We start from the raw sequence: 115,343 nt of genomic DNA, 5'->3' as shown, positions 1-115,343 counted from the left end.
GTAGGATCGCCGCCTTTGGCGAAATTGATGTAATTCAGGTTAATGCCGTCAGTCAGGAAAGCGACTTCCAGCTGATGCGCGCCGGATGACAGGTTCGCATTGAAGCTGATGTCCGCCCAGTTCTGCCAACCGCCCGTGTTGGGTACCGCCAGCGCGCCGCTGACGTCTGCGCCGTCAAGCTTCACTACCACCTGTTTACCGGCGTAAATGGAAGCGACTCGTAAACTGACTTTATACTCGCCGGATTCGGCGGCGTTCAGGTTATAGCGCAGGTATTCGCCAGGGGCCGTCCAGCCGACATTGAAGCCCCCGTCCTGATCCGCCGTCGCTTCGATATCCACGTCATCCTGACGATAACCGCCACCGGTATTTCCCGGCGTGGTGTCGGAGAACGCACTGTAATCTTCAGCTTCAATCTTGCCGGGAATGGACGCGCCAGGAGGCGTGGGACCGCCGTCCGTCATCAGATAGAAACGCTGATGGTCGCCGCTGTTCCAGTCCCATTGTTGCAGCCTGACGCCCGGCTCGACGCTGGCTTCCTCGATATCCAGGGATTTGCCGCTGCCGCTATTGATGATGCGGAACTCATTATTGCCGAGATCTTCAAATTTGAAGCGCTGCGCCCCGGAACCGTTATCCGGCCACTGCTGCAGCCCGGCGCCGTTGGCGGTGGAAGCGGACTCCACATCCATCGCCAGTCCGCTGTGCATAGCCAGCAAGCGATAGGCGCCGCCGCCTGCTGGCGTAATTTTCCAGCGCTGATTATTGCCGTCATGACACTGCCATTGAACGATGCGCGCGGCCTGCTGCGTGGAACCGCTCCACACGTCCAGACATAAGCCGCTTTTTTTGGATTTAATCTGATAGACCCCTTCCGGAATCTCCGCATTGGCGGCGAAACTGCCGCAACCCGCGACGACGATAGACGCCGCCATTAGCGCGGAAGCCGGCCAGTGTTTCTTGTTCATCGAGTTCTCCTTATTTATTGGTTTTTTGAATGGAGAAACCAGAGCACTTTTTCGGATAGACACTTCAGCTGTTCAAAAAGGAAAAATGCGCTGACTTACCACTCTTCTGCATGAAAGCGTTTTCATTTTTCACTCGTTGGACAAAGGCAGTCAATGCCGGTTTAGTGTTTATCCGAAAAAATGTTGATTACCGCACGCGATCTCATCGCTGTCCTTTGGAAACCGGATGGGGGCTTAGCCCATCCGGTTTAGCGTTACGGCTACTACTTGATCTAAGTCAGTGATGATTTAGCGACAACCTTCTCTGCTTGTTATAACCATCTCTGGTTAAAACCGTCGTCTGTCAAAGCCGTCATAGTCAAAACCGTAATAGCCAAAAAAAGGGGGTAGTGCCGATTCTACCCCCAACAAGGGCTACTTTTGCGGATGCCCCAAGCCTTCATGAACAGCGTTGAGGATATTTCCGTTATCCGCATCAACTTCCCAGGTGAATACGCCCGCGAGACCTTTGTCACGCGCATATTCGCCTTTGGCTTTGGCCGAACGGGCGTTATCGAAAGTGATCAACGAGCCGTTGGAGAAGTTCCACAAGAATGGCGCTTCCGCCTTTTCATCGTAGAAATACTTGTAGCCATCGATGCCCTGGCCGTTGGCGCCGCCCAGGAACTTCTGCTCGATAGCGCGGTAATCCAGCACGCCGTCCTCCCAGGTGCCTGCATGCTTACCGCCGCCGGTTCCTGCGAATGGATCAGTCTCTGTACCGCCAGTCACGCCTTTCCAGCCGCGTCCGTACATGGCCGCGCCCAGCACCAGTTTGTTGGCGGGCACGCCTGCGCTCATCAGGTTATTGATGGTGGCGTCGGAGCTGAAGCCCTCATGGATCTCATGATCGCCTGCGTACAGGCCGGTCTGATGACCTAATTGATTGTTCCAGCCGCCGTAATAGTCGTACGTCATAGCGAAGACGTAGTCCATGTACTGCACGGCAGTGGAGTAGTTCACAGCGTCAATCTTGCTTGGCGCGGAGCCTACCGCCGAAGTTAACTGGTAGTCTCTGCCGGTCTCCGCTTCCAGCGTATCCAGCGCTGCGCGCAGATCATGCATCAACTCAGCGTAGCCATCGCGATCCTGAGGCGAGCCCAGTCCTGTGTTGGCTCCGCCGCCGCCAGGGTATTCCCAGTCAATATCGACGCCGTCGAAGAACTTATAAGTCTTCAGGAAGTCGACCACGGAATTGACGAACACCGCACGCTTCTGCGCGTCGTTGGCGAAGTAGAAGAACGGATCAGACAGCGTCCAGCCGCCAATGGAAGGCAGGATCTTGATGTCGGGATTGGTTTTCTTCAGACGCCTCAACTGACCGAAGTTCCCGCGCATGGGATCATCCCACTTGTCGCCAGGGTAGCTCTTCTCAAGCGCGGCGAAGCGGTCATGAATGGTGACAGTGTAATCAGGCTGATCGCTACACTCATTCATCAACACAGAGTGGCCTTGCGGGTTCGCCTCACGTAATGATTCATTAGGTCCGCACACGGCGATGAAGGCATACAACAGGTGAGTCAGGTTTTGCGCCGGTATTTTCTCTACCGGGAAGTTGCGGCCGTAGACGCCCCACTCAACGAAGTAAGTGCCGACAACACTGTTTGTAGTGTTCTGATAGGGCTTGTTGTTCTCCATCAACGGCTTCGGCCAGCCAGTAGTGTCGATCGGATCATCGGAGCCATTATCGCCGCCGTCTCCGTTATCTCCACCGTCGCCATTGTCACCGCCGTCGTCGCCTCCGTTATCCCCGCCATCGCCAGGACAACCGGACGCGTCCACCAATTCCCATGGGCCCCATTCACTGGCGCCGGGCTCATCACCTTGCGTCCACCATTTGGCCTTGTAAACAGCGCCTTTGTGCAAGACCTCCTTACCCTGGGTATAAACAGTAGAGGAACTCCAGGCTGGCGCGCTGGCGTCGCAATCATCGCCGCCGTTATTGTTGCCGCCGGTATCGCCTCCAGTGTCTCCACCGTTGTCACCGCCGGTATCGCCGCCGTTATCTCCTCCAGTGTCGCCACCGTTGTCGCCGCCCGTATCTCCTCCATTGTCACCACCGGTGTCGCCGCCGTTATCTCCACCAGTGTCGCCACCGCCAACACAATGATCCGGCTCTTCATAACGCCACAACGAACCGACCGCCGGCGTCCAGCCAGCGCCCAGGTGAGCGGTGTGATTGACTAAAGCGGAGTAAATACCGGAATTAAAAGTGACGTATTGACCGGCGGTGTAATTCCCGCCGTCTTGCCAGGCGCCGGACACCTGGCTGCATTCAACGCCCCAGGAAGCCTGGGATGCGGCGATGAGACCCGCACAGAGCGCGGTCTTCATAAAGCCGGATTTGCTGTGTTTTTTGTCCATATACATAGGATCGTCCTAAGGTTATCGATTCGTTATTAGAAGTAGGAAAAGTCCGTTCGCCATCTTAACGATCACAATCGGCGCAACTCCGGCGCAGACTTCATCTATGAAGCCTCATCAACCAGAGCTTTTCTCCCGTTCGCCCATCAGCCGACGCTACACAACCCATCACTGAACGAAAGCGCTTTCATAACACAATCCAACCTGGACTTCACAGTCGCCCCTTTTTCGGAACCTCTTTTAAATTTTCCTTTTTCTCTCCGAAAATCAGGTCGCATTGCCCTATGTATTCCTCACAATATCCGTAAGCGGCAAATCACAAAAAAGCGCAAGGAAATGCTTTCATATACCAGATAATACCTATTTGAGACTTTCAGTCAATTTAAAAATACCATTTAGATACCACAAAAGTGATAACCAGTTCCTATATTCCAATATGGTAGTTTTTTGGTATTTAATTTGCTTAACTGACGTCTTCTGTTTTTTCTAACAGGTATGCATGCGACGTACCAAGGCGCATACCAGTGTAGGGATTCCCCCTGCCAAGACAATCCGCCCAAGAGCCTAGTCAATTTGTGTGAACAATTGCACATCGTGACAAACCCTTATATTTCAATCGTTCGGCGTTAGTGTCCATATCACGCCGAAAGTTGCAGGCGGAGGACCACCACGTTTATCTGGAAGAAAAAGTGGTCTTATTGGTCAACAAAAATGGTATTGAAAGGGTACGACCAACCCTGAATTGGACTTATAGTCGAGGTGAGGCGGGAGAAGTAAAGAGAAGGATAATAAGCGCAGGCGGACAGCCCCTATATAAAAGAAAAGCCTCCGACCTTACGGCGGGAGGCTCTTGCACACGAGAGTTCGCTGCGGCTAATTAGAATAGCGCAACCAAGTTCACGCCAACGTGGTTGCCGCTGAACTTCTTGTCGGAATCAACAGGGAACTTATAACCTTCGATGCTAGCAGATTCAGCTTCGTATTTTTCGCTGACTCCACGAACGTTCACCCAAAGGTTATTAGTAACTCGATAACCAGCTTCTACAACCAAACCAACAGTAGACTTATATTCTACGTTTCCATCCACCCCATCAATTTCCACATCTAACTCAGGGTTGGCGACATAGCGTACCCCTGCACCGAACCGCCAGTCTTGAACGCCCGTATAGAAAACTACTGCCTCAAGGGGAACACGACCAAACGTAGCGTCGCCATTTTTAGCACTGGTATGGTCAAACTGGTAGTTCAAGGTAACCTGAGCAGCGATTGGCTGCTCCTTAGACTGCCACAATGCACCCAAACCTAAATTAACCAAACCGCCAGCTTCAACCTCTTCAGTGTCTCCATTAGTGTATTCAAACTTTGCTATATCATCGCCACCGAAGGTAAAACCTCCAGTCAAAGCAAAGTAAAGGCTACGGGAATCTTGAATTTCTTCCGCTTGGACGGACATACAAGAAACGGACAGGGCTGCAACTGCCAGCGCATTAACAACAAAAGACTTCATGAAACTACCTTGATGGGAACTTCCCAAAACTACAAAGGAACCTCCTCGAAAATGAGGAGAACAACAAAAGGGACGCGCATTATAGTCACCCCCAAAAAAAAGTGAACACTCGTTAACAATTTTCCCACAATACAAGTTTATCTGCACAAACTACGCTATACTTTCACTTTTTACGTAAAAATACCTAATTTTCGCCGCAAAATTAGTGGACATAAATTTCCAGCCAATTAGACTCCCTATGCCGCCATGTCGCGCTGTACCCCTTGTGCGACAGGACCCTCTATTTATCCGAATGCCCTCACGAGGGGCCGAACCGGACTCATCAACATACAAGGAAGTGGAATGTTTATTAAAACCTGCCGAACGACGGCGACGAATAACAAGGAGCAACCGTGAAGAAATTGACCTTGAAAGATGTGGCGTCGGAGCTGGGTGTATCAACCGCGACCATATCCAACGCTTATAACCGGCCGGATCAACTATCGGCCAAGTTGAGGAGCCACATCCTCAAAGAATGTTTGCGACTGGGCTACAACGGCCCTAACGCCACAGCCGCCAGCCTGCGTCGCGGCACCAGCGGCATTATTGGCGTCATGGTGGCGGACCGATTGCATTTTAACTTTACCGATCCTGTCGCCAGCCAGTTCCTGCAAGGCGTCGCCGAGGTATTCGACAGTAATGGCGTCAACATGTTCCTGCTGCCTACCCGCGCGGATTATTACAAGCACCGCTCCATTGAGTCCGTCCCCGACGCCTTTATCATGTACGGCCGCCCCAATGACGAAAGCATCGTAGAGCGCATTCTCCAGCAACAGAAAACGCTGATCACCGTCGACTTCGATCTCGGCGAAAGCCATGCCTCCATCAATGTGGATAATTTCAGCGGCGCTCGCGAAAGCGCGGAACACGCCTTTAAGCGCTCAGACGGCGAGGCGGCTATTATCGGCCTGCGCCTGCTCAACATAAATGAAGTGCAGCGCATTAAAGACGCCGAGATGTTTGGGGATGAGATATCGATTTCAAGACGCCGCCTCAACGGCTATCTTGCCGCCGCAGAAGCCATGGACCGACACATCCGTCCGGATATGATCTGGCACACCCCTGACAGCAACTTCCAGAACGGTTATCAGGCTGCTCGCGAAGCCTTATCCGCCAGTCCGCGTCCGCGCATTCTACTGTGCATGAGCGACCGTCTCGCTTTGGCCGCGATCCAGGCCAGCCTGGACCTGGGCTTCAAAGTTCCCGACGACGTTAAAGTCGTTGGATTCGACGATATTCCCGACGCCGCGCACTGGCGTCCCAGCCTGACGACAGTCCATCAGCCCAGCGTCGCCAAAGGGCGTCTGGCCGCACAGGCGGTTCTGAAAGGAGACACCAGCAATAATCGTTTGCTGACAGCGCAGCTGGTAGTGCGGGAATCCTGTTAACCCACCTCCACTCTGCACGCTTCTTCTCCAGAAAAGCAGAGTGCAAGAGCATTAAAAAAGCCGCCGCGGATTGCTCCGGGGCGGCTTTTTTGCAAATCTGTGACGACTAGACGTTCAACACTTCAACCAGAACGGTTTTGATCACAAAGCCCAGGACACCCAGTCCCAAAGCAGTGAACAGGATAAAAGTACCGAACTTGCCTGCTTTGGAACGCTTCGCCAAATCGTAAATGATGAAGGCCATGAAACCGACCAACACCGAAATTAAAACCACCAGGCTCAGGTTTTCAAACTGCTCAACGGACATAAATTTCTCCTCCCAAATTCGGGGCCCATTATACGCAGCAAGGTTAATAAGTAAACAGACAAAGAACCGGCCCGCCTAAAGCTCAATGTTATTAACATGGCAATGATATTGGCATGTTAATCACCAGGCGCATGGACGCGCCTGCGCGGCGACAAGCCGCGGGAGACAGGGCCTGACCTGTGCAGGCCCTGTCGTTGCAGACAAATAGAAGGAAGCTATTTGTCTCCCGGATTAATATATAGCCCATCACCTTGTTGGTTATTGCAACCGCCCCTGCAGGCTCTTCCAGAGTATGTCCGCAACCACTTTATGGCCGGCGGGGGTAAAGTGCCCTTCATTTGGATGATACCAATCCCCCTCGCCCTGTTGCGCCTGCGCGCTCAGTTCCTCCGCCACGTCCAGAACCGGTATGCCCATCGCTTCAAACTGTCGCCTCAGAGCGCCGCGGACAAATTCCTGATAATAGGCTGGCAAAGAGCGGGTTTGAGCAATATAAGAGCGTCCCGGCAGCAACGCGACCATGAATGCGTTATCCCCTTCGCCGACGGTTTCCGCCTCTTTGCGCATCGCGCTCACCAGAGCCTGCATCAGTTGCAGGTCTGGTTCGAATTTCTCGGCAAAGTGTGGACGATATTGCTCAGGATCATCCATCAAAGCCAACAGCCGCTGTCCGATATGCAAAGAACGCAGACTGCTTTTCCAGGCGGCCTCCGGCAGCCCTCGGGTCATTTCACTGGAGAATGTATAAGGATACCCAGCCGGCTTCGGCGCTTGCGGCACAGGCGAATTACGCAGCTCCAGCTCACCGCTGTTCAATGCAAAGAAGGGCTTGCCGTATATCGCCTGCAAGGGGTACGCAAGACGATTATCCAGTAGATCATTGCCCAGATAGACCACCAACAGCGTCTTGGTTGGCTTGAATTTGCTCACCAAATCCCGGTACAGCAGTAACTCCTGGTCGGTGCTATAGCCCGGCGTTCCAAAATTGGCGAAACGCCACTCCGGGCTGCGCTCGTTCAACAGATCCGTAAAGGTCTCGCCATCATTAACGCCCAGACCAAATACGAAGCTATCGCCTACCACCGCCACTTTTTTATCCGCCGACAAAGTGGAAACCGGCGTGCGCAACCCCAATGGATTGGTCTGATAATGCACCTTGAAGTCCTGGTGCTCGTGGGTCCCGCTCCAGCTTCGCCCCAGTCGCCACCCCAACTGGGCGTCGTATTGCAGAAGTCCCGGGTCCATTTTTTCACTGGCGGCGGCCTGTTTCGACAGATAGCCCAGCGCGAACTCAACGCCTGCCAGCCCCACCGCAACAGCGATCATAACGGAGATCAGGGTAAACAGAATTTCTCGTTTAGGTTTGGTGGTCTTTTCACTCACGTGGATCAGCTCATGTCATTAAGATTCGTTGTTTCCCTGGCGACGCCCCGAACGCTTCGCTCAGTGATCCCGGGTAAACGCCCATTGCGCGCCGTCGGACAGCGCAGGATTGTAGCGATAGCCGTCCGTATCAAAGCCTTTGATATCTTCAGGTCGCTGCAAACGATTTTCCAATATGTAGCGGGTCATCATGCCCCGCGCCTTTTTCGCCCAGAAGCTGACAACCTTATATTTGCCGCCTTTCATGTCCAGGAACACGGGCGTAATCACCGGTACGGCAAGCTTCTTCTCATTCACCGCCTTGTAGTATTCATTGGAGGCGAGATTGATCAACACATCCGCCCCTGTCTCCCTCGCTTCTTCGTTGAGCGACTGGGTCAATGTATCGCCCCAGAAACGATACAGATTCGCGCCTTGGGGATTTTGCAGACGCGTCCCCATCTCCAGACGATAAGGCTGCATCAGGTCCAACGGACGTAAAACCCCATACAGACCCGACAGAATGCGTAACTGACGCTGCGCATTGCTTATGGCGTCCTGGCTCAAGCTATAGGCGTCGAGGCCGGTGTAAACGTCACCCTTAAAGGCGAATAGCGCTTGTCTGGCGTTGTTGCTGTCGAACGGCAACGACCAGGAGTGATAACGGTTGGCGTTCAGTGTCGCCAATTCATCGCTGATGCTCATCAATTCACTCAAGCGCCAGGGCTCCTGCTGCTTGAGGATATCCACCAGCTCAGCGCTCTGGGAAAGAAATCGTGGTTGTGTATTCTCAGTGGTGGGTACGGGGGTTTCGTAATCCAGCGTTTTGGCTGGAGATACAACAATCAGCATCTTTACCTCAGGTTCTGATTCAGGAAATTCACAAACGCCTGATGATCGAAGGGCCAGGCCAGTTCCGCCTGTGTCTCCGCGCAGGCGAGCACCGGAATACGCTCGGCGTACGTCGTCATCAAATTATCACTGTCGCTGATATCGACCTTCGTGAGGGTGATAAAGTTCAATGCGTCAGGATTGGCTTCCAGCACATCGTTGATCACCTCTTCCGCCACATCGCATAAATGGCAGCCAAGGGTTCCGTACAACTTAAAAGTGCGCATAAGCGGTTGTTCCAGTGGAAAGCTCGATAAAAACAGGCGGCTATTCTAGCCCGGATTATCCGGCGGGAACAAAAAAAGCCCCTCGCGCCTGACGGCGGAGGGGCTTCGTTGTCATTTCAAAAGCCTGGATCAGGCTCTGACGCGATTACTGATCAGATCATCCACGACGGAGGGGTCCGCCAAGGTAGAGGTATCGCCCAGGGAGTCCGTCTCGTCCGCAGCAATCTTTCGCAAAATGCGGCGCATAATTTTGCCGGAACGGGTCTTCGGCAGGCCCGGGGAGAACTGAATCACATCCGGCGTCGCAATGGGGCCGATTTCCTTGCGCACCATCTGCTTCAACTCATTCAGCAATGCGTCGGAAGGCTCGAAGCCCACGCCCAGAGTGACATAGGCGTAGATGCCCTGCCCTTTGACGTCGTGAGGGAAGCCCACCACAGCTGCTTCCGCCACCGCGTCGTGCTCCACCAGCGCGCTTTCCACTTCCGCAGTGCCCAGACGGTGACCGGAGACGTTCAACACGTCGTCCACGCGGCCGGTGATCCAGTAGTAACCGTCTTCGTCGCGACGGGCGCCGTCGCCAGTGAAATACATACCGGGATAGCTGGAGAAATAGGTCTGCACAAAACGCTGATGATCGCCGTAAACCGTGCGCATCTGCCCCGGCCAGCTGTCAAGCAGCACCAGGTTGCCTGATACAGCCCCATCCAGCAACGCGCCTTCGTTGTCCACCAACGCCGGTTTAACGCCGAAGAACGGCAGCGTGGCGGAGCCCGGTTTCAGTGCTGTGGCGCCGGGCAACGGCGTGATCAGAATGCCGCCGGTTTCGGTCTGCCACCAGGTATCGACAATGGGGCAACGTTTTTCGCCAACCACATCGTAATACCAGTCCCAGGCTTCCGGGTTGATCGGCTCGCCGACCGTACCGAGCAGTTTCAGTGTTTTGCGGGAGCTCTTCACTACGGGATCGTCGCCCAGACGCATCAGCGCGCGGATCGCAGTAGGCGCGGTATAGAAAATATTGACGTTGTGTTTGTCCACCACTTGCCAGCAGCGGGAGGCGTCAGGATAGTTGGGAACGCCTTCAAACATCAGCGTGACGGCGCCGTTCGCCAGCGGTCCGTATACGATGTAGCTATGGCCGGTGATCCAGCCCACATCCGCCGTACACCAGTAGATATCGCCGTCTTTGTAGTCAAAGACGTACTGGTGCGTCATAGAGGCGTACACCATGTAGCCGCCAGTGGTGTGCAATACGCCCTTGGGCTTGCCGGTGGAGCCGGAGGTGTAAAGGATGAAGAGTGGATCTTCCGCCGACATTTCTTCCGGCGGGCAGTCCGTTGACGCATTGGCGACGGCGTCGTGATACCAGAGGTCGCGACCTTCGCTCCAGTTCACCGCATTGCCGGTGCGTTTGACCACCAGCACTTTATCTACTTCCGCGCCTTTGCCGGCGGTAATCTCCGCAGCGGCGTCGACGTTCTTTTTCAGAGGCACGATGCGTCCTCCGCGTACGCCTTCATCCGCCGTGATGACGAAGCGGGACTTACAATCCTCAATACGTCCAGCCAACGCTTCAGGAGAGAAGCCGCCGAACACCACTGAGTGCGGCGCGCCAATTCGGGCGCATGCCAGCATCGCCATAGCGGCCTCAGGAATCATCGGCATGTAGATGGTCACTACGTCGCCTTTTTTGACCCCCATGTCCTTGAGTGCATTGGACAGTTTGCAAACCTTGTCATAGAGCTCTTGATAGGTGATTTTGGCGTCATCGGCGGGGTCATCGCCTTCCCAGATGATGGCGGTCTGCTGCGCGCGCTGCGGCAGGTGGCGATCGAGGCAGTTATAACAGGCGTTCAGCGTACCGTCGTGGAACCAGCGGATGTGCAGGTTCTGCTGTGAGTAGTCGACGTCTTTAACTTGGCTGTAAGGCTTGATCCAGTCGATTCGCGTTCCATGCTGCCTCCAGAAACCTTCCGGGTCCTCGATGGACTCCTGATACATGCGCAAGTAGGTCTCTTTGTCGGCCCATGCGTTTTTTGCAATGTCGGCCGGCGCAGGATGGGTTTCGTGTGTACTCATAAACTCCCTCTATCTTGGTTTGCGATCTTTGTTATTTAATTGTGTGATCCTGGTTAACAGTTATTTTTTTCGGCATTTTTTATTCAAGTCGTATCATAGATAAAACTACGTACGACCATTGTATAAGCAAAGTTCGCCCTTGAACGGGCAATCATACTAAGGGAGGAGTCGGCGGATTGGTACTGAAATAAGCTTTAGCCTCCTCCACGAACAGTCTCACCCGCGCGGACAGATGTCTGCGATGGGGATAAACCGCATAAACAGCGGACGCCTCCGGCCAGTATTCCTGCAACACCGGGCGTAATTTCCCGGACGCCAGCTCATCGCCGATAACGAAGGCCGGCAGACGCGCCAGCCCCATACCGGCGAGCGCCAGTTCTTTCGCCGCTCGCGCGCTGTTGACGCTGACGCGCTTATGTAAAGGCAACCGCGCAACGCCGCCTTCCTGCGCCACGGGCCAGTAGTCGCCTCCGCTGTAATTGCTGTCGAAGACCACTCTGTGCCGCATCAGATCCTCAGGAATCTGCGGCGTTCCCTGACGCTCCAGATAGGTTGCGCTGGCGCACCAGACAATAGGAATATCCGCGAGTTTTTGCGCCACCAGACTGCTGTCCTGCAGGTGGCCAATGCGCACAGCCAGATCCACCTGCTCCTCTAGCAAATCCACATAACGATCCGCCAAGCGTATATCAAGCGTCAGCCCCGGGTGCTTATCCAGCATGACAGCGACAAGCGGCATCAAGTGAATTTCCGCGAACGAGGTAGGCGCCGCGACGCGCAGCAGGCCTTCCGGCTCGCCGTGTTCATCCCGCACTCGCGCTTCGATGTCATCCAGTTCATGCAACAAGGGCGTGACGCGCAAATAATACGCCTCGCCGGTCGGCGTCAACCTGACCTTCCTGGTGGTGCGATGAAACAGTCGGGCTCCTAGTCGGTCCTCTAATTGCCCAACGTATTTGCTCACCAGCACTTTGGATAAATTCAGTTTCCTGCCGGCGGCGGAAAATCCACCCTCCTGCACCACCGCGCAAAACGCCTTCATTGAAGTCACAGTATCCATAACAGGAACAACGCCATTGTTAATGTATCGTTAACAGTGTTGTCACAATACGATCAATTGTTAGCCATTAAAAGAGAAATCATACTGTTCACAACTTAACCCAATAAACATTTTCGGAGTAACAGTCATGATTAATACCTCTACCGCCCCCTACGCTGCTTTACTGTTGCGCCTGTCTCTGGGTGTAATGTTTCTCGCTCACGGTTTGTTGAAACTGCTGGTGTTCACTCCCGCCGGGACCGCCGGATTTTTCGGGTCACTGGGCCTTCCCGGCTGGTTCGCCTACCTCGCCATCATGGCCGAGCTGGGCGGCGGCGCTTTGCTGATTATCGGCTATCGCACACAGTGGGTGGCTCTGGCGTTGACGCCAATTCTGCTGGGCGCCATCGTTTTTGTGCACGGCGCCAATGGGTGGGCGTTCAGCGCTGAGGGCGGCGGTTGGGAGTATCCTGCATTTTTGTTAGCCGCATCGCTGGTGCAGGCCCTGTTGGGTGACGGCGCTTTCTCCTTGCGCGACCTTGTCAGCGGGAAGTCCGCTCATCGCGCCGCATTACACCAGTCTTGATCCTGAGCTTGATAAGCGCCGAGCTGTTGATAAACAGACGCCTGAATGCGCTGAGCCTGTGGTTTGCGGACAAATAGAAGAACGTTATTTGTCCGCCGTATTAATCGCGTACTGTTAGATATGAGGAGATCGCCATGAAAGCGCCATCCTGGTTTATTTCTCACGGATCGCCGGACTTGATCGTTCATGCCGAAGCGCCCGCCCACCGCTTCTTGCGCGGGTTGAATGCGCGCCTGACGGATTTACAAGGCGTCGTGGCGATTTCACCCCATTGGCGCACAGAGGCTCTGACAGTGAACGTCACCGCGCCAGCGCATATCCAGTATGACTTCTACGGTTTTCCAGAGGCGCTGTACAGGTATCGCTGGTCGCCCGTCAGCAGCGACAAACTGAATGATCAGGTCCTGGCGACGCTGGCGCCGCTATCGCCGCAGATCGCCACATCACAAGCATTGGACCATGGGGTCTGGGCTCCGCTCAGCCTGATGGACCCGGAAGGCGGCGTCCCTGTGGTCGCGATCAGTCTGCCGCGCCGATTCTCGCCGCGGCAGTTATTTGAACTCGGCGCAACGCTGGCGCCCTTGCGCGAACAGGGAGTCGCCATTATGGGGTCCGGCTCAGTGACCCATAATCTGCGGGAAATTGGCCCCAATGAAGCGGCGCCGCCGAGGTGGGCGCAGGAGTTCGTCGCCTGGCTGGAGGAAAAGCTGGCGCAGAATGACTGGGAAGCGTTATTCGAATATCGCCGCTCCGCTCCCAACGCGGTGCAGGCGCACCCCACCGACGAGCATCTGACGCCGCTGTTTATCGCCGCCGGGGCCAGTCACGGACAATATGCGCAAAGACTGCACGCGTCCTACACATATCAGTCTCTGTACATGGGAAGCTACGAATTCGTTTAGTGCGATAGATGGGTAAAGTCGAGGCGCAGCTCAGCTACGCCTTGTTTTTACAGAACGCCGTTATAGACAGCGATGTAGTGACAGGTGCTGCCGCCCAGCACGAATAGATGCCAGATCGAATGGGCATAGGGAAAGCGGTCCCAAACGTAGAAGAATACGCCAATGGTGTAAGCCAGCCCGCCAGCGATGATCATGGCGAATGCGTTACTGGACAAACTCTCCATCAACTCTGGCGCCGCCACAATACCGACCCAGCCCATGACCAGATAGTTAAACAGGTGGATGGTTTTGAATCGTCCGTGGAAGCAAAGCTTGCAGACAATGCCCACCAGAGCCAGCCCCCACACCACGCCGAACATGCTCCACCCCAAAACGCCGCGCAGATTCACCAGCAAAAACGGCGTATAAGTGCCCGCGATGAGCAGATAGATAGCACAGTGATCAAACAGATTTAAAAAGAATTTCGCCCGCGGGTGCTGTACGCCGTGGTACAGGGTGGACGCCAACAGCAACAAAATCAGCGCGCCGCCATATATGGACACGCCCACGATCTTCCATGGATCCTCCTGCAGACTGGCGAAGACGATCAACAACGTGACTGCTGAAACGCTCACCACAGCTCCAATGCCATGAGTCAAAGCGTTTACGATCTCTTCACCCAGGGTTTGCTGCCGCCTATTTTTCGTTGACATGTTCGTCTCCCCTAGTTGACGTCTCATATTGGCACGGACCGGCGGGGAATAAAACTTAACTTTCGGATGACCGGCTTCACGCGCGAGCTTATACCTATCGACGTTTCCTATTGTGGCGCCAGCCTGCCATAACCAGATGAACAGCGTTTGATATTTTTATGACCGTTTACCGACCATCCGCATTTACGCCTCCTTCAGGCGACATGCTTATAAAATTCACAGCACTCTTTCACATAGCTCGCAGAGGATTGACTCATATCGATGAAGTGCACGCCGTAACGATAACGTCCCTGGCTTTCCGTTTTTCTCCAAACCACTTTGGCGTTGACCGCCACCGGTTGCTGTTGATCGTAACGGTTCTGATCCCGGCTCGGCAGACGAATCGACAACACCAGCCGATCTCCCACGTCATAGTATTCTTTCACCACCAGATTCATGCCCGTCTCGCTGACGTCCTGACTCAATCCTTCACTGCCGCCGCCGTCCGACTCAATACGCACCAGCAGCGTCCCTTCCACCCTTGGCGCCGCCCTTCTTTCCGAGTCCTTGGTTTTGACCTCAGCCGCTTTCTGTCGCCGGAAATCCAACCCGGATAATTCGTGATCAAGTCGTTGCGTCAAACCGAACAGCGAGTCGCTGATGTTGGCGGTATTGCCGATCTTGGCGCTGTTTTCCCGCAAGGTTTCAAACAGACAGGACAAGGTCGTCTCCAGGGCGGAGAACTGATTCAGCTGGGTCTCCACATTGCTGAATATTTCTTCCGAGCTGCCGACAAAGCCTTTCACATGCACTTCCAGATCGCTGATGATGCCCCGGGTGCGCTCCGCCTTGCCACGATTGGACTGCACTTCATCCACCAGTCGCGACATAGTATTACAGCTGGTGGTTACGTTCTGATCAAGATCGTTAATAATGCGTGAGACCTCTTCCGCTGACTCGGCGGTTCGGTGGGATAACGCTCTCACTTCATCCGCCACCACCGCAAAGCCGCGCCCCTGCTCTCCCGCCCGCGCCGCCTCAATGGCCGCATTGAGAGCCAGTAAGTTGGTCTGATCGGCGATCTCCAGAATATCTTTCAAGGCGGTTACGATGGTGCCCACCGAGGACTGCAGACTGGACACCTGACTGGCGGCGCTGCGAATCTCTTCCGCCAAGCGCACCAGCAGGTCGAGCACTTCCTGAACCAGGGCGATGCCTTCCGTGCTGCTTTGCTCGGACTTGATCGCCTCATCCCGATTGGTCTGGGCGATTTCCATCACCTTCTCGGATATCCGATGCAGACTTTCCGTGGCGTCATTCACCTCTTCTGAACGGGTCGCTTCCGCCTGACTGATGCGTTCAATCTCCCGGGCGACGGCGGCGATCTGATACGCGGACTGCCCCATATGTACGGAGCAGTCATTCACGCTGGCGATCACCCGGTTCAAGGTCGCCAGCATCTGATTGCACTGACGGCCCAACTGTCCGATTTCGTCTTCGCTGGTGATTTCCACTTCGATAGTGAAGTCGCCTTTTTCCACAGACTTCAGCGACTTGGTCAACGCCAGAATCGGGCGCACAAAATAGTTGCCCAGGACAAAAATGACGGCGAACTGAACCAGAAACTGCAGGCTGGACTCCCAAATCGCATTGAACATGAATGAGCGATATTCTTCTTGCATGGCGGCGATGGTCGTCGCCGCCACCTGACGGCTTTCCGCCAGATCAATGAGCGCCTGTAACTCCACCGCCGCGAGAGTGCGGTTGTAAATAATAGTCACCACCGCCACGGCAAAGAATGCGATTTGAATTTTCCAGCGAATACTCAGGTTTGACACAGTAGTCACCCATTTCCGTCTTCAATGAAGCATTAGTACTATACAAGTGAAGTCGAAAAACGCCCGCTGGGCAAAAAAACATGGCGGATAAACAGTATCCGCGCCCGCTTATTTTCGGGCTTGCTCGGCGGGAGCGATGACGGAAAAGCCGTAATGTTCGGAGTCTTCCACCTTAGCGGGTGTGAGTCTCACTGAGTTATCAATGGCGAAATTCCACTCAAACCGTTGCATGTCAGCGCAGCGACGCAACGGCACAATAGTTCCTTGAGGAAATACGATTCCTTCCTCACTGACCAAGTCCGCCTCCAACCGGTAAGGAGACGCCTCCATTGGACACAGCAGGTCTGTCAAGTTGTATCGGACGCCTACTACAACTCCACCCAGGAATACTCCAGCCACCGCTACAAATATTGCCAGGCGCCGTACGACCTTCTTAGCCATTACCTTCTATCCATCTCCACTAACATCGTTTGAAAAACAACCAACGCTGATCTATATCTTCTAATAAACCGTATCCAGCCTATGGGCCATATGAAAGCAATCAGCATCATCGCCTTATTTCTCCTGCTGGCCGGGTATACGAGGGCTGACGCACAAAGCATAGTCCTGCTTATGGATGAGTCGTATCCGCCATACAGCTATGTCGAAAACAATGAAGCCAAAGGCATCTATGTCGACTTCATCAAAGAGGCGATGCAAGCCATTCCTGACTATAAGGTCAAGTTTAAGCCGCTTCCCTGGAAAAGAGCGCTCAACCTGGTTGAAACCGGGCGCGCCTTCGCCGTTTTCCCTCCCTACTATCGCCCAGTCAGTCGCAGTTGGATGGATTATTCGGTTCCTCTTTTTAAAGAGACGGTCGTGCTATTTACGCCCCCGGAGTTGCTGGAGCGTCTCAAGCCCACTCGCTGGCCGGAGGATTATAAAGGCCTGCGTATCGGCCTGCAGCTGGGGTTCGCCACCCTGTCACCGCAACAAAAGGAGCTGTTCGTCATTTCTGAGTCGCCTAATATTCTGACCAATCTGAAACAAATCGCGCTGAACCGCATCGATGGTCACCCCAATGATTATCTGTCAGTAGTGTGGACGCTGGAGCACAACCGCCAGGACCCGGCTTTGGCCGCTCTGGAAATCACTCCCGCAGCGATTATTAACGAGGAGGTCGCCTACCTCGCCTTTTCCAACATCCAGCCCGAACAATGGCCGTATCGGGCGGATTTCATCGCCAAAATGAATCAGTCCCTGGCGCGTATGAGGGATAAGAACCGGTTGCAGCAGATCGTCAACAAATGGACCCGAGACGTAAATGCCCCCGCCGCCGGCCATTGATGTGTCCACATGCTCGCTTTTTTACTCATGACAACCACTGAAGAGGAGTCCGTATGAAAAGAATAATTCTATTCGCCGCCCTGATGTTGGGATTCGTGGGGTTCGCCGCCGCGCAGTCCGTCACCCTGTTGATGGATGAAGCCTATCCTCCTTATAGCTATGCGGAAAACGGCAAACCCAAGGGAATATATGTGGACATCATCATGGAGGCGGCCAAGCTGGCGCCGGATTACACGATCACGCTAAAGCCGCTGCCCTGGAAGCGCGCGTTGGCGCAAATGGAGAGCGGCGAAGAGTTTGCGCTGTTTCCGCCTTATTACCGCCCTGAAGACCGCCCCTGGATGGATTACTCCATTCCCTTGCTGACAGAGACAGTGGCGATGTTCGTCACGCAGGACATGGCCAGTAAAAAGTCATTGAGCAAGTGGCCGGATGACTTCAAAGGCATGCGCATTGGATTGCAAAGCGGTTACGCCACTTTGTCTGACGAAGAGAAAGCCATGTTCACCATGAGTCAGGCCTCCGACATCGTCGCCAACCTGAAAAAAATGGCGGCGGGACGCATAGACGGTCATCCCAACGACAAGCTATCCGTCATGTGGACGCTGGAAAACAACCGATCCGACCCGACTCTGAAAGACCTGAAGATCGAACCGGCGGCGGTCATCAGTGAAGAGGTCGCTTACCTGGCGTTTTCAAATACCAAGAACCAGAGCTTTCCCTATCGCGAAGACTTCATCTCGAAGATGAAAGCGGCGGTAGAGCAATTGAAGCAAAGCGGCAAACTGCAGGAAATTATCGACAGTTGGACCAAGTAGCGCCTTAGTCCGCCGCGCTCCGCTTTATGCGTCCGAGGACAGCTGCGCCAACGCCAGACGACGCTTTTTCGGCAATCCCGCGGCGGCTTTGTCGTAGGACCAGTCGACCAGCTCACGCAGATAGTCTTCGTTAAACGCGGCGGCGTCCACGATAGACACCCAGTGAAACCGGTGCATGTAGCGCGCCGGTTTCACCCCTTCCTGATCCGTCAATTCCAGAAAGCGCTCGGGGGTGGTTCTCACACTGAAACGCCAGCGTTCCGGCGCGCTGGTTTTAAAATAGGCGAACTTCCGTCCCAGCACGTAAAACACCAGTATATTGGAAGGCTCGCCATACTCAATCCGCTCCACACCGGGAAGTGAAAGACAGTAGTGTTTGATTTCATCGATATTCATGAGACATGACTCAGACGTTGCATGGAGCGCATTAAACGACTCACTGTTATATCCGGCTGCAAACGGGATATCCATTGAAAACTATTAATGGGTGACGCGGGATATAAATACAAGCCGCGCAACCACCCTGCGTCACCATCCATACCGGGCTTCCTAACGCCCTGACTATAAAAGACTTTTAAATCACGCCGCCAAAATATAACAAATGGACTATAGCAAGCACGGCGCAAACCGCCCATAAATCAACGCCATGTTAATACGCAGGCGCAGGGATGCGCCTGCGCGGCGTCAAGCCGCGGGAGACAGGGCCTGACCTGTGCAGGCCCTGTCGTTGCAGACAAATAGAAGGACGCTATTTATCTGCCTGGTCAATAGTTCAAGGGTTTTAGAATGCACTCAGGAAACACCGGATACAAAGTCTTAACAACATTGGCCAAAGCGATGCTGCTTTCCGGGTTATTACTGTCCAGCGCCCAGGCGGAAGACCTTAACGGCCCGCTGGCGCAGACCAAATCAGGTCTGATCAGAGGCGTAAACGAACTTGGCGTACACGCTTTCAAAGGCATTCCCTACGCCGCGCCGCCGATCAAAGAAAACCGCTGGCGGCGGCCGCAGCCGGTTCAGCCCTGGAGCGGCGTACGCGTTACGTCTCAGTTTGGCCCGGCGTGCGCCCAATCCGCGCAAGAAGACCCCAATACCAGACTGCCAGCGCCCTCAGTCAGTGAAGACTGTCTGACGCTCAATGTCTGGACGCCCTCCTCGCCAATAGGCGCGCCCGATGCGCCTAAGCCAGTCATGGTCTGGCTGCATGGCGGAGACTTCCGCAGCGGCGTCGTCAGCTATCCGCTGAGTAACGGCGCACAGCTGGCGAACCAAGGGGTTGTAGTCGTCACGATCAACTATCGACTGGGATATTTTGGCTTCTTTGATCACCCCGCCCTGGTTCGCGAGGACGTCACCACGCCAGCAAACTTCGGGCTGCTGGACCAGATCGAAGCCTTAAAATGGGTGCAGGAAAACATCAGCGCCTTTGGCGGCGATCCCGGCAACGTCACCCTGGCGGGAGACGACGCTGGCGCGGTCAGCGCTTACTACCTCATGGCCTCCCCAAAAGCGCTGGGATTGTTCCATAAAGTCATCGCTCAAAGCGGCGATCCCTGGCTCAAACTGGAAGACCGCAATCAGGCGAAAAAATCTGGCATGAAAGCCGCGACGCAAGCCGGCGTCGCCGCTGATGCGGACGCCGCCCAGCTACGCGCCATTCCCGCCGGAACTTTGATCAAGCTGAATAGCGAGCTGCCGCCAGATGCGGCGTTCGGCCCGATCATCGGCGACGAGGCGGCGCCTTACACCTTATTGGATGCCGTAGATCGCAAGCTGATCGCGCCGGTTCCCCTGCTGACTGGCGTCAACAGCTATGAAGTCAGCATCGCGCCGCAACTGGGCCTGACCCAGGAAACTATTCTGGCGCCGCTGGGCGATCAAAAGGACGCCGCCCGCGCTCTGTATCCGGAGGACTGGAGCGATACGCAGTTCGCAGAGAAAGTATTTTCCGACATGCGTTACAACGCCCCCAACCGGTGGCTGGCGCTGGAGCAATCCAATCGCTCCAGCGCCTGGTTCTACTACTTCAACTACGCGCCACAATATCTGCGCGAGCAGTTCTCCGGAACGCCTCACGGCTGGCACCTGCCTTTCACTTTTGGAACCTATAGTCTGATTCCTGAGATGTACGCCAATTTCCGGCCTCAGGACATCACCATGGCGCAGCGCTTTCAACGCTATCTGGTTAATTTCATGCGCAGCGCCTCCCCCAGTGATCCTACGCTGCCGAACTGGCCAGCCTACAACGCTCAGAATCAGATCATGATGGTATTGGGCGACGCCGCCGAGCCCATGGCGGGATTGTTTCGCCAGCGGATTGAGTTTTTCACGACGCTCTACCGCAACAGCAATAAAAAATATTGATACCCGATCAGGGCTGGCGCCAATGCGCGCCTTAGCCCTGCCATCGTCCGCGCGTGACGGGAATTACGAAACCTCAACTAGCCAAATTCCTCCTGGTCCACCATAATTCCCGGCCCGATTTCCTTCTTCACTAAGAAAATAGAGACCTATGCTTTTCAAAAACGCACTGATTTATCGTTTCACAAAACCCGTGCCCTGGCCTTTGGAAGACCTGGAAACCGGTTTGAGCGAACATGCTTTCACCCCGTGCCAGGCCAACGACACCTATCGTCTGGGCTGGGTTCCCGCAGCGCCTTTGGTCAGCGACGCGCTGGTCTATCAACAAGGCCGCTATCTGTTGCTGACTCTGAAACGGGAAGAGAAAATTCTGCCCGCCAGCGTCATTAAGGAAGAAGTGGAAGAACGCGCTCAGGAAATCGAAGAGCGCGAGCAGCGCAAATTGCGCAAGAAGGAAAAGAACGAACTAAAGGAGCAGGTCATCACGGTTCTGCTGCCTCAGGCGTTTAAGCGCTCGCGCCTTATGTCCGCTTACATTGACCTGGACAAGGGTCTGCTGGTGGTGGATACCTCTTCCGGAACCCGTGCGGACGAGTTCACCTCTTTCCTGCGTCAATCCATGGGCACGCTGCCAATTCGCTTCGTGGCGCTGAATGAGGCTCCTGCGGTGCATTTCTCAGACTGGGTGCAGAAAGACAACACGCCGACGCCTTTCGTTTCGGGCGACAACTGTGAGCTGCGTTCCGGCGATGGCTCCGACACTGTCATTCGCTGCAAAGGCACCGAGTCTTTGACGGACGCTATCTCCACGCATATTGAAAACGGCATGCAGGTGACGCAGTTGTCCCTGGAGTGGGACGAGAAGCTGAGCTTCGCAGTAGGCGATGACCTGAAGATCAAACGCATCAAGTTTATGGACACCCTGCAGGAGCAGTTGAAGGATGGCGATACTGGCGAAGCCGCTGAGCGTTTCGCCGCCGACTTCAGCCTGATGACCCTTGAGTTTTCCCGCATGACGGACGACCTGATCAAGGTCCTGGGCGGAGAAGACATGTCTGCGGTGATTCAGGAATAGATCTGCATTCTACGCGGGTCGAATCCAGACGATAACGGATCGACCCGCGCTGTTTGTCCTTCCCTTTTCTATTTGTTCTTACCCATTTGCCCTTATATGCGTATTGCGCTTATTTGTACTTCAAGCGCTCCGCCTGCCACTCATCCGGCGCGTTTAACGGTAAACGCAGGGCCATCACTCCTTCTTCATCATCGTAACGAATACTGAATCCCAGCTTTTCCGCCAGACACAGCATGGGTTTATTGTCCGGCAACACTGAGCCCACCATTTCCACCGTGCCTTTTTCACGGCAGTACTCAATGATCTTGCGCATCAGCACCCACCCCAGGTTTTCGCCACGCAGATCATCCCGCACGATGATGGCGAACTCACACTGCAGATTGTCCGCGTCCGTCCAGGCGCGCACCGTTCCCAGAGTATCCTCGCCATAACCGCTTTCCTTAGGAGACATGGCGATAAAGGCCATTTCCCGGTCATAGTCGATTTGCAGCATCTGCACCATTTCATCGTGAGTAAAGGACTTCCGATAGTGAAAAAAGCGGTAGCGAATCGATTCCGGCGACAGGCCGGAATAGAACTCGATGTGACTCGGCTCATCCTCTCCCCGCACCGGGCGAATTTCCGCCTTGCGCTTCGACTTGGGCAGCATGATCCATTCCCGCAGTTCCTGCGGATAAGGCTGAATCGCCAACTTCGCCGGCTTGTCGAGATCAATCATGGCGTTGACCGCCACCGCCCCGTGCTTGTCAAAATACAGCGGCATGACCTCAAGGCCTTTAATTTCAGGAATGTCGATAATGATCTGCGACAGAATCACCAGGGTTTCGCAAATTTTGGCGATGTCCTGCTCGGGGTTATAGCTATAGTCTTTCAGCAGGCGAAACATATGCGTCTGTTGCAACAAGTCCCGGGCCAGCACCATGTTCAATGGCGGCAGAGCGAGCTTGCGATCCGCCGACACATTCACCGCCGCGCCGCTGGCGCCGCACACCATTAAAGGCCCAAACACGGGGTCGCGGGTGACTCCCAAACTGAACCCCACCCCGCCCACCGTCTGAAAACTCGGCTGCACCGCAAACCCGAGAAAGCCGCTGTCGGGATAGTGCTCTCTATAATGCGTCAATAGATAGCGACAGGAATCGCGAATGGATGCTTCCTCCACCAGCCCCTTCACCCGGCCCTTATAGCGGCCGCGACCGGTCTTCTCGTCTTTAAAAGGGACACAGCTATGCTCGTGCAAAATGCGGATGTCAACTGGCGAGCCGAATTCACGCGCGACTTCCACTACCTGCTCTTCCGTTTCACAGTAGCGGGTATCCTGCATGTTGATGCCGTAGTCGGTGAGAATCTGCCGCGACTCCGCATTAGTCAGCACTCTCCGTCCTGAGGCGTATATCTTCTGAATGGTCTTACGCGCACGGGAGCGGTCCACCACTGGGTCGGTATAGGATTCAGGCGTCTCCCGCAGCACCCGCTGACTGCGCTGGTGATTAACCATGTGCATGAAGGCTTTCACCGCCTTGTCCGGCGTGGAGAATGTGGGCACGCCGCTATGGAAAAACGCTTCCCTGGCGTCATACACCGTACTGTGCCCTAACCAGCAGGTGAAAATATTCAAATGAGAACGCTTGCCCGCCTCAATCACCGCATCCGCCACCTGCAGACTGTCCTCGGTCAGGGACGGGGCGTACAACACCAATACATTGGACACATGCGGATCGCGTCCGAGTATCTCCAGAGTACGGCGATACAGCTCCGGGTTGGCGTCGTAGTTGAGATCGATGGGGTTGCGGCGCGTCCAATAAGGCGGCAGATGCTTGCCCAGTTCACTCACCGTTTCCGGCGACAGCGAACCCAGCTCGCCATTCAAAGACGCCAACCGATCCACCGCCAGCACTCCAGGGCCCAGACCGTTGCTGATTATGTGCAAAGGCTCGCCGCGCACCGGTTTCATCCGGGTTAAAGTCTCCAACGCATCGAACATCTCATCGGCGCCGTTAACCCGCAGAACCCCGGCGCGCCGGAATACCGCATCGAAAATCTTGTCGCCGTCCACAACCCCCAAAGGCAACTCTGCGGGGCGCCATTGCGATGCCGGAGTGCGACCGCTTTTCACTGCGATCACCAGCTTCCCCCGTGACACGGCCCGCACAGCGGAAATAAAACGTCGGGGCGAATGAATATTCTCCATATGCAGCAATATCGCTTTAGTGCTGCGATCCTGGGCCAGGTAATCAATCAGGTCATCGAGCCCGACGTCGATGCCGTCTCCCAATGTGGTGAGATGAGAAAAGCCGATTCCCCGCGTAAACGCCCAGTCGATGACCGCACTGGCGAGAGAGCCGGACTGGCCGATATAGGCGATCTTGCCCGGCAGCACGCCCATATGCATGTAGGTCGCATTCAGATTGCTGGCCGGGGACAGCATGCCAATGGTTTCCGGCCCCAGAATACGAATACCGTACTCAGACGCAATTTCCTGTACGGAATACATCAGCGGCCTGCCACTGCGGCTATGAGTGCGCGACAGGCCGCCAGTTAAGATCATCGCAGTCTTAACCTTGACGTTTCCCAGCACCCGGACAATACGCGGCACACTCTCCGGCGGCGTACAGATAATGGCCAGATCCGGCCGAAACGGCATTTGCTGGGGCCGTTTCACACAGGGGACGCCATGCACATCGTGATAGCCCTTGTCATTCACCACCACCAGACGGCCTGAATAGTCCGTGGACATCAGATTACGCAACACCATGCCGCCCAGATTATTGGAGCGTTCGGACGCGCCAATCACCGCGATGGACTTAGGGTTGAACAACGCTTCTAAATGTCGGGTTCCCAATCTGTTTTCTCCATTTGCGTTGACAGGCTCCGGACCCGGCGGCTGCGGAAACGCCGCCGATATCTAAGATACATAGACCAATACCGGCCACTTTGACAGATATCAAGATCCCCCGCTTTGACTGACTTGGCGTAATTCGATGCGCCCACCTCAATCGCGGGCGCGGACTATAACATTCGCCCCATCTCCGGTTTCAAGCCGTTATCGCTTTGCAGTAGACTAAAAGCCTCTAAAAGGAAAACAAAGATGAAAACCGCCCTTTTCTATCATAAAGACTGTACATTGCACGACATGGGCGAGGGGCATCCCGAAAGCCCCATGCGATTGCAGGCGATTATGGACCGGCTTGAGCACGCCGGCATACTGCAGGAAGTGGATCTGGTCGAGCCGCAGGAAACTGACCGCGATAAAATCATCCGGGTGCATCCCTCCCGCTACGTTGAACAACTGGAAAACCTGAATCCGGACAAAGGCCGCATCATGGTCGATCCGGACACCGCCCTGATGCGTCACAGCATGCGCGCCGCCTATCTGGCTGCGGGTTCAGCGGTGGAAGCGGCGGACATGGTGCTCAGCGGCCAGGCGAACACTGCGTTTTGCGCCGTGCGTCCGCCTGGTCATCATGCGGAGCGTAGCAAGTCCATGGGCTTCTGCTTCTTCAACAATATCGCCATCGCCGCCCGCCACGCCATGGATTTTCATGGCCTGGAGCGCATCGCCATCGTGGATTTCGACGTGCATCAGGGCAACGGCACGGTAGACATCTTTCAGGATGATCCACGGGTCCTGTTCTGCTCAAGCTTTGAGTATCCGCTGTATCCGTTCAGTCACCATGCGGTGGATCGCCCTAATATCATCAACACGCCGCTGGACGCCCACACGCGCGGCCTGCAATTCCGGCGCAGCGTTGAGCGGGACTGGCTCGCCCGCCTGCAGGATCACCGCCCGCAACTGATACTTATCTCAGCGGGATTCGACGCCCATAAACATGATCCCCTGGCGCATCTGGAGTTGGAAGAAAGGGACTACCGCTGGATCACGCGTTTATTGATGGATGTGGCGCGGGTCTACAGCAGTGGGCGCATCGTTTCTATTCTGGAAGGCGGTTATAACCTGAACGCCCTGTCCGCCAGTGTGGAAGCGCACATGGAAGGTTTGATGGGGAATTGAAGCGTCGAACGTAGTATGAGAGAACGGCTTAACCTTGCTTAGAAACTCCATCCGCCAACAGCGGAAGGAGTTTCCATAAGGTTGCGAGAAAGCGGCCTGTTCAGGCCAGGTTAGACGAGACCTTTTTCCAACGCTTCCTGACGAATGCCGTCCCAGCCGTTTTTGACTTGCTTCAACAAGCCCGCCACTTCATCCAGGATAGTCGCATCATTTTGCAGGTTGGCTTCAAATAAACGGCGCTCCATATATTCGTACAATGCATCCAGACGCTCTGCGATATCGCCGCCTTTTTCTTTGTCCAGAAACTCACGCAAACCGCCGACGATTTCAACCGCCTTGCCGATAAGCCGGTTTTTGCCTTCAAAGTTATTGGCCAGAATCTGCCCCTTCGCCATGGTAATGCGCTCCAGCGCTCCATCGAACAACAGCTGGATCAACTTATGTCCATCCGCATCGACGATGCTGGTCTGACGATTCACGCTCTGATACTGATGTAACGCGTTCATTGTAATAGCAACCTCATAATTACTCGTCTGTGATCTTAAGCGCCTGGATCAGGCCCGTCGCTTAACCCTTGCTTCCAGTAGTGCTGGCCACCAGCGCTTCCAACTGCGTGGACAAAAAGTTTTCCGTGTTCTTGAGCTGGGAGATAATCAAATCCGCGGCGGTGAACTGACGCGCCAGCCTGTCTGTCAGGGCGGTAATTCGGTCGTTCAACTCCGTGCGATCTTCGGAGATTTTTTCCAGCTGAGAGTTAAAGCCATTGATGGCGACCGTAATCAGACCTTCGGCGGACAGATAATTGTTCACCAGGTCGACCATCTGGTCACCCACCCCTTCAATATAAGTCGCCGTGCCGCGCGCGCCAGTGGCGCCGCCGGTAATTTGCAGCTTGAGTCCTTTCGAGTCTCCGTCCGCAGAGGTCAGATACTGCCCCTTTCCGGTAGCGGCTTTCCCGTTGATCGTGCCAGCGACATCCAAACCATCTACGCCTGTGGCGACAGTCAATCCCAGCTGCGCCGCAGTATTAGTGTCGATAGCGGTAATCTCGACCTTGGAGGTAATGCCATATTCTCCAGAGGTGAACACCAGCTGGTTACTACCGTCCAACGAAACAGTCACACCAGAGCCTGCGATATTGGTGTCCGCATCCAACTGAGTCTGAATTTCCGCAAGCAACTCGCTGTCAGTATAAGTCCCGGCAGTCAGAGTAATAGTGTTGGACTCAACCCCGTTGACTTTGATCTTGAAGGTATCGTTGTCCGCATCAATGACCGTAGAGCCGCCCAGCGCCACATTGCCGGTGAAAGCGCCCTGCGTCGCCACCTGGGTGATATCGATGGCGTAAGAGCCAATCTTGGTGTTTATCCCGGCGCTGACGTATTTGACCTGTGCATCCGTCGTACGCCCCTGGTCGGCGAACAAAGCCGCGACGTCATTCGGATAGCTTTGCAGCTTGCTTTGGAACGTCAGGCTGTTGAACTCCAGTTGTCCCGATTCTGAGTTGGTCGTAATTCCCAATTCAGACAAGCTGCGCACGTTAGCGCTTTCCAGCCCGGGAACAATTGAACTCAGCGTGGAACGCAACTGAGTGGAGATAGTGCGCACTGTGGAGCTGCCCAACAACGTGCCCTTTTCTCCAGTATCACTGTCAAAGGCAGTGACTTCGCTAATGATTTCCTGCAAAGCATTATATTTATCCACTAAATCCTGGACCCTTTCGGTCACAGCATTCAGATCTTTGCTAACGGTAACGTTGACTGCGCTTGCGGTTTCAGCATTTAAAGTCAGAGTCAGGCCGTCCACGACGTCGTCCACGGTGTTCAATGAGCGGGTGATGGATACGCCATTCAATGTGAAGGCGGCGTCTTCCGCTGCAACGTCCTGAGTTAGATTCTGGTTGGTGGCGTTGTAAATAAACTGGGAAATCCCGGAGCCGTCCGTACTGTTGCCGTCGTTATCCGTCGCCGAAATGGAAATGGCGTTCGCCACACCGGTTTTTGAAGCGGATAAGACAAGCTGGTAGGAGGAACCGTTGTAGATAACGGAGGAGTTAACATCCAGTCCCATATCATTAATAGCGTCGGACAACCCCTGCAACGTGTTGTTGCTGCTATCAACGGTCAGGTTCTTGGTGACGCCGCCGACAGTGAAAGACAGCGTGCCTGTTCCTACAGTCGTGGTGTCTTTATCAGCAAATGTGCCGGAACTCAATGACTGCGCAACGGCCAGATTGCTGACGGTGAGCGCATAGGAGCCGGTTTTCGCAGAGGTGTTGGCGGTGACGCCAATCGCAGAGCCGCTGGATGTCGCGGTATTGCTGGACATCGACTCTGGCGTACTCAATGTCCTGGCGGACAAGCGCAGGTCGGTGATTGCGCTTTTCAGACGACTTAAATCGCTGAGTTTGGCCGTTACTTCATCTTCTTTGAGATTCAGCCTTTTTTCCGTCGGCTCACGCTCAGCACTGGCCAGCTGCTCGATCAAGTCGCTGGTCAATACTCCCGAGCCGATGCCTATTGAAGAAACGCTTGCCATGTGACGCCAACCTCGCGGATTGTGTGTACGATCATATCTCTATTTATCGGCAAAAAGGGGCAAAACTTTGCCCCTTTTTTTGTTACGGATCGTAAATTCCTTCCGAACCCTATCTGATCCCGCCAAGCCTCACGCCTTGGCGGAAAACAGATTAACTGGTTCATCCTGTTGCAAGTTGCGCGCCAGCTTAAGGGCCAAGTCATCAGGAATCTGTCTCACTACTTCTTTTGTGGTTCTGTCCAAAACAGTAATGACCGTTCTTCCCGAGTCCTCATCCAGTTCGAACTGCAGGTCACGCTGCACAGATTGAACGTATTCATTCAACTTGGTCACCGCTTCCCTCAGCTCCTGGCTTTGCTCCCTCTCCAACTGCTGCTGTTGCTTGTTGGCAATGTCGTTGGTGGGCTGGGCTGCAGAGCTCTGCTTCGCAGCCTGCGTATCAGGCGTAGACGTTGCTACCCCGGACTTAACCTTAGGTTCAATCGGAGGTGACGACGTCGCGGACTGAGCAGACGGCAGGCTCACGGGTTTAGTGACTGCCGCCACACTCAGTTCAGTGGTCTTAACGTCATTCATATCTCACCTCTTAGCATGTCTTAACGCATAAACCGGCCGGAAGAGAACATCCGGCCGGTATTTCACGTTAGTTCACTCCGTTACTGCAGGAGCGACAAGACTTGCTGGGGTCTTGCATTAGCCTGCGCCAATATCGAGATACCGGCCTGTTGCAGTACCTGCGCCCTTGACAACGCTGCGGTCTCGGATGCGAAGTCTGCGTCCCTGATCCGGCTGTTGGCGGAGTTCAGGTTCTCATTGTTCACTTCCAAGTTCGCAATCGTGTTCTGGAAGCGGTTCTGGATCGCGCCCAGTTCCGCCTGTTTGGACGTTACAGTCTGCAATGCGTTATCCACCGCCTTCAGAGCCGCTTCAGCGCCAGCTACAGTTGAGATATCCACATCCTGCAGCAGGGAGCCGCTTTCAGCGCCGCCGAATGTACCGATTCTCAGACCCGCTTTCGCCAGGCCGGCGGAGTTGGTATTGGATTCAACGTCTATCTGACCGCCAGACAATAGCGTCACAGAGCTGACAAAGGTCGTAGTGGTGATGCTCGCCATCGCTGTGGCGCCGCTGATGTCGATGTTACGACCGTCCGCTGCCACCAGAGTGAAGGAGTCAGAATCCAGTACTTCCGCAGTCACCCCTGTCTGACCGGATTTCTGGTTGATCGCATCGATGATCGCAGCCTGCTTCACAGCAACGTCGTCAGTAGTGCTGAAGCTCGCTGTAATAGACACGCCGTTGAGTGTGATCGTAGCGGAGGCTGTCGTGGTAGTCAGGTTACCTGAGTTAACACGGTTTTCGTTAGCCAGTGCTGTAACGCCCGTCTGATCAGACGCACGGTTGATCGCAGCCGCTTTCGCGACGGCGCTACCATCCGCATTCGCAGTGGAAGCCGTGTCGTCAGTGCTCAAGCTGGGTCCGATAGCCACGTTGTTGATAACGATGTCGCCAGTCACCAGCGCGGTGGTGGAGCCGTTATCGCTCACAATACCTGCGTTGTTTCCGCTGAATGATCCCACTTCAAAACCGGCGTTATCGATGTTGCCTGTAGTCGTGGTCAGTGCAATGTCGCTGCCGTCGTCGCTTGAAAGCGAGTAGGTGCCGACATAAGCGTTACCCAGGGAGCTAGCCGCAGCCAGACCAAAGGTGGCCAAGGTGTTGCTCGTAGTTTCGGTCAATACAATGTTACGACCGTCGTCAGCCACCAGGGAGATACCCTTGGCGGTGTCGCCGTCGAAGACCGCGCGCACGCCAGTGGCGCCGGATTTTTCGTTAATGGCGTCCGCTGTCGCTTGCAGGTTCTGCTCGACAGTCAAGGTGGTGCCTTTACTCAGACTGATGCTGACGCCGTTCAAGTTCAAGGACACGTTCGCCGCAGTCGCATCAGCGGTCGTGGTGCCGGCGACATAGTTCGCATCGACAGTAGCGGTGACGCCTGTCTGATCGGATACATCATTAATCGCCGCCGCCTTGGCAATGGCGCTTGAGGCCGCATGGCTGGTGGAAGCCGTATCGTCGGTGCCCACAGATGCGCCCACGGAGATGCCGTTGATAACGATGTCCCCTGCAACCATTTCATTGCCGGTGCTGCCTACAACCAGAGCAGTCGTAGTCGTTCTGCTGGAAATACCGCTGGTGTCCGCTGTTCCCAAAGTGCTGGTGTCCAGCTTGGAGATGGACACGCTAATGGTGTTCCCCAGGTTAGCGCCAGTTTGGAAAACGGAGTTCTGGAAAGAACCGTCCAGCAGTTTTTTACCGTTGAAGTTGGTCGTTGCAGCGATGTTTTCAATCTCGCTGATCAGCTGGCCAACCTCTTCTTGCAAGGCTTCGCGGTCGATAGTGGAGTTAGTGTCGTTCGCAGATTGCAGCGACAGTTCACGAATACGCTGTAAGCTGTCTTTCATTGAGCTCAAGGCGCCTTCAGCGGTCTGCGCCAATGAGATCGCGTCTCCCGCGTTACGAACCGCGACGTTGGTGCCGCGAATCTGAGCGTCGAAACGTGTTGAAATCGCCAGACCTGCCGCGTCATCTTTTGCGCTGTTGATGCGGAGACCCGAGGAAAGCCGCTGCAGCGCCGTATCCCCTGACCGCTGTGAAGCGTTCAGGTTACGCTGCGCATTCAACGACGCAATGTTGGTATTAATTATTTGAGGCATGTTTGCTTCTCCTGTAACCCTTCTCACTCGGTTAAGAGGTTCTCGCTTCTACACAGCAGGGCCGGTCGAACTGCGCTAACCCGTTGTCCTTAGTAACGGCTTCAGGAGAAGATTCTTTAGTTAATTTTTGCCTGCTCTTTGTAATGAAATGTAAGCCTTAACCCCATGAATTTACGCTCACGCAAAGTCATCGGGATCATTGATTGAACGACGCACCCAGGGGTCCGTCGCAAGGTCGAATTTTTTGTACATAACCTGAAGAAAATGTTTATGTACATCAAGGAGAAAGCGCAGCATAGTTTGTCTCCACTCCTCCATGAAGGTCAGCCTCTCCGCATCATTCTGAATGGCCAGCGCATGCGCGAAACCGATATAAAGAAAATGTCTGATAGAGCCCCGCAACAGAAAATAAAATTCTTTAGCTTTGGTTTGCACCTGATCTTCCATGTAGGTGTTGATGCGATTACAGACTCTATTCATGTCATCCTTGCTGGAAATGGGCGCCTGCAGAAATGTGGAAACATCGTCACTGAATTGCCCGAATAGGACGTTCAAGCGGTCGCGCTTCTTCTCCAGCACGTCTACCGGTATTTTTTCGTGCTGCGACGCATAGAGGTAGTCCACCACCTTCTGTTTCTTGTCGCTGCTTGCGCTGAGCGCCGTCAGGGCAATCGGCAAGGGCCCTGGCGCCACCCAGTCAGCGCCTTCAATCTTGGCTCCATGAGAAAAATTGTAGACTTTGCCGCGCTCCGGAAAGTCACGCAGACTGTTTTCCGCTTTGCGTTTGGCGGCGAAATATTGCGGTGACGTCAAAACGGAGCCGCCGTCAACACCCTCCACCTTAAACACATGCTGGCCGTCGTAATCCACACTGCGCTTGAACGCTTCGTGGGCGTCGTCGTCGTAATAGATCGAGCTTTGCGCATGGTGGTGGCGTCTGTCCGTGAACCCAAAATCCATCCCAAACAACAGGATATTCTTGAATCCGTAGTGCAGCGCCCAAGCCAACCCAAGGTTGGTGCAAGTAGGAGTTCCCCCACGGATAATCTGTCCATGTTCGGAGAACATGGTCGCCAGCCCACACTCTTCTTTGATATAGGCGCGCCGCTCCCCAAATAACTGGTATACGACCGGACTAATGTGGATAGGAGCAATAACTTTTATCGAATTCAAATAATCAGGATCTTTAAGCCGCTCCAGCTGTCCGACCACATATTGATAATCAGATTCCAATTCAACATGAATATCCGGTTTGATTCCCATCGGATGCAACGCAGTGATGGAGGAGCCGCATGAAATGATCAACGCGCCGCGCTGCTGCATTTCCCGCAACTGATCAATGCGCAAGTCCAGGGAGGGACCCGCCCCGACAATGCACACCGGCACGTCGGTGATGTCGTTAACCGGCGGCGGCAATAATTCAACGCCGCTATATATATTGTGCGCCGCCTGGTTGAGCTGGTTGACCTCATCGTCGTAATTGCCCCAGGAAACCAGGAACACATACAGGTCATCGCACACCTTCTCAGATAAATTATCGTGGGACTTCAAGCCGCGATGGTTATAAAACAGCGTCGCAAGAGGGAAAGCCGGCGGCGTCGTAACCAGATTGTTCCAAAGCAGCGCCCATTGTGAGTATTCGTCTTCCTGTCCGCCCAGCAGAAAGTGGATAGTGCGCCCTTCCGCGCCGTCATACTTGCGGCAAATCTCCGCCCAATCGACGGCGTACAGACTCGCGGCGAAATGGTCCAGATTAGGCTCAAAAATCACAGCATAGTTGACTCTGTGCTGCTCCAGAAAGGCTTCAATGTGATACCCCACGCCGCACCCGAGGAAGACAATACAGGGATAGGAATCGCCCAGCCAAAAATGATTGAAGTTCGACTTATTAATAGGAGATTTCCGAATAATGGCGTCAGCGGTTTTGAAGAAGAACCTTGGGAAGCAGTAATCGCCGGGAAACGGCGGATCAATGGAAACCACCTTGCCGCCTTCACTGTAGACCTTGGTGAATTCCTTGATTTCGTTCAGCGCATAAGCCTTGGCTTTACCGCCATATACGGAGCGGCCTTCATCGTGAATGTCCACTTCGCCAGCATCAGGGATGATATTCAGCTTGGCTTTTTTCATCTGATAATTCAGGAAGTGCTTATAAATACCGGGAAAGTGGTCTTTGAAGTAGGCTAAATTCTTTTCCCTGCGCTCAATAAAAGGCTTAAGTATTTCCGCTTGATCGGTCATTGCTTCTATCTCTTTTTTAGTTTTTTCCGAACGAGAAAATTGGGGCGGCAATTTTCAGTCACTCGCAAAATTTTTAGTGAACAGACACAGTTAGCGTAGCAGTGATCTGGCCATTGCTCCTGTTTTCGCCACGCTTAACTCCTTTATCCTTCAGGATCGGCAATTATCATGCCGCCATATGCGCAGCCGCTTCAAAAAGGAAAGCGTAAGGTCAGGCGCCTTGCTTTGTAAGGCCAGGCTATCTATATGAAGCAGCGGACAATCGTAATCTCCAATTTCCCCTTGGCGGCAAGCGGCAACTTTTTGACCGCCCCTTGGCAAACTCCTGCCAAAATCCAAGATCCTCTCTTTCCTGCAAACCTATCTGCGTTTTTTTGCGGTTAAAAATCAAACACATAAAATTTAGCAACAGTTCTGGCAATGCTTTTGCATAGGCAGTGGAAACGCTCTTTTCTGCGCAATTTTTATTCGCAAAGAGGGGCAGGCAAAGTCAGGTAGCCGGTTGCTACGCATCCGAGCGGCTCTTACGAAGGAAACGGCCCGGCTGGTATAGACGCAATAGGGGGAAGTTATGCCTCAGATAATTAATACCAACATCGCCTCGATCAACGCGCAGCGAAATCTCAATAATTCGCAGTCAGCCAACCAGACAGCTCTGGCGCGCCTGTCATCGGGTCTTCGTATCAACAGCGCGCGGGACGACGCCGCCGGCTTGGCGATATCCACCCGTTTTACCTCCCAGGTACGAGGATTAAGCGTCGCTATTCGCAACGCCGGCGACGCCGTGTCGCTGTCGCAAACAGCGGAAGGCGCGCTTGGCGCAATGAGTGAAAACCTCCTGCGTATTCGCGACCTGGCGCTGCAATCCGCCAACGCCACCAACAGCGGGCTGGATCGCAAGGCGCTTAACGAAGAGGTCAACCAGCTGCTTCAAGAGATCAAGCGGGTATCGGAGCAAACCAACTTTAACGGCACCAAGTTGCTGGACGGCACCTTCACAGACGTGACCTTCCAGATCGGAGCCAACGAAGGCGAATCGGTCACCTTCGGTATAGAAGGCGCTACGGTGGATAAACTGGGGGCTGCGGAAACCGACGGCATATCCTCGGAGCCGGAATCTGCGGCTCTCGCTGCTGGCGACCTGGTGATCAACGGCATCGCCATCGGCGCATCCACTGGCGTTGACGATGCGTTCTCCAGCGCCAACCAGGACCAGAGCGCCATCGCCAAAGTAGCGGCGATCAACAAACTGACGGAGTCCACCGGCGTAGAAGCCGTGATTAACGGCACATACGTCAGCGGCTCCACCACGTTTATCGCCACCACCCAGTCAGCGTCCGTGACGATAAACGGCGTGGCGATCGCAGTGACCATCTCCTCGAACCTGTCATCGCAGGTCAACCTTGAGAACGTCGCAGCGGCGATCAATGAAAAATCCGGACAAACCGGCGTCACCGCCTCGTTTGACGGCAACCCGACAGTCGGCATCAGGCTGACGGCGGAGGATGGCCGCAACATAGTCATCCAAAGCACCGCGCTCAATTCCACTGCTTTCGGTTTGCCGCCGTCCGACACGGCCGCCTCCGCCGCAATCACTTATACGGGCACCTTTACGCTCATATCCCGCGACGGCAGCGCCATTGGACTCGACACTACAACCGGCAACATTGGCAACGCGGGCCTATCGGTAGGCACCTTCAGCGGTAATAACAGCGGCGCCATCAGTGACCAGGTGGACGCCAACCCATTCGCTGCAGGCGACCTGGTTATCAACGGCGTCCCTATCGGCCCGACGCAGACCAATTTTGACACTTCCTCCAGCACGCAAACGGACTCCAGCGCCATCGCCAAAGCTGTGGCGATCAACAAGGTCAGTGACCAGACCGGCGTCGTAGCGGAAGTAAACGATACAATCCAAAACGCCACTGCGTTAGTGACTGGCAGCGCGCAAAACTTCAACTTCCAGATCAATGGCGTGCAGATCAACATCTCCTACGGCTCCAACGACACCGTCGCGGATGTGCAAAGAACGGTTATCACTGCGATCAACAACAAGTCCGGACAAACCGGGGTGCAAGCGGAAGCCTTCGGCAGCAGTTACAGAATGATCGCCGACGACGGCAGGAACATTCAGATATCCAACGCCTCTACAACCACGTCTTTAATTGGACTGGGCACTGTGGACACCGTCACCGCCAGCACCATCACCCTGCTCTCGGCCGGCGCCATCGAGTTGGATACGCTGACCGGTCAGATAGAAAAGAGCGGGTTCGAAGTCGGCACTTACGGCTCCAACTCCACAGGGCAATTGGTGCAAAACATAGACATATCCACAGTGGACGGCGCCATCCTGGCTCTCAGTGCGGTGGACAACGCGTTGAACACCATCAACTTCCAGCGTGCGAATCTCGGCGCGATCCAGAATCGCTTCGAGTCGACCATATCCAACCAGGCGATTGCGTCAGAAAACCTGACCGCCGCCAACTCGCGAATCCGCGATGCGGACTTCGCGTCGGAGACCGCCGAGCTGTCCCGAACCCAGGTATTGCAGTCAGCCGGATTGTCGATTCTGGCACAGGCTAATGCGCAGCCGCAGCAGGTGCTGCAGCTGCTGCAAGGCTAAACAGAGATTGAATTGAGCTAGCAGAGGTAAGCACCATGCAGGCAACAGCGCAAGCAAACGAAAAACTTCAATCCACCCGTGTTGAAGCCGCCCGTCTACTGATAGAGGCGAACGAAATCTATCGCGCCTCCAACCGTCCAGGGGCGTCACATCAACAACGCAGTGAGGACAGAGGCGCAGCCAAAGCGCTGATAGAGCAAGCGCTGGCGCTGGAGCCAGCGCAAGCCTCGGCGCTGGGCCTGCTGGGTCGAATAGAGCTGGATGAAGGACGGCTGAATGAAGCGCGCCGGTTCTTTAATCAAGCGCTGGCCCAAGACCGCAACGCCCCGCAGCTGATCGCCAACCTTGGCTATCTGAACCTGATGGAAAACCAGCCCGCCCAGGCGGAGCAATATTTCCAACAAGCGCTGCATCAGGATAAAAGTTACGCCGCGGCCTTCCTGGGAATCGCACACTGCCAGGCGGCGATGGGCAATTACGATATTGCTTATATGCACTATCGGCGCTTACTGGAATACGGTCTGGAGTGGCCCACTCTGTACGCCGGCATGATCAAGTGCTGCGCTCACCTGCAGGTTGAACGACGCTCCGAAACTATAGAGCGCGATCTGATCGATTTACTGCGGCAGGAAGATCTGCCTCACCAGAATCTGGCTCGCATTACCGCACAAACATTGGCGTTGAAATACGACCTGCGTAATCCTGACGTGTGCATCGATATCAACGACGCAGCGCAGGACCCGCTACTGCTGTTGGCGCTAACCAGGACCGTCATGCCGAATGCAGATGTGGAGCAGTTCGTCACGTTGATACGCAAAGCTATCCTTGACGAGACGATGGCCTCCGGCGAACTACGCGAAGGGCTGCAGGAACTGGCTATCGCCATTGGCGTCTACAATGTCGCTACCGGCGGAGCCCTCTACGCCGCCGAAGACGAAACCGCTCAAATCAGCGCCCTGAACAGAAAGATTCTGCTTTCCTGCACAACGGAAAACAGCGTGACGGATATCGCAGGCGCTCTTATCCTCGCCGCCATGTATGTCACTCTCTTCCCTCAGGCTTACTCGCGCTACCTGTCGGCCTTCTCCCTGGACGACTGGCCGCAGTCCATGCAACTTTTGATGGAAGCCAGCTTCTACTTACCCATGGAGGATGAAAGCTACAAGCAAGGCTTTCAGGAAAAACAGCTTGAGTTACTGGAAGACGCAGCGGAAGTCGCCATGGCCTGTCCGGTGTGGCGCAACATAGAGTTCTTCAGCGAGCAATCGCTGCGCAAGCAATTGGAAAGCGTTCTGGGCGCGCGTGCGCAGCAATTGCCCGAACGCTTATGCGCGATGATTCTCGGCGCCGAGTCGTCACAAAGAGCGGTAGAATTCGCCCGCTACTTTGATGACGTGGATGTTATCGCTGTCGATGAAAATCTGGCGAACCTCGCTTTTGGCGCTCGCAAAGCGGAACAATATGATCTGGAAAATATCGTATTCTGGCCCTACTCCATCGCCCAGCGTTTTATCCAGGACGGCGCAACGATCCACTTCCTGAAGATTGAGAAATTTCCTTCTCTCAGCGAGGCGGAGTTTAACTTGATCGAAAGCATCAAGAGCATGGTGTGCAAAGGCGGCGTCGTACAGGTTTCAACCGGCGACAGCGAACTGACTCAGGTGACGGATAAAGCTCAGACAATCATTGAGCACTACCGACTGACGCGTCGCTCCAATGATATCCGCTTATTGCGCCGGGCCATTATCGAAAATGCAGACGACCCCGCCTGGGCGCCATTGCTCAGCCATCCGCACTTTTACAACCTGACAGGATGTCGCAGCACCTGGTTCGCTGGCGAAGACCGTGCGCAAATTCAATCGGTGCTGACGCACCTCAGCAATGAGGTGGACTGGAAGCTGGCGCAGGTCAAAGATCGGGACGACAAGGTGCAACCCTCAGGTGCAATATTGAAACAACTGCAGACCGAAGTCTTCGGGGCCGATATCGGCAAAGTAATCGGCCACGATCTCAAGCTGTATTTTGTGAAAAGGTAAAAGCCACTATCGGCGGGCTGCAAGGCCCGCCGTTTTTTTCTATCCCTTTTTCTATCCCTGCGCCATCCCTCTCAAGCCGCCAACTGCTCACTCCGTTCTCAGCCAAACTTGACCCGTCGATTATCCAGTTTATTGGGCGATATCCGGCAGTCAGGAAATTTTCCCACGACCAGACTGTCATCCGGCGTATCGATACCTTGCACGAACGCATCCGCGGCAAAAGTGACGTTAGTTCCGACGCGACAGTTACCAATCAGCTTGGCGCCGGAGCAAAACACCGCGCCCTCGCCAATCGTTGGGTAGTCGCCGCGATAGGTGGAGCCAATGGTCACGCCCTGGTACACCGTCAAATAGTCGCTGTAAGAGGCTGAACCCAGCACCGTTCCAAGCGGGTGCACCAACAGGAAGATACGCGGCAGCTCCACGCCATAGAAGGCGTCGACACCGTGCAAGGCTTTATTAAGAAGAAACGCCTTTTCCGCCAGCGTCACCTGACTGTCACGGTAGGCCTGATTAGCAAGAAAATACAAAAAGGTAGCGTAATGATCGCCATGAAGATGGTTAAACACGGCCTCGTCGTTTTCGACATAGTATTTCAGGCGAATATGGGAGAAGCAGAACTCCAGTCGCTTTAGCGCTTCAGGCAGAGACTGAGACAACGCCGTCTCTACGCTGCGGCCGTCCGGAAAAAAATGATCGAGCTGCTTACTGACATAATGAGCCAAATGCTCAGGGGCTAAAGATAGCTGCATGGTTATTTGATGAGTTTCATGGGGACGCCAGCGTTCAATAAATGTGATCTGGCGCGAATAGGATTGTTGTCGCCAAAGTGGAAAATACTCGCGCACACCACCGCATCCGCGTTCGCTTCCTGAAAGGCCGCCGCAAGGTGCGCGAATGTGCCGGCGCCGCCGGCGGCAAGTACGGGCCGATCAGTAACCGCCTTGGCGCACTTGATCATATCCAGGTCATATCCCTGCATCATGCCGTCGCGGTCGATAGCGTTGACGATAAACTCGCCAGCGCCGCGCTGGGTCATGTCGCGAATAAACTCTTCCAGTTCCCGCTCTGTTTTATGACGACCACAATGAGAGTACAAGCGGCATGCGCCATCTTCCCGTTTCACATCCAGGCCGACGACAATGCATTGGCGGCCAAAGATAGCCGAAGCGTCGTTAATCAACCCCGGATTTTCTAATGCGGCGGTAGTGATAACGACTTTATCGGCGCCGGACTGCACCAGGCGACGTACTTGCTCCACTGAGTTCACTCCGCCGCCGACGCTCAGCGGCATAAAACATTCGGAAGACACCTTATCAATGAGACTCAACAATTGTTCAAAGTCGCTTCCCTGGCGGTTGGCGTCCACATCCAGAAACACTAGCTCATCCGCAAACTGAGCGTTGTATATGCGAGCGGCGGAAACCGGATCGCCGGTGTCCCGAAAAGCGGAAAACTGTTTCCCCTTCACCATGCGCCCCTGGCTCAGCAGCAGCATGGGAATAATGCGCTTTTTCAGCATCGCCCGTCCCACTCACAAAAGTTTTCTAGAATTTTTAAACCATTATCCTGACTCTTTTCAGGATGAAACTGCACGCCGACGATATTGTCCCGGCCTACCACGACGGGGAATGCCACGCCATATTCAGTTTCCGCGACCACATGGCTGCGGTCTTGCGCAGCAAAGTAGTAGGAATGCACGAAGTAGAAATCCACATGCTTTTTCACCCCTTGAAAAATGGGGTGTTCCTGATGATGAATTAACGCATTCCATCCAACATGCGGAACCGGAGCATCAACCTCCAAATGGCGCACCACGCCAGGTATCAGATTAAGGCCGGCGTTCAACCCACCCTCCTCACCCTGGGTCGCCAATAATTGCATGCCAAGACAGACGCCCATCAGCGGACGCCCTTGCCGAACATGTTCATGGATCGCCTCAAGCAAGGTCGCCGACGCGAGATTGGCCATGGCGTTACCGAAAGCGCCGACGCCGGGAATAATCAGATGCGTCAATTCGGCAAGCTGATCCGGCGCAGCGACGACATGCGCGTCGTACCCCACAGCGTCAATGGCGTTGAGTACTGATTTAATATTACCCATGCCATAGTTCAATACGCCGATATTCATCCAGACTCATCCTCGCGGTACCATTTGATGGCGTCCCAAAGCGGTTCGCCGCGGACTGGATGGTCGAAGTCTGGCTCAAAAGGCGGTATGACCATTCCAGACACGATTTCATTAAACTCCTGCTCAGTCAGCCCCACATAACTCAGGAAAATATCCAGAGACTCGGGGCGACGGCCATCCAGTTCATTCAATCGCTCAGCCTCTGCCAGAGAAATACGGCCGCGACGCAGCTTCATGGCGTTTATTTGCGTGATACGACTATAACCACGCTTTAAATACTTGATGTAGTCACGGGTTCCCTGCATAAAGCATTCAATTTTCTCGCAAGTAGTGTTCACCGCTATCGGCGCGCTTTCCACCTCGTCCGTCCGCCAGCCCAACTCTTCCTTGATCACCTTCACGTGTTTCTCATAGTCCCAGGGGATAAAGCTTCCCAGGCAAACGGAGGCATAGCCGATTCGCTTGAGGTCCTTCAGGCTGGGATAGGTGAACGGGGCCAGATCGCGGCGATCAATGGGGTCTTCAGGTGAATTGATCATCCCGTACATGTCGTCCGCGGATATGCCAAGATTGCGGATCATATTGAATTTCTTCTCATCCTCGTACTCGATCTCATCATTCAGATAGTCGTAATACGCGGTGATCTCCGCCTGCGGCTCGCCCCAGATAATCAGCGGCACATTGAACTTAACCGCAATCTGCATGGGGTATGAATAAATGCCTGTGTGACAATGCCAGCAAAAGTCGGTCTTGCGACGAAAAGACTCCAGCATCAAACGTTTGACGATCTTCCAGTTGGGCGTGAATTCAATAACGTCCACCCCCAGTTTTTTGAACGTGCGCGTACAGTTTTCTTCAATAGTCGGGCGCATAAAGCCATGATTGAAGCGAACGACCAGCGGCTTGACGCCATACTCCTTGACCAGGTAGTAAAGTTGATAGGTGCTGTCCTTGCCTCCGCTGAACGGCACAATGCAGTCGTAATCGTATTTACCCCGGTATTTTTCAATCAGCTGATCCAGCAATGTCTTGCGCGCGCCCCAGTCAATCTGATCCGCCTTGATTTCCCAGGACCGACAGATATTGCACACGCCATTCGCATCAAATTCGATGGTTTCATATGTCTCGGGCAGCAGGCACCGAGTGCATCTCTTCAGCTTTTTCATAGCAGTATTCATAGCAATATTATTCAGTTTAATACTTTCAAGAAGCGACGGCTCTAAAGGCAGAAACCATCGTCCACGATCAGGTTGCCGCCATTGATGTATCGGGAGGCGTCGGACAACAGAAACACCAGCGCGCCGCAGATATCGTCAGGGTCCAGCATGCCTTTTTCGCTGCAATATTCCGCATAGGCCTGCAAAAAAGCTTCCGGCTGGCCATCTGCAATGCCGCCAGGGCTGATGGCGTTAACTTTGACGCCTGTTCCGCGCAAGAACTTCGCCATGTAACGCGTAAGATGGATGAGCGCGGATTTAATCGCCGCGTATTCCACGGGCATCGTCATCGTCGTCCCCTGATAGATATCGAAGCGGGGAGCCGTCACGCCATAAATGGAGGCGATGTTCACAATATTGCCGCCGCCCTGCGCGACAAAATGCCTGGCGAACTGCTGTGAGGCCAGAAAATATCCCCCCAGATGCAAAGACAGATTTCCGCAAAAGTCTTCATACTCCACATCAAAAAAGCTGCGGCCGTAATGTTTATTGCGGGGATAGGCGCTGTTGACAAGAGCGTTGATCGCGCCCATTGCGCGTTCGGTTGCAGCAATGGCGTTCAGGATGCTTTCTTTATCAGTGACGTCGCATTTAACGGCGCACGCAGCCTCTTGGCCAAATTCACTTTGCAGACTCTCAGCAAACAACTTCGCCTGAGATAGATCTATATCCGCTACCGCCACCCTGCCTCCAGCCTGAAGTACTGCGCGACAAAACTTGCCGCCAAGCAAACCGCATCCGCCAGTGATAACGACGACTTTCCCTTCCAATTGCTTCATACATTCGTTCAACTTCTATAACGCCTTATCTATGTGACTGACTCTGACTGGTCTCAAGGCACCATCACCTTGGCTTGCCCCTTCAGGACAGGCCCATGCTGCATATCAATGGACTTTCCAGCAAAGCGTTGTTGCGCATATAACGGCCACAACTCATAAGCCTGTGTCCAGTGCACCGGACTGGGCAGCAGCAGCATCGTCGCAACGTATCTGGGAGAATGCGGGTCCCGTGAGAACACGCCGCGATGCAACACGTCCCGAGGTCGGAAAACCAGCGCTTCGCCAGCTCGCGTGCAATGATCGTAAGGCTTGTAAACAATATTGGCGCGGTCGAAGTACTCCCCCAGATCGGAGCGGCGTTCGTTGAGCGGTGGAAACGAATACCCCTGCTCCGCCAGCTCATAGGTAACATTAACGTCCAGTGCTTCCGTTCCAGCGCCGCTGATTTCTCCACCAGTGAAATAAATAATGATCTTAATATGCCCGGTAGGCCCTGCGTCCCGATGCCAGCGGTAGGACACATCGTCCTCCACTTGCGTGGGGAATGTGCGATGAAAGCACAGCGAGTGAACCATGTACTCGGACTGAAAGAAGTTCACCAGGATGCGGTCCATTTCCTGGTTGAGCACCGCCCCATACATCTCTCTTATCCAGTCTGCGTCATTCCGGTAGTCGAATCTGACCGTCTCCACGTGAGGGTCCAACCAGGCGCTGCGATCATCATTCTGCAGCCGCTGCAGCTGTTGCATGACACGCTCTAAATGCGCCGCATCCAAAACCTGCAGGCGGTCAAAGCCGTTATTGTAGAAAGATGAATATCCCGGCATGGTCAGATACCGGGTGAAAGCCTGCTGGCACTCCAGATGATACTGGCGACAGCCGGTTCGCAGGTCATAATGCTCCGACACTTGCTTCATGATTTCAGATGCGGACATAAAGCCTCCCCCTGATATGCGTCAGTCCCAGAATTCGCTCTACTTCAGCCGGAAGATCGTCATGATGTCGTAGGTTTTTCCCTCGAACTCTGGATGGGCGTCCTCCTGAAAAATAACCCGGTCAATGGAGGTTCCGAACAACGCCAGCAACTCATTGGTGTGTTTGAACTTGGCGCCCGCAGTGACATGGGGTTTGTTGTTGGCTTTCGACCATTGCTCCCAGTACGCCTCATCCACAATTTCCTGCACCTGACAGCCAATGGCGATGTGAGCGCCAGGCTTGGCCACCCGCAAAACCTCCTGCGCCGCCTTCTTGTTATCTTTGCTATACGCCAGCACCCAGCCAAGGATAATGATGTCGAAAGAGTGGTCCGGATAAGGCATGGCGTGCATGTCGCCAGCGTCGATATAGGGAGAAAAGCTGAACAGATCCAGACCACGGATATTATTTTCATTAAAGCCTGAGGATATCAGGCAAAGCAGCTCCGACTCTGAACGCGGGCCCACCGTCAGCACTCGCATTTTCGGCATGTTTCGCGCAATGTAGCCGATCTGGCACAAGGGGGCGATCAAGCGCTCCGGACGATTATGAGTGACGTCATCCGCCAGACAGGACATGTTGTATTCAATACAATTATCGATAACGGCGGAATCGACGTTCGCCGCCCGCTCGATACTGTCGCGATTCACCTGGGCCATACGGTTGCGGGTCAGTATCATTCGCACTGCCGGCACTTTCAGCAGGTCTACCGGGCTTTGATTGAGGTGAGCGTTAATGTCCGCCAGATCCTGTTGCGACAGCGTAACGGGCGGCAGCTTGGCGGGTTTGGGCGCAGATTCTGGGGTCTGCGTAATAGGTTGAATCTCTACAAAGTCATCGTGTGGATTGTGAGTCGTCATGGCTTCCTCTCTCGCACAGGCTGCTGTTCTTTGCCGGGGTGACGAAAATTTGTCTCGCCCGCCAGTTCTTTATAGTGACTGCAATGGGTACGCCATTGTATTTTCGAGCGCCAGCCGTCCGCCCGCGTCGAAAAACGCCGTATATACAATGTTATATAGCTGAGATCAGTTATATTTGCGAAAAACAGGTTTGATAACGGGCCCTTCCAGAAAGTCCTCCCATCCCGACTCCAGCGCTTGCGCGTATACCCTCAATGCGTTTTTAACCGCACTCAAGGTCTGCTCCAGTTCTTCTTCGCCATGTTCCCGACACAAGGCGATCCACGGCATCAGTACGCCCTGCCGGACCATTTCCTGGCTGAACAGCGTGCGCAACGCCATCGAAGGATTTCCATCACGATCCAGCGTCAGATAACCCGGAGAACAATCTATCCCTTCCACACGAAAGTAATCCGCCACTCCCGCTTCCGCCGCCAGGGCGTTCATACCGGACTTCAGCTTGGCCCCGTATGACCAGATGTGATTAACGACATCACGCTCCCGCAACATGGCCGCCGTTTTCACGAAAGCTCCCAGCCCGCACATTTCCGCGCCATGGGTTGTGGATAGCAAAAACAGGCGCTCCGTCCCGCTTTTTTCAATAGACCCCAACTCCATGATATCTCTGCGTCCGGCCACCGCCGCCACCGAAAAGCCATTGGCCATGGCTTTGCCGAATGTGCAAAGATCCGGCTTGATGTGATATTTATGCTGCGCCCCACGCAGATCCCAACGAAACCCGGTAATCATTTCATCAAGGACAAAGACGACGCCATGGCGCGCGCACAGGCGCTGCACGTCATGCAGAAAGGTTTCGCCCTCGTGAGTAGCTGACGGCGCAGGATGCTCCGATGTAGCGGGCTCCATGACAACACAGGCGATTTGTTGCGGATAAGCGGCGAAGAGTTGCTCCAGTGACGCCAAATCGTTGTAGTTAAAGCATTTGGTCTGCTCCACCACATTCTGCGGAATCCCTCGTGTCAAAGGCGTTGAGCCGATAAACCAGTCATCATAGGAAAAAAATGGATGCTGCCCGCAGCGCGCAATCAGATCGCGCCCGGTACAAGCCCGCGCCAATTTCACCGCCGCCGACACAGCGGTGGAGCCATTCTTGGTGAATTTGACCATATCCACCGAGTCGATCATGTCCACCAGCAGTTCGGCCGCCTCCAGCTCTATGGTCGACGCCCGTGTGAGATTGTTGCCAGCCCATATTTGTTCGATGGCGGCCATACTTACCGCTTCATCCGCATATCCCAGAATCACCGAGCGCAGCGCCATGCCGTAATCGAGATAACGCTTATTGTCCGGGTCAAATACATAAGCGCCTTTGCCTGACGTAAGGATCTGCGGCGCATTAGCGGGAAACTGGTCAAAACCTCTGGAGTAGGTATGCGCCCCGCCGGGAATGACATTCAACAATCGGCTTTGATAATCAGACATAAGGCCACGCTTAATGGGTTCACAAAGACTTCAGCTCTTCTCTGCGTTGCATGACAGCTTCCACGCAGATGAAATCCGTTAAAGTATCCACGTCCAGGGCTTTCCACTTGGGCACTACGTAGGGCAGAGTTCGATCGTGATAGAAACCGCCTTTCTCACGTAAAGCCTCAACTTTGGAAATATAGAGGGTGCCGTCAAAGTAATATACGTCTGGAATATCCTGCCGGCGCGGCATGGCGGCGAAGTCTCCGCCTTGATAAGGAGCCAGCATGCCGTGTTCATTGATCACCGCGCAGTACACTGGGTGATGAACATCGACATCCGCCACTCCGACAATCGCTTGCGCCTCGCGCGCCCCGAATAACATTTCCAACGCTTTATCCACATCGGTAGCTTCAGTGAGTGGAGACGTGGGTTCAAGCAGCACTAAGTAATCATAGGACTCGCCATGCTGCCGGCACCAATCCAGGGTATGCAGCAACACCGGCGCTGTCGGCGCGCAATCGCCCGCCAGCTCATCGGGTCGCAGGAAAGGAACCTCCGCGCCCTGACTCTTCGCCACCTCAGCAATCTCCGGCGAGTCGGTAGACACCAGCACTCGGTCCACATAGCGGGACTGAAGGGCCGCTCTGATTGGCCACCCCACCAAAGGAACGCCGCATAAGGGACGAATATTTTTCCCTGGAAGGCCTTTGCTGCCGCCACGCGCGGGAATGACAGCCAGTACCCGCTTACCGTCGATCATAAAGGCGCCTTTCCACAAACGAAGATAAAACGGCTCAAGCGAAATCCTCCATATAATCTTTCTGCGCTTTTTCAAAGTCATTCATGCGACCAATGTCCAGCCAGTATTCATGAATGGGGAACATCGCTACGTCCTTACGACACTCCATCAACTGTTGCAGTAAGGTCGGCATATCCAGATGCTGCTCAGGCTTGATATCCCTGATCACTTGCGGCTCCAGAACATATATGCCGGCATTGACGAAATAGGAATGCGTGGGTTTTTCCACAATACTGGTGATGCGTTGATCTTCCGCTTGTACAACGCCATAAGGCACCTGGAATTCGTACTCACGCACGCATAATGTGGCGGCCCCTCGCTGCTGCTGGTGAAAACGCAGCAAGTGTTCGAAGTTCACACGGGTCAGTATGTCGCCATTCATCACCAATACCGGTAAATCTGGCATGTCGTTCGGCAGCAGCCCCAACGCGCCGCCTGTGCCCAGAGGCGTATTCTCACGCACATACTGAATGTTGACGCCCCATTTAGAGCCGTCGCCAAAGTAGTCCATCACCATTTCCGGCTTGTAATACACCGAAATATAGAAATTAGAGAAGCCAGACGAGGCGAAGCTCTCGAGAATGTTTTCCAAAATAGGCTTATTGCCGACTTTTAAAAGAGGCTTGGGACAGTTGTTGGTTAAGGGACGCAAGCGCGTTCCCAGACCGCCCGCCATCAGCATGACAGGGTTGTCGTAGCGTGGTTGTTGCGCGATATTCAACAGGGTTTCCAGCCCCACTACCCGGCGCTGACTGTCAACAATAGGGATATGGAGCAGCTTGCGCCGTTCCATGATGGAGAGAATACGCGCCCGCGAATCATTGATTTCCGCAACTTTGGGCTCACTCTCCATAATCCGCACGACAGAAGCGGATAATGGGGTGTGATTGATCAGCGCCCGCCGTACATCGCCGTCAGTCACCGTACCCAACAGCCGCTGCTGCTCGTCGACAACCAACGCAATGCGCAAAGTGGCTTTTTCTATGACCTCGATCGCCTGTTCGATACTTGCTTGCGGCTGGATCAATACCTGACGCCAATCGGCACACATACTTCTACCCTCCAAACCAGTCGGATAAATCCCGCTGGACCAACCCGATTACATATATGGCAACACAGCAATCTTCGTTCCAGTCCTCCCGCCTTGGGTATTCGCCTCGTTCAACGCTTGCCGCGTAGAGGCGAAAGAGGGTGAATTGGCGACGCGTTGCATAATTGTTAATCGGCTTTTCTCCTTTATTCTTTAGTGGCGGTTACGCTTTCGCCACAGTCCGTTACAAAGACGACACAAGGCGAATACGTGGATTTGCCGCATCAGGAGAGCAGGCTGCTTCTGGGCGGCGCCAGTTTGCCGTTTGCAGGTATGTCTTTTGCCGCAACGGCGCCAGCGCCGACCAATGCATTAACGCCAATGCGAACCTGCGGCAGAACAGTCGCATGACTACCGATAAACACGCCGTTCTCTGTTTGCACGCCTCCGCATAAGACTGCGCCTGGCGCAATATGATTGTCCGGGCCTACAACGCAATCATGATCTATGACCGCGCGCGTATTAACGATGGTATTGGGGCCAATGACGCAGCCCGGTTGCAGGATCGCTCCCGCCATGATCTGACACCCTTCTCCCAAACTAATATCGTCAGACAGAACGGCATGAGGATGAACCAGTGTGGGAAAGCAGTATCCCTGAGAGGATAATTTGGCGAAAAGCTGGTTGCGCGCCATCTTGCCGGGCAGGTATCCCAGCGCATTGACCAGATCCACCGTTGAGGGGTCATAGTCGCTCAAGCGTTCATCGCCTCCCAACACTTCCACTCCGCGCCATAATCGCGTTCCCTGCGCAAAACCTGGGTCCAGCGCGCCAATAACCTTCGCCCCGTTCAGGATGAGGATGTCCATTAGCACCCGAGCGTGCCCGCCTCCTCCGATCAGCAGCACGGGCTTATTCACAAATAAGCTCCCCGGCCTGATAGTCCCGGGTCGCTGAGCCGCCCAGCAGCCGCCAGTACAGGAAGGGAGACATGCCACCCCCAGGCCGACTGACAGAGACGTTCAATGTATCGAAGCACTCCCCTTTTTTGATAAATCTCGCGGCGACCAGACTTTTTCTCGCCACTTTCCGATTCGCCATTTCCGCTTTGCTGGGTACTTTGACCGACTCTTGCAACGCCTGCTCAATCGCACGGATGCCCGCCACCATTTGCCGTAGTTCGTCCGGCTCCAGTGACGCCATGTGATCCGGCCCCGGCAGGTTACGATCCAGGGTGAAGTGCTTTTCCACAATGTCAGCGCCCAGGGCAACCGCCGCCAGTGCAATAGCAACGCCTTGCGTGTGGTCTGAATACCCCGCCCGGACGCCAAACGCCTGCCGATAGGATTGCATGACCGGCAGCCGCACATCGTCGAATGGCGTGGGATAATCTGTCGTACAGTGCAACAAGGTCACTTTGGCGCGAACCGCCTCGCGCCCTTCACGGCAACCCCAGGCGGACGCAAAGGCTTCCGGGGATGGCTGTTCTTCGCTTTCCGCCAACAGTCCAAAGGCCAGCGCGCCTAACGCAGACTCCACCTCTCCCAGAGTCGCCATACCGGTAGAGAGAATCAGACGCCCTTTCTCTGATTTTCGAACAGCGGCGGCATGTTCAAGGAGAAAAGGCGCGTTGGTGATTTCACCAGAAGGGATCTTCAGTTGCTCCACTCCCAGCTCATCCACCAGAAACTTCAGACTGCGGCTCTCGAAAGCGGTAGACATAAACCCGATGCCACGCCGTTCACACTCATCCCGCAAGCGACGAAAAACCGCGTAATCCAGCTCCAGCTGACGCAGCATTTGCAGTTGCGACTCCTCCGCCCTGGCCCCTCGTTTCTGATAGGTGGCCTTGGGCGCCTCTGCGGTGGCCAAAAGATCCGATTTGAAGGTTTGAAACTTCACGACATCTGCGCCAGCGTCGCTCGCCACTTCAATCAGCTGATGCGCCATGGCCTCATCGCCGTTGTGGTTCACGCCGGCTTCCGCAATGATCAGCGTCTTCATTCCACATCTCCTTGCGGCAGGTCGTAAAATGGTTTGAGCAATAGCGACTTTAATGGAACCTGTTTGAGAACCTCTGCAATTTGTCGGGCGGTGTCGCCACCTCCGTAGGGCGGCGTCATCCCGTTCAGGCTCGCCAGGAATTCAGGCTCCAGCGCGCGCGCGATCCCCTGGACAATGCTGGCGCGTTCTTCTTCACATTGGATGACGGAAGCCGCCTGCAATCGTCCCCCTTGCCTGCCGCCAATATTGACGGTCGGCCGTCCCAAAGCTGGCGCTTCGATCAAACCACTGGAGGAGTTGCCGACTACAGCGTCGGCGCAGCGCATGACACTCAGGTAAAGCAACTGCCCAAGGGAAGAGGAGACCACCACGCTGTCTCCGTGGCGCTCCTGATAACGGTGCAGACAATCAATGAGTTCACGACCATAAGCGTCGGCATTGGGATAGGTAAAAATCTTGAGGGTGTCCGGGTACTCGTCCAGCGCCGACAGCAGCGTCCGCATCGATTCCACCGGGGCCGTCTCACTCAGCGTCTCAGGGTGATAGGTAATCAGTAATACAGGACGCTCCATATCGACCTTTAACCGAGTCGCCACCTCGTCCTTGCTCAACAAAGGCAGACGCAGGATGTTCTCCACCCCCGGCGCGCCAACGTTAAACACTCTTTGTGGATTTTCGCCGAGCTGAATGACTCTGCGGCGGTAGGCTTCCGCTGCGACAAAATGTAATTGCGACATCTTGGTGATAGCGTGACGAATGGACTCATCTACAGCGCCTTCCGTCAGTTCCCCCCCATGAATATGGGCAATGGGAATACGCGCCAGCATAGCCGCCTGCGCCGCCGCCAAAGCCTCAAAGCGGTCGCCGAGCAATACCAAAAGATCCGGCTGCAGCCGTGCATAGGCGTCCGCCAACCCAATAACGCCCAGTCCAACGGATTTGCTGATCGCCTGAGGCGAATCCCCGGACAACAGCATTTCCACTTTTTCGGATATATGGAACCCATCGGCTTCGATTTGCTTCCATGTGGAGCCGAACTCCGGCGAAAGATGCATGCCTGTCGCCACCAGTTGCAACGTAAGCGCGTCATCCGCCTCAATTTCTTGCAACAACCAATACAGCAGGCCGTAGTCCGCGCGCGCGCCGGTCACGACACAGATTTTTCTTCGGGATGTCGTCATCGCCGTCGAACCACGCTGCTGGGGAGGTTGACCAGCCTGCGAGAGAGCTCAATGGAAGCCGTCAATCCATCATGGGCGCAGCCATCAAACATGGGCAACTCATGCAATAACCGCCAGACTGGGCGCATCTGCACGGACTCCATCAGGGCCGCTTCAAGTAACGCGATTTTCTCCTTCTCACTCGACACTAAAATAGCGTTCAGCCAGTAATTCGAGCGACTTTCCAGCGGCTCTTCCACAAAGGCCACAGACATTCCCGCCTGATTGAAAAAGTCACGGTAGGCGTGAGCCAAGTCACGCTTGGCCTCAATAAACTCTTCCAGTTGTTCAAGTTGGGCGCAGCCCAAAGCTGCATTCAAGTTGGGAAGACGGTAGTTATATCCCAGTTCAGGGTGAAAAAACTCATAAGGATGCGGCTGTTTCGCGGTTGTGGATAAAAACTTGGCGCGCTTAGCGAGACGTTCACTATTCGTCACAATAACGCCTCCGCCGCCGGTGGTGACCACTTTGTTACCATTGAAGCTAAACACTCCCATGTCGCCAAGCGTGCCCGTATGACGGCCTTTGTAGAAGCTGCCCAGAGATTCCGAAGCGTCCTCCACTAGCTTGATACCCCATTCCTGGCAAATATCTCTAATCTGATCAATCCCGCAAGGATGGCCAAACACATGCACTGGAACGCAGGCTTTTATCACCGCCCCTGTACTCTGATTGATCGCAACCCCACCTTCCTTACGGGCGTTGTTCTCCAACCAGTTCCGTAATGCATCCGCGCTCATGCCTAATGAATCTTTGTCGACATCCACCATCACGGGGCTGGCGCGGCAATACAGAATCGCCGCCCCGGTAGCCACGAAGGTCAGCGCCTGGGTGATGACTTCATCTCCCGGTTGCACATCGCACAGCACCAGCGCCAGATGCAGCGCAGCCGTACCGTTCACCGCAGCGACGGCGTAGCCCGCGCCGGTGTATTCAGCAATCTGGCGTTCGAACCTATCAACGAAAGCTCCCACGCTGGAAACAAAGGTTGAATCAATCGCTTCATTCACATACTGCTTATCCAGCGCGCTAAACCTGGGCTCATGCAAGGGAATCACGCCCTCGTTGGGAAAGGCCTTGCGAATAAACTCAAACAGTGGCTTATATTCCTGGCGACAGTCAGAGGCTAAGGAGTCAGACATTGTAGATATCCGCCTTGTACCGTCTCAGGTTCTCAGGACGCGTAAACCAGTCGATTGTTTTGCGCAGTCCCTGCTCAAGGTTGAATTTCGGTTCATACCCGGTGAGGCTTTTTATCAAAGCGTTATCACATTTAAGTCGAAATACTTCCGAGTTTGCGGGTCGCGCACGCTGTTGATCTGTCTCCATTACGACTTCCGCCTGCATCAACCGACAAATCAATTCGAAGGTATCGCCAATGGAAATTTCCGTATTGGAGCCAATGTTGACGACCTGACCAATCGCCTGCTCACATTCCGCCAACTCAATAAAGCCCAGGCAAGTGTCTTCCACAAAATTGAAGTCCCGTGTAGGCGACGGGTCTCCCAACTTGATTGAACTCTTACCCGCGGCGATCTGAGAGATGATGGTGGGAATAACCGCTCTGGCGGACTGCCTGGGTCCGTAAGTATTGAAAGGTCTCGCCACCGTCACCGGCAACTGAAACGCATTATGAAAGCTCAACGCCATGGATTCAGCGCCTATTTTGGAAGCGCTGTAGGGAGACTGCGGCTGTAAGGGATGCTTTTCATCGATCGGCGCATATTTGGCGGTGCCGTAGACTTCCGAGGTTGACGCGTGCACTAGCCGGCCAACGCCATTAAGCCGGGCGCCCTGGCAAATATTCACCGTCCCGCGAATATTGACGTCGACGTAGGTATCCGGCGCCGTATAGGAATAGGGAATGCCAATCAGGGCAGCGAGGTTAAAAACCACATCCACGCCCTTGGTGAGCTCGATACAATAATGCGGATCACGGATATCGCCATTCCAAACATCCAGATCCTTCAGGCAGGCGGATTGTTCCAGCCATCCCCAGTCATTAAACGAGTTGTAATAGCTGAGCGCACGAACCTGGTAACCTCGCGCATGCAGCATCTCCACTAAATGCGAACCGATAAATCCGTCCGCCCCTGTCACTAACGCTGTTTTCATTTTGAATAATCTTCAGGCCTGTCCGCCAAACACTTTGCGCACCTTGCGCTAATGCCTGGCGCCGACACGCGTATATTTGCTAAGTAAGCGCTTCCAGCTTCTCACTACCTGTACATTCTTCACTACTTATACATTCTCACTACTTATACATGAAATGTAGCTGTACGGGCCTTAAATTCAAGGAGGGATAGCAATTAGATTCTTTAATAATCAAGCAAGTAGCAGAGTAAAAGCTATTCAGAACAGGTTAATCGACGCGGGAATGCGAGCGTTCCTCCTCTTGACGCCAGCGCAGGTAGTCGGAGTAGTCATCAACATCCCAGGAAACAGGCAAAAGCTGATGACTCAGGCCAGCATCGCCTAATCGCTCAATAGTCGCCTGCAGAACCGTCTCAACGCCCCAGGCCATACCGCAGAGAGACAGCGAAGTAATATTACGCGCGCCAATCAACACATACCCCCCATCTTCCGCCGGCCCGAGCACCACATCAGAGCGATCCAGCGCCATCATCGCCTGGCGTAAGTAGTCTGGCGTGATTACCGGACAGTCGCTTCCCACCAATAACGTCTTTTGGGATTGCCTTAGTCCCTCCTCCAAAGCATGACTCATGCGTTCTCCCAGATCCGCGCCCTCTTGATAGCGGATCATCAGCTTCCTGGCCTGCGCCATGTGTGAGGGCTCCACCGTCGCGATCAGAAAGCGTTGCATAGCGTCGGCGTCATCCCAATGGGCGTCCCACCACAATTCTACGGGGCCAAAGTCGGATTCAAGCAAGACATTCAGCGTCTTGCGCAGAAGGGCTTCATGCACATCCAGCGCCCGCGCAGCGCCCAATTCCGGAATCAAACGGGTCTTCACCAATCCGGCGATAGGCCGCTTGGCGAACTGAATCAGGCAGCACTCAGACATTACCCGGCCTCCCGTAGTAGCGGCGAAACAGCTTGTCAGGGGCGACGCCGAGCCAATACTCGAAACGCAATCGCCACATTAAAAAGATGGTTTTCCACACGCCACGGCTTTCCCAGCGGCGACTGGAGGTAATCACCCTGGCGCGGATGCAGTAGGGCGGGCTCAGGCTTCGTAGTCGTTTACAGATTTCCACGTCTTCCATCAATGGAATGCGCGCATAACCGCCAAGCCGCTGAAAAACTGACCGACGAATAAAAATCGCCTGATCTCCCGTCGCAACCGAGGTGATGCGGGAACGCAGATTAATCAGGGTTTCCACTACGCGGAACATGAATCGTCGCCCAGACAGCGCCACATCAAAACGCCCCCAGTCAGCGTTGGACGCCACAAACGCAGTCAATTGTGCAATCGCGTCTTGAGGCAATTGCGTATCCGCATGTAGAAACAGCAAGACCTCTCCGCTAGCGCTCTCGGCGCCGTTGTTCATCTGCGTGGCGCGTCCAGGAGTACTGACAATAATCTTATCCACCCTCGGCTCGGCAAGGGACACCGTCTCATCACGACTGCCGCCATCAGAAAGAATAAGCTCCCACCCAGCTTCGCGCAGCGGTTGCAAAACCCGCAAAAAAGCCGAAATTGATTCGGCTTCGTTCAAAGTAGGAATGATGACACTGACGGGTATGCTCAATCCAGTGCGCCTCCACAGCTGCTGCCCTGTCCGGCGGTGCACCCATAGCAATGGTCCGCCGTGGCGATGGCGGAGCCTTCCAGATTCTCGGTCATCAAGTCTCGCAGATGCACTTTGGGCTTGTCTGACGCAATCAAGGGAATGTCCAGCATTTGGTTAAAGTCGCAATCGTATACATATCCCTGCCAGTCCACGCTGATCAGCGTGCGGCACATCACCGAATGTAAATTATGTTCGGAATAGGAGTCGTGCAGCAGTTGCATATAGTCATTGAACTGCCCTTTGGATAATAGAACACTGCCAAAACGACTGATCGGCATGTTGGCCAACACGAATAGCTGATTGAACTCTATGCCGTGATGATCCAACAGCTCGCGCTTATAGTCCGCCTCCAGCTTTTCCTGGGCTGACGGTAAAAAAGGGCCGCCCGGGTTGTACACCAGATTAAGGGTTAATCCGCTGCCCTCACGCCCATAGCCCAAGCCGTTGAGTTGTTTCAACGCAGCGATACTTTCCTGATAAACCCCTTTGCCACGCTGCTTATCCACATTCTGTTCTGCGTAACACGGCAACGAAGCCACAATCTCAACGCCTTGCTCGGCCAGAAAAGCGCCCAGATCCGCCTGTCCATCCTCATGCATAATCGTGAGATTACAGCGATCCATGACTTTTACGCCCATCCGTCGCGCCTCTGTCACCAGGGACCGAAAGTGAGGGTTCATCTCCGGTGCGCCACCGGTGAGATCCAGCACTTTGATTTTCTTTACCGAGATGAACTCAAGCACATCCGCAATCACCGCCTCCATCATCATTTCCGTCCTGGTAGGACCGGCGGCGACATGGCAGTGCGTGCAGCTAAGATTACATTTGTACCCCAAGTTGACCTGCAGGGTCTCCAGGGTTCCGCGTGTGACAGCGGGAAAGTTGGAAACCATCAACATCGGCCGTACATCTAACATCAGAGGCTCCTTACTACGGGGTCATATATTTATAAGAGTAATAGACAGCTGTCTCACTGGAAAGTTTCCCAACCGGCGCAAAGCGTTCAAGCGCCCTGCCCGTCCGGAAAATAGAGGGTTGAGAGAACGGCCCAATGCCGCTATTATTTAGCGCTCTTGGGGCCCTGGTGGCACAGCTGGATAGCGCGTCCCCCTCCTAAGGGGAAGGTCGCAGGTTCGAATCCTGCCCAGGGCGCCACCCCGCCTAGCTCGATACTACATAAAACCACCCAAAACTCTTTAATTCTGCGGCATTTCAGCGATTTTAATGTGTGGCTAATATTCACTCAAAAGCCCATTTTATACCGCTTTTCTACGCAGGTTTACGCCAAATTTACGCCGCAATTACGCCCAAAATGGTGCTCGATTAGAGACCTCAATGATCATTATCAGAGAGCGCAACACTCCAGCTATATCGATAGCATGTATAAAGCGTCTACATGCACCTACAGTAACAGGCGGAGATGCTCTAGAGTAGAAATAGGCAAGCTACTGACGACCACAAATACGTAGCATTACTTAATGTAATGCCAAATTTTCCGTATCGGTACGCAATTAACTCTCCAGAGAAATTATGTAAGATCTCCATTACTCTATCGGAGGTCGCAAAATTGTGTGTACAAAAACCAACACTAATATCCGACTTATGCCCTAAGTCCAATGAAAGCTGCGTATACAGAACGCAGGCTTCCGGCTGTAATCTAATCGATAACAGCGATCACTTTAAAAGAATCATTGAGCTCTTAACAAACTATCTGACAGCCAAGGATTCTTTCCAACTGGCGTTTTCCATACAGCAGGCGCTTGCCTATTACGATATTCCCGCTTACATATTCAGGTTATCCATAAACAAAAAGACATGGATATTTTCTGATGGCGACTATCTTTTATTATCCGACGTACAGGATATATCAGAGACTGCGTTAGAATCTCCTCACATCATTTTTCATGAGAACTACTGGATAAACGTCAACAAACACTTCACGTTTAAGATGCTTGTAGACGCGCAAGAAAGGGAGCGCTATATGGAGCCGCTTTTTCTTCTAACAGAGACAATTAATTCAATCGCCGCCTCCATACCTGGAAATGAAGCATAAAAAATCCAAAAGCAGTATATTTTCGTAAATATATTCGCCCCAGAATACGCTTAAAACAAGGCTCGCCTTTATGCTTCACTTATTAAAACAGAGTAATAACCCAACCTCCTCTGGCGACTTCGCTAGATCCAATATCAATAATAAAAAACATGCATCCAGCACCAGCAAAGTCTCCGAACTGGAGAAAAAGAACGCGGAGCTAGAGGAATCAAACAGAGAGCTATCTAATCTTTTGATGGATCAAATGCGATCCAATAGCTCACTGGGAAATATTATCTCCCTGTTTGAAAAAAGTAGCCATGAGAGTCAGCCATTAAAGGTTAGCGCACATATTCAAGAAGCGCTAGCTTGCTATGACGCTGAATATTGCTTCCTGGTTAACTGGCCAGAGCAACACTACCTTTTCTCACACGACGGCTTTATTACTGACTTGCAAGCAAAAATAATCACTCACCTGACGCTGCAGAAAGACAGAATCATTCGATTTAATAACAAGACTCTCATCAACTATCCTTATTTCGCTATCTGCTTGACCCTGTCGGACGATAATAAGTTGGATGATCTGACTCGTCTGTCACAGGTGTGTGACTATATTATTGAAAACTTAGCAAAGAGCAGCCGCGAGAAAGTCGCCAAGCGTCGGCTTAGTCAAAAAGCGTTGTCCGACACCATCGCGCTTTTGGACAACATCATGGATATAGAGAACACATGCAACAACTGCACTATGGATTGCTTCTCAGATTTTAGATGGACCATTCAAAGCACCATTATAGGTATGGATTTGGCTCCAGAAGATGAAAACAGAATTACCCATGTACTGGAACAACTCCTTGAGCAGTTTGAACAGAGACAGGTTTCAACCAGGACAATAGATAAATATCTTCGTCGCGCTAAATGCAACCTGTTGCAACTCGACTCTGAAGATAAACTGGGAAAAAGCTCATCCTGATTTAGTGTCTACGCCAAACATCAGAACGACTAACTGACCTTATGTCTCATCACCCAGATTAACTGATGGCGGCGGACACAAAAGTAAAGCCACAGATAAGTACAAATTATGGCGCTCTTAATAGCACTCATCTTTCCCACGGATTTAGCGCCTCATAAGCATTTGATAAATAAAAGCAAAGGCAGTATCTTCCATGCCCGATAAATGGAGTTATGCTTATGTCAAACACATTCCACCAACACAGCTCAACACTTCGACTCCGCCACGTTGACGCTGATGAATATCCGGAAATTATCAAGGTCTGGGAGTCCTCAGTGAGAGCCACCCATGACTTTTTGTCCGAGGAAGATATTCAATTCTTCAAGCCACTGATACTCAATGAATACCTGAAGGCGGTAAACCTGAGATGCGCCAAGAATGCGGATGGTAAAATACTGGGGTTTGTCGGCGTCGCGGATAAAAATATCGAGATGCTATTCGTCACCGCTGAAGCTCGCGGAACAGGCGTTGGCCGCCGCCTGCTGACTTACGCTGTCGATGAGTTACATGCCGTTAAAGTCGATGTAAATGAGCAAAACCCACAGGCTGTGGGTTTTTATGAACGCTTCGGCTTTTGTATTGTCGGACGCTCTCCCACCGACGGGATGGGGAAGCCTTTTCCTTTATTGCATATGGAGCTCTCACAATAAAGCCAGCCCAAAGGCCCTGCGAGTTTCTCTCAGGGCCTTTGGGCTCAGTCCTAACGTATATTATTTTATAAAGTAGAACAGCTCATTTTGCTCGTTATAAGACACCGCTGATGAGTACGGCCAAATATCAAACTTCGCACTTGAGTGCTGATACAGCGCCGCACCGGCATTTGAGTTTCCAGAATAATTAGTGTTAGGAATCACTATCATCGAGCAGGCTGAGCCGGCGTGATTACAATCAACTTCTTCATTGTGCCAAATCGTGGCGGCTTTAAATGAAGGATTGTAGTCACTCTTTTCACTCAACTACCTGCGTCTTGCAGCGACAAGCAGTTACCTGATTTAAGTTTGCTATCACTTATGGTTGAAACCCTGCCGTATTCATCAATAAACATCATGCCAGCGCTCATATTGTCACGTAGTTGGCTCCATGCCCCTGAACTAATGACCCCTAGGTCTGACGAAGACAGGCTATCGACTACAGGTATGCCGGACATGCCATCAGTTAGGTGAGCCACCAAAGTCCAGCCGCCCCCATTAGTTTCCATATCACAATAGGCGTCAAACGCCGTTAACAGCCCATCGCCATCAGGATCAATGGCGTACATGTCACTCGCTGCGCCAGGGTTTGCCGAAAGAATGGCGCTACAGGATATTCCTCCGCCAACAGGCGACGGCGCAACGCTTGAATGTGCAACGATGATGAAATGAGCGTTCAAACCGGAACTGTTTCCTGTTACCAGCGCGCCGGTGGAATTGACATGACTGAATGTAAGGCTATCAGGCGTTAGCTGGTTGATTGTTATCGCGTCACCAGTTCCACCAATCGATGCTTGCATCGTGGCGACAAAGGAAACTGACTCTGAATTCAGATTGTGGGTCAACTCAAACTGCCCATCGCTGATCTCGCTTAATGCCCAACCGCCAGGAATAGCCGAGCTCCCTGGCGCATCCAGATTAATAAACCCGGCGAATACATTAGAGGCGATCCCGCACTTAATTTTTCGTAGACGTCGCCATTGCTCTTATCCAAATACAGATCGCTTTCCACCCCCAATGAGGCGGATGGGGCGCCCGATCCCGTGCGCCATTTTGAGGCGACGCCGCCTCCGCCCAACTCTTTCAGGTACAGAAAGCTGGCTTGGGCCACAGCATAATTGGCTGCATCGCCAGAGTTATCCAGAATGCCCGCCTGCAATAAGTGCACGCCTTCCGTCAGACCAGAATAGGCGCAAGTCGCCGTACTCAGAGTGACAGAACAAGTCGTCAGATCACCCCCATCCAATGTCACCACTAATGAACTCAAGTCGACGCCGACGTCATCGGAATAACGAATGACAAAAGAAGTGGGATCGGAATCTATAAGAATCGGGAATGTGGGCGCAGCTATCTCTATCGTCGGGGGAAGATCAACGCTTCCGTTGGTCGTCACAATCAGCCTCGCGCTATTGCGCCCTCTTTGGAGCTGAAACTAATACTGCCGTCTTTGTCTTCCCGGCGTTTCTTTAACGCCCAGCCATAGTTAGTCCCTGTCGCCAGCATTTGCGCAACGTCCGCCATCACGTCAAGTTGCACGGAACCGCTATTAATATTCTTAACATCGACACTATCAGTCGCGGCGGCGCTGAAGTCTCCACCATCCCAACCGCATACAGGAGCGCTGGCGCAACGCCATGTCGCCTGACTCTCGTTCCAGTCCTCCTGCGCACGGTGCAGATCGATCAACGAGCCACCTCCGGCCCAGTCATTACCGTTAAAGTCGACATTCAAAGCCAGCTTAACTGAGGTGATGTTACCGGCGTAGTCCGCCAAAGAAGAGAGGTCAAACTTTACCAGCGCACGCTGCGTATTGGCTTCAGGAGAAATAGAAAGATATGGGCTGCCGCCCTGATTGGAGTCAACTCACTGCTCCTGTAAAACCGTGTCCGCAACCGGCTCAAGGACTACAACGCCAGCTTGCGCGGCTGCAGGCAGCGCACCTAGCGCTATTGCCGCTTTAACGCCTGTCGTCAGCTTCCATCTTTGCCACCAAACCTTCTGGTTTAAATCACCCGCCATGCGCCACTCGCAAATATTGATCAGAGAAAGTGACTATTATTTACACAAAGACGTGACAGTCAGTTCAGTTAGGGCGTTATTTTGTAACCAATAGCCACTGAAATAAAACGAGCAGGGTGATAACCGCTGCTTTCATGAAATGCGTGTAGAAAGGCCAACATATCAGTCAGATGGACTTAGATGTGACTTTTTCTCTTTCTAACTGATCTAGAGGTGGGGACAACTGTGTATTTGACAGCCATACGAGCAACATCCCATTTCTGCTCACATTGCTCACATAGATCAAAACTCCCACATGGCTTTGTTAATGACTCTTTCCCACACCCTTCACATTTTTCTGGAGATCTTCGAATTAGTGCATAAACGCCTAAGAACAACAACAAAAACAAAATCATAGCGATCGTGAGCATACTGTCTCCCGGATTACTGCCTGCGTTTTCGACAACTAAGCCATCCACTTACGCTTTACTCGGTTCCGGTCCCTTACAACAAAGTGTAGAGCAAAAAACAACCAGCATGTATAGCTATGACACAATTTTAAATTGAAAACGCCAAGTAACAGAGAGGCGGATGAAAGAAGAGAAAAGGCAGGAAAAAACACTACAGAGACAGGATTAAAATAAAGGGGTATTTAAAGGGGGCGGATATTCAGCCCCCTCGAACGGGAAATTACGCCTTCCCTTTTCTCCGACGAACAGCCGCCATTGATACAAGGCCTAAACCTAACAAACCAACAAGAGAGGGCTCGTCAACGAAGATATAGTAGCCTTTGTCTCCGTACAGTTTTGCCTCTTTATACTGGTCTGGAGTACATTCAGGCTTGTCGCTGCCGGGCTCAGGCACAGGCGTACAGCTATCGTCATGGAACAACATCTCAGAGAAAACAGACGTTACCCTGATCATTCCCAAACCATCTGTACTATCCAGGTAATCTGTTAACAGATCTCTGATTTCGAAGGAATAATGATAAACACCGTTTTCCTTTAGGCTGTCCCAAGGACTAGGAAACTGCAGTGGATACGGGTCGTCCAGCAGATTTTTCCATGTCCCGTCCTTAGACAAGTAGTCAAAACTGAAAGCCGTTTCATAGATGAAGATGTCTTTGCCATCAGGTAAGTCGTCAATGACTATATCGTAGTCCAAAGTAACGCTGGTCGATTCCGGCCAGGGCATACCCCAATGATTCTTGATATCAACGTATGACGCCGAGGCGTTCAACGATAGTACTGAGAGTAGTGTCAAAAGAGCAGATTTCATAGTATCTGTCATCCGTGTTGTGTTTTTATAAAAAGCGCACTTGGCTAAAATAACGACAGCATTAAGGCGTCCATCTCGAGCAACCGGATTTCCTTTCAACCGGCGTTTTCACCAACTAACTGCAAATAAGATCGGCAAAAACAGCGCCATTCTGTCCAATTTTCAGCAATACCCGCAAATTACAACTTTGCTGTCAGGTTTGCTATTTCAAACGAATACCTGTTTCCTGTCAACGAGTTAAATTGCATATAAAGTGCAACTTCAGCATGTATTTTCGGACTAGGAACTTCGGAGTATACAATGCTAATTAAAAGCTACAGAGAGTTATGTAGATATTTCCCGAAAGCATAAAGCTTTCGCTACATATCGTCTCTATCAAGCTTTCCAAGGCTTGGCTCACAGGGGCTCCCGTGATAAATGCAATTGAGCAAAGCGAAGATCTTGGGCGCTTATTTCTCTGAGCTAAAAAATAAGGATATAAACCCATCCTTTTTCGATTAAAGCGATAAACAATTACAAATACCGTCACAACTTCCTTCAGGTATTTAAGTTTTCAAGCTATCTAAGGATTATATAAATTTAGCCAGAAAAGCTTATAACCGACAATTATAAAGATAACGCCCAATATAACATCCCTGAAACGTCAAATTTACACTCCCAGTTAAAGGGTAACAGCCGCCTAAAACTTCCGCCTCTGACAGCTTTATACTGCGCATAGTGTGCTGAGTCATATGCCTAGACCCCGACTCTAGCTGGCTTCAGCTGTAAGCTATCAACCACAGCATCCGACTAAAACCACCTTGATTTCATTCCATTTTTTCTCAAAATCGCCTTTAATAGCGCCCTTTTTAAGAAGAGACGCCCGCTGTAACAATGATTGAGACTTCGAGATTAATTCTGCGCCCGGTTGAGTCCACGGACCTGCCGTTCTTCAAAAGCTTCCTTTCCTGCCCGGTTTCGACCCGTTTCCTGCCTAACGAAGGGCCTTACTCTCCAAAGCAGATTGCAAGTTATGTCTGCAACCGAGAGCAGCATTGGCAGCGTGGATTTGGTTCTTTCATGATCATTTGCAAGTCCAGTACGGAGTATGTGGGTTATGTGGGCGTAGAAGAGAGTCCCCGTCCCGGCTGTTTCGATTTACGTTACGGCGTGGCGCGCGCCCATGCAGGGCGTGGATTCGCCAAAGAGGCTGCGATCGCCTGTATTGAGTATGCGTTGGGACGGGAGGAGTTTAATCAGGTATACGGCGTGTCGAAAGAGAATAATCTGGCTTCAGTGGCCATACTGCAGAAGCTCGGTATGACGCCCGCCGCGGATACTCGTCTTTATGATGCGGACGGTCTGTTGACCTTCGCTATCAGCGCCGCCCGCTTTTATGAGTTGTATGACTAATTTCGTTATTGACATGGTAATGATATTGGCATGTGAATAATCAGCGCCTGCGCGGCGGCTAGCAGCGGGAGACAGGGCCTGACCTGTGCAGGCCCTGTCGTTGCAGACAAATAGAAGGAAGCTATTTGTCTGCCGGATTAATAATAGTTAATCCGACTGCGGTTTGTCAGGGTGATCCAGCGCGTAGCTGTAGCAGTCTGAGGCGCTGTGATTGCCCGCCAGGGAGCCGTATTGCGCCGTGAAATCCACGGGAATCCCGACATGCTCGTAGAGGTCGCGATCCAATACGCCGGGAGGCACTTCCGGCACCAAATCTGTGGTATTAACGATGCGATAAGTGGGTACGCCACATTGGTTGTAAGCATTCACAAACTCAGGATCGCCTACACGAGGACTGGCCAGATTATAATGCCGCACATTTAAGTCGCCCGGCTTATAGACGGAATGATTGATGATATCAGGCGTCGCCAGTGTCGAAAGAGAAGAGCCGAGACTATGCCCTCCGATCAGAAGGCTCCTGGGATTACTTACCTGCTGTAAGGCTTCCAGAATTGCCTGATTCATTGTGCCGTAGAGCTTCAGAAAGCCGTCATGGGCTTTGCCATAGCCAAATACCTGTGGATAGGGATTCTGCCCGGCTTCGGCGTCATCAATCCAGTCATCCAGCGACTCCGTGCCGCGAAACATCAGATAGACATCTCCGGCATCCGTCCAGGAGACGAAGGCAAAGGGCTCTGTAGTTTTGAAAATCCACAGCAGGGTTTCCGCCCCCCAGATAGGCTGACTGTAGTTCATCGTCGGCCCTTTCGGGGTCCACTTGAAATGATCTTTATGAGGCTTTTTCTGGTCCACCCACTGGTCGTACATGTCGTAGGCGGTATTCACCAGGGTGGCGCAAGTTCTCGCGTCTTCCATATGAAAAGGCGCGGGAGGGAAATACATGGGGATGGCGCTCATTCGTATTCTCCTGTGCTCCTTGGAAACAAAAGCCGGCGCATGCAGGAGCCGGCTATTGATTGAGCATAGACCAGAATACGACGCACGCCGTGCAGACAGTCTAGGCGGCTGCTTCCCGTAAGCGTCGGTTTTGCACCGGCAGCCGCGCCAGCACGCCGATCACAACCAATGCAAATAATAAGCGCCCCCATAAAATGGCTGACATATCGGCGCCAAGCAGCATGATCACCAAGGTGTCCTCGATCAGACTATGACAGAGCCCCAGGAACCCCATCGTCAGAAAAATATCCCGACGTGTAAGACATCCCGAGCGAGCTTCTTCTATCAATAAGCCTGCGCCAAAACTTAATCCCAGAGTCACGCCGATGACGGTTACGTTCGCCGCTTCGCGCCCAATTCCCAACACCCGAAGCACAGGAAACAGCAAAGCGTGCATCCACTTTTCCACTCCCAGCCAGCGCAGCATGCGTAAAAAGGTCATCAGGAAAACAATAATAAAAAAGATGCCGCCCCACGTTTTGATCTGCGCTAGCCACCACATATCCGCCGGTCCTTCAGCCGGACGCCATAAGAAGTGCGCGGGTTGCTGTAGCAGGCCGGTCGCGCTGTAGAAAAGATGCAACAAGGCGCCCAACGCCAAGCCGCCGCCCACTCGTATAGCGAGTGTTGCACGCCAGCTAACGCCAGCGCTTTTAGCGACAGCGCCCTCAACCGGTAATCCATGCCCCACCAACATCATGGCGCCCAGCACAGATATCTGCGCCACTGTCAGAGGGTCCTGCGCTGTAATATCCACTAACAACGCCATCCCGGCGTAGATATTGGTCAACAGCACCGTGGACCAAACCACGCCCATCGACTCCGGCAATCCCACCAGACTCATGACCGGCGATAATATCCAGGCCAATAACTGGGTTCCTCCCGCCATATCCAGCAGCTTCACCGCGACCAGGGCGGGAACCGTAACTTTTATCAGTGTCCAATAGACTTTGAGAATACTTTTCGCCAGCTCGACTGATTCCTGCTTTAAACGCATAAACCAACTGCTGCCAGGTTGTGAGGCGGACATGACATTTCCCTTGAAGTGCATTAACGCCTGCTATTTTAAAAGTTAGACATTTAATTATTTCCTCTCTTTTACACTTTTCTTCTCATATAATTTGTTTGTTTCCAACTTTTCAAAATTTTATTAACTCATGACGTTAGATCGCATTGATAAAAAAATTCTTTCGCAGTTGCAAAGCGACTGTAGCCAGACCAATCTCGATCTGGCCGAGAGTGTTGGTCTGTCGCCTCCCGCCTGTCTCAAGCGCGTGAAGAAGCTACGAGAGGAAGGCTATATTCAGAAGCAAGTGGCGATTCTCGACCCGGACGCCTTCGGCGCCTGCCTGCATATGGTGGTGGAAGTGGTGATGGAGCGAGATCGCCTGGATCTATATCAGCAGTTCCTTAAGCGAGCGACCGCCGCCAGGGAAGTTAAGCAGTGTTACCAAGTTACCGGAGAGGTGGACTTCGTGCTGGTGGTGACGGTGCCCAATATGACCGCCTACGATAAGTTCTGTAATGAAGTGCTCTATGCGGAGCCTAACATGCGCAAGTTCCGCACATTGATTTCCATGCAGCGGCATAAATTCGACACCACATTGAACCTGGACACTGTTGCGTCCTGACGGCGTCTCGGTCGCCAATAAAGACCGCAGCGGCGGCTGCGGTCTGTTTAGCTGAAGAATCAGGCGACTATTTACTGCGGCGCGCCAAAGACGGAAGTCCAGTAGTGCGGATAGTCCGCGGTTGAGGTGCTGATTTTTTCAGCTCCAAGCTCTGTATAACTGCTTCTCATGATGTTGGCGCAATGCCCCGGGCTTTTGAGCCATCCGTCCATAACCTGTTCGACGGAAGAATACCCGGCCGCAATATTCTCGCCGACTGTACGGTATTGATAACCTTGCGCTCTCACTCTGTCGCTGACGCTGGAACCGTCAGATCCGGTATGACTGAAGAAGTTATTGTCCACCATGTCTTTTGTGTGCTTAGTGGCGGCCTTGCCAAGTTTGCAGTTCCAGGTCAAAGCCGGCGCTGCGTCGTAATAAACGCCGCCGCAACTGCGGCCCTGACTGCGCGCTTTATTGTGAGCGGTCAATAGCTCCTTCTGCACATCGGAAGGTCCTTCCCCGCCATCAGAGCACTTCGGATCAGGGTCAGGGTCGCCACCGCTATCCGGCACGTACGTGGCTTTTAGAGAAAGGCCTGAATACTCATTATAGGCGTGCAACATGATGTGGTAGGTTCCCTGCTCCGGCGGCTTGAATGTGCAAGTCTCTTTATTGCCCCATTCATAGGGGCGGCAGTCGAAATCTGATTTATCGGGCTCGCGATTGAAAGCGACATACAGATCCGCGTCGCCTTGACCGCCCCAGATTTCCACAACCAGACTCAATGATTTTTCCGCAACATCAATGGTATAGCGAGCTTCGCCGTCTCTGGCGCCAGACAGCTTATCGAGGGTTTCGCCATTTTTAAGGACATCAGCAAGAACGACCGGCGTTGAGCCGAGGAAGAAGATGAAAATAGTAGCAGTGAATACTAAATACAGTCTGTTTTTCATATGCAAATTCCTTTTTTGCTTATTACGCTCATGCGAGCGGCTGCAGTAGCCGCAAACACAAGTTTAGCTCAAAAAACAAACAGATTTAATGCAGGGCCAACGGCCGCAACTAAACGGGAACCTTACCGCGCGCCGCAACCGCCAAGACTTCCATTGCTGAGAGAAGAGTCAGCTGACCGCTCTTCCAGAGCGTATCAATATAGAGCTGATTACCAGCCAGCAGTATGCCTGTATGAGAATTATGGCCGGATACTACCGCGTCGATATTTTTGATGGGTTCCGCCAGTGCGGGATTCGTCAGCGCTGACGCAAAACGCGTCCGGCTCCATACACACTCGTCGATATCGCCCCGCTGCGCCGATTCCATGCGCATCCAGTCGCTGTTGATCACATCGTTGTGAGTGACGCCGATCAGTCTGTCGCCTTTGCCGGGAACTTCTATCGCCAGGGGACAGGACTCCTGCAGCAGGTGCGCCCATTGGGTTAATTGTTCGGTATCGTGATTATCCAGCCATTCGCCGCCATTGCCGCGCTGCAAGCTGAGATCGTATCGGTCGTTGTACACGAACGCTCCGATCATCATCCATTCATGATTGCCCAGACAAGCGTGAAACCAGGGTTCATGCAACAACTCGATACAACGTTCGTTCTCTTCGCCGCGGTCGATCAGATCGCCGACGCTGATCAGCCGATCTTTATCAAATTTAAAATCTATCGCCTCCAGGGCTTTCATCAGTTCACTGTAGTGACCGTGAATATCTCCCACAAAAAAATCTATACCGGCAGTATTTGGGGGAAGACGTTTAAAAAGTTCCATGCACATCCTTAAGCTGACAACCAGTCCTTATTTTAGGCTTCTGCAGTCAGGGTTTCTAACATTTATGCGATTTTTGGCGTTTTAACGGATGATGACGGCGTTAACGCCGTCATACCTTGAAGCTGGCGATGGCGGTTTCCAGCGTATCCGCCAAGGCTTTCAGTTCGCTCAGATTGTCGGCGGTCTTCTCGACGCTGCCGTGATTCTGCTCGGCCAGTTGCGCGATTTCATCGACATTTTCGCTGAGCAGTTCGTTGGCCTGAGCCTGTTGTTCGAGAGCTGTGGAAATTTCCGTCACAGAGCGGTTGACGCTTTCCGACAAGTCGCTGATGGCGGCGATGGTGTCCACCGTCAAGGTCACGCGCCCCGCGCTGCGGGAGGCTTCCTCCACACCGGAATCCATACGCTTGACGACGGCCAGAGTATCATCTTTGATGCGCTGGATCATATCGGTAATCTCCACTGTCGAGGACGCGGTGCGGGCCGCCAGATTGCGCACTTCGTCCGCCACCACGGCAAATCCGCGTCCCTGCTCTCCCGCCCGGGCGGCTTCGATGGCGGCGTTCAACGCCAGCAGATTGGTCTGCTCGGCGATGCCCTTGATGACATTGACGATGGAGTAAATCTGTTCCGACTGTTGCCCCAGACTCTGTACGGATTTGGCCGAATCCCCCACAAAATCACAGAGTCGGCGAATATCCTCGGACACTTGTTCAACGATATCCTTGCCCTCACTGGAACGCTGATTGGACTCCAGCGACAGCGATCTCGCCTCCCCCGCGCTGGCCACCATTTCATGCAGGCTCGCGGCGACTTCCTGCACCGCTGAACTCATGGTCGCAGTGGCGTGACTCTGGCGGCTGGAGCTGGTGACAATCGCTTCCGTGGTCTGGGTGATTTCCGCGGAGAACGATAAGATCTTACTCGCGCTGTCGCTGACTTTTACGATCAGATCATGCAGCGCTGTCTGCATATTACGGATGCCTGCGAGCAAACTTGTCGTATCGCCATCGCTGACTTTCACTTCCCGAGTCAAATCCCCAGCCGCAATCGCTCGCACGATATCCGCCGCGTATTCCGGTTCGCCGCCTAATTGATTCAAGATCCTCCGCACGGTCACAACACTGAAAGCAATCGCCAACAGTTCAAACAGGATTACTCCCGCCAACAGCCCGAGCTTATGAGTTGAGAAACCATCAATACGCCGTTGCAACATGCTTTTCAGCGCCGGCGAGGCTTGCTGATAAAGCGCCATATTGCCTTCCACCGCACGCTGAGCGGCGGATTTGAAACCGTTTACGTCAACATTCAGGCTGCGACCAGTAATGTTTTTTTCCACGAAGCCAAGAAAACCGCCAATGGACTGGGTGTAGCTATCCACCGCTTTTGCAACGGACTGGGGCATGTCTCCCACTGCGTTATTTTCATAAGCCACTTTGCTGTCGTAATTCACCCCGTCCAGATCTGCTTGCAACAGACCGGATAAGACCACCATACGGGTTTTGTCATCGGCGCTCATTGAACCGCTGTTCATCAGCCCGGTTCCGAACTCCCGCATCTGCGCCAATAAATCCAGACTGTTGGGCAGTTTCAGCAGTAACGCATCCATCACGTAATAAGTATCCAGATCCGGGTCGAGAATCAGGTTGGAGGTATCTCCCGCCTTGGCGATCAGCTCCCGCGTGGCGGCGATCAGTGCGTCCGCCTCCCCGACGCCAGACTTAGCCCGCGCCTGCCCCCAGGCCTTTTGCAGATTCGCATATTGCTCCGCCGTTTTAAGCGCGGCGCCGGAGCGTTGCTGCTCTTTTTCGAGGACGGACATGGCACTCTCGATGCGCGAAACGATCGGCGTCACGCTGCCGCCAGCGGCGACCGCGATCTTATATTCGCCCGCTTGATCCAACAGGTTTTGTAAAGGGTTAAGATATTCAACGCCGAGGATTTCCTGCGCGCCGAAATTGATGCGGATGTCCATTTCATCGGACAGTAGATAGGTTACCCAAATCAGGGGAAGCAGCAGCGCAACGCCAGTTGCGGCCAGCTTCGTACGGAGCTTCATGTTGGCGAACATAAACATCTCCCGACATAGAGGTCTGGCGTTATTAGGTTTGGTTAAAGACCATTCACACCTCCATGGCTTGATAGTCACCTATGTTTAAATTTTAGCAGTTAGATGCAAAAAGCCCGTTTTCCATGAAGAAAACGGGCTAAAAATATGCAAAAGAACGTAAATTTGTCTGCGCCTGCGCGGCGGCAAGACGCGGGATACAGGGCCTGACATGTGCAGGCCCTGTCGTTGCAGATAAATAGAAGGAAGCTATTTGTCTGCCTGTTGTCTGCCTGATTAAGAGTAGCCTTGCACCGACTTTTGCGTCATCCAGGGCCAGGCTTCATATTTACGGTAACGCGCCAGCGCTTTGCGTTCCTGCTCGCCGCTATTGAGGTTTTTGTCGACCTTGTATGCAATCCATTCACAATAGCCATCGGTGTATTCAATCGTCGAATAACCGTGATCTTTACTGTTGAACATGCGGATATGGGGGTTGGTCAGGCGCACCGCGCCCTCGCTGGTAGCACTTAGCAGAAAGTCTCTGACCTCGTCGTCCGGCGCCTGCGCCAGCAGCACGTCAAACAGACCCGCAGACGTCAGCGAAGGCGTCATGAATTCAACGCCAACCTGATTGGAGAAGTTAAACGGATTCAGATCCGCATAGTTCTTCTTCACCTGAGAAGCCATATACGTGTGCAAATCCCCAGTCACCACTACGAGATTTTCGATTGAGTTGGACTGCACTTCGTTCATCAGCCATATCCGCTCAGCGTCATAGCCGTCCCAGGCGTCGACATTGAATGGCAGCTTGGCTTTTTCCCCCAGGTCGATGCCCAAACGTCCCATGTAGGTTTGGTTGCCCAGCATATTCCAGCGCGCCGTCGACGCCGCCATGGTGTTGATCAACCATTCCCGCTGGGTTTCACCCATCATGCTCTGCTCGGGATTATTGAGATTGCCACAGCCGAAAGGAACGTAACGGCCCAGAAACGCGTCTTCGCCGCATGGATGAGGCGTTCGGTACGTGCGCGTGTCCAGCATATTCAGATTCACCAGATCGCCAAAGCGGAACTGCCGATAGATGCGCGAATACAGATGAGGATGGGTGCGCCCCTCGTCAATATCGATACGCGCGGGAATATATTCCGCCCAGGCCCGCTGTGAGTCGAGTTTGAGCTGGCGCTTCAAATCGGCGTCATTGCTGAATTGCGGGTCAGTAGTGTATGGGTGATCCGGGCATCCCAGCGTGTCCTGCTCATAATCCCAATAGCAATCGTTACAGGTTTCGTGATCGTCTGTAGTGATAATCCAGGTATGGTTCTCCATCGCTTTTTGCAGAAAAGGGTCACTGCGATAGGTGCGGTGTAAAAAGCGATAGTCCTCCAGGTTCATCGCCACGGGAAAACCGCTGGGCAATTCTATTCTACGGTCCTCGAAAGGCAGATCCTGATAGCGGGGGTCGCCGACGCTTTCGTATATAAAATCCCCCAGGTGAGCCACGTAATCGATGCTATTGTCGTCTGCGACGTGGTTCAAAGCGCTATAGTAGCCGTTGGTGTAATCCTGGCAGGTCAACAACGCGAATTTGACGCTGTCCACGGACTGCCCAACGGCTGCGGCCGTGCGACAGCGCCCCGTACGACTGAATACGCCGCGGTACTGAAAGCGGTAGTAGTAATAGCTGTCCGCATTCAACTGGCCGTCCAGATCCAGCCTCACAGTATGATCCCGGTCCGCGCCAAACTGCTCGCCTCGCACTTTGCCTTCCAACGCCAGCAGAGTGAATCCAGGATCAACCGCTACCTGGAACGTCAGGCTTTCGCTGGGGTCATATTGCTCGGAGCGGATGTGAGTCCACAGCATAACGCCGCTGGCGGTGGGATCGCCGGAGGCGACGGACAGATCAAATACTGCGGAGGGGTTGGTTCGGTTGAGCGGTAGTGGAGCTTTATCCGGATAAGCGGCGCGGCTCAGGCCGGCTAGCGCTTTATCCGCACTGAATGTAAGCAAGAACGGCGTGGCGGTCCCTGCCGCCATGAGTGACAGAAATTGTCGTCTGTTATAGTCAGGCACTCTGGGTTCCTCTTCTTCGGTTTTAGTTTAGTGGTGAAGCCGCCAAAGCGAGACAATGCTAATGAAACACTGTTAAAGCTTCGTGAAGACTTCATTACCCGAAGAAGAGGATAGTTGGCTCCTGAGCGGCCGCCTGACGCCAGGTGATTAATGGCTGGGGGTAATCTGGCGCACGCCGCCCCGTTCGTCAAAGGTTAGCGTGAGTTCGCCGTCAGCCCGGGAGCCGTAGCAGAAAGAGCCTTCCTCACGCAGTTTAAACCCTTCCTGACGCAGATACTCCAGGACAGGCGTTTTCTGGCGAGCGGATAGACGCCGCAACGCCGTTTGCAGCACCCGACAGACAGCATGCAACCCCAGTTTGGGCAGGTCGTCGGAGTGCTCCACCAGGACGCAGCCGTGCAGCGTTTCCGTGAACTCCCATACGTCGAAGACGTAATCATGATTCAATACGCCCGCCGCGATGGACGACACCACCACGGGCTCCACGGGTTCACAGACGCCTTTGATAACGCCCCAGCTTTCAATTTTAGCGGCCTCCGCCCAGGCCACCAATTGCAGGCTGGCCTGTATCACCGTTTCCGGCAGCGGATTTGGACTCGCCCAGGCCCAGCAAAACGAGCGGCTTCCTGTCGCATAGGTGCCGATAAGCTGAATGCGCCGCCGCGTATCGCCGTAGCGAGCGACGCCTTCGTAGAGGTTGTACTCCACCGGCGATTCACAAGGGTAAGCAGTTTGCAGTCGTTGGTAACGGCTGATCTGAGGCAGCAGGTATAATTCCTTCAGCGAGTCCATAGTGACCTTCGCTGTCGCGTCCATTCTGAAATAGTCCATTTTTTCCATTTTTATTTATCCTGGCTTTTATAACTCATACGCTTTTCCCTGGCGTTGAGATCAAACGGTCCACATGCTCCAGCCACTCATCAATGTCATCGTCTTGCGCTGGCGCAGACGCGCTGGTTGACTTGAGGTTGGCGAGAATCATGGTTCTAAATAAACGGCTGGGAAGATAATGCTCTTGTTGACGCGCTTGCGCTGGCTCTAAAGCATCGGCGTCAGAGGAATTGTCCGTCGCATCAGACGGAGGGATATCGCGTGAATAACACGAAGACAACGGATGAGATATATCGGACGCCATAACGCCCGGCGCGTACTCGCGTCGTTTACCATTCATTTTTAGCAACTTTCCTTGTAAAAACAATTCCAAATATGGAATTTAGCCCCTTACGCCAACATTTGGCGCCAGTTTGCTAGGGTATGCCAAGTGGATGGATTTAGCCAGTCCTGACACCCTTACAAGCTCTTAACATAGTGTGAATCAGAATCCCGTTTTTTAAAGTTTCGCTTATCGTCCAGCCAATGCCACGACAGACCGAAAGTATCCACATGGTGGCCTAAACAGTGGCGCAGGGATCTAGGAATAAACCTGACAGGCGCACTGGAGAATATGCGCACGGCGCAAGGCGTGCTTGAAGGCAAGTACTTCGTGCTTTTCGCTGACTATTAACATGGCAATGATATTGGCATGTTAATAATCAGGCGCATGGACGCGCCTGCGCGGCGACAAGCCGCGGGAGACAGGGCCTGACCTGTGCAGGCCCTGTCGTTGCAGACAAATAGAAGGAAGCTATTTGTCTGCCTGATTAATAACATAAAAAGCCAAGCTCTGTGGCCGGGCTGAACTCATCTATTACTGATTAAAGTTGAAGGTAATGCCGGTTATCACGAACTCACTGCATTAAACCAGACCTTGACACGGGAGCCGGATTCATCCGTGGTCAATTCATACCGCCATCCCATGTGCTCACATACCAGGGTGACGATAAACAGCCCCAAACCGCTGGAGCTGGGCGCCTCCGGTGAGAAGCCATTAATCTTGCCGGCGCCTTCATCACGAATTTCCAAGTGCTTCACGTACTCCGTCACGTAGACTTGGCCCTGGGTATGGTTCAGCGCATTGATGATGAGGTTGTTGATGAGAATTTTCGCCAGGACGGGATCACCCAGCGCAACCGGTTGCTGCGCCGATAAGGAAAGTTCGAGTCTGCCCTCGTTTTCAGTCGCGGACAGGCCGTGCTCCTGCGCCAGTTCTTGCAGAATATCGCCCACCGGAAAACTGACCGGTACGTAGGGTTCTTTTGTGCGTCGCACCAGCTTGAGAAGCGCCTGCACGTTGGCGGACATTTCCTGGGCGGAGGCGCTGATGCGTCCCAGGGTTTTCTTGTCTTCCGCAGAAAGTTTATTCCGGTGCTCAATCACTTCGACCGCGCCCAGAATCACTGCGATAGGGGTGCGTAATTCATGACTGGCGAGACTGACCAGCGAGCGTTCACGCTTGACCAGCTCATCTATCTGATCCAGGAACTTATTGATCGCCCGGGAAATTTGGGTCAGTTCCGAGTCGGGATAATCAAGAGGTAAACGGAAGCCCCCCGTCGGCGCGGCGGCGTCGATATCGCCAGTGAGCCCCTGCAATGGACGGGAGATTTTACGGCTGGCCAGACGCGCGGTAAAAAAGCTCAGCGCGCAAACTAATAACGCCAGCCCCAAAATAACGACCGTGGACTGCGTCTCACGCTGTTCAAACAGCGCCAGATCTTTGGCCAGGTAATACACGCCTCCCGGCACTTCATTGACGAGGATTTCATAATCCTTGCCATCAACGTCCACTTCACCGTTGTACGGCGCCGTCAGTCCACGAAAAACTGCGGGAAGCTTTTCTTCAGGCGGCGCCTCGCCCGGCCAATAGAACATGGTCAGCGTGGCGGTTTGATTGAACTGGGGTTCATCAGGATCATAGCGGCTTTGGAAGTGCTCCAGCTCCGCCTGCTGGTCCATCTCCAAAACGGTCGCCTCCAGCGCCTCCAGACCTCCCCAGGCGACAACAATCACCAGCAACAGGCTCAGCACGTTGCTCCAGAAAAATATGGTGAAAACGCGTCGGGAGATGGAGGTCGCCATGCTAAGCCAGTTCCGGCTCCAGGCGATATCCGCGGCCATGTAGAGTGCGAATCATCGAACGGTTTAATGTGGTCTTGAGCGTTTTGCGTAAAACATAAACATGCGTACGAATGGTGTGCGGGTCGCCATCGGCATTCCCCCACAGTCGCTGACTGAGTGTTTCATAGGCGACAAAGTTGGGATAAGCCTGAATCAGCGCTTCAAAGATGGTGGCGCTGTATCCGCTCAAGGCCAGACGCTCGCCCTGCCCCGTCATGACCGTCAATGATCCTGGCGAATAGCGGATGTCCCCGGCGCTCAAATCGTCGTCGGCCAGTTGGCGGCGACGGCACAGGGCCTGAATTCTGAGCTCCAGCTCGCGCATGTTGAAAGGTTTCACCAGATAGTCATCAGCGCCGCTGTTGAACCCTTCGGTTTTATCTTCAATAGAGTCTCTGGCGGTGACCAGAATAATGGGCGTTTTCTTGCCCAGATCCGTTCTGATGCGTCGGCATAAAGTGAAGCCGTTGACTCCGGGCAGCATGACATCCAGCACAATAACATCGTAGTGTTGAGTCGCCAGCAGATGCAGGGCCGTCAGGCCGTCGGCGGCGAAATCCAGGCTGTAGCGCTCTTCTCCCAAAAACTCAAACAGGTTCTCCGCCAGACTGCGATGGTCCTCAACGATGAGCACCCGAAGTTTGTCGGTAATCGTACGATCCGCCATTTTCCAATCACTCAACACGTATAATTCGCCTTCGATTTCCTTACAGACCCGCTCAATTACCGCTTATCGCAGCCCACGCCACCCCACGCAGGCCCTCAGAATACTCTCAACCTGGAGACGCCGCCATAGCGCCCGGCTCTTCCCGTGGCCCTCCCGAAGGAGAGGCCACTTCCAGACCGGTTCCGGTACAGGGCCTGAAGAGGTCCTGCTTCGGCTCGTAAACCTGGGTCCGCACGCCCATTAACCCAAGCATAGAGTCAAACAAATTATCCTGGGTAAAATTTTGGGAGGCTTCCGCCTGCAGACACTCAGAACTGATATTAAAGCGCTGCTCAAAACGCTCGGACATCCACACCATAAAAGGCACATGGGTTTGTTCGTCCGGTGCGATCATGTAAGGAAGTCCGTGCAGATAAATATTGTTTTCCCCTAAGGATTCGCCATGGTCGGAGACATAGACCATAGAGGCGTCCGCCGCCCCGTCTACGGATTTGAGCAACCCGATTACCTGCGACAGGAAATAATCCGTGTATAGAATCGTATTGTCGTAGGCGTTAGTAATCTCTTCTTGCGAGCATTTCTGCAGCTGCACGTAGTGACAAGTCGGTTGATACTGCTGAAACGACTTGGGCGCGCGCAGATAATAAGCAGGCCCATGGCTGCCCTTCTGATGGAGCACAATCAGCATATCGCCTTTGGCGGCTTCAATTTTCTGCCGTAACCGGTCCAGCAACACCATGTCGTAGCATTCATCCAGACGACAAACACCCGCCAGTTGTTCAGAATTCAAGTTTTCAAATTCCACGCGATCGCAAACTCCTTTGCAGCCGGAGTTATTGTCTCGCCACAGCACTTCCACGCCGGCATGCTTAAACACATCCAACAGATTTTCCGTGTAACGCTCCATGCCGCCGTCAAAGTCCGAGCGCCCTGCGCGGGAGAACATACAGGGCACGGATACAGCCGTCGCCGTGCCGCAGGAATGAAAGTTATCGAAACTCACCACTTTCTCTTTGCTCAAGTTGGGATTCGTCTCGCGTCCGTAGCCGTTCAATGAAAAATTCCGGGAGCGAGCGGTTTCGCCCACCACCAATACCGTCACCACCTTGCGCCGGGAGTCGCTGGACACCTTTCTCAATTCAATGCGAGCGGCGTCCTCCCCCAAAGTAGTAAAGGCGACCTCCGTTTTCGGAGTCAGTTTGCGGATATAAGAAGACGTCGAGTAAATGTAGTTAACCGGCACGATCAGGTCGCGGATGTAGCGGTTGTTTCTGAACAGAGAGGCGTAGCTTTGATAAAAGGCGGCCGCGATTGCGCCGATCACCACTACGGCGAGTAACGCCGCCAACAGCTTATTCAACAACTCTCCCGGCAACCGCTTGTAGTGAATAGGCGTCCACGCCACCAGCGCCGCCGGGACCACACCCAAAGCAATAACATAGACAAATAGCCAAGGGTCCATCAGCTCCATAGACTCCCGATAATCCGTCTCCATCATATTTTGAATCATGGTCTTGTCGATCATCACCCCATAGGCGTTCATGAAGTATGCGGCGAGTGACGCCGTCACCAGAATGAACATCAACGTGGGCTTGAACAGATACTTGAAGGCGAACAGGGACAGGAAAAGATTAAAAATGACCAGCAGGAATAAAACCACACTGACCATAAACATCAAACCGCCAGCGCCTTCGTCGCCCCGTAGCTGAAAGACCGTGGTGAAAAACCTGGTATTGAAGGCGCAAAGCAGATACACGGACACCGCCAACGACATGAGCCACGTCGAAATACCCGCTCCCAACAGTTTGTTAAGTTTGGCCCGAATCAACTCCCCCTCCTGCAAATAACGCACGCTCATCAGAGCTATCTGCAGAGTTTAAAAAACCACGAGCCAAGCAAATCTCAAGAAAACATCAAGGAAATATCAAAGCGAATAAAGGACGCCTGACAAGGGGAGTGAAATAGAGAAGACAGAGGAAAAAGCGAAGAATGCGGACTGCGGGAGACTATAACGAGACGGCCGCATGAACATAACGCCCATGCGGCGAGAGACTTAAATCAGAATGCCAATCCAGGTGAACATAGCCAGACTCAAGGCCACCAGCACCGCTGCGGACCCCATGTCTTTGGCGCGTCCGCTTAACTCATGACGCTCGGCGCCAATGCGGTCGACCACAGCTTCAATGGCGGAGTTGATCAACTCCACGATCAGCACCAGCAAAACACTGCCGATCATCAATATTTTCTCCACCATCGTGACGGACAAAAACAGCGCCAGAGGAACCAGGATCAATGCGCCGACCATTTCCTGACGGATAGCGGACTCATTTCTCCATGCGGCGCGCAGCCCGTTTATTGAATAGCCCGTCGCCAGAATAATGCGTTTTACGCCAGTGGCGCCTTTGGGCTGAATTGAAGAAGAGGAAAGATTTTCGGACGAATCGGTCATGGGACTGACGGCTCCTGACTGCTGAATACTCACTACTGTAATGCGATGACAGTATAGTCACAAAGCCGTCCGGGGAGTAGTTCAGGCGTTACTTTGTCAGGACCGGCCGGCGACGGCGTCCCGCAAAGTCTGCATGCCTCCCCGCAAAGGGATGTCCCGATAACGGATCATCAACGTAGGCGTGTGGGCGATGTGCTCCGGCAATTCGGATATCGCCAGCTCTTTCGCATAGGGAGATTGCTCCACCACCCTCCGCGGCATCAGCGTGCAGCCCAGCCCCACCGCCACGCAACCCAGAATGCCTTCCAGCGTCCCCAGCTCCATGACTGACGCAATCTGATGACCACACTCTCGCTGCCAGGCCAGCGCACGAGCGCGATAGACGCAGCCTTCGCGAAACAAAATCAAAGGCTCCTGCAGATCGCTCTCGCCTTTCGCCGTCACCAGAACCAGTTCTTCCGCCAACACAGGCTCCGCGATCAGCATGGGATGATCCAAGGGACCGCCAATAAAGGCGCAGTCCAATTTATGGCTCAACACACGCTCAATGAGATCCGCGGAGGTGGCCGTCTGCACCTGCAGTTCCAGCCCGGGATGTCGGGAACGCACTTTTTTCAACGCAGCGGGAAGCCTGACTGCGGCGAAGGTCTCCATGGTCCCAATGCGCAGCTCGCCAGCAGCTTCGCCCGCAGAGCGCACGGCAGCGGCGGTCTGCTGAGCCATTTGCAGTATCTCTTGCGCGTGTTTTTGCAGCACTCGTCCAGCGGGGGCCAGCTCCAGTCCACGCCCTTTGCGAAAGAACAGCTGCACCTCCAGTTCCTGCTCCAGACGGCGAATGCGCGTCGTGACATTGGATTGCACCGTATTGAGCCGACTCGCTGCAGCGAGAATGCCGCCTTCCTCCACCACGGCGAGAAAGGTGCGCAACGCGACTAACTCCATAACCATTCTCCATTAGAGAATATTTTCTTCTCTATTATTCGATTGTATTGATAGGTCGCATTATTTATCTTCTCTCCCAGAGATACAACGGGAAGTGAACCATGAGCGCACAACTACAACGCTTGCAAGTGCTGACGGCGGGCATACTCAGTCTGATGCTGATGTTAGGCGTGGCGCGCTTCGCCTACACACCGCTACTGCCCATCATGCAACAGCAGGCGGGACTATCGGCTTTCGCAGGGGGCTGGCTGGCCAGCGTAAATTATCTGGGATATCTGTGCGGCGCCTTGATCGCCGCCTCTATCAGCAGCCTGACGCTGAAAGACAAGTTATACCGCTCAGGTTTACTGATCGCCCTTATCAGCACCGCCGGCATGGCGTTGTGCGATAACCTGTGGGTGTGGGGGTTCATGCGCTTCATCGCGGGTTTGAGTAGCGCCGCAGGCTTGTTAATCGGTTCCGGCCTGATCATGCACTGGCTTATCCGCAACGGTCATCGCAGCGAGCTGGGCATCCATTTCAGCGGCGTCGGTCTGGGCATCCTATGTTGTTCTCTCGCCGTGGACCTTATGACTCCCCACTTCGATTGGCGCGAGCAATGGGTGGCGCTGACGCTATGCGGGTTGCTGTTCGCCATCCCCGCCTGGCTATGGTTGCCCTCGCCCACCGCCGCCAGCCGTTCTCAACATGAGGACGCAATGCACGACCGACCGCCCTCACGCCTTTATATGGGCATTTTCATGGCCGCCTATTTTTGCGCTGGCGTGGGGTATGTGGTCAGCGCTACTTTTTTAGTGGCCATTGTCGATCAGCAACCGGCCTTACAAGGGCAAGGCGCTTTCGTTTTTCTTCTCGTGGGCGCCGCGGCGGCGCCTGCCTGTATTCTTTGGGACCTACTGGCGCGACGTATTGGCGACATCAACGCCTTGATCATCGCCGCCGCCTTACATGCTCTGAGCATACTGGCGCCAACACAGGGCGGCCTCGCCATGGCGCTGCTTGGCGGCGCGCTTTTCGGGGCCACGTTTATGGGAATCGTCAGTTTAGTGCTGACGATGGCGGGACGTTTCTACCCGTCACGCCCCGCCAAAATGATGGGCAAAATGACCCTGACCTACGGCGTCGCACAGATTCTGTCACCCGCCCTTACCGGAAAATTAGCGGCGGCTGGAGGCGGCTATGTAGATGGCCTTTATCTGGCTGCAGCCATTATGGCGCTGGGAGTATTGCTGCTTATCGCTCTGAAAAGCGTAGAGCAAAACGAACGCCGTCAGGCCCTGTCATACACCTGACTGATTGTAGTCGCGAATCAACCCGAACAAGAGAGCCACCATGCCCTACGTTAATATCAAAATCACCCGCGAAGGCGCCACCGCAGAGCAAAAAGCAGCGTTGATCGAAGGGGTTACCCGTCTTTTGCAGGAAACGCTGAACAAGAATCCCGCCACCACGTTCGTGATCATTGAAGAAGTGGAGACAGACAACTGGGGAGTCGGCGGCGAGTCAGTGACTGTGCGCCGCAAACGCGAGGCGGGCTGACTGCGGACAAATGCGTTCAAGCAAGCCCACGCCCGCCTGAACACATTGGCGCCCAGCGTATTCAGCCTACCCTATTGCAACATCCATAAGACTGGAGCCGCAAAAACGGCGAGGGTTAGCAGCACTGTGACGCCCACGCCGGCCGCCGCCCAATTGGACGCCAGCTCGCCGCCGTTTTCGCGGTGTCCTCTGATGGCTTTGCCCTGGAACAGATTCGCCAACTGCAGCATCACCATGATCTGCGGGGCGAAGTACACCAGCTTGGGCACATGCCACTCCGCCGGAACCAGCAGAGCGGCGATAATAACGCCTATTGTCGCCGCCAACGAACCTGCGATCGCCTTGCGGGCATGGGACTCCTTACCCAGCTTGCGAAAGTTCTTCGCCAACAGAATGCCGCCAGCCAACGCCGACCCCAAAAAGGTCGCAATGCCGATACCGGAAACTTTATAAAGCTTGTGTTCAACGAAAGAAGAGACGGGTGTTTTTTGTGGGTTTTCCATTGAAAGATCTCCTTCACCGCCCGACTTAGACAGCCGACAAGAAGGACACCCAAACTTGTTAACCGCACGAGGGCGGGCTGTATCGATTGATAGCGTACCCCGAACGCGACGCGCCCGGACACTTCACAACGGTCGCCAGCGCTACTGTTAAGAACAAGGCGACAATCAAACGAAGCCGGTGATGAAGAACAAGAACTCTCCCGTTCGCAGCGGACCTTCCCTGAATATCTCTTATCCTTAACGACTTCGGCGCCGCAGGAAGCATTAAAATTCTAGCCCCATAAGTCCTGTTGCGATACCCGCGGGACATAAAAATTTTATAAAGAAATTAACCGTACAAAAAAGGCCGCCCCTAAGGACGGCCTTGATCTGATTCAGTACGCCAATAGCGTAATCGCTATGGCGTACATCAGGCGGGCTTACTTGAAAGTAATGCCCCACTTGTCGATGTTGCCGGTGTCGCGGTTGGCTCTGTCGCGTACTTTCAGATTCCAGGTTCCCGCGGAATCTTTCGCGCCCACATCAACGGTGTAGGTCTGGTCAATGTCGTCTGTAGAACCGCCAGTGCGGTTGTGCAGGTTATAGACCGTTCCATCCGGATGCACCAGATCCACAATCAAGTCGCCAATGTAGGTGTGCTTGATTTTCACCGCTACGCTTACGGAGCCGGAAGCGCCGCTGCGAGTCACATCAATCGGGCTGCTGACGCCTGTAGCGTTATTGTCCGGGATGCTGACGTCGGTGTCATTCTCATATGAGTTTGGATCTGTCGGCGGCTCGCCGCCATCGCCGAGAGATACGGTGTAGTCTTCCACTTCTCCGTAATTGAAGGTTCCGCATGGAGTTGGAGCCGCGTTATAACGCATCGCCACACGCATGGTGGTCTTCTCAAAGGACGCGCTCGCCGGAATGGTCAACGTGCCGCTGGCGGGCGAGGAAGAGGCTGATCCAGAGTCGAAGACTTCCTCACCCGCGTCGTCAAAGTCGCCGTCGCCGTTCAGGTCGACCCATGCCTTGAAGTATTCCTTGTATGACTGGCCAGAGAATGCAGGCGTGAAGGTGACGCTGTTGCCGCCTTTCACCAGGGACACGACTTCACCGCCCTGAGCTTCCGTAAAGTCGCTGTATTTGGACGCGCCGGAAGATTTCAGGAAGCCGCCGACCTGCACTCCGGAAATCCACTCGTCATTCGAGCTGTTGCTGGCTGCATCGCAGTATTCCGCAGGTGGAATAGTCGGATCGCTGTCGATAACCAGGAACACGGCGCTGACCGCACCCCAGGCGCCGCTGGCGTCTTTGCCGCGCACATAGACGATGTGCTTGCCTTCACTCATGCCGGTAGTGTCGATCACGCCGGTGACGCCTTCCGTCTTCGAGTTGTATGAACCGTCGGAAGCGGACAGAGCGATGGCCTGAGCGCCGTTGGCCCAAGGCGGCGTATCCAGATAGTATTCCGCCGCCGTCAGGTTCTGGGTGGACTCAGTTCCGTTGCTGTTGTTGAAGCGCGTGTCCGTAACGGATGCGGTCAAGGTCACCTGCGTACCCGGCTCCACACCACCGCTGGAAGCGCCGCCGCTCAGCGCCAGACTGGTGACGTCTGGACCCGCTGGCGTGACATAAGGCGTGCGCACGACTTTGGCCGCGTAGATCAATGCGTTCAGGTTGTCCGGCTTGATCTTGCTCTCGTAGGTGCTGCAGCTCTGAAAGAACGATGTGCCCAGCTCGAATGTGTAAGCCGCTACGCCCAGTTCGCCGTAACTGACGCCATCACTGGTGCCATCAGTCGGATAGAGCCCAATGGACTGTTGCGGCGAGTAGCCATTGAAGAACGCGAATTTACGCCCCAATGTCTGCAACGCCGTTCCATTCGGCGCCGCCTGATTGGTGTCGCCCCATGGCCACAACACCAGTTCGCTGTAGCTGTGAATATCCAGGTGGATACCGCTGGTGTCGCTGGGCGCCGGATCGTTTTTGCCTGGACCGCGACGATCCGGCCACAGGCTGCGCACATATCCTTCCAACGCCTGAATTTCCGGCTCAGAGCCAGCGCTGGGGCCACGATAGGTTTCATTACACTGACTGCCGCTGGAGCCTTCGCCATTGGTGCTGTTCCAGCCGAAAGTGAAGTTGCGGTTCAAGTCCGCGCCACGGCTGTTGCTGGTGGAGCCGCAGTAATTGCGGTTGGCGTTCTTTCTCCAGGACAAACCGGTTTCCGCTTTCTTACGTCCGTCCGGGTTAGTGTGCAACATCAGGTGCACTTCATGGTTGTCCATGATCCAGGTGGCGTCGGCGTTGGTTCCATAACCATTGACCAGCCAGCGCGCAAACTCCAGAGCCAAAGGCGCAGTGGTGTATTCACGGGCGTGAATGGCGCTGTTGATGAACAGCTTGGGCTTGTCGCCGCCGGTATTTTTGTTGGTCAGTTTAAGGACGCGCATATCGAAGCCGCCAACCCCCTGTTTCTTCTCCCAGGAGTCGCCAACGTCGATCCATTCCGCCAGCTCTGGATGGCTGCTGGCGAAGCCTTCCGCCGCAGCGAAAGTTTCTTCTACAGTTTCATAGCAGGGGTAACCGGGAATACCCGCCAGCATGGCCTCTGAGCTTGCTACCGAGCCGTTGACCGACTGCGCTGAGAAAACGCCAAGGCTGCTCAGGCCCTGCATTTGGGTAAGAATGGAGTTACGCTGTTCGATAAAATCCGTCGCAGTTTCGAAGGTGAAGCCGAATTGCTCCAGCTTTTTCATTTCCTCCGGCTGCAACTGCATGACCAGATAGCCGTCGTCGTAATGGGACTCCAGCATCTGAGCGTGAAAACTGATCGCTGCTTTGCGAGCGATATCCTGATTTGGGAAATAGGCTTTATAAATGTTGTCCGACGCTTTTTCCTGTTCGAGCAGTTGAGAGACGTCGTGGGCGTGTCCAGGGGCGGCCAGCGCGGAACAACTTACCAAAGCGCCCGCCATGAGAGTGGCCACAGATAAGCCGCTAGCTTTCTTTTTCATTGTTATTTCTCCTTGGAATCCAGGTTCCCGGTGATTTATTTTTCCCTTGTAGGGAGATCGATTTGATTATTATCAGCGCCCGGGTATGGGCGGCGCGGTCCGTTACTGCAATCGACGTTCCACTGAGGCTGTTAAAACGCATAATGTGACAAAATCTATTCAGGCTGAAAGTGGCCTTAGAGATTAAGCCTATTTCCCAATCATCAAATTTGAACAGCGTTAAACAGCCTCGATTAACGTAGAAGCTAAGCTGTTTAGTGTCAATCCAGAAAGGTTGCGCTACTGCTTATTCCTGACAAATATAAGTACAATCCGCAATATCAAAGGCGGTATCGAGACGAGAAAACTCTGTCTTGCACTCTCTAAAACATGCAGGGAAAACTCGCCAAAAAGGGGCGCTTTATGCGACATATCACACCATTTTGCCGCAAATTAGGGCATTTTTTAGCGCCGTTCGCCGCAACGGCCATTCTCTCGGGCTGCGCACAGGCCTCTCCCGCCAATACAGGTAAACCCTTACCTGGACTAGAGGCCCAGGCCCCTGGGGTTTATCGGGAACTGCGAGAAATCAAAGGCCACTTCAACGGCGGTCAATGGAATGAGGATGTAGATAAGTGGCAGGGCAAAAAGCATCAGGTTATGCAGGTTCTTGGCGCCAAAGTCGCTTCGGAGCGACTCGACGCCACTCGCACCCGTGACCTGATGGGCGCGCCCGACCGCACGCTCAAGCCGGGAGATCAGCATTTCGACACAGTGGTTCGCATGACGGAATGGAAAGGCGAACCACAGGGTTCACTATGGGTCTACGACTGGCGCGGAGCCCATGACCAACTCGTATTCGCCTTCGATGGTGAAACGTTGACGGCCTCGGGCTGGCTATATAGCTGGGAATAGTCAGTAAATAGTTGAGTCAGTAGCGCCATTTCCCCGGAGACCTCCGCCAACGCTGAAAACACACTGTCGCAAATCACGGACGCTTAAGTTTCTGATTTATAAGACTTCTTATCTTCACCTGCAACCAGGCGTCGCAAAACGGGGACGTTTCAGCCCGGCGTTCCCGGCCCGCCCTTTCCCTGAGCGAACCTAATCATTTGATTTATAGTAATTTTTATTTTCTGGCGCCGAATTTGGAATCTCTACTGTGAGCGCGCTAAAGCGCATTAGGAACCGCATCGGCAGGGATTACTACAGGAGTACGAAGGCCAACATTGGATAAGGACAATGTTCATTGCGGACAACTTAAAGATTTCACAGGATCACAGAGAGGTGATTAACATGAACAAACTGAGCGCACTTGCACTGTCATCATTTTTGGCCGTTTCCGCCGCCTATGCAGAAGGTGATATGGGAGCCTCCGAAAAAATGCCGTCCGAGCAACAATTCTCAGCTCTGGATGCTAACCAGGATGGCGTACTTGATGAATCTGAAGCCAGCAGCAACACTGAGCTGACTAACAACTGGGCCTCTGTCGACATCGACAAAGACGGCGTTATCAGCCCACAGGAATATTCCATCTACACTGGTGAAGCCACTGCTTCAGGTTCTGCAAACGAAGAGCAAATCCTGGAAGAGCCGGTAACTGAATAAGTTACCTTAACCTTAGCTGAGAGATGGCTTTTATTACCCAGGTCCGCCGGCCTTGCCGGCCGATCTGGGCTTGGGTCCTGCCGCCGATGCGGCGGACCGTTTTAGCAAAGCGCGACATCCGTCAGCGCTGTCAGATATCAACGACAACTTCTCCGCTTCTGTGTAAGCGCCCTTCTTTGTCCAGTTGATAGACCTCAAGATCCCGCGCCAAAAACAGATTCCCTGAATAGACTGACGCTGCTTCCCGCTCGATATCGAGAATAGAAGCGCTTTTGTTATCCGCCTTATCCAGATAGCGGGGGCTGAAGTGCGTAAGAACCAGATTGGGCGCCGCCACAGACTCGGCAAATTGCGCTACCGCCAGCGCGCAACTGTGCTGCGGGCCCTGTCCGACCTTTTCCGCCACGTCACGGGTATAAGTCGCTTCATGCACCAGCGCCTGGGCGCCGACGCACGCTTCTCTCAGTAAATCCGGCTGGTCATTGTCGCCGCCGATAATCATACGTCTTGGCGCTCGCGCGCTCAGTAGATAGTCCGCGCCATGAATCACAGCGCCATTATCCAGGGTCACGCTCTCGCCTTTTTGCAGGCGTCCCCAAACGGGGCCCGGAGGTACGCCATCCGCTTGCAGTCTCGCTACATCCAGCTTCGCCTCCACATGCCTTTCAGTAAATGAATAAGCATAGGAAGGAACCCGATGAGAAAGCGCATGAGCGCGCAGTTGAAAGTCCGCATCAACAAAGTCGCCATGCAACAACGTTTCAACATCCACAAAACGCAACTCGTAGGTGAAGCGCAGCTGCGTGGTCTCAATCACCGCCTGCAAAAGCGTTTGCAGAGGCGCCGGCCCAATCACTGTCAGGGGCTCGGTACGTCCGCTCATGCTGGCGCTGGCCAACAAACCCGGCAGGCCATAGCAATGATCGCCATGCACATGGGTAATGCATATGCCGCGCAACTGTTTCAACGTGTGTTTGCAGTGCAACAAACGATGCTGCGTCCCCTCCCCGCAATCCACCAGCCACCAGTCTTTGGTTTCGGTCAATTTGACGCATACCGCAGAGACATTGCGGCTTTTTGTCGGCACGCCGGAGGAGGTGCCGAGAAATGTAAGTTCCATAGGTTCAGGCGCTTTTCAAAGTCACGATTTTCTGACAATTACGAGAAAAATATTCGCTTATAAAATCAATGAATAACCGCACTTTTTGGGGTAGATACTCGCGGCTTTGATATACGCAGAATATATCCAGATTCGGCGGCTGGTAGTCCTTCAATACCGTGACCAGACGTTTCTCACGCAGGGCTTCATTCACGATAAAACAAGGCAGTTGCACGATGCCCTTGCCGCTCTCCGCCAGCTTGGCGAGGAAGATGCCGTTATTGGACTTAAACCGCCCACGCACATCCACGTAGCGCACCTTGTCATTCTCCCAGAAACTCCATGAGTTGCGCCGGGCCAGCGAGAACCCCATACATTCATGGGTTCTCAGGTCATCTGGCGTTTCCGGCAAGCCGTTTACTTGCAGGTATTCCGGGGAAGCGCAGGTGACCAGCGCGGTGCCGCCGATACGGCGTGCAATCAGCCCCGGCTCAAGCTCATGGGCGATGCGGATGGAAAGGTCGAACGCTTCTTCCACCAGATCCACGCGGCGATCCGCCAGCTCCATATCCACTTCAATGCTGGGATAAGTAGACATGAACTCCGCGATGACTGGCTCCAGATGCAATAAAGAAAACGCCATCGGCGCGCTCAGGCGCAAAACGCCTTTGGGGCATTGGGTTTGTTGGGAAAGGTCGGATTCCGCTTCATCCAATAGGGAGAACACATTGCGGCAGGCTTCCAGAAAGCGCTCTCCAGATTCCGTCAGACTCAGCCGACGCGTCGTGCGATGCAACAGCTTGGCGCCCAAGCTGTCTTCCAGCCCAGACACCAGACGCGTCAGCACAGGCCGGGACAAATCAAGAATGTCCGCCGCTTTCGCGAAGCTGCCATGATCGACGGTGGCGACGAACGCACGCATTGCCTGAATTCTATCCATCCGGATTTCCCCCTTAGTATTGTTTCGTTTTTAGAAACAATGAATTTCAGAAAGGCATGTTTATTCCCAATCATGGTATCTATAAAGTAGCCACCACACAACGATTGAAATCAAAACCTAGAGGAAAATTTCAAATGAAAACTTCAAAACTTTTTTCAGTAGTAGCTGCTTTATCTCTTTCCGCAATGGCTGGCGTAGCAAGCGCTGAATCCCTGGCGGATCGTCGCGCTGAAAGCGTTCAGGATGTGCCTACCCCTAACGCTCACTACAGCGGAAACTATCGTTTTGAGCAAGGCAAGCGCATTCCGGTAGCTAAGTCTGCGGAAGACAAGAAAGTGATCGACGGTCAGTACACCGGTACAGTGAAGTACATCCGCGGTGAAGTAGTCGAAGAGTCTTGAGAAGCGCAAGGATAAAGACGTCGGCGGCTAACCGCCATCACGGATGACGCGTATGACCGCCTTAAGCGGCAGGGCAAGGAGCGAAATCAGGGCGAGGACCGACTCAAAAACGGGCTCCCGTCCCTGAACCCGCCGGCAGCGATATTCCTTCTCTCCCAACAGGAATATCGCGTCCTTTCCCCTCTCGACGCTTTTACGCGCTTGAAGTCCCGCCCCTCTTACATCCACTAAACCAGTAAATTGAAGCTCAGGACGACTCGTCCGAGCCAGCGATCTCCGCGTACGCTTTTCGCGTCGCGTCTTCAACCTGGCCGTCAAAACAAGCGAAAATCACCTGCTCAATCCGGGGATTGTGCTGTAACCCCGCCACCACCTCCCTCATCGCAATTTGGCAAGCCCTGCCGATGGGAAAGCGATATACGCCGCAACTGATGGCGGGAAACGCCATAGAGGTGGCGGCATATTGCTGCGCCAGACGGAAGCACTCCCGATAACAGGACGCCAGCAGCTCGTCCTCATTGGCGTCGCCGCCGCGCCAGACCGGCCCGACAGCATGAAACACCCATTGCGCAGGCAGGCTGTATCCTTTAGTGGCTTTGGCGTATCCCGTTTCGCAGCGCCCCAGGGTACGACACGCCTGCAACAACTCCGGCCCCGCTGCGCGATGTATGGCGCCATCTACACCACCACCGCCGCACAGAGCGCTATTCGCTGCGTTGACAATAGCGTCAACCTGCAAACGGGTGATGTCTCCACGAATAATATTGATTCTGTCCTGCAACATGGTTTTCGTCTCCCTTTGCTGACAGCCTATTGGTTTCGATAGACGGGGCTAACAGAGTTAGTCGGACCTATCTGCATCCTGCGGAAATTCATCGGAAAAATTCAACTCCACGCCCAAGCCGGAAGGGTCGCGTAGAAAAATCTGTGTTTGTCCCAACCCGGGAACAACCTCAACCGAATGGCTCAAGCCGTGTTCGGCGAGCCGCCGCAAGGTCTCAGGCAAACCGCGACAGCGCAGCGCCACATGATCCAGATAGCCTGTCGCCACGCTATCGCTGGCTGCTGTCTCCGAGACAGTCAGATGCAGAATCGGCGCATCTCCCGCATACAGCCAGAAACCTTGGCGCCGAAACCCCGAGGGACGCGGCCCTTGCCGTAGCGCCAACACATGCAGATAAAAGTCGCGCACGTTCTCCAAAAGGGCCTGCGGCGCCGTAATGTTGATATGGTCCAGTCCTGTTACTTCCATGAAATATCCTTGATTTTATTCCGCGAATGCAATGCGTCGTCCTTCGTCGCTGCTTTGCTGCGCCAATTCAATGATGCGGATAACCTGCATCGCCTGCTCCGGCGGTACGGGATTATCGGCTTCACCACGAATCGCCATCGCCAGTTGCCGGTAGAAAAGCTTGTAATCCCCGGCTTGAGTAGCCTGCGCCTGAGAACCTTCCGCACCCGTCACCACGCCATGACAGCGCTCTGGTTCCAGCCCCCAATTGGCGTTGTCTGGAGCCAACCCATCGCGTAGCGCGTCCTCCTGCGGGTCCAGCCCGTGCTTGATATAGCTGGCGCGGTCGCCATGCAACTGAAAGCGAGGTCCGGGCTGGGCGGTCAAAGCGCTGCCATGCAGAATAACCTGCAGCGGCGCGTAATCCAGCACGACATGAAAATAGTCCACCGCTTCCGAGCCCGGACGCTGTTTCAGCGCTTGCGCGGTGACCGCTTTGGGGGGACCGAATAGGCACAGCGCCTGATCGATCAAGTGGGAGCCCAGATCATACAGCGAGCCGCTGCCCGCACCGGGCTTCTCGCGCCAGCGGTCGCGCACCTGAGGGCGAAAACGGTCAAAATGGCTTTCGAAATGATAGAGATCACCCAGTCGGCCGCTCTCCAATAACGACTTAACCGTCAAAAAGTCTCCATCCCAGCGGCGATTGTGATACACGCTGAGCACAAGATTACGTTGCGCCGCCAGTTCACATAAAACCTTGGCCTGCTCGGACTTGGGGGTGAACGGTTTCTCCACCAGCACATGCACGCCAGCCTCCAGGGCTTGTCGCGCCAGCGGATAATGCTCGACATTAGGCGCCGTGATGACGACCAGCTCAATGTCCCGTTGCAGCAGTTCCGTCATCGTACGGCAATGCGCCGCTTCCGGCGCCAAGGCTTGCGCCAGTTCTTCACGCTGGGTCAATACGGCGCTGACTTCAAATTCTGGGAGGGTTTTAAGAAACGGAAGGTGAAAGGTCTGGCCGGAAAATCCCAGGCCAATCAAGGCGGTTCGTACCGGACGCATTGTCCTCTCCATCTACATCGGCTAAAACCGCTTTATACTGCAGGCGACAGTCCTTTGTCACCTTAACGCAGAGTAACGGGCCGCTCGCAGCGGCGCATCAAGTGCGGAAACGTCCTACCAGCGTCTTCAGGCCGCCGGCCATATTTTCCAGCTCACGGGCTGCGGTAGCGACATCCTGCACTGCGCGATTGTTGGTTTCCGTCATGGTGGCTATCTGCTCCACATTGCGCGCCACATCGGTACTGGCCTGAGCCTGTTCACGCAGCATGAGAGAGATGTCGCTGAATACGTCCATGACCTGTTTGGCGCTGTTGCGAATACCATGTATGGAGCTTCCCGCCTGCCCGGCCAGGGTAGCGCCCTGCTCCACTTGCTCAACGCCGCGACTCATGGTTTCCACCGCATCCAGCGAGCCTTCCTGAATCTTGGCGATTGTGGAGGTAATCTCCCGCGCCGATTCAGTAGTGCGCGCCGCCAGACTGCGCACCTCATCCGCCACGACGGCGAAGCCGCGACCTTGTTCACCGGCCCGGGCCGCCTCAATCGCCGCATTCAACGCCAGCAAGTTGGTCTGCCCGGCGATGGTCTCGATCACCATGATGATCGAGGAGATCTGTTCGGATAGCTCTCCCAAAGCGCCGATAGTTTCAGAAGAGGCTTTTACTGTCGTGGAGATGCGCTGCATTTCTTCTCCCGCCCGCTCGATCACCACCGCGCCGTCTTCCGCGGTATGGAATGACTCTGATGACAGGCGTTGCGCTTCGTCGGCGTTTTCCGACAGTCTGTCGATGCTGACGGTCAGCTCCTCAATAGTCGACGCCATGGACGAAGCCGCCTGACTTTGCTGTGTGGAACCCGCCGCCACTTGTTTGCTGGCGTCAGAGAGTTGGTACGAGGCTGAAGCCAAATCCGTCGCGGTGGAGGCGATATCTTTAACGATGTCGCGCATATGGCGATGCATGGTGTTGAGCGCCTCTTGCAACCTGCCCGCCTCATCCTCGCGATTGACTTCGATGTCTCGGGAGTAGTCGCCTTGCGCCATTTCCTCCATCCAGAATACGGCCTCTTCAAGCGGTTTACCGACCATGCGTTTGGTGGCGAACCAGATGACGACGGACAAGATCACCACAATCAAGACAGCAGTTACAATCATCACGCTCAATAACCAGTCGCTGGTGGCGGAGATTTCGTCCATAGGCATGGCTGCAGCGACCACCCAGCGCAGCTCAGGCGCCTCCTGGAAAAACGCCAGATAGCTGCGCTGTACGCCATTGGCGTCTTGGGCTGTGAAGGTGACTTCCCCATTATGCTTTTGCAGCATGGCGGTGACAGCTTGTCCAAGCCCGTCCTGCCCCACTACGTTTTTGCCCTCCAGCGAAGGATGCAGCAGGAAGGTCCCGCGGGCTTCGCCCTTATCGGCATTAACCACGAAGAGCAGCCCTTCTTCTCCAATTTTCTGAGAACCAAGCTGATGTTTCAGGTTGGCCAGGGAGCTGGAGAACTCTATGCCGATATAACGAATGCCGACCACATCGCCGCGGCTGTTTTTAATTGGCGTATAGTTGGTAATGAAATCGCGCCCGAACAGCGTGACTTTGCCGGTGTAGGCCTCGCCACTCAGATTCTTTTCATAGGCAGGAGAAGAATGACTCAGTAGTGTGCCGACAGCGCGAGAACCGTCTTCCTTTTTCACTGAAGTCACCAGGCGCACAAAATCATCGTCACGCCGCACAAAGATCGTCGCATTGCCGCCGGTGGCGCTGGCGAAGTTATCTACCGCCGTATAATTACCCGCTAACGGAGAGTCGCCGGAGTACATCTGAAATACGCTTTGTCCTGCGACATCCACTTTTTCCCCTGCGCTGATGCTGAACTCACCGGGAAATGTAAGACCAAATACTTCCGAAAGGCGCACCGCCTCATTATCCAGCTCTTCACTGTAGGCTTTGGCCGCCATATGAGCGGCGCCGACCAGGTGCTGTAAGTCCGACCGGGTGAGTTGGGTGACGGATTTGTCAACCGAACGAATCAGGAAAAAGGAAGCCACACCTAGCACCACCGCAATGCATAAAGCCACCACGCTGGAAAGGCGTACTGCTATAGACCGTCTGAACATGGCGTCCACCTCGAATTTTCTCAGGCGTATTCATCAGGCTGTCCGCAGGTCCTTCTGCTTTGGCAGATCAGAATCCAGCGGGACACGCTTGGGTTCGGAAGGGATACTATTTACTTACTACTATTTATGCGGTGTGAATTCCTTTTATGGGGAATTGACCGTCTTGTCCTTATAACGTCATTCATTCTGCAGAGACGCCTCGTTTTGTGACGCCTATCACAATTTATAGAGGCAAAGCGGAAAATTTTCGAGTTATTTTCTGTTACCTAATACGCCGCTTCGGTTTCCTTTGTCAGGAATTTGGTTGCAGCCGTTTTGAGAAGCAGACAGACAAATCAGTCTCCCGATATTTCCCATAAGGCTCGCCAATAACGTATCCATGTTTACGATAGAAGGCGATTGCCCGATCATTGATTTTACGCGTGGAAAGACAAATTTCACGGTAGCCCAGCTCCCTCGCGCGCCGCTCCAAAGCGCGCAGCACAACGAGTCCGCCTCCAGAGAGCCGGGAATACATGCGCTTAATTTCCGCACAGTCATCCTGCAGTGGTCGCAACGCGCCGCAGGCGACTGGCTCGCCATTTCGCGACAGCACCACAAACGCGGAGTTCGGCGTTTCCACATCCGCTTCCGAGAAAGACGAGCGCCCGTCATCGCCAGTCAGATTACGCAACACCTGCGACAACGCTTCCACCAACGTCGCCGCCATAGGATCTCGCGGCGAACAAAAACGAATTTCTTCGACAGCCGTCATCAACGCTCCCTGATTTTCCCGATGACATAAAAGAAAACGAGCGTAGCACATCTTCGTCTACGCTCGTTGTTCCTTTTGTTCCACTAAAATCCCGCTTTAGCAGGAAACGTTCTAACGCTGATAGGTCGCTTCAATCACTGCGCTGTCCAGCATATTTGCGTGAATATAATATCCCACCAAGGCACTGGAGCTATCGGCAGGCAAATCGATCTTTTCGACGCCCAGCGCATACACCTTAAACTGATAGCGATGGGGCTTATCGCCCGCTGGGGGACAAGCGCCGCCGAATGCAGCGGAGCCGTAATCCGTCTCAATCTGCTGCGCCCCTTTGGGAAGAGCGGTTGAGTTCTCCACGCCAACATTGCGCTCCAGCTTATTAATATCGGCGGGTACGTTGATCACTTGCCAATGCCACCAGCCGCTGCCAGTGGGCGCATCTGGATCATAGGCGGTGATGGCGAAGCTCTTGGTTCCCTCTGGCGCTCCCCGCCACTCCAGCTCCGGGGACTGATTTCCTCCGTCGCAACCAAATCCTTTATATTCCTGCTGCTTTGATAGCTTGCCGCCATCCGTCACATCCGGGCTGGTCAGGGTCATCTCCGCATGTGACATGCTGGCTGCCAACAGCCCCAATAATGCCGCCGTCGTAGTTTTCATGGCCGTCTCCCTATTAGTTAGACTGAGTTAAATAACAGGCTTTCAATCTACCCAAAAGAGCCCGCCGGCGTTCGCCTGAAAACGTCAAAAGTTCGCCCGATGCGTTCAGTTTTGTTTTTGCACGCTTGTGTGAGCAGCGGTTACGTTTTATTGAAATTCGCCCATCCCGCACTTCACGCTATCGACGCTTTAACAATCGGAATATGCGCCCATCGCCTTTAACATCAGGAGGCTCCAGCTCGTCGCAGCAACGTCTCTCTATTAAGCCGCTCAAACAATTCGTTTCATTCGGCGCCGCAAATACATTGCTTTCTCACAGTAATAACGCATCAAAACAGGGGCGTCGCAATTCGTTACGGTTTTCAAATTGTCGGCGCGCCGGATATTACGGACAGTAGCCTTACCTCCACGGAGGTTCTAACGCTTCATTGACGCGCCCGAGGACCCGGTTTCGGTGCGACGCAATGTTCTCAATACAGTCAAAAGGAGATGGATCATGACTGAACAGACCGTATATGAAGTGGTTGATCAGGGAAAAATGGATGCGCTGAGAAAAAGGCATGCCTGGCTGGTGGAGCCTATCTACCGCGCCAGCGACCATATCACCCGGCTGCCTTTCTTTACCTGGGTGCGAAACCTCAACGACGCCAGACAATTTAAGCCTGTGGCGGAGCAGTTGTACTATCATTCCGCCACCTTTCCCAAAGTGCTCGGGCTGATGCTCGGTATGACATCGCTACGCAACAATCCGATGATGCCGTTTTACGCCAAACATGCTTTTGGCGAAGCGGATCATCATATGCTGTTGCGTGACTGGATGTTGCAGCACGGGCTTATTCGCAACGCTTCCGAGCTGGATAACGTCATCACCAGTCTATACACCAACGCCTGCGTTAATATGGCCTACCAGCTGGCGATTGAGCAGGACCAGGAGAAATGGCTGGTCGCCATCAACAGCGGCATCGAACGCTGCTCCAATGACTTCTTCAAAGTTGTCGCGCCGAAAATGTACGAGCTGAACGCCGGCCATTGTTACTTCGATATTCATGTGGAAGCGGACGAGCACCACTCCATCATGGGCTTGGAGTATCTGACGTCGTTTCCGGAAGACAGCAATCCCGCCGACTCCCATCGCGCGAAGGTGCTGCTGCGTAAAGCGCTGGAAGGCGTCTCACTGTGGGGGGGGATGCTGCATTCGTGGATAGGCGTGGATTACCTGCCCCGTTTCGATGACGAGGGAGAATTGATCAATCCGCCAGGATCGCAATTCAGACTGCAATAGCAGGCAAGACGGAGCCTTAATTTAAATCGGAACAGAGGCATTCAGGTCAGGAGGAATTATCTGAACCGCCAGGAAGGCCGGGGGCACAAGGAGCCGCCCCCAAAGCTCACATGCATGATTTGCCGCTATCGCCCACCGCGCTCAGTTGAGGCTCACTCCCAACCTCTTCGCCAGAGTCTGGATATTCTCTATTCCCAACTCCATCTTCTTGCGTGCGGAGGAATTTGCGGAATGCACCCGAATCAGCGGCGGATTGAAGCCTCGCGTGGCCACCGCTTCCTCAATCCAGAGCACGACGTCATAACCGGTTCCCCGTTCATCGTCGCCAAGATCGTGATCCAGGCTGATCTCCACCACATCCCCGGTCTCCAGTAGGGCGATGGCTTCATCGGGCCAATAAACCCTGGTCCAGCCTGGCGGCGTTGGACGCTCATCGTCCAGGTAAACTTTATGTGCCTCACTCACGTCAAAATCCCCTCTCCTAATTCCTCCAGCCGGGTTTGCCTCAGCTCACTCGGCGTCATGCCAAAACGCTGCTTAAAACGCTCGGTAAAACGGGATTGCGACTGATACCCGCACTGATCCGCAATATGGGCGATCGGCAGCAGCGTGGTTTGCGCCAGATGCAATCCCATCCCCAAACGTACGGACTCCAGCAAATCACGGAAACCGGCGTTCTCCGATTGCAGGCGACGACGTAAAGTGGATTCGCTCACCGCCAGCGAGCGGCTGATTTCCAATAGACTCCAGTCTTTCGCCGGCTCCTGCATCAGAATCTCACTCACCTTACGACGCCAGGAGGCTCCACTACGACTTTTTAACAAAGACCCGTAGCCTTTGGCGTACAGCAAATGCGCCAGCTCCTTGCGCCGCAACGCCCACAACTCCGGCGGACTCACGTCTATCCAGTTAATCCACTGATTGAGAAATTCCGCCAGCGTCCGGTCCACTTTGGCGATGGCCGCGCCGTCTCTGTCCGGGGATGCGGAAACGGGAATCGCTTCCAGATCGGATGCGCAGAAGCCAATCACTACAGCGATATACTCCCCTTCCGGCAGATTCATGAATTGCAGCTCAATGCCCGCCGGCGCCAAAATGAATTCGCCCGACCGACACGCCAACTCCGGCTGCAAGCTCAACACTTTGACGCCGCGCAGTACGATGATGAGACAAGGATCAATGAACGGCACGCCGTGCAGGTTCTGCGGCTGCAGACACCGATAGACGCTGAAAGGCAGCATCACAGATTCTTTTTCCTCACGCTGCATCAAGCGAATCAGCTTTGGCCGCATTGTTTCCAGCAACACCTTCGTCTCCCGTTGTGACAAGTTGTGATAAATAGCTTATTTCCGCCAGTCAGCTAAATACGAAACTCAGTCTTGTCTGGCGGCGCGCACTGATATGTTCCTATCATTACATTTAATCCCGTTTATCGCCTATCAAAAACACGTCACTCCATTGCGTATTCCTATCGGTATATCTACCAGGCAAAACTGTCAGACAGGATCATGAAGAATAAAAACCTGACTGAATGCAGCCCGCGAGCCAGTTAGCCTGCCGCCATCCGCGCTCCTGCCGTGGAATCGCCCGTCAGACAAGAATCCGCGCCGGATGTGGCGCTTAACAAATCATGAACTATCATTACAATAAGCTCACAAACATTACATCAAAGTGTTATAAAATTGCGCCTTTCATATAACAAATCGGGCGCGCGGACCAAACCGGCAATCAGCCGTATGCCGACGCAGAGCCCAAAGACTTGCCACAGACAAGTCGTCCAAAAAAAGTTGTAGTAATCCATCAGACAGAATCTTCCGTTTATAAAGGGTTTTTTGCGGACGAATTGCCGGAATTGATTTCCGGAGTTTGCGTATGGGTTATTGTCGGTAGCAGCAGGCTTGGAGTCGCTCGCAGCCGGAACAATCACAAACCTGGTTAATAAGGCCGGCGCACGGGATGCATCCGGGCGCCAACGAAGCGTTTTTAAGTAAATAGAGGTGATATTTGAATATGAGATCCAAACTGGCTTTTTGGACTTATATGCTACTGGCGGCCCTTGTCAGCGGTAAAAGCTTGGCTGCGGAAAAGCTGCATATTTTTACCGAGAACTACCCTCCCTATAACATGTCTCTGAGCGGGCAGCCCTTCGCCCATAAAGAAGAAGAGATTGCAGGGTTGTGTACGGAGATGGTGAGAGCGCTGTTGAAGCGTACGCCTCTTGAGTATTCTCTGAAACTGCGGGACCTGGCTACGTCCATGAACCGTTCCAAGAACAAGCCCAACCACGCCATTTACTGCGTCTCCAAAACCGATGATCGTCTCCCCTATTTCGAGTGGATCGGACCATTGGCGGAAATCAGATGGACGTTGTTCGCAAAACCGGGCTCCAACCTGAAGCTGACCAGCCTTGATCAAGCTAAAAAGTACCGTATTGGCGGCTACAAAGGCGACGTCATGAGCAACTATCTCATTGAGCGCGGCTTCAATGTCTCCACCATCGCCAACGACAGCCTGAACCCACGCCGTCTGGCGCTGGATCAGATCGACCTGTGGGTGACTGACGGTCTGTCAGGCCCTTACGTCGCGTCGGAAGTCGAGGACATGACCAATCTGGTTCCCGCGCTGGTATTCAAAACCACCCCGATGTACATGGCGATCAACAAAGAAACCAGCCCCGAAGTGCTGAAAGCGCTGCAGGCCGGCTTCAAGGCCATCACCGACTCAGGTGAAGCCAAATCCATTACTGACGTTTACATGCAGTAAGCTGTCGATATCCGGGACGCTCAGCCGTCCCGGATAGGCAGCCGGAACTCGGACGAGCATGGCGGCGCCTGACGGTAGGTATATTTATTACCTCGATTATTAAGCGGCCCGCCGCTATGATTGCGCCGAATTTTTACCCTCCCCTTACTTACGAGTAAAAGGCGCGCCGTCTATGCTTGAGTTCCATGAATACACCAAGATTCTCATCGGCCTGATGGCCATCGTGAACCCGGTTAACGCGGTTCCCATATTCGTCGCCTTCACCTCCAACGTCAGCGGAGCGGAACGTAAGAAAATCGGCAAGTCCGTGGTTATCGCCGTGGGCCTGATCCTGCTGATCTCCATGCTGTTAGGCGAATACCTGCTGAGCTTTTTCGGCATTACGATCAACTCATTCCGGGTAGCCGGCGGCATCCTGATCCTATTGATGGCCATATCCATGCTGCACGCCAAAGTCAGCGCCACCGTACACACGGAAGAAGAAACCGTGGAAGAAGAAGGCCATCATCACTCCGTCGCCATCGTCCCCCTGGCGATGCCGCTGCTAGCCGGGCCCGGAGCCATCAGTACCGTGATTCTATATGCGCACAGGGGAACTGACGCAGCTCACTACGCCTTGGTAGGCGTGGCGATTTTGATACTCTGTCTGACCTTATGGCTTGTGTTCTCAATGATTCCCTGGTTCTCCAGCCATCTGACCAAGACCCGCATCAATATCTTCACCCGCATCATGGGTCTTATATTGGCGGCGATCGCCATTGAGTTTATCGCCAATGGCCTGAAAGGACTTTTCCCTGTTCTGGCCTAGGGCTCAGGGGATTCTTTGAAGGGTGCGACAGGCTCCCTTCTCTGCGACAGTAGCAGACTCATCATATGATGCCGGCGTCCAGCGACGCCGCCACATACATACCAAACTCTTCACACTGCTCCACAAATATTTCCTGAAACTCTCCCCGACAGATCAAAGGCTCTCTCGCCGCGCGCCAGCGCAATCCGGTGACAATGCTCTCCACCGCCCGCCAGGTCCCCGTCCCATCATGGCCGGCGCGGATGTATAACGCATAAGGCAGTCCTTGGGTTTTCTCCAGACAGGGGTAGTAGCAGCGATCAAAGAAGTCTTTAAGGGCTCCGCTCATGTACCCGAGATTTTCCGTCGTGCCGAGGATAATCGCATCGCAGGCCAGCACATCCTCCGGCGTCGCCTGAAGCGGCGGAATCCACTTCACTGTTACTGCTTCGATATCCTCATGCCCAGCACCGCGCATCACCGCCTCCACCAGTCTTTGCGTATTAGGGGACGGCGCATGCGCGACAATGAGCAGGTGTTTTTCAGCCATATCCCATTCCTTAACCATCTTTGTCCACCAACCATGATTGGCTGAATCAACATCGTCTGCAACGCCAGCGACGGGCAATTGCGACATTTCAGCGCTTAGAGGTTAATATAACCAAGCCGAACCGCCCTCAGGTTAATGTTTGCGCAGATGGACCATTGCAATAATCAGAGGTTGGCCCGCACCTGAGGCTATAATTTCCACAGGACTGGAGGATACCGATGCGCCGCGCCGCCGGAGCGTCCGCTGTCCCCAATAAACCGACCCACGCCGTTCTGGACATCCGGCGCTGGTCCGAACAGCAGCAACTAAGACAAATAAGCTACTGCGCATTATGGATGTATCTCGCTGGAATCAAATACAAGAACTGTTCGAAGCAATCGCGGACCTATCCACAGAAGAACAACGGGCTTATCTGGATATTCATTGCCAGGACAACGAGCTGAAGAAAGAAGTCCTGCAACTGGTGCAGGCTGATGAACACGTCGATGACATCCTCCCCAAGCAATATGACATCGCCTCCGCCGAGGCCACATTGGTGTTGCCGAAGATGCACCCCGGCGTCATGGTCGGGCCCTACAAGATCATTCGTAAGATCGGAGAAGGCGGCATGGGCTGGGTGTATAAGGCGGAAGATACGCGACTTGAACGCTATGTAGCCCTGAAATGCCTGGCGCCTGAAGTCGCGACTGACGAACGCGTCCGTTTTCGCCTGATGCAGGAAGCCAAAGCCATCTCCCGCCTGGATCATCCAAACGTTTGCGTCATCCACGATGTGGGCGCCATGAGTGACGGCGGCATGTATATCGCCATGCAGTACTATAGCGGCGAAACGCTGGAAAATGCGCTGACCAAAGGCGCACTGGCGCCGGATCAGGTAGTCCGCATCGCCAAACAGATCGCCTACGGACTACAGGCGGCTCACCAGCGCGATATTATTCACCGGGATATCAAGCCCGCCAATATCCTGCTTTCCGAGGACGGCATCGTCAAAATACTGGATTTCGGCATCGCCAAGCTGTCTGGCGTCGATATCACCTTGGGCGGCGCGCGCATGGGCACCCTGCGCTATATGTCCCCCGAACAGTTGCAAGGCCGCGACATGGGACTGCAGACAGACGTCTGGTCCGTGGCCACATTGATTTATGAGATGCTGACCGGAAGAGAAATGTTCGACGGCGAAAAATCCTCTACTGTATTACATGCCGTCATGCACGAAGAACCGGACTACAGTCTTGCGGTTTTTCAGGAGTACCCGCTGTTCAAGCGATTATTGACGGCGATGTTGCACAAAAAGCCGGAAAAGCGCCTCGACTCCATGGGCAAAGTACTGCAATGGCTCACCACTATTCAGCCTATCGCTCAGGCCGGGGCCAAAAACAGGGCGCGCCAGGATCAGCGCATTGAGAGTCAGGAAGCGGTAGTGAAGGAGGAATTGACGGATCTCTATCTGCTGCGTCTGGCGGCGGCTCTTACCGCCCATGTCGGCCCGGCCGCTCCCAAACTGATCCAGCGTTACGCATCCACGTCAGATAATCGGGAAATTCTGATCAATTCGCTAGTGGGGCATATCAAGCCCCAATACCGGCAAATCGTGAGTCAGCAATTGAAAGAGATAGCGCTCTGAACAGAGCGCCATGGCTAGATTTTAAGCTCTTTCACCAGCCAGGCTTTGGCGAAACGCAGATCCCTTTCCACTGTGGAGAGGGAGACTTGCAGATATTCTGCGATTTCTTCCTGAGTCATCCCCCCGAAGAAACTCATCTCCACGATGCGCGCCTTGCGCTCATCCACATTGGAGAGTTTTTGCAGAATGTCTTCCAGATCAAGCAGGTCCGGCTGACTGCCGTCATCGCAAATCTGCGCTTCATGTAGCGTCACCTGAATATCGTCGCCGCCGCGCTTCTTACGTTTCTGCGCGCGGGCATGGTCTACAAGGATGCGACGCATGGTTTGCGCCGCTACGGCGAGAAAGTGAATACGATCGTTCCAGGCGACTTCCGCATCCACAAGATGCAAATACGCCTCATTCACCAGCGCGGTAGCCTGCAACATGTGCCCCTGACGCTCGCCCGCCATGTAGCGGCCCGCAATGGTGCGCAGTTCGCCGTGCAGAGATTCGATAATATGATTAAGGGCTTGCGAATCACCGGCCTGCCAATCGGCCAGTAGCTGAGTTACGTTGCGAGAGCCAGCCATAGTCTTTAGTCCTGCTGAATTCGGGGGAACATGCATTCCCTATGCTGAAGAATCTTGTTTATTCTTCGTATTTTAGGGAGCTGAGGGGCGGCTAGCAAACTAGATTTTCAGACAGCGCGTTCCTTCGCGCTAGTTCCACTGCTCGTCAACGGCTTTCAGCAGTTGCGGTTCTTGCCAAGTGAAATTGAATGCGACTTCCTGAATGGCGGCATGCGCTTTTTCTTGCTCGCCGGTTTTCTGGGTAACGGTTTTTTCGCTGCTGTTCTGCATTAGAAATACTTGGAACATCACCATCATTAACGCAAGCAGTGCTGCAAAGATGTGTGCTTTCATTTTCTTTCCCTTAGGCCTGAGGGGCCTTAGTCGTATATCAGGGTCGTTACTGCCTGTTTTCCTCCTAATAAGCGCCCTCAAAAAGAAAAAGCCGTCATCTTTTCGTAATTTTTTATAACAAATCGCCTATGCCCTTTCCTGTTTGCACTCAAGGGCATTGGCGTTCGCAGCTCTCTTAAAGCGTCTTGAGCTCCCTCTTTAAAATTTTGCCGGTGGCAGTCATTGGCAGGCTATCGCACACCTCTACCAGACGCGGATATTTATACGCCGCCATTTTGTTTTTGCACCACTCCCTGATCTCCTCTCCGTCAGCCCTGACGCCCTCTTTCAATATAACGAAGGCTTTAATCTCCTCACCGTATTGCGAGTCCGGCACGCCCACCACCGCAGCCAGAGACACCGCCGGGTGCGTCAATATAGTTTCTTCCAACTCACGAGGGTAAACGTTATAGCCGCCCCGGATAATCATGTCTTTCAGGCGATCCACGATGAACAGATAGCCGTCTTCATCCATATACCCAATATCGCCGGAGTGAAACCAGCCCTTGCGTATGGCGTCCGCCGTCGCTTCCGGTCGATTCAGATATCCCTTCATTATGTTATGCCCACGGATCACAATTTCTCCGCGCTCACCTCGGGCGACCTCAGCGCCTTTCTCATCGACGACCTTGATATCCACACCCCAGATGGGCACGCCCACCGAGCCCGGCTTACGGGGACGATCCAACACGTTGAAAGAAGCGACTGGCGACGTTTCGGAGAGACCATATCCTTCCAGAATCGGCACCTGAAATTTGGCCTCAAAGCCGCGCAGAATCTCAATGGCCAACGAAGACCCGCCCGACCCGCATAGCCGCAAGCGGTCGCGAATCTGCGCTACCGTGGCCTCGTCCAGCTCGATGCCGTGCAACAACGCCCAATACATGGTGGGAACGCCGCAAAATACAGTAATGTCTTCCTTCACCATAGCGTCCACCACGGCTTTAGGATCAAAACGGGGAATCAGCACCAGTTTATTGCTGTTGTAAAAGCCGCCGCACATCTGCACGGTCTGTCCAAACGTGTGAAACAACGGCAACGCCACCAGCTGGTTATCATCAAGGCGCGCTTCGCTGAGTCGGGCGAATTGCGCCACATTCAGAAAAATATTAGCGTGAGTCAGCTCTGCGCCTTTGGGCTTACCGGTAGTGCCGGAGGTATATAGGACCACTACGGTGTCATCCGCCTGAGTAACAATATCCGGCGCCGGCTCATCGCCTGACAGAAGCTCATCAAACAGGGCGGGGATGTCGCTTTTTACCAATCCCGCTCCACTGGAAATCAACCAAAAGCGCTCGCACTCGGCGACAGCGTGATAAGCCGCCGCGCCTCTTGGGCCCAAAGGCAGGTCGGCAACGCCTTCGAAACAGATATAGGCCCTGGCTTGCGAATCGCGCAGGTGATAGGCGATTTCATCTTCGCTGAGCAAAACATTTAACGGAACTGCTACCGCACCCGCTTTGACGATGCCGAAGTAAGCGATAGGAAAGAAATGGAGATTGGGACAGCTTAGCGCCACCCGGTCACCGGACCGAATGCCCGCCGCCAGCAAATTATTGGCGACCTGGTTCGTCATATGTTCGACCTGAGCGTAGGTCAGACGAACGGCTCCGCACACCAGCGCTTCCTTTTGAGGATGACGTTTGGCGCTCTCAGTAAGAATAGTGGCTAAATTCAACATGGATTCCCTCCGCAAGTATTATTCTTGTATAGGCAGATGTTTATTCATCATAGTCCGGGCCGCCGCTTACGAAAACAGTCGGTCAGGACAAAAACTGGGTCAGTCCGCTTTATCCGAGGCGCGCATCCTGCCCTGCCTGAACAGGCCGCGGAACTCTATCCATGCGTAACGAGGATGATATGACTACCACCATCAGGCGTCTAACGTTAACGGTCTTATTAATGACCCTGTCCGCCTGCGCCTCCGTCGGCTACCACCCGACAGAAGCGTCAGCGAGGCCCTCCCCCCTTCCCTGCGCCAATGATTGGAGCCAATTTCAGCAGGCGGTCTCCCGTCAGCATACATTCGATGGACAAGACTGGCCGGTTCCCCATTACGAATACCTGCGCATGGACCGCACTCTGTCGCTCCTGAGCAAAAATACGCTGAACACAGAACAAAGACGTGATTGGCTGGCGCGCGCCTACGCTAAAGGCCGCCTGGCCAGAAACATGGAAAATCAGCGCCTTTTTCAACCGTTTTCTCTTGATGCGCTGGAAAGCTGTCTGCATCGGCTAGCTGCTAAACTAGTCGACCAACCTGCATTCTGGCGTCATCTACAGACCCTGAGTTATCCAGAGGATTACATCAGTCTGCGCCGATGGCTGGGATTCTCCGCCGTATTGCAACCGTTGATCAGCTGGCGTGTTGACGTCTTGAATGACGAAGTGACTGCGGCGTTTCAAGATTACCAACCCGAAGGCGCATGGCGACGTTACATACCGGCTACCCAGATCAGCGCATCGCCGGTCAGTTTCCCATTGCCCAAAGACAGCATGGGATTACCTGCTCTTTCTGAGCAGGAATGGCGGCGCTTATTCGCCTATTACAGCCCTGACTTGATCGTCGAAACGCGAGGCGACTTCGATATCCCGGGACGGCCAGTGCGCGAAGGGCAAAGCTGGACCACCGATGCAACGCCCACCGCCTATACACTGGTCTCTCAGACTTACTGGCAAGGGCAGTGGCTACCGCAACTGGTCTACGTTTTCTGGTTTAACAGCCGCCCCAAAACCAATCCCTTCGACATCCTGGGGGGAACCCTGGATGGTCTGATGTGGCGAGTGACGCTGGACTCACAAGGCGCGCCACTCTTCTTTGACAGCGTGCATCCTTGTGGCTGTTATCATAAGTGGTATCCCGTCCAGGCCAACATTCGCTTTACTGGCGCGCCACCAGGCGATGAACGCCTGATCATCTTACAGCCTCCGCCCGAACTTAGCTCCGAAACGCCCGTCATACGTTTAAGCTCAGGCGCGCATTATGTCGTGGGATTGGAACACCGTCCCCGCGAGGGTATTCAGGAGGGAGCTCCGACTTATCAATTACAAGATTACAACGCCCTGCGCCTGATGCGCGATGGCGATACCTGGCGTAGCCTGTTCCAACCCGATGGTTTAGTAGAGGGGACAGAGCGGCTGGAGCGATATCTGATTTGGAATATGGGCGTCCCTTCCGCAGGAGCCATGCGACAATGGGGACATCACGCCGTCGCCTTCGCCAGCCGGCGCCACCTGGATGACCCACTGCTGTTTCAACGCTATTTCACCACAGAAAACAGGTTTAACCCGGATAAAACGTATGCACCACCACTTCCGGCGGACAATTAAAGCGCACTGGCAATAGCGAGCTGCCGGCGCCAGTGCTGGTGTAGCCGTCCATATCGCGCCAACGCCAGTTTCCTCTGCCGACAAAACGCGGACAATCCGAGTCGAGAGTAATCGCAGTTCCACCTGGCAGACACACCTGGCCGCCGTGGGTATGACCACACAACATGAGATCAATGCCCGCATGCGCCGCCTGTTTGAAGATTTCCGGCGTATGTGACAACAACAGGGTATAACGGGACATATCCAAGCCCTGGGCCGCCATCTGCAGATTGTCCACGCGATAGTAGTGAGGATCGTCCACGCCCACGATCTGGATTTTCTCTCCTTCTCTCTCAATCAGCGCAGACTCGTTCATCAACATGCGATAGCCCATATCCTCCAGAGGCGGCAGCATACGGATACTGTCGTGATTGCCGAAAATGGCGTACGCCTCGCCCCGCAGTCGTTCACGCAGGAGCCGCATTCCTTCCAAAGCGCCCTCTTCGGGACCATAGGTCTGCGCCCGATAATCGCCAGTGATCACACACAGGTCATATTCCAGGCTACCGGTTATCTCCAGCAATCTGGCGGTGATCGCCGCATCCATATCCACATGGAGGTCCGTAAGATGCAGCAGACGAAAGCCCTTGAACGCAGCAGGAATCTTTCTGTGTCGCACGGGATTGTGAGTCACTTGAATGTTTCTGGCGTTGCGCCGCCCCCATTCATACATCCCCGCCAGTTTGAACGTCCAGCGCATCAGGGTTTGCATGGAGTACCAGTTTTCCGGGTGGAAAAAGTTAATGCCTCCGCCGCCGAATACCCGTTGGGCATGATCCTGTTCTATTCCCAGGCGCTGGCGCGCATGCACAAATCCCAGACGCTGCTCCAGCCTCGTCAGTAAATCCGCGTCATCGTGTATTTCAGTTTCTGGAATGGAGCGGGCAAGCGTCCGGTTCACATCGCTCATGAAAAATAGTGATCCTTTGGGTTGATCCGCCATCGGCCGGATAACTTATGACCAATGTGAACTAAGCATAGTCGAGAAAGGGCAAAAAATTCGCCTGCAAGGGGCATTTCGTCTGGGCTCGCGTCTCCGATGGAGGTAAGCTACCCGCATTCCAATGCTAATAGTACTTATGACCGATTAGATTATTACAACAGACAAAGACAAGACCATCACGCTGGAGACATCATGAAAGTATTGGTAACCGGAGCAAACGGACATATCGGCTCCCACGTGGTAAGGCAACTACTCGACCAAAACCATGAAGTACGCGCCTTTGTGCGCAAAAGCTCAGATTTGCGCGGGCTCAACGGACTCAAGCCTGAGTTCGCCTACGGAGACGTCAAAGATCCCGCCGCCGTGGAAGCCGCCGCCGAAGGTTGCGACGCCATCATTCATATGGCCGCTGTGTACAAAACCATCGCCAAGTCCGTCGAGGAAATCGTCGAGCCGGCCTTGCAAGGCGCAGAAAATGTATTCAAGGCCGCGCACAAGCACGGCATCAAGCGTGTGGTATACACAAGCTCCGTGGCCTCCATCGGATTTTCCTATGATCCACAGGCATTGCGCAGCGGCGAGGACTGGAATGACGACGCGCAGAACGCCTATTACGTAGCCAAGACCCGCAGCGAGAGAGCCGCGCAGAAACTGGCCCGCGAATACGACATTCATCTGGTGGTCATCTGCCCCGCTATCGTGTTGGGCCCGAACGACTATCGCATCACTCCCTCCAACCAATTAGTGATGGATTGGTTGAACGGTTTCGGGCAAACCTACCCTGGCGGGTTAAATCTGGTTGACGTGCGCGACGTCGCCGCCGCTCATGTCGCCGCGTTAAGCAAAGGGGAAAACTGCAAGCGTTACGTCGTGGGCGGAGAGAATATTGAGGTCAAAGAAATTGGCGTCGCCTTGAAGCGCCTTACTGGCGTCAAACCGATCCACCTGCCAACCGGCCGCGGGCTTACTCTGACATTCGCCCGCGTGGTGGAGACGCTGTGCAAGCTGCTGCACATCAAACCGCCATTTACCTACGATCTGGTCTACGAAGTTGTGGGCCGCTATGCGTACTATGATTGCAGCGAGTCGGCCAAAGATTTGGGAGTCAAACCTCGTGACGCGGAAGAGACACTGAAGGACTGCATCGCCTGGCTACTGTCCCAGAACAAACTAAAGCCTCGCGTCGCCGCCAAAGTGGCGCCCAAAATCCCCACCCATCCGGCTTCCGCTTAAAGCGAATTTGTGACAATCCCGTATAGGAAAGTAAGGCTGTCGCGGCCTTACTTCCTTCCAGCCCACACCCCTTCACCGCGCATCATTTTGGTTAAATTTTAAGCTTTATAGCAACACTATATATAGTGGGCGCCTGATAGACGCATTTTTACTATGCAACCTTGCTGTCATATTCGCCGCCAGCCCAGAAATGCGGCGGCCAAAGGTCTGATAAACGCCTTCCACAGGCCTTTACCTACGCTAAAATGATTTTTTTCTCAAGCCTTCACATCACATTATATAGTGCTATACTTTGCGGAAATCGCCATATATAGGGTCAGAGTCGCTAACAGCACGCATTCTGACAGTCAAGTCTCCGATGGGAGTCCCTACCTGTAAAATGGCGCGTTCTCTCCAGGGCCGCAAAGGCCCGGACATACACAGAACTTCATCGGACACCAGGTTTTTCACAACCTGCCGCACAAGTAAGGTGCACAACATATTGTGGTCGCCAGTTTTTGTAACGCAACACAGGAAGTTTACCTTGCGAATCAGTCGTATCTCGCAGCGCTATCTGGAATTGGCGGTCTGACCAACAACACTGCAGTTTTAAAATAAACCTTGTTCGGGGTTAGAAGATTTGAGGGATATTATGAACGCTAAAGTCCAGCAGCTTATCGCGCCTATTGATATGCAGCCCGCTTCCGTCGATATCTGGGAAACCAAATACCAACTGAAAACCAAGTCAGGAGGCCCAGTGGACAAAGACATCCTGGGCACTTACGAGCGCGTCGCCAAGGCGCTGTCCTCCGTGGAAGCCGACAGCATACGCGAGAAGGTGCTGGCGGACTTCGTATGGGCGCTGGAAAACGGAGCCATTCCAGCCGGTCGCATCATGTCCAACGCTGGCGCGGAAGAACACAAGCCCGCCACGTCCACGATCAACTGCACCGTATCTGGCAGCATCATGGACTCTATGGACGACATTCTGCTGAAGAACCATGAAGCCGGCCTCACCCTCAAGGCTGGCTGCGGCATTGGTTATGAATTCTCCACACTGCGTCCGAAAGGCGCTTATGTAGCCGGCGCCGGCGCCACCACTTCCGGCCCATTGTCGTTCATGGATATCTTCGACAAGATGTGCTTCACCGTCTCCTCCGCCGGCGGACGCCGCGGCGCGCAGATGGCCACTTTCGACGTGCATCACCCGGACGTCTTTGATTTCGTTCGCGCCAAGCGCGAAGATGGTCGCCTGCGTCAGTTCAACCTGTCCCTGCTGATCACTGAAGACTTCATCAAAGCGGTTCAAAACGACGAAGATTGGCGTTTCTCCTTCCCCATCACTCGCAAAGAAGCGGAAGAAGACAACATTGACGTCAACGACGAAACTCAATATCTGTATCGCGACTTCCCGGTAAAAGACGGCTACATGACAGATGAAAGCGGTCGCGTCGCCTGCCGTATTTACCGCACAGTTAAAGCGCGCTCCATCTGGGACGCGATCATGACGTCCACTTATGACTTCGCCGAGCCAGGCTTCATCCTGATCGACAAAGTCAATGAAATGAACAACAACTGGTTCTGCGAGAATATTCGCGCCACCAACCCCTGCGGCGAACAGCCTCTGCCGCCTTACGGCAGCTGCCTGCTGGGCTCAGTGAACCTGACCAAGTTCGTGGAATATCCGTTCACTGAAAACGCCAAGTTCAACTTCGACAAGTATCGCAAGGTCGTGGCGATTTTCACCCGCATGCTGGACAACGTGGTGGAGATCAACGGTCTGCCGCTGGAAGGTCAGCGTCACGAAATTCAGTATAAGCGCCGCCACGGCATGGGCATTCTGGGCCTGGGCTCCACGCTGGCCATGCTGCGCATGCCTTACGGCTCCGACGAATCCGTCAGCTTCACTGAAGAAGTGTGCCGCGAAATGGCGCTGGAAGGCTGGCGCCAAGGTTTGGAGCTGGCGAAAGAAAAAGGCCCAGCCCCTATCATGGAAGACACTTTTGTCGTTACCGAAGAAATGCTGCGTCTGCGCCCGGAAATGGCGGAAGACGGCCTGAAAGCCGGCGACAAACTGAAAGGTAAAGTGCTGCACGCCAAGTACAGCCGCTACATGCAGCGCGTTGCGGAAGCCGATCCCAAGCTGGTCGACGCGCTGGCCAAAAAAGGCGCGCGCTTCACGCACCATACGTCCATTGCTCCTACCGGCACAATTTCCCTGTCTCTGGCTAACAACGCCAGCAACGGCATTGAGCCCAGCTTCGCCCATCACTATTCCCGTAATGTGATTCGCCAAGGCAAGAAGACCAAAGAGAAAATGGACGTGTTCTCCTATGAGCTGCTGGCGTATCGCCACCTGGTTAACCCAAAAGCCATGCCGTTCTCAGAAGACGCCGAAGCGCAACTGCCTGCGTACTTCACCACCAGTGACGATGTGACGCCCAAGCAGCACGTCGATATTCAGGCGGCGGCGCAACTGTGGGTGGACTCCTCCATCTCCAAGACCGCCAATGTCCCTACCGACTTCCCATATGGGGAGTTCAAGGACATTTACATGTACGCCTACGAAAAAGGCCTGAAAGGCTGCACCACCTTCCGCTTCAACCCGGAAGCCTTCCAAGGCGTACTGGTCAAAGAGAAAGACCTGGAGAACACCTTTTACGAGTTCACCACCGAAGATGGCCAAACCATTAAGCTGAAAGGCAACGAAGAAGTTGAGTACGACGGTGAAACCCACACCGCCGCCAACCTGTTCGACGCCTTGAAAGAAGGCACTTACGGAAAATACTGAGGCGAAGTCCTGGCGATTTCGTAAAATCGCCGGGTTTCTCCATAGAAAATGTTAAAAATGGGCGCATAATATGCGCCTGCAGCTAGGTTTTCCCGGGAAAGCCTGAGCAAAGCCACCGTACACAAGGGTATACAGTCATGGCTGTTAAAATTGAAAAGAAAATTGTCGGCTACAAAGTTCACAAGCCCAGTGACGTTGCGCCGGCGAGCGAACCGGTTCAGGAGCAACCGCAGCCGGTTGAAATGAATGAAAAAATCGAGCGCCCGGATTTCCTTCTCGGCACGACGTATAAAATCAAACCCCCGGTGTCGGAGCATGCGTTTTATATCACCATCAACGACATCCTGTTGAATGAAGGCACCGACCACGAAACTCGTCGTCCGTATGAAATCTTCATCAACTCCAAGTCCATGGAACACTTTCAGTGGGTTATCGCACTGACGCGGGTTATCTCCGCCGTGTTCCGCAAAGGCGGCGACATTACCTTCCTGCTGGAAGAGTTGCTCTCCGTACATGACCCCAGCGGCGGCTACTACAAGAAAGGTGGTGTTTTTGTCCCCTCTCTGGTGGCGGAAATCGGCGCAGTCATTGAAAAGCACATGAAAGCGCTGGGCATTATCGAGTCCGAAGAATTGAGCGATGCCCACAAACGCATGATCGCCGAGAAACGCGCAGAGTACGAGGCGCGGCAGAAAAATGAAGCGAATGCAGATGGCTCCGCCTTCCCTGCAAACGCGACAATGTGTAAGAAATGCAGCCAAAAATCCGTGATCTTGATGGATGGATGCCAAACATGTCTCAATTGTGGCGACAGCAAGTGCGGCTGAACAACTGTTAATAAAGTTGTTATGAAATCAATGTCAAAATAGGAGGGTAAGTCCCTCCTTTTTTCGTTTTTGGAAACGGTGGACCGAGATTTGCAAGATAACTAAATCCAAGTAGACTAACGCCCTACACAACTTCAAGGAGAATATATGATTAAAAAGTGCCTGTTTCCGGTAGCTGGTTATGGAACCCGATTCCTGCCCGCCACCAAAGCCATGCCTAAAGAAATGCTGCCTGTCGTGAGCAAACCACTGGTTCAGTACGGCGTTGAAGAAGCAGTCGCCGCCGGCATGAACTCTTTCGGTTTTGTTACCGGCCGGGGTAAGCGGGCCATTGCGGACCACTTTGATATTTCTTATGAGCTGGAACAACAGATCAAGGGAACCGGTAAGGAAGAGCTTCTATCCAGCATTCGCAGCCTGATAAATAACAATAAATTCTCATTCACCCGCCAAAATGAAATGAAAGGTTTAGGACACGCCATTCTTTCCGGACAGACTCTGATCGGCGACGAGCCGTTCGCAGTCGTGCTTGCAGACGACCTCTGCATGGTGGAAGAAGGCGAGGACAGCGTGCTGGCCCAGATGACCAAGCTGTACAACCAATTCCGTTGCAGCATTGTGGCCATCCAGGAAGTTCCACACGACGAAGTTCACAAGTATGGCGTCATCGCCGGCGACCCAATGAAAGAAGGCCTGTTCCGCGTCACAGACATGGTAGAGAAGCCGCCCGTCGACCAGGCCCCGTCTAACTACGCCATTATCGGCCGCTATATTCTGACGCCGGATATTTTCGACATCATCCGCGACACAGAGCCCGGTAAGAACGGCGAAGTTCAAGTGACCGACGCACTGCTGAAGCAAGCTAAAGACGGCTGCGTGCTGGCGTACAAATTCAAGGGACGTCGCTTTGACTGCGGCAGCATCGACGGTTTCGTCGAAGCTACTAACTACGTCTACGAAAATGTGTACAAAAAAGGCCTGATGTAAATCTTCAGCTTTTTCATGCACCAAAAAAGCGCCCAAGAGGGCGCTTTTTTATTGGAGCGCCCCACTTTCTAGAATAAGACATACTGACAACGCAAAAGAAAATAGGCGCGAACTAGAGAGGGTCACTCTCCGTTAGTCATTAACTGCAGGATAAAACGCTTTTTATCTTCATCACTGGCGCGAAAGCGTTTCAGTAACAATCGCTCCGTTGAATCAGGCAGCGCCTCTTCCATCACCTTGGTCAGACGCTCAATGACCGTATCCAAATCTCCATCCTCGCCCACCTCAAAACCAGGCAAGTCCAACTGAGAATTGGCTTTCTCGTTCTGATCAAAATCCAGCAGCGCATCCAGGGCAACGCCCGTCTTTACGCAAAGATCAAACAGGTTATCAATAGAAGGGTAACAACGCTGGGATTCAATGGGATTTTCCCAACCAGCCACAACCGTGACATCCACCTGACAAAAGGTAGCGATGTCCTCAAGGGTAAGCTTTTTCTTGTGCCGAAAATCCCGAAGGCGCTGATAGAAGGTTCGAAGATACTTCATGCCCCGCTCCGTGACTGGTTTTCGGCAATCGTATCACTAAAAAGTCAATACAAACCAGCCATTCAGACGCCACAATGGCCTGAATATGGCAAACTATTTTTGAATGACTTAAGAAACTAAAAAGATCACTGACAAAGAAGGGAATTGGTAGGACCGACCAGATTCGAACTGGTGACCTCCACGATGTCAACGTGGCGCTCTAACCAACTGAGCTACGGTCCTGCTGTCAGCGGGGGCGTAAGATAACAAAGAAGCCTGACCTGAGCAAGCACTTTTATTCATATTACGCACATCCGTTAAATATTTGATTCCTTCTATGAAATTCGACTAAAAAACGTCCTTACAACCCCATGGAGATAAAGGAAATATACTCCACCAGATCTCCACGCTGAATCGTCGTATTCGCTGGCGCTACGGCAAAGCCATCCGCCCAGCTCGCGGAAGACAGCACGCCTGAGCTTTGATTGGGGTGCATTTCCAGCCCCGCCCTTCCCTCATCGTCCACAGAGACTCTCACGCGCAGATATTCCTCACGCCCGCCCGGCTTAGGGATATCAAACAAAGCAGGTAGACGCGCCACCGCGGACGCTCCACTCTCACCAGCGCCCTGCATCTTCAAAATGTAGGGACGCGCCAGTATGCAAAAAGTCACGAAGACGGCGGCAGGGTTACCGGGAAGACCAAGAAATGGGGTCTCGCCAACCTGTCCAAAAGCAAGGGGTTTACCGGGCTTTATGGCCAACCGCCACATATTCAGCTCTCCGTTCGCTTCCACCGCGGCCTTGACATGATCCTCTTCTCCCACCGAAACGCCGCCGCTGGAAACAATCAAATCCGCACCCGCAGCCGCCTGCAATAACGCCTGCTCCGTCGCCTCGTAGGTGTCGGCTATTACACCAAGATCGATAATCTCGCACTGAAAGCGAGATAACAGGCCACACAGGGTGTAACGGTTCGAGTTATAAATTTTTCCCGCCGGCAGAGTCGCACCGGGCTCAACCAACTCATCCCCCGTGGACAGCACCGCCACCCGAAGTTTGCGACGCACTTTAACCTGCGCAACGCCAACGGAGGCGATCAGACCCAGGTCTTGCGGAAGCAGCTTTTTACCTGCGCCAACAACGATCTGCCCTGTCTGGATATCCTGACCGGCCTGACGCAGATTATTGCCTTGCCGCACCCCAGCGGGAACAACCACTGCCTCGCCTTCCAGCCGACAGTGCTCCTGCATGACGACAGCGGCTGCGTTCTCAGGAATAGCCGCTCCCGTAAAAATGCGCGCCGCAGAGCCCGCCTTCAAAGGGGCAGGACTTTCTCCCGCAGGAATACGCTGAGAAATTGGCAACGTTATTTCCAGTTCCGCCTCGCAGGCCTCTCTGGGAATGGCGTAACCATCCACAGCGCTGTTATCCGCCGGAGGGACCATAATGGTCGATACCACATCCTCCGCCAACACTCTGCCAGCCGCCTCAAGCAGGGGGACAACTTCATCCCCTACGATAGGCTGCGCAGCCGCCTGCAGAATACGCTTGGCGTCCGAGACAGGCCGCAGCCCGGAAGACGGCGCGTCACAACTGTGGCGGCTATGCGCCGGAGTATTGGAAGCACTCATCCGCGAGGTCCGCAGCCGGGCTTCTCAATACCTTCAGCAGACTTTCCCGGCTGTTTCAACAAGCCAACAAAGTTACAAGGCTTATGTCGCGCATCCAGTTGTTCGGCGATGATTTTATGCCAGGCGGTTTTACAGGCGTTGGTAGAGCCCGGCATGCAGAATACCACCGTGCCATTAGCCAGCCCGGCGATGGCTCTGGACTGCACCGTGGAGGTGCCGATCTCCTGGTAGGAAATGGCGCGAAACAGCTCTCCAAATCCTTCCACTTCTTTATCGAACAGTGGCTTGATCGCCTCCGGGGTACTGTCTCTGCCGGTAAAGCCTGTACCGCCAGTGATCAACACCACCTGCACCTGCGGGTCCGCAATCCAGGCGGAAACCACCGCCCTCATCAGATAGACGTCATCCGGAATCAACGTCCGATCGATAATTTCGTGTCCCGCTCCCCGCGCGCCGTCCACAAGAGCCTGTCCGGAGGTATCCGTCTCCTGCGTGCGAGTATCGGAAACGGTCAATACCGCCACATTGAGGGGCATGAACTCGGCTACGATATGCTGTCCCATGATTTTACACCTTGACCATTTGTGTCGGATTCTGCCGGGAGCAGGCAGAAATTACTATTTCCCAATATAGGTATACACGGAACCCAGTTGCTCAGGGCCGGACTGGGTCACCTGAAGGTCTTTGAGCAACCCGTCGCTAAGCCCATAGCACCATCCATGCACCGACAACGGTTGCCCTCTGCCCCAGGCGTTCTGAACGATCCCTGTGTGGCAAACGTGACGCACCTGATGCATTACATTCAGCTCACACATACGGTTAACCCGCTCATTCATATTTTTGATGGCGTCCACTTCATCCTGATGCTGGGCGTAAATATCCTTGATATGCCGCAACCAGTTGTCGATCAAGCCAAACTGATCCGCGCCCAACGCAGCACGCACGCCGCCGCAGCCATAATGGCCGGTGACGATAATGTGCCGCACCTTCAGGACTTCCACCGCAAACTGGATGGAGGAAAGGCAATTGAGATCTGAGTTGACGACCACGTTGGCGACGTTACGGTGCACAAAGACCTCTCCAGGCAGCATGCCGACGATTTCATTCGCCGGCACGCGGCTGTCAGAACAGCCGATCCACATATAAGTGGGCGCCTGCTGGCGCTCCAGAGTTGGGAAAAAGTCGGGGTCAGCCTTACGGACTTTCTCCGACCACTTTTTGTTATTTAAAAGAAGCTGATTAATTTCGTCCATCTATCACACACGATAATAGTCACGATACCATTCAACAAATTTCTTAACGCCCTCTTCCACTGTCGTGGACGGACGATAACCCACGTCGTCGATCAGCGCCTGCACATCCGCATAGGTGGCGGGCACATCGCCAGGCTGCATGGGCAGCAGATTTCTTTCCGCCTTCTTGCCCAGGCACTCTTCCAGAATTTCTATATAGCGGGACAGCTCAACCGGGTTGTTGCTGCCGATATTGTAAATGCGGTACGGCGCTTTGCTCGTGCCGGGATCGGGCTGCATGCCGTCCCATTCAAGGTTACTCGGCGCAACATGATCCAGCGTACGGATAATGCCTTCCACGATATCGTCGATATATGTGAAGTCGCGCTTATGCTTGCCATAGTTGAATACGTCGATCGGCTCGCCAGCGATAATCTTGCGCGTAAAGATAAACAACGCCATATCTGGACGCCCCCAAGGACCGTAAACGGTAAAGAAGCGCAAACCAGTCGTCGGAATTCCATATAGCGAGCTATAAGTATGAGACATCAGCTCATTGGACTTTTTGGTTGCCGCGTACAGGCTCAGTGGGTGATCCACATTGTCATGCACGGAGAAAGGCATGGATTCGTTAGCGCCGTATACAGAGCTGCTGGAAGCGTATACCAGATGATCAACCTTGTTATGACGGCAGCCTTCAAGAATATTCATGTGCCCCACCAGGTTGGCGGACACATAGGCATGCGGGTTTTCGATGGAGTAACGAACGCCGGCCTGAGCGGCAAGGTGAACCACGCGATCAGGCTTGTGTTTGGCGAATAGCGCCT

The 115,343-nt window shown here is 53.8% G+C and carries 104 protein-coding genes, 2 tRNA genes and 1 pseudogene (2 of these 107 only partly in view); 29 read left to right on the top strand and 78 right to left on the bottom strand.

The window, feature by feature from the left end; genetic code table 11:
* The 3 genes from EUZ85_RS11460 to EUZ85_RS11450 form a co-directional block, all read right to left on the bottom strand.
* A protein-coding gene (locus EUZ85_RS11460; protein ID WP_127969424.1) for an RICIN domain-containing protein crosses the window boundary here: on the bottom strand, positions 1-968 show its 5' portion. It extends 760 nt beyond the left edge of the window; the window shows 968 of its 1,728 coding nt (coding positions 1-968); the start codon lies at positions 966-968; the stop codon falls past the left edge of the window.
* Positions 969-1,382: 414 nt separating this feature from the next.
* On the bottom strand, positions 1,383-3,377 hold the full coding sequence (locus EUZ85_RS31905) for a glycosyl hydrolase family 18 protein (RefSeq protein WP_127969423.1): 1,995 nt from the start codon (positions 3,375-3,377) through the stop codon (positions 1,383-1,385).
* A gap of 871 nt (positions 3,378-4,248) precedes the next feature.
* Positions 4,249-4,878 carry a hypothetical protein gene (locus EUZ85_RS11450; RefSeq protein ID WP_127969422.1) on the bottom strand — a complete coding sequence of 210 codons (630 nt, stop codon included), beginning with the start codon at positions 4,876-4,878 and terminating at the stop codon, positions 4,249-4,251.
* Between the two features lie 392 nt (positions 4,879-5,270).
* On the opposite strand from EUZ85_RS11450, the gene EUZ85_RS11445 reads away from it, so the two are divergent.
* Positions 5,271-6,305 carry a LacI family DNA-binding transcriptional regulator gene (locus EUZ85_RS11445; protein WP_127969421.1) on the top strand — a complete coding sequence of 345 codons (1,035 nt, stop codon included), beginning with the start codon at positions 5,271-5,273 and terminating at the stop codon, positions 6,303-6,305.
* Between the two features lie 106 nt (positions 6,306-6,411).
* On the opposite strand, the gene EUZ85_RS11440 is transcribed toward EUZ85_RS11445, so the two are convergent.
* The 6 genes from EUZ85_RS11440 to EUZ85_RS11415 all read right to left on the bottom strand — a co-directional run bounded on the left by EUZ85_RS11440 (position 6,412) and on the right by EUZ85_RS11415 (position 12,234).
* Positions 6,412-6,612: a DUF2788 domain-containing protein gene (locus tag EUZ85_RS11440; RefSeq protein ID WP_127969420.1), complete on the bottom strand. Its 201-nt coding sequence runs from the start codon at positions 6,610-6,612 to the stop codon at positions 6,412-6,414.
* 258 nt (positions 6,613-6,870) lie between these two features.
* Positions 6,871-7,995: an SGNH/GDSL hydrolase family protein gene (locus tag EUZ85_RS11435; protein ID WP_127969419.1), complete on the bottom strand. Its 1,125-nt coding sequence runs from the start codon at positions 7,993-7,995 to the stop codon at positions 6,871-6,873.
* A gap of 60 nt (positions 7,996-8,055) precedes the next feature.
* Positions 8,056-8,826 (bottom strand): peroxide stress protein YaaA, encoded by a 771-nt coding sequence (yaaA, locus tag EUZ85_RS11430; RefSeq protein ID WP_127969418.1) that lies wholly within the window; start codon positions 8,824-8,826, stop codon positions 8,056-8,058.
* 2 nt (positions 8,827-8,828) lie between these two features.
* Positions 8,829-9,092, bottom strand: coding sequence for a glutaredoxin family protein (locus EUZ85_RS11425; protein WP_127969417.1), 264 nt, complete (start codon positions 9,090-9,092; stop codon positions 8,829-8,831).
* Between the two features lie 129 nt (positions 9,093-9,221).
* Positions 9,222-11,174: an acetate--CoA ligase gene (gene acs, locus EUZ85_RS11420; RefSeq protein WP_127969416.1), complete on the bottom strand. Its 1,953-nt coding sequence runs from the start codon at positions 11,172-11,174 to the stop codon at positions 9,222-9,224.
* A 151-nt stretch (positions 11,175-11,325) separates the two neighbouring features.
* Positions 11,326-12,234 carry a LysR family transcriptional regulator gene (locus EUZ85_RS11415; protein WP_127969415.1) on the bottom strand — a complete coding sequence of 303 codons (909 nt, stop codon included), beginning with the start codon at positions 12,232-12,234 and terminating at the stop codon, positions 11,326-11,328.
* Positions 12,235-12,361: 127 nt separating this feature from the next.
* On the opposite strand from EUZ85_RS11415, the gene EUZ85_RS11410 reads away from it, so the two are divergent.
* Together EUZ85_RS11410 and EUZ85_RS11405 are read left to right on the top strand one after the other, a co-directional pair.
* The gene (locus EUZ85_RS11410; RefSeq protein ID WP_127969414.1) at positions 12,362-12,799 is read left to right on the top strand and encodes a DoxX family protein; all 438 of its coding nucleotides are present in this window, start codon (positions 12,362-12,364) and stop codon (positions 12,797-12,799) included.
* A 134-nt stretch (positions 12,800-12,933) separates the two neighbouring features.
* A complete protein-coding gene (locus EUZ85_RS11405) occupies positions 12,934-13,701 on the top strand; it encodes a class III extradiol ring-cleavage dioxygenase (RefSeq protein ID WP_127969413.1) in 768 nt (255 codons plus the stop codon).
* Positions 13,702-13,748: 47 nt separating this feature from the next.
* On the opposite strand, the gene EUZ85_RS11400 is transcribed toward EUZ85_RS11405, so the two are convergent.
* The 3 genes from EUZ85_RS11400 to EUZ85_RS11390 form a co-directional block, all read right to left on the bottom strand.
* Positions 13,749-14,393 (bottom strand): hemolysin III family protein, encoded by a 645-nt coding sequence (locus tag EUZ85_RS11400; protein ID WP_127969412.1) that lies wholly within the window; start codon positions 14,391-14,393, stop codon positions 13,749-13,751.
* A gap of 194 nt (positions 14,394-14,587) precedes the next feature.
* Positions 14,588-16,210, bottom strand: coding sequence for a methyl-accepting chemotaxis protein (locus EUZ85_RS11395; RefSeq protein WP_129498737.1), 1,623 nt, complete (start codon positions 16,208-16,210; stop codon positions 14,588-14,590).
* A 108-nt stretch (positions 16,211-16,318) separates the two neighbouring features.
* Positions 16,319-16,651: a hypothetical protein gene (locus EUZ85_RS11390; protein WP_127969410.1), complete on the bottom strand. Its 333-nt coding sequence runs from the start codon at positions 16,649-16,651 to the stop codon at positions 16,319-16,321.
* A 90-nt stretch (positions 16,652-16,741) separates the two neighbouring features.
* Here EUZ85_RS11390 and EUZ85_RS11385 point away from each other — a divergent pair, with 90 nt between their 5' ends.
* Both EUZ85_RS11385 and EUZ85_RS11380 read left to right on the top strand, forming a co-directional pair.
* A complete protein-coding gene (locus tag EUZ85_RS11385; RefSeq protein ID WP_241567015.1) occupies positions 16,742-17,536 on the top strand; it encodes an ABC transporter substrate-binding protein in 795 nt (264 codons plus the stop codon).
* 53 nt (positions 17,537-17,589) lie between these two features.
* Positions 17,590-18,354, top strand: coding sequence for an ABC transporter substrate-binding protein (locus tag EUZ85_RS11380; RefSeq protein ID WP_127969408.1), 765 nt, complete (start codon positions 17,590-17,592; stop codon positions 18,352-18,354).
* 24 nt (positions 18,355-18,378) lie between these two features.
* Here EUZ85_RS11380 and EUZ85_RS11375 read toward each other — a convergent pair whose 3' ends face one another.
* Positions 18,379-18,750, bottom strand: coding sequence for an MmcQ/YjbR family DNA-binding protein (locus EUZ85_RS11375; protein ID WP_127969407.1), 372 nt, complete (start codon positions 18,748-18,750; stop codon positions 18,379-18,381).
* A gap of 390 nt (positions 18,751-19,140) precedes the next feature.
* Here EUZ85_RS11375 and EUZ85_RS11370 point away from each other — a divergent pair, with 390 nt between their 5' ends.
* A complete protein-coding gene (locus tag EUZ85_RS11370; RefSeq protein WP_127969406.1) occupies positions 19,141-20,718 on the top strand; it encodes a carboxylesterase/lipase family protein in 1,578 nt (525 codons plus the stop codon).
* A gap of 148 nt (positions 20,719-20,866) precedes the next feature.
* Positions 20,867-21,790: a recombination-associated protein RdgC gene (locus tag EUZ85_RS11365; RefSeq protein ID WP_127969405.1), complete on the top strand. Its 924-nt coding sequence runs from the start codon at positions 20,867-20,869 to the stop codon at positions 21,788-21,790.
* Positions 21,791-21,899: 109 nt separating this feature from the next.
* On the opposite strand, the gene EUZ85_RS11360 is transcribed toward EUZ85_RS11365, so the two are convergent.
* On the bottom strand, positions 21,900-24,632 hold the full coding sequence (locus tag EUZ85_RS11360) for a GNAT family N-acetyltransferase (protein ID WP_127969404.1): 2,733 nt from the start codon (positions 24,630-24,632) through the stop codon (positions 21,900-21,902).
* A 246-nt stretch (positions 24,633-24,878) separates the two neighbouring features.
* On the opposite strand from EUZ85_RS11360, the gene EUZ85_RS11355 reads away from it, so the two are divergent.
* Positions 24,879-25,802, top strand: a complete 924-nt coding sequence (locus EUZ85_RS11355) for a histone deacetylase family protein (RefSeq protein WP_127969403.1) — start codon at positions 24,879-24,881, stop codon at positions 25,800-25,802.
* A 110-nt stretch (positions 25,803-25,912) separates the two neighbouring features.
* Here the strand turns inward: EUZ85_RS11355 and fliS are convergent, their stop codons facing one another.
* From fliS to EUZ85_RS11330, 5 genes are all read right to left on the bottom strand, one after another.
* Positions 25,913-26,308 carry a flagellar export chaperone FliS gene (gene fliS / locus EUZ85_RS11350; protein ID WP_127969402.1) on the bottom strand — a complete coding sequence of 132 codons (396 nt, stop codon included), beginning with the start codon at positions 26,306-26,308 and terminating at the stop codon, positions 25,913-25,915.
* 61 nt (positions 26,309-26,369) lie between these two features.
* Positions 26,370-28,340: a flagellar filament capping protein FliD gene (gene fliD, locus EUZ85_RS11345; protein ID WP_127969401.1), complete on the bottom strand. Its 1,971-nt coding sequence runs from the start codon at positions 28,338-28,340 to the stop codon at positions 26,370-26,372.
* A 129-nt stretch (positions 28,341-28,469) separates the two neighbouring features.
* Positions 28,470-28,916, bottom strand: coding sequence for a flagellar protein FlaG (locus tag EUZ85_RS11340; RefSeq protein ID WP_127969400.1), 447 nt, complete (start codon positions 28,914-28,916; stop codon positions 28,470-28,472).
* A gap of 80 nt (positions 28,917-28,996) precedes the next feature.
* The gene (locus EUZ85_RS11335) at positions 28,997-31,057 is read right to left on the bottom strand and encodes a flagellin (protein WP_127969399.1); all 2,061 of its coding nucleotides are present in this window, start codon (positions 31,055-31,057) and stop codon (positions 28,997-28,999) included.
* 177 nt (positions 31,058-31,234) lie between these two features.
* Positions 31,235-33,298, bottom strand: a complete 2,064-nt coding sequence (locus EUZ85_RS11330) for a 6-hydroxymethylpterin diphosphokinase MptE-like protein (protein ID WP_127969398.1) — start codon at positions 33,296-33,298, stop codon at positions 31,235-31,237.
* A 571-nt stretch (positions 33,299-33,869) separates the two neighbouring features.
* Here EUZ85_RS11330 and EUZ85_RS11325 point away from each other — a divergent pair.
* Entirely contained in the window at positions 33,870-35,921 is a 2,052-nt protein-coding gene (locus EUZ85_RS11325) for a flagellin (RefSeq protein WP_127969397.1), read from the top strand.
* Between the two features lie 35 nt (positions 35,922-35,956).
* Positions 35,957-37,957, top strand: a complete 2,001-nt coding sequence (locus tag EUZ85_RS11320; RefSeq protein ID WP_127969396.1) for a tetratricopeptide repeat protein — start codon at positions 35,957-35,959, stop codon at positions 37,955-37,957.
* 98 nt (positions 37,958-38,055) lie between these two features.
* On the opposite strand, the gene EUZ85_RS11315 is transcribed toward EUZ85_RS11320, so the two are convergent.
* The 18 genes from EUZ85_RS11315 to arsS all read right to left on the bottom strand — a co-directional run bounded on the left by EUZ85_RS11315 (position 38,056) and on the right by arsS (position 55,110).
* A complete protein-coding gene (locus EUZ85_RS11315; RefSeq protein WP_127969395.1) occupies positions 38,056-38,709 on the bottom strand; it encodes a serine acetyltransferase in 654 nt (217 codons plus the stop codon).
* Between the two features lie 2 nt (positions 38,710-38,711).
* Positions 38,712-39,479 carry a glycosyl amidation-associated protein WbuZ gene (gene wbuZ, locus EUZ85_RS11310; protein ID WP_127969394.1) on the bottom strand — a complete coding sequence of 256 codons (768 nt, stop codon included), beginning with the start codon at positions 39,477-39,479 and terminating at the stop codon, positions 38,712-38,714.
* On the bottom strand, positions 39,473-40,087 hold the full coding sequence (hisH, locus tag EUZ85_RS11305) for an imidazole glycerol phosphate synthase subunit HisH (protein WP_127969393.1): 615 nt from the start codon (positions 40,085-40,087) through the stop codon (positions 39,473-39,475). The genes wbuZ and hisH overlap by 7 nt, the downstream gene beginning before the upstream one ends.
* Positions 40,084-41,253 carry an N-acetyl sugar amidotransferase gene (locus tag EUZ85_RS11300; RefSeq protein WP_241567014.1) on the bottom strand — a complete coding sequence of 390 codons (1,170 nt, stop codon included), beginning with the start codon at positions 41,251-41,253 and terminating at the stop codon, positions 40,084-40,086. Before EUZ85_RS11300 ends, hisH begins: the two co-directional genes overlap by 4 nt.
* 53 nt (positions 41,254-41,306) lie before the next feature.
* On the bottom strand, positions 41,307-42,083 hold the full coding sequence (locus tag EUZ85_RS11295; RefSeq protein WP_127969391.1) for an oxidoreductase: 777 nt from the start codon (positions 42,081-42,083) through the stop codon (positions 41,307-41,309).
* A 53-nt stretch (positions 42,084-42,136) separates the two neighbouring features.
* A complete protein-coding gene (locus tag EUZ85_RS11290) occupies positions 42,137-43,018 on the bottom strand; it encodes a hypothetical protein (protein WP_127969390.1) in 882 nt (293 codons plus the stop codon).
* A gap of 39 nt (positions 43,019-43,057) precedes the next feature.
* Complete coding sequence (locus EUZ85_RS11285; RefSeq protein ID WP_127969389.1) at positions 43,058-43,918, bottom strand: class I SAM-dependent methyltransferase; 861 nt, start codon at positions 43,916-43,918, stop codon at positions 43,058-43,060.
* A 165-nt stretch (positions 43,919-44,083) separates the two neighbouring features.
* On the bottom strand, positions 44,084-45,400 hold the full coding sequence (locus EUZ85_RS11280) for a glutamate-1-semialdehyde 2,1-aminomutase (RefSeq protein WP_127969388.1): 1,317 nt from the start codon (positions 45,398-45,400) through the stop codon (positions 44,084-44,086).
* 19 nt (positions 45,401-45,419) lie between these two features.
* Positions 45,420-46,145, bottom strand: a complete 726-nt coding sequence (locus tag EUZ85_RS11275) for a cytidylyltransferase domain-containing protein (protein ID WP_127969387.1) — start codon at positions 46,143-46,145, stop codon at positions 45,420-45,422.
* Positions 46,146-46,179: 34 nt separating this feature from the next.
* Positions 46,180-47,235, bottom strand: coding sequence for a nucleotidyltransferase family protein (locus EUZ85_RS11270; protein ID WP_127969386.1), 1,056 nt, complete (start codon positions 47,233-47,235; stop codon positions 46,180-46,182).
* A gap of 263 nt (positions 47,236-47,498) precedes the next feature.
* A complete protein-coding gene (locus EUZ85_RS11265; RefSeq protein ID WP_127969385.1) occupies positions 47,499-48,134 on the bottom strand; it encodes an acetyltransferase in 636 nt (211 codons plus the stop codon).
* Positions 48,127-49,218, bottom strand: coding sequence for an N-acetylneuraminate synthase (neuB, locus tag EUZ85_RS11260; protein WP_127969384.1), 1,092 nt, complete (start codon positions 49,216-49,218; stop codon positions 48,127-48,129). Before neuB ends, EUZ85_RS11265 begins: the two co-directional genes overlap by 8 nt.
* A complete protein-coding gene (gene neuC / locus EUZ85_RS11255; RefSeq protein WP_127969383.1) occupies positions 49,215-50,399 on the bottom strand; it encodes a UDP-N-acetylglucosamine 2-epimerase in 1,185 nt (394 codons plus the stop codon). Before neuC ends, neuB begins: the two co-directional genes overlap by 4 nt.
* Positions 50,396-51,580 carry a LegC family aminotransferase gene (locus tag EUZ85_RS11250; protein ID WP_127969382.1) on the bottom strand — a complete coding sequence of 395 codons (1,185 nt, stop codon included), beginning with the start codon at positions 51,578-51,580 and terminating at the stop codon, positions 50,396-50,398. The genes neuC and EUZ85_RS11250 overlap by 4 nt, the downstream gene beginning before the upstream one ends.
* Entirely contained in the window at positions 51,573-52,553 is a 981-nt protein-coding gene (locus EUZ85_RS11245; protein WP_127969381.1) for an NAD-dependent 4,6-dehydratase LegB, read from the bottom strand. Before EUZ85_RS11245 ends, EUZ85_RS11250 begins: the two co-directional genes overlap by 8 nt.
* A 247-nt stretch (positions 52,554-52,800) precedes the next feature.
* Positions 52,801-53,463: a TIGR04282 family arsenosugar biosynthesis glycosyltransferase gene (locus EUZ85_RS11240; protein ID WP_127969380.1), complete on the bottom strand. Its 663-nt coding sequence runs from the start codon at positions 53,461-53,463 to the stop codon at positions 52,801-52,803.
* Positions 53,456-54,151: a TIGR04283 family arsenosugar biosynthesis glycosyltransferase gene (locus tag EUZ85_RS11235; protein WP_241567012.1), complete on the bottom strand. Its 696-nt coding sequence runs from the start codon at positions 54,149-54,151 to the stop codon at positions 53,456-53,458. The genes EUZ85_RS11240 and EUZ85_RS11235 overlap by 8 nt, the downstream gene beginning before the upstream one ends.
* Positions 54,148-55,110 carry an arsenosugar biosynthesis radical SAM (seleno)protein ArsS gene (gene arsS / locus EUZ85_RS11230; protein ID WP_127969379.1) on the bottom strand — a complete coding sequence of 321 codons (963 nt, stop codon included), beginning with the start codon at positions 55,108-55,110 and terminating at the stop codon, positions 54,148-54,150. The genes EUZ85_RS11235 and arsS overlap by 4 nt, the downstream gene beginning before the upstream one ends.
* A gap of 161 nt (positions 55,111-55,271) precedes the next feature.
* Here arsS and EUZ85_RS11225 point away from each other — a divergent pair.
* The 3 genes from EUZ85_RS11225 to EUZ85_RS11215 all read left to right on the top strand — a co-directional run bounded on the left by EUZ85_RS11225 (position 55,272) and on the right by EUZ85_RS11215 (position 57,884).
* A tRNA-Arg gene (locus tag EUZ85_RS11225) sits at positions 55,272-55,348 on the top strand.
* A gap of 968 nt (positions 55,349-56,316) precedes the next feature.
* Entirely contained in the window at positions 56,317-57,195 is an 879-nt protein-coding gene (locus tag EUZ85_RS11220; protein WP_127969378.1) for a hypothetical protein, read from the top strand.
* Positions 57,196-57,413: 218 nt separating this feature from the next.
* Positions 57,414-57,884 (top strand): acetyltransferase, encoded by a 471-nt coding sequence (locus tag EUZ85_RS11215; RefSeq protein WP_127969377.1) that lies wholly within the window; start codon positions 57,414-57,416, stop codon positions 57,882-57,884.
* A 60-nt stretch (positions 57,885-57,944) separates the two neighbouring features.
* On the opposite strand, the gene EUZ85_RS11210 is transcribed toward EUZ85_RS11215, so the two are convergent.
* The 5 genes and pseudogenes from EUZ85_RS11210 to EUZ85_RS11190 form a co-directional block, all read right to left on the bottom strand.
* Complete coding sequence (locus EUZ85_RS11210) at positions 57,945-58,190, bottom strand: hypothetical protein (protein WP_129498736.1); 246 nt, start codon at positions 58,188-58,190, stop codon at positions 57,945-57,947.
* Positions 58,187-58,768: a fibrinogen-like YCDxxxxGGGW domain-containing protein gene (locus tag EUZ85_RS11205; protein ID WP_127969376.1), complete on the bottom strand. Its 582-nt coding sequence runs from the start codon at positions 58,766-58,768 to the stop codon at positions 58,187-58,189. The genes EUZ85_RS11210 and EUZ85_RS11205 overlap by 4 nt, the downstream gene beginning before the upstream one ends.
* A gap of 26 nt (positions 58,769-58,794) precedes the next feature.
* Positions 58,795-59,316: a hypothetical protein gene (locus EUZ85_RS11200; protein ID WP_127969375.1), complete on the bottom strand. Its 522-nt coding sequence runs from the start codon at positions 59,314-59,316 to the stop codon at positions 58,795-58,797.
* Positions 59,317-59,318: 2 nt separating this feature from the next.
* Positions 59,319-59,771: pseudogene (locus tag EUZ85_RS11195) on the bottom strand (DNRLRE domain-containing protein); the annotation flags it as partial.
* Positions 59,772-60,611: 840 nt separating this feature from the next.
* Positions 60,612-61,199, bottom strand: coding sequence for a hypothetical protein (locus tag EUZ85_RS11190; protein ID WP_127969373.1), 588 nt, complete (start codon positions 61,197-61,199; stop codon positions 60,612-60,614).
* Between the two features lie 873 nt (positions 61,200-62,072).
* On the opposite strand from EUZ85_RS11190, the gene EUZ85_RS11185 reads away from it, so the two are divergent.
* Positions 62,073-62,591 carry a GNAT family N-acetyltransferase gene (locus EUZ85_RS11185; protein ID WP_127969372.1) on the top strand — a complete coding sequence of 173 codons (519 nt, stop codon included), beginning with the start codon at positions 62,073-62,075 and terminating at the stop codon, positions 62,589-62,591.
* Between the two features lie 147 nt (positions 62,592-62,738).
* Here EUZ85_RS11185 and EUZ85_RS11180 read toward each other — a convergent pair whose 3' ends face one another.
* Positions 62,739-63,548 (bottom strand): lipase family protein, encoded by an 810-nt coding sequence (locus EUZ85_RS11180; RefSeq protein WP_127969371.1) that lies wholly within the window; start codon positions 63,546-63,548, stop codon positions 62,739-62,741.
* Positions 63,549-63,648: 100 nt separating this feature from the next.
* The gene (locus EUZ85_RS11175) at positions 63,649-64,617 is read right to left on the bottom strand and encodes a hypothetical protein (RefSeq protein ID WP_127969370.1); all 969 of its coding nucleotides are present in this window, start codon (positions 64,615-64,617) and stop codon (positions 63,649-63,651) included.
* A 127-nt stretch (positions 64,618-64,744) separates the two neighbouring features.
* Here EUZ85_RS11175 and EUZ85_RS11170 point away from each other — a divergent pair, with 127 nt between their 5' ends.
* Positions 64,745-65,218, top strand: coding sequence for an Lrp/AsnC family transcriptional regulator (locus tag EUZ85_RS11170; protein ID WP_127969369.1), 474 nt, complete (start codon positions 64,745-64,747; stop codon positions 65,216-65,218).
* Positions 65,219-65,289: 71 nt separating this feature from the next.
* Here the strand turns inward: EUZ85_RS11170 and EUZ85_RS11165 are convergent, their stop codons facing one another.
* From EUZ85_RS11165 to EUZ85_RS11115, 11 genes are all read right to left on the bottom strand, one after another.
* A complete protein-coding gene (locus EUZ85_RS11165; RefSeq protein ID WP_127969368.1) occupies positions 65,290-66,153 on the bottom strand; it encodes a CAP domain-containing protein in 864 nt (287 codons plus the stop codon).
* A gap of 109 nt (positions 66,154-66,262) precedes the next feature.
* Positions 66,263-66,970 carry a metallophosphoesterase gene (locus EUZ85_RS11160; RefSeq protein ID WP_164887220.1) on the bottom strand — a complete coding sequence of 236 codons (708 nt, stop codon included), beginning with the start codon at positions 66,968-66,970 and terminating at the stop codon, positions 66,263-66,265.
* A gap of 109 nt (positions 66,971-67,079) precedes the next feature.
* A complete protein-coding gene (locus tag EUZ85_RS31035; RefSeq protein WP_164887219.1) occupies positions 67,080-69,041 on the bottom strand; it encodes a methyl-accepting chemotaxis protein in 1,962 nt (653 codons plus the stop codon).
* Positions 69,042-69,314: 273 nt separating this feature from the next.
* Positions 69,315-71,093: an alkaline phosphatase gene (locus EUZ85_RS11150; protein ID WP_127969365.1), complete on the bottom strand. Its 1,779-nt coding sequence runs from the start codon at positions 71,091-71,093 to the stop codon at positions 69,315-69,317.
* A 147-nt stretch (positions 71,094-71,240) separates the two neighbouring features.
* Positions 71,241-71,933, bottom strand: a complete 693-nt coding sequence (locus EUZ85_RS11145; protein ID WP_127969364.1) for a DUF6882 domain-containing protein — start codon at positions 71,931-71,933, stop codon at positions 71,241-71,243.
* 25 nt (positions 71,934-71,958) lie between these two features.
* Positions 71,959-72,264 (bottom strand): hypothetical protein, encoded by a 306-nt coding sequence (locus tag EUZ85_RS11140; RefSeq protein WP_127969363.1) that lies wholly within the window; start codon positions 72,262-72,264, stop codon positions 71,959-71,961.
* Positions 72,265-72,812: 548 nt separating this feature from the next.
* Positions 72,813-74,051 carry a HAMP domain-containing sensor histidine kinase gene (locus tag EUZ85_RS11135; RefSeq protein ID WP_164887218.1) on the bottom strand — a complete coding sequence of 413 codons (1,239 nt, stop codon included), beginning with the start codon at positions 74,049-74,051 and terminating at the stop codon, positions 72,813-72,815.
* A gap of 1 nt (position 74,052) precedes the next feature.
* Positions 74,053-74,775 (bottom strand): response regulator transcription factor, encoded by a 723-nt coding sequence (locus tag EUZ85_RS11130; RefSeq protein WP_206618045.1) that lies wholly within the window; start codon positions 74,773-74,775, stop codon positions 74,053-74,055.
* 88 nt (positions 74,776-74,863) lie between these two features.
* Positions 74,864-76,615, bottom strand: coding sequence for a phosphoethanolamine transferase (locus EUZ85_RS11125; protein WP_127969361.1), 1,752 nt, complete (start codon positions 76,613-76,615; stop codon positions 74,864-74,866).
* A gap of 195 nt (positions 76,616-76,810) precedes the next feature.
* Positions 76,811-77,206, bottom strand: coding sequence for a diacylglycerol kinase (locus EUZ85_RS11120; RefSeq protein ID WP_127969360.1), 396 nt, complete (start codon positions 77,204-77,206; stop codon positions 76,811-76,813).
* A gap of 96 nt (positions 77,207-77,302) precedes the next feature.
* Positions 77,303-78,148 (bottom strand): LysR family transcriptional regulator, encoded by an 846-nt coding sequence (locus EUZ85_RS11115; protein WP_127969359.1) that lies wholly within the window; start codon positions 78,146-78,148, stop codon positions 77,303-77,305.
* Between the two features lie 101 nt (positions 78,149-78,249).
* Between EUZ85_RS11115 and EUZ85_RS11110 the strand changes: the two genes are divergently transcribed.
* Entirely contained in the window at positions 78,250-79,440 is a 1,191-nt protein-coding gene (locus EUZ85_RS11110; protein WP_127969358.1) for a YbfB/YjiJ family MFS transporter, read from the top strand.
* 40 nt (positions 79,441-79,480) lie between these two features.
* Positions 79,481-79,687, top strand: coding sequence for a 4-oxalocrotonate tautomerase family protein (locus tag EUZ85_RS11105; RefSeq protein WP_127969357.1), 207 nt, complete (start codon positions 79,481-79,483; stop codon positions 79,685-79,687).
* Between the two features lie 71 nt (positions 79,688-79,758).
* On the opposite strand, the gene EUZ85_RS11100 is transcribed toward EUZ85_RS11105, so the two are convergent.
* Both EUZ85_RS11100 and EUZ85_RS11095 read right to left on the bottom strand, forming a co-directional pair.
* On the bottom strand, positions 79,759-80,190 hold the full coding sequence (locus EUZ85_RS11100) for a hypothetical protein (RefSeq protein WP_127969356.1): 432 nt from the start codon (positions 80,188-80,190) through the stop codon (positions 79,759-79,761).
* A 419-nt stretch (positions 80,191-80,609) separates the two neighbouring features.
* Positions 80,610-83,192, bottom strand: coding sequence for a M14 family zinc carboxypeptidase (locus tag EUZ85_RS11095; RefSeq protein WP_127969355.1), 2,583 nt, complete (start codon positions 83,190-83,192; stop codon positions 80,610-80,612).
* Between the two features lie 402 nt (positions 83,193-83,594).
* On the opposite strand from EUZ85_RS11095, the gene EUZ85_RS11090 reads away from it, so the two are divergent.
* Both EUZ85_RS11090 and EUZ85_RS11085 read left to right on the top strand, forming a co-directional pair.
* Positions 83,595-84,086 carry a hypothetical protein gene (locus EUZ85_RS11090; protein ID WP_127969354.1) on the top strand — a complete coding sequence of 164 codons (492 nt, stop codon included), beginning with the start codon at positions 83,595-83,597 and terminating at the stop codon, positions 84,084-84,086.
* A gap of 381 nt (positions 84,087-84,467) precedes the next feature.
* The gene (locus tag EUZ85_RS11085; protein ID WP_127969353.1) at positions 84,468-84,779 is read left to right on the top strand and encodes a hypothetical protein; all 312 of its coding nucleotides are present in this window, start codon (positions 84,468-84,470) and stop codon (positions 84,777-84,779) included.
* A gap of 130 nt (positions 84,780-84,909) precedes the next feature.
* Here the strand turns inward: EUZ85_RS11085 and EUZ85_RS11080 are convergent, their stop codons facing one another.
* Both EUZ85_RS11080 and EUZ85_RS11075 read right to left on the bottom strand, forming a co-directional pair.
* Positions 84,910-85,899: a ribonuclease Z gene (locus EUZ85_RS11080; RefSeq protein WP_127969352.1), complete on the bottom strand. Its 990-nt coding sequence runs from the start codon at positions 85,897-85,899 to the stop codon at positions 84,910-84,912.
* A gap of 4 nt (positions 85,900-85,903) precedes the next feature.
* The gene (locus EUZ85_RS11075) at positions 85,904-86,818 is read right to left on the bottom strand and encodes a LysR family transcriptional regulator (RefSeq protein WP_127969351.1); all 915 of its coding nucleotides are present in this window, start codon (positions 86,816-86,818) and stop codon (positions 85,904-85,906) included.
* A 134-nt stretch (positions 86,819-86,952) separates the two neighbouring features.
* Here EUZ85_RS11075 and EUZ85_RS11070 point away from each other — a divergent pair, with 134 nt between their 5' ends.
* On the top strand, positions 86,953-87,219 hold the full coding sequence (locus EUZ85_RS11070) for a hypothetical protein (RefSeq protein WP_127969350.1): 267 nt from the start codon (positions 86,953-86,955) through the stop codon (positions 87,217-87,219).
* Positions 87,220-87,466: 247 nt separating this feature from the next.
* On the opposite strand, the gene EUZ85_RS11065 is transcribed toward EUZ85_RS11070, so the two are convergent.
* The 6 genes from EUZ85_RS11065 to EUZ85_RS11040 all read right to left on the bottom strand — a co-directional run bounded on the left by EUZ85_RS11065 (position 87,467) and on the right by EUZ85_RS11040 (position 93,045).
* On the bottom strand, positions 87,467-88,003 hold the full coding sequence (locus EUZ85_RS11065; RefSeq protein WP_127969349.1) for an O-acetyl-ADP-ribose deacetylase: 537 nt from the start codon (positions 88,001-88,003) through the stop codon (positions 87,467-87,469).
* Between the two features lie 57 nt (positions 88,004-88,060).
* A complete protein-coding gene (locus EUZ85_RS11060) occupies positions 88,061-88,471 on the bottom strand; it encodes a diguanylate cyclase (protein ID WP_127969348.1) in 411 nt (136 codons plus the stop codon).
* Between the two features lie 15 nt (positions 88,472-88,486).
* Complete coding sequence (locus tag EUZ85_RS11055) at positions 88,487-89,518, bottom strand: oxidoreductase (protein WP_127969347.1); 1,032 nt, start codon at positions 89,516-89,518, stop codon at positions 88,487-88,489.
* A gap of 97 nt (positions 89,519-89,615) precedes the next feature.
* The gene (locus EUZ85_RS11050; RefSeq protein WP_127969346.1) at positions 89,616-91,634 is read right to left on the bottom strand and encodes a methyl-accepting chemotaxis protein; all 2,019 of its coding nucleotides are present in this window, start codon (positions 91,632-91,634) and stop codon (positions 89,616-89,618) included.
* 292 nt (positions 91,635-91,926) lie between these two features.
* A complete protein-coding gene (locus EUZ85_RS11045) occupies positions 91,927-92,388 on the bottom strand; it encodes a GNAT family N-acetyltransferase (protein ID WP_164887217.1) in 462 nt (153 codons plus the stop codon).
* Between the two features lie 111 nt (positions 92,389-92,499).
* Positions 92,500-93,045, bottom strand: a complete 546-nt coding sequence (locus EUZ85_RS11040; protein WP_127969344.1) for a YbhB/YbcL family Raf kinase inhibitor-like protein — start codon at positions 93,043-93,045, stop codon at positions 92,500-92,502.
* 496 nt (positions 93,046-93,541) lie between these two features.
* On the opposite strand from EUZ85_RS11040, the gene EUZ85_RS11035 reads away from it, so the two are divergent.
* Positions 93,542-94,327, top strand: coding sequence for an iron-containing redox enzyme family protein (locus EUZ85_RS11035; RefSeq protein WP_127969343.1), 786 nt, complete (start codon positions 93,542-93,544; stop codon positions 94,325-94,327).
* A 141-nt stretch (positions 94,328-94,468) separates the two neighbouring features.
* Here EUZ85_RS11035 and EUZ85_RS11030 read toward each other — a convergent pair whose 3' ends face one another.
* Both EUZ85_RS11030 and EUZ85_RS11025 read right to left on the bottom strand, forming a co-directional pair.
* Complete coding sequence (locus EUZ85_RS11030) at positions 94,469-94,792, bottom strand: cyclic-phosphate processing receiver domain-containing protein (protein WP_127969342.1); 324 nt, start codon at positions 94,790-94,792, stop codon at positions 94,469-94,471.
* A complete protein-coding gene (locus tag EUZ85_RS11025) occupies positions 94,789-95,634 on the bottom strand; it encodes a helix-turn-helix transcriptional regulator (RefSeq protein WP_127969341.1) in 846 nt (281 codons plus the stop codon). Before EUZ85_RS11025 ends, EUZ85_RS11030 begins: the two co-directional genes overlap by 4 nt.
* 703 nt (positions 95,635-96,337) lie before the next feature.
* On the opposite strand from EUZ85_RS11025, the gene EUZ85_RS11020 reads away from it, so the two are divergent.
* Both EUZ85_RS11020 and EUZ85_RS11015 read left to right on the top strand, forming a co-directional pair.
* The gene (locus tag EUZ85_RS11020) at positions 96,338-97,090 is read left to right on the top strand and encodes an ABC transporter substrate-binding protein (protein ID WP_127969340.1); all 753 of its coding nucleotides are present in this window, start codon (positions 96,338-96,340) and stop codon (positions 97,088-97,090) included.
* A gap of 172 nt (positions 97,091-97,262) precedes the next feature.
* Entirely contained in the window at positions 97,263-97,898 is a 636-nt protein-coding gene (locus tag EUZ85_RS11015) for a YchE family NAAT transporter (protein WP_011398640.1), read from the top strand.
* Between the two features lie 61 nt (positions 97,899-97,959).
* Here the strand turns inward: EUZ85_RS11015 and EUZ85_RS11010 are convergent, their stop codons facing one another.
* Positions 97,960-98,427, bottom strand: coding sequence for a flavodoxin family protein (locus EUZ85_RS11010; RefSeq protein ID WP_127969339.1), 468 nt, complete (start codon positions 98,425-98,427; stop codon positions 97,960-97,962).
* Positions 98,428-98,758: 331 nt separating this feature from the next.
* On the opposite strand from EUZ85_RS11010, the gene EUZ85_RS11005 reads away from it, so the two are divergent.
* Complete coding sequence (locus EUZ85_RS11005) at positions 98,759-100,051, top strand: serine/threonine-protein kinase (protein WP_127969338.1); 1,293 nt, start codon at positions 98,759-98,761, stop codon at positions 100,049-100,051.
* Positions 100,052-100,065: 14 nt separating this feature from the next.
* Here EUZ85_RS11005 and EUZ85_RS11000 read toward each other — a convergent pair whose 3' ends face one another.
* The 3 genes from EUZ85_RS11000 to EUZ85_RS10990 all read right to left on the bottom strand — a co-directional run bounded on the left by EUZ85_RS11000 (position 100,066) and on the right by EUZ85_RS10990 (position 102,676).
* Entirely contained in the window at positions 100,066-100,623 is a 558-nt protein-coding gene (locus EUZ85_RS11000; protein WP_011398644.1) for a sigma-70 family RNA polymerase sigma factor, read from the bottom strand.
* Positions 100,624-100,752: 129 nt separating this feature from the next.
* Positions 100,753-100,956, bottom strand: a complete 204-nt coding sequence (locus EUZ85_RS10995) for a hypothetical protein (RefSeq protein ID WP_127969337.1) — start codon at positions 100,954-100,956, stop codon at positions 100,753-100,755.
* 175 nt (positions 100,957-101,131) lie between these two features.
* The gene (locus EUZ85_RS10990; protein ID WP_127969336.1) at positions 101,132-102,676 is read right to left on the bottom strand and encodes a long-chain fatty acid--CoA ligase; all 1,545 of its coding nucleotides are present in this window, start codon (positions 102,674-102,676) and stop codon (positions 101,132-101,134) included.
* Between the two features lie 179 nt (positions 102,677-102,855).
* Here EUZ85_RS10990 and EUZ85_RS10985 point away from each other — a divergent pair, with 179 nt between their 5' ends.
* Positions 102,856-104,325: a hypothetical protein gene (locus tag EUZ85_RS10985; protein ID WP_127969335.1), complete on the top strand. Its 1,470-nt coding sequence runs from the start codon at positions 102,856-102,858 to the stop codon at positions 104,323-104,325.
* Here the strand turns inward: EUZ85_RS10985 and EUZ85_RS10980 are convergent.
* Positions 104,279-105,274: a metallophosphoesterase gene (locus EUZ85_RS10980; RefSeq protein WP_127969334.1), complete on the bottom strand. Its 996-nt coding sequence runs from the start codon at positions 105,272-105,274 to the stop codon at positions 104,279-104,281. The genes EUZ85_RS10985 and EUZ85_RS10980 overlap by 47 nt on opposite strands.
* Positions 105,275-105,499: 225 nt before the next feature.
* Here EUZ85_RS10980 and EUZ85_RS10975 point away from each other — a divergent pair, with 225 nt between their 5' ends.
* The 4 genes from EUZ85_RS10975 to galU all read left to right on the top strand — a co-directional run bounded on the left by EUZ85_RS10975 (position 105,500) and on the right by galU (position 111,124).
* On the top strand, positions 105,500-106,540 hold the full coding sequence (locus EUZ85_RS10975; protein WP_127969333.1) for an NAD-dependent epimerase/dehydratase family protein: 1,041 nt from the start codon (positions 105,500-105,502) through the stop codon (positions 106,538-106,540).
* 631 nt (positions 106,541-107,171) lie between these two features.
* Entirely contained in the window at positions 107,172-109,310 is a 2,139-nt protein-coding gene (locus EUZ85_RS10970; protein WP_127969332.1) for an adenosylcobalamin-dependent ribonucleoside-diphosphate reductase, read from the top strand.
* Positions 109,311-109,447: 137 nt separating this feature from the next.
* Positions 109,448-110,137: an NrdJb gene (locus tag EUZ85_RS10965; protein ID WP_127969331.1), complete on the top strand. Its 690-nt coding sequence runs from the start codon at positions 109,448-109,450 to the stop codon at positions 110,135-110,137.
* A gap of 147 nt (positions 110,138-110,284) precedes the next feature.
* Positions 110,285-111,124 carry a UTP--glucose-1-phosphate uridylyltransferase GalU gene (gene galU, locus EUZ85_RS10960; RefSeq protein ID WP_127969330.1) on the top strand — a complete coding sequence of 280 codons (840 nt, stop codon included), beginning with the start codon at positions 110,285-110,287 and terminating at the stop codon, positions 111,122-111,124.
* Between the two features lie 122 nt (positions 111,125-111,246).
* Here galU and EUZ85_RS10955 read toward each other — a convergent pair whose 3' ends face one another.
* The 6 genes from EUZ85_RS10955 to EUZ85_RS10930 all read right to left on the bottom strand — a co-directional run.
* The gene (locus EUZ85_RS10955; protein ID WP_127969329.1) at positions 111,247-111,672 is read right to left on the bottom strand and encodes a helix-turn-helix domain-containing protein; all 426 of its coding nucleotides are present in this window, start codon (positions 111,670-111,672) and stop codon (positions 111,247-111,249) included.
* A 145-nt stretch (positions 111,673-111,817) separates the two neighbouring features.
* Positions 111,818-111,894: transfer RNA gene (locus tag EUZ85_RS10950), tRNA-Val, on the bottom strand.
* A 118-nt stretch (positions 111,895-112,012) separates the two neighbouring features.
* Positions 112,013-113,284: a gephyrin-like molybdotransferase Glp gene (gene glp / locus EUZ85_RS10945; RefSeq protein ID WP_127969328.1), complete on the bottom strand. Its 1,272-nt coding sequence runs from the start codon at positions 113,282-113,284 to the stop codon at positions 112,013-112,015.
* Positions 113,281-113,847 carry a molybdenum cofactor biosynthesis protein B gene (gene moaB, locus EUZ85_RS10940; RefSeq protein ID WP_127969327.1) on the bottom strand — a complete coding sequence of 189 codons (567 nt, stop codon included), beginning with the start codon at positions 113,845-113,847 and terminating at the stop codon, positions 113,281-113,283. Before moaB ends, glp begins: the two co-directional genes overlap by 4 nt.
* Positions 113,848-113,901: 54 nt before the next feature.
* Entirely contained in the window at positions 113,902-114,537 is a 636-nt protein-coding gene (can, locus tag EUZ85_RS10935) for a carbonate dehydratase (protein WP_127969326.1), read from the bottom strand.
* 3 nt (positions 114,538-114,540) lie between these two features.
* Positions 114,541-115,343, bottom strand: partial view of an NAD-dependent epimerase gene (locus tag EUZ85_RS10930; RefSeq protein WP_127969325.1) — the 3' portion only. It continues 205 nt past the right edge of the window; 803 of the gene's 1,008 nt are visible here — the last part of the coding sequence; its start codon lies beyond the right edge, outside the window; its stop codon occupies positions 114,541-114,543.

It is taken from the genome of Hahella sp. KA22 (genome assembly GCF_004135205.1).
Classification (GTDB): Bacteria; Pseudomonadota; Gammaproteobacteria; order Pseudomonadales; family Oleiphilaceae; genus Hahella.
The sequence above is the reverse complement of the archived record's forward strand: the minus strand, read 5'-3'. Positions and strand labels throughout refer to the sequence as shown.

Bases quoted from the DNA above. Each gene is read 5' to 3' on its own strand.
- EUZ85_RS11135 (WP_164887218.1), bottom strand. From the start codon at position 74,051: ATGGCGACCTCCATCTCCCGACGCGTTTTCACCATATTTTTCTGGAGC.
- EUZ85_RS11270 (WP_127969386.1), bottom strand. From the start codon at position 47,235: ATGTGTGCCGATTGGCGTCAGGTATTGATCCAGCCGCAAGCAAGTATC.
- EUZ85_RS11110 (WP_127969358.1), top strand. From the start codon at position 78,250: ATGAGCGCACAACTACAACGCTTGCAAGTGCTGACGGCGGGCATACTC.
- EUZ85_RS11160 (WP_164887220.1), bottom strand. From the start codon at position 66,970: ATGGAACTTTTTAAACGTCTTCCCCCAAATACTGCCGGTATAGATTTT.
- EUZ85_RS11145 (WP_127969364.1), bottom strand. From the start codon at position 71,933: ATGGAAAAAATGGACTATTTCAGAATGGACGCGACAGCGAAGGTCACT.
- EUZ85_RS11115 (WP_127969359.1), bottom strand. From the start codon at position 78,148: ATGGAGTTAGTCGCGTTGCGCACCTTTCTCGCCGTGGTGGAGGAAGGC.
- fliD (WP_127969401.1), bottom strand. From the start codon at position 28,340: ATGGCAAGCGTTTCTTCAATAGGCATCGGCTCGGGAGTATTGACCAGC.
- EUZ85_RS31035 (WP_164887219.1), bottom strand. From the start codon at position 69,041: ATGTTCGCCAACATGAAGCTCCGTACGAAGCTGGCCGCAACTGGCGTT.
- EUZ85_RS11320 (WP_127969396.1), top strand. From the start codon at position 35,957: ATGCAGGCAACAGCGCAAGCAAACGAAAAACTTCAATCCACCCGTGTT.
- EUZ85_RS11005 (WP_127969338.1), top strand. From the start codon at position 98,759: ATGGATGTATCTCGCTGGAATCAAATACAAGAACTGTTCGAAGCAATC.
- EUZ85_RS11275 (WP_127969387.1), bottom strand. From the start codon at position 46,145: ATGATCGACGGTAAGCGGGTACTGGCTGTCATTCCCGCGCGTGGCGGC.
- EUZ85_RS11175 (WP_127969370.1), bottom strand. From the start codon at position 64,617: ATGTCCGCCTCACAACCTGGCAGCAGTTGGTTTATGCGTTTAAAGCAG.
- EUZ85_RS11250 (WP_127969382.1), bottom strand. From the start codon at position 51,580: ATGTCTGACTCCTTAGCCTCTGACTGTCGCCAGGAATATAAGCCACTG.
- EUZ85_RS11100 (WP_127969356.1), bottom strand. From the start codon at position 80,190: ATGGAAAACCCACAAAAAACACCCGTCTCTTCTTTCGTTGAACACAAG.
- EUZ85_RS11120 (WP_127969360.1), bottom strand. From the start codon at position 77,206: ATGACCGATTCGTCCGAAAATCTTTCCTCTTCTTCAATTCAGCCCAAA.
- EUZ85_RS10965 (WP_127969331.1), top strand. From the start codon at position 109,448: ATGGCTGTTAAAATTGAAAAGAAAATTGTCGGCTACAAAGTTCACAAG.
- EUZ85_RS11170 (WP_127969369.1), top strand. From the start codon at position 64,745: ATGACGTTAGATCGCATTGATAAAAAAATTCTTTCGCAGTTGCAAAGC.
- EUZ85_RS10955 (WP_127969329.1), bottom strand. From the start codon at position 111,672: ATGAAGTATCTTCGAACCTTCTATCAGCGCCTTCGGGATTTTCGGCAC.
- EUZ85_RS11365 (WP_127969405.1), top strand. From the start codon at position 20,867: ATGCTTTTCAAAAACGCACTGATTTATCGTTTCACAAAACCCGTGCCC.
- EUZ85_RS11415 (WP_127969415.1), bottom strand. From the start codon at position 12,234: ATGGATACTGTGACTTCAATGAAGGCGTTTTGCGCGGTGGTGCAGGAG.
- EUZ85_RS11285 (WP_127969389.1), bottom strand. From the start codon at position 43,918: ATGACGACTCACAATCCACACGATGACTTTGTAGAGATTCAACCTATT.
- EUZ85_RS10990 (WP_127969336.1), bottom strand. From the start codon at position 102,676: ATGTTGAATTTAGCCACTATTCTTACTGAGAGCGCCAAACGTCATCCT.
- EUZ85_RS10995 (WP_127969337.1), bottom strand. From the start codon at position 100,956: ATGAAAGCACACATCTTTGCAGCACTGCTTGCGTTAATGATGGTGATG.
- EUZ85_RS11185 (WP_127969372.1), top strand. From the start codon at position 62,073: ATGATTGAGACTTCGAGATTAATTCTGCGCCCGGTTGAGTCCACGGAC.
- EUZ85_RS11295 (WP_127969391.1), bottom strand. From the start codon at position 42,083: ATGAAGCAATTGGAAGGGAAAGTCGTCGTTATCACTGGCGGATGCGGT.
- EUZ85_RS11070 (WP_127969350.1), top strand. From the start codon at position 86,953: ATGAAAACTTCAAAACTTTTTTCAGTAGTAGCTGCTTTATCTCTTTCC.
- EUZ85_RS11020 (WP_127969340.1), top strand. From the start codon at position 96,338: ATGAGATCCAAACTGGCTTTTTGGACTTATATGCTACTGGCGGCCCTT.
- EUZ85_RS11380 (WP_127969408.1), top strand. From the start codon at position 17,590: ATGAAAAGAATAATTCTATTCGCCGCCCTGATGTTGGGATTCGTGGGG.
- EUZ85_RS11000 (WP_011398644.1), bottom strand. From the start codon at position 100,623: ATGGCTGGCTCTCGCAACGTAACTCAGCTACTGGCCGATTGGCAGGCC.
- EUZ85_RS11095 (WP_127969355.1), bottom strand. From the start codon at position 83,192: ATGAAAAAGAAAGCTAGCGGCTTATCTGTGGCCACTCTCATGGCGGGC.
- EUZ85_RS11060 (WP_127969348.1), bottom strand. From the start codon at position 88,471: ATGGAAGTAACAGGACTGGACCATATCAACATTACGGCGCCGCAGGCC.
- EUZ85_RS11440 (WP_127969420.1), bottom strand. From the start codon at position 6,612: ATGTCCGTTGAGCAGTTTGAAAACCTGAGCCTGGTGGTTTTAATTTCG.
- EUZ85_RS11045 (WP_164887217.1), bottom strand. From the start codon at position 92,388: ATGACGGCTGTCGAAGAAATTCGTTTTTGTTCGCCGCGAGATCCTATG.
- EUZ85_RS11290 (WP_127969390.1), bottom strand. From the start codon at position 43,018: ATGTCCGCATCTGAAATCATGAAGCAAGTGTCGGAGCATTATGACCTG.
- EUZ85_RS11405 (WP_127969413.1), top strand. From the start codon at position 12,934: ATGAAAGCGCCATCCTGGTTTATTTCTCACGGATCGCCGGACTTGATC.
- EUZ85_RS10975 (WP_127969333.1), top strand. From the start codon at position 105,500: ATGAAAGTATTGGTAACCGGAGCAAACGGACATATCGGCTCCCACGTG.
- EUZ85_RS10970 (WP_127969332.1), top strand. From the start codon at position 107,172: ATGAACGCTAAAGTCCAGCAGCTTATCGCGCCTATTGATATGCAGCCC.
- EUZ85_RS11390 (WP_127969410.1), bottom strand. From the start codon at position 16,651: ATGGCTAAGAAGGTCGTACGGCGCCTGGCAATATTTGTAGCGGTGGCT.
- EUZ85_RS11340 (WP_127969400.1), bottom strand. From the start codon at position 28,916: ATGAATGACGTTAAGACCACTGAACTGAGTGTGGCGGCAGTCACTAAA.
- EUZ85_RS11085 (WP_127969353.1), top strand. From the start codon at position 84,468: ATGAACAAACTGAGCGCACTTGCACTGTCATCATTTTTGGCCGTTTCC.
- EUZ85_RS11245 (WP_127969381.1), bottom strand. From the start codon at position 52,553: ATGAAAACAGCGTTAGTGACAGGGGCGGACGGATTTATCGGTTCGCAT.
- EUZ85_RS11050 (WP_127969346.1), bottom strand. From the start codon at position 91,634: ATGTTCAGACGGTCTATAGCAGTACGCCTTTCCAGCGTGGTGGCTTTA.
- yaaA (WP_127969418.1), bottom strand. From the start codon at position 8,826: ATGCTGATTGTTGTATCTCCAGCCAAAACGCTGGATTACGAAACCCCC.
- EUZ85_RS11165 (WP_127969368.1), bottom strand. From the start codon at position 66,153: ATGAAAAACAGACTGTATTTAGTATTCACTGCTACTATTTTCATCTTC.
- EUZ85_RS11040 (WP_127969344.1), bottom strand. From the start codon at position 93,045: ATGAAAACTACGACGGCGGCATTATTGGGGCTGTTGGCAGCCAGCATG.
- fliS (WP_127969402.1), bottom strand. From the start codon at position 26,308: ATGAACGCGTTACATCAGTATCAGAGCGTGAATCGTCAGACCAGCATC.
- EUZ85_RS11125 (WP_127969361.1), bottom strand. From the start codon at position 76,615: ATGAGCGTGCGTTATTTGCAGGAGGGGGAGTTGATTCGGGCCAAACTT.
- can (WP_127969326.1), bottom strand. From the start codon at position 114,537: ATGGACGAAATTAATCAGCTTCTTTTAAATAACAAAAAGTGGTCGGAG.
- EUZ85_RS10985 (WP_127969335.1), top strand. From the start codon at position 102,856: ATGACTACCACCATCAGGCGTCTAACGTTAACGGTCTTATTAATGACC.
- wbuZ (WP_127969394.1), bottom strand. From the start codon at position 39,479: ATGCTGAAAAAGCGCATTATTCCCATGCTGCTGCTGAGCCAGGGGCGC.
- glp (WP_127969328.1), bottom strand. From the start codon at position 113,284: ATGAGTGCTTCCAATACTCCGGCGCATAGCCGCCACAGTTGTGACGCG.
- EUZ85_RS11190 (WP_127969373.1), bottom strand. From the start codon at position 61,199: ATGAAATCTGCTCTTTTGACACTACTCTCAGTACTATCGTTGAACGCC.
- EUZ85_RS11375 (WP_127969407.1), bottom strand. From the start codon at position 18,750: ATGAATATCGATGAAATCAAACACTACTGTCTTTCACTTCCCGGTGTG.
- EUZ85_RS11425 (WP_127969417.1), bottom strand. From the start codon at position 9,092: ATGCGCACTTTTAAGTTGTACGGAACCCTTGGCTGCCATTTATGCGAT.
- neuB (WP_127969384.1), bottom strand. From the start codon at position 49,218: ATGAAGACGCTGATCATTGCGGAAGCCGGCGTGAACCACAACGGCGAT.
- EUZ85_RS11280 (WP_127969388.1), bottom strand. From the start codon at position 45,400: ATGTCTGATTATCAAAGCCGATTGTTGAATGTCATTCCCGGCGGGGCG.
- EUZ85_RS11330 (WP_127969398.1), bottom strand. From the start codon at position 33,298: ATGACCGATCAAGCGGAAATACTTAAGCCTTTTATTGAGCGCAGGGAA.
- EUZ85_RS11400 (WP_127969412.1), bottom strand. From the start codon at position 14,393: ATGTCAACGAAAAATAGGCGGCAGCAAACCCTGGGTGAAGAGATCGTA.
- EUZ85_RS11180 (WP_127969371.1), bottom strand. From the start codon at position 63,548: ATGAGCGCCATCCCCATGTATTTCCCTCCCGCGCCTTTTCATATGGAA.
- EUZ85_RS11240 (WP_127969380.1), bottom strand. From the start codon at position 53,463: ATGTCTGAGTGCTGCCTGATTCAGTTCGCCAAGCGGCCTATCGCCGGA.
- EUZ85_RS11335 (WP_127969399.1), bottom strand. From the start codon at position 31,057: ATGCCTCAAATAATTAATACCAACATTGCGTCGTTGAATGCGCAGCGT.
- hisH (WP_127969393.1), bottom strand. From the start codon at position 40,087: ATGAATATCGGCGTATTGAACTATGGCATGGGTAATATTAAATCAGTA.
- EUZ85_RS11010 (WP_127969339.1), bottom strand. From the start codon at position 98,427: ATGGCTGAAAAACACCTGCTCATTGTCGCGCATGCGCCGTCCCCTAAT.
- EUZ85_RS11035 (WP_127969343.1), top strand. From the start codon at position 93,542: ATGACTGAACAGACCGTATATGAAGTGGTTGATCAGGGAAAAATGGAT.
- EUZ85_RS11410 (WP_127969414.1), top strand. From the start codon at position 12,362: ATGATTAATACCTCTACCGCCCCCTACGCTGCTTTACTGTTGCGCCTG.
- EUZ85_RS11065 (WP_127969349.1), bottom strand. From the start codon at position 88,003: ATGTTGCAGGACAGAATCAATATTATTCGTGGAGACATCACCCGTTTG.
- EUZ85_RS11075 (WP_127969351.1), bottom strand. From the start codon at position 86,818: ATGGATAGAATTCAGGCAATGCGTGCGTTCGTCGCCACCGTCGATCAT.
- EUZ85_RS11370 (WP_127969406.1), top strand. From the start codon at position 19,141: ATGCACTCAGGAAACACCGGATACAAAGTCTTAACAACATTGGCCAAA.
- EUZ85_RS11055 (WP_127969347.1), bottom strand. From the start codon at position 89,518: ATGCGTCCGGTACGAACCGCCTTGATTGGCCTGGGATTTTCCGGCCAG.
- EUZ85_RS11385 (WP_241567015.1), top strand. From the start codon at position 16,742: ATGAAAGCAATCAGCATCATCGCCTTATTTCTCCTGCTGGCCGGGTAT.
- EUZ85_RS11080 (WP_127969352.1), bottom strand. From the start codon at position 85,899: ATGGAACTTACATTTCTCGGCACCTCCTCCGGCGTGCCGACAAAAAGC.
- EUZ85_RS11315 (WP_127969395.1), bottom strand. From the start codon at position 38,709: ATGCAGCTATCTTTAGCCCCTGAGCATTTGGCTCATTATGTCAGTAAG.
- EUZ85_RS11450 (WP_127969422.1), bottom strand. From the start codon at position 4,878: ATGAAGTCTTTTGTTGTTAATGCGCTGGCAGTTGCAGCCCTGTCCGTT.
- acs (WP_127969416.1), bottom strand. From the start codon at position 11,174: ATGAGTACACACGAAACCCATCCTGCGCCGGCCGACATTGCAAAAAAC.
- neuC (WP_127969383.1), bottom strand. From the start codon at position 50,399: ATGACGACATCCCGAAGAAAAATCTGTGTCGTGACCGGCGCGCGCGCG.
- EUZ85_RS11300 (WP_241567014.1), bottom strand. From the start codon at position 41,253: ATGAAAAAGCTGAAGAGATGCACTCGGTGCCTGCTGCCCGAGACATAT.
- EUZ85_RS10980 (WP_127969334.1), bottom strand. From the start codon at position 105,274: ATGAGCGATGTGAACCGGACGCTTGCCCGCTCCATTCCAGAAACTGAA.
- moaB (WP_127969327.1), bottom strand. From the start codon at position 113,847: ATGGGACAGCATATCGTAGCCGAGTTCATGCCCCTCAATGTGGCGGTA.
- EUZ85_RS31905 (WP_127969423.1), bottom strand. From the start codon at position 3,377: ATGTATATGGACAAAAAACACAGCAAATCCGGCTTTATGAAGACCGCG.
- EUZ85_RS11220 (WP_127969378.1), top strand. From the start codon at position 56,317: ATGCTTCACTTATTAAAACAGAGTAATAACCCAACCTCCTCTGGCGAC.
- arsS (WP_127969379.1), bottom strand. From the start codon at position 55,110: ATGTTAGATGTACGGCCGATGTTGATGGTTTCCAACTTTCCCGCTGTC.
- EUZ85_RS11140 (WP_127969363.1), bottom strand. From the start codon at position 72,264: ATGAATGGTAAACGACGCGAGTACGCGCCGGGCGTTATGGCGTCCGAT.
- EUZ85_RS11090 (WP_127969354.1), top strand. From the start codon at position 83,595: ATGCGACATATCACACCATTTTGCCGCAAATTAGGGCATTTTTTAGCG.
- EUZ85_RS11325 (WP_127969397.1), top strand. From the start codon at position 33,870: ATGCCTCAGATAATTAATACCAACATCGCCTCGATCAACGCGCAGCGA.
- EUZ85_RS11015 (WP_011398640.1), top strand. From the start codon at position 97,263: ATGCTTGAGTTCCATGAATACACCAAGATTCTCATCGGCCTGATGGCC.
- EUZ85_RS11105 (WP_127969357.1), top strand. From the start codon at position 79,481: ATGCCCTACGTTAATATCAAAATCACCCGCGAAGGCGCCACCGCAGAG.
- EUZ85_RS11215 (WP_127969377.1), top strand. From the start codon at position 57,414: ATGTCAAACACATTCCACCAACACAGCTCAACACTTCGACTCCGCCAC.
- galU (WP_127969330.1), top strand. From the start codon at position 110,285: ATGATTAAAAAGTGCCTGTTTCCGGTAGCTGGTTATGGAACCCGATTC.
- EUZ85_RS11355 (WP_127969403.1), top strand. From the start codon at position 24,879: ATGAAAACCGCCCTTTTCTATCATAAAGACTGTACATTGCACGACATG.